Source organism: Flavobacterium sp. MFBS3-15, from assembly GCF_026107645.2.
Classification (GTDB): Bacteria; Bacteroidota; Bacteroidia; order Flavobacteriales; family Flavobacteriaceae; genus Flavobacterium.
The window spans coordinates 57,672-173,014 of the sequence record NZ_JAPCHV010000007.1 but is presented as its reverse complement, the minus strand read 5'-3'; the positions used below and the strand labels follow the sequence as shown (position 1 = coordinate 173,014).

General features: G+C 45.4%; 120 protein-coding genes and 1 tRNA gene (2 of these 121 cut by a window edge). 71 read left to right on the top strand and 50 right to left on the bottom strand.

The window, feature by feature from the left end; all coding sequences use genetic code 11:
- Together OGH69_RS08075 and OGH69_RS08070 are read left to right on the top strand one after the other, a co-directional pair.
- Positions 1-1,140 carry the 3' portion of a redoxin domain-containing protein gene (locus OGH69_RS08075; RefSeq protein WP_265173951.1) on the top strand. The gene continues 36 nt to the left of window position 1, outside the view, so the window shows 1,140 of its 1,176 coding nt (coding positions 37-1,176); the start codon falls outside the window, past its left edge; its stop codon occupies positions 1,138-1,140.
- Between the two features lie 173 nt (positions 1,141-1,313).
- A tRNA-Tyr gene (locus tag OGH69_RS08070) sits at positions 1,314-1,394 on the top strand.
- A gap of 249 nt (positions 1,395-1,643) precedes the next feature.
- Here OGH69_RS08070 and OGH69_RS08065 read toward each other — a convergent pair.
- The 11 genes from OGH69_RS08065 to OGH69_RS08015 form a co-directional block, all read right to left on the bottom strand.
- Positions 1,644-2,081 (bottom strand): hypothetical protein, encoded by a 438-nt coding sequence (locus tag OGH69_RS08065; RefSeq protein ID WP_265173950.1) that lies wholly within the window; start codon positions 2,079-2,081, stop codon positions 1,644-1,646.
- 1 nt (position 2,082) lies between these two features.
- Positions 2,083-4,371 carry a multicopper oxidase domain-containing protein gene (locus OGH69_RS08060; RefSeq protein WP_372339334.1) on the bottom strand — a complete coding sequence of 763 codons (2,289 nt, stop codon included), beginning with the start codon at positions 4,369-4,371 and terminating at the stop codon, positions 2,083-2,085.
- Between the two features lie 88 nt (positions 4,372-4,459).
- Positions 4,460-6,994 carry a heavy metal translocating P-type ATPase gene (locus OGH69_RS08055; protein ID WP_265173948.1) on the bottom strand — a complete coding sequence of 845 codons (2,535 nt, stop codon included), beginning with the start codon at positions 6,992-6,994 and terminating at the stop codon, positions 4,460-4,462.
- Between the two features lie 135 nt (positions 6,995-7,129).
- Positions 7,130-7,999: a DUF3347 domain-containing protein gene (locus tag OGH69_RS08050; protein ID WP_265173947.1), complete on the bottom strand. Its 870-nt coding sequence runs from the start codon at positions 7,997-7,999 to the stop codon at positions 7,130-7,132.
- 251 nt (positions 8,000-8,250) lie between these two features.
- Positions 8,251-8,400, bottom strand: coding sequence for a hypothetical protein (locus tag OGH69_RS08045; RefSeq protein ID WP_265173946.1), 150 nt, complete (start codon positions 8,398-8,400; stop codon positions 8,251-8,253).
- Positions 8,401-8,772: 372 nt separating this feature from the next.
- A complete protein-coding gene (locus OGH69_RS08040; protein WP_265173945.1) occupies positions 8,773-10,473 on the bottom strand; it encodes a bifunctional metallophosphatase/5'-nucleotidase in 1,701 nt (566 codons plus the stop codon).
- 11 nt (positions 10,474-10,484) lie between these two features.
- The gene (locus tag OGH69_RS08035; RefSeq protein WP_265173944.1) at positions 10,485-10,904 is read right to left on the bottom strand and encodes a DsrE family protein; all 420 of its coding nucleotides are present in this window, start codon (positions 10,902-10,904) and stop codon (positions 10,485-10,487) included.
- A 15-nt stretch (positions 10,905-10,919) separates the two neighbouring features.
- Positions 10,920-11,843 (bottom strand): YeiH family protein, encoded by a 924-nt coding sequence (locus OGH69_RS08030; protein WP_265173943.1) that lies wholly within the window; start codon positions 11,841-11,843, stop codon positions 10,920-10,922.
- A 70-nt stretch (positions 11,844-11,913) separates the two neighbouring features.
- The gene (locus OGH69_RS08025) at positions 11,914-12,351 is read right to left on the bottom strand and encodes a DsrE family protein (RefSeq protein ID WP_265173942.1); all 438 of its coding nucleotides are present in this window, start codon (positions 12,349-12,351) and stop codon (positions 11,914-11,916) included.
- Entirely contained in the window at positions 12,348-12,773 is a 426-nt protein-coding gene (locus OGH69_RS08020) for a DoxX family protein (RefSeq protein ID WP_265173941.1), read from the bottom strand. The genes OGH69_RS08025 and OGH69_RS08020 overlap by 4 nt, the downstream gene beginning before the upstream one ends.
- 50 nt (positions 12,774-12,823) lie before the next feature.
- A complete protein-coding gene (locus OGH69_RS08015) occupies positions 12,824-13,159 on the bottom strand; it encodes a hypothetical protein (RefSeq protein WP_265173940.1) in 336 nt (111 codons plus the stop codon).
- A 171-nt stretch (positions 13,160-13,330) separates the two neighbouring features.
- Here OGH69_RS08015 and OGH69_RS08010 point away from each other — a divergent pair, with 171 nt between their 5' ends.
- From OGH69_RS08010 to OGH69_RS07975, 8 genes are all read left to right on the top strand, one after another.
- Positions 13,331-13,888: a YeeE/YedE family protein gene (locus tag OGH69_RS08010; RefSeq protein WP_265173939.1), complete on the top strand. Its 558-nt coding sequence runs from the start codon at positions 13,331-13,333 to the stop codon at positions 13,886-13,888.
- Positions 13,889-13,891: 3 nt separating this feature from the next.
- On the top strand, positions 13,892-15,220 hold the full coding sequence (locus OGH69_RS08005) for an OprD family outer membrane porin (protein WP_265173938.1): 1,329 nt from the start codon (positions 13,892-13,894) through the stop codon (positions 15,218-15,220).
- An 11-nt stretch (positions 15,221-15,231) separates the two neighbouring features.
- Positions 15,232-15,645 carry a YeeE/YedE family protein gene (locus OGH69_RS08000; protein WP_265173937.1) on the top strand — a complete coding sequence of 138 codons (414 nt, stop codon included), beginning with the start codon at positions 15,232-15,234 and terminating at the stop codon, positions 15,643-15,645.
- A 35-nt stretch (positions 15,646-15,680) separates the two neighbouring features.
- A complete protein-coding gene (locus OGH69_RS07995; protein WP_265173936.1) occupies positions 15,681-16,310 on the top strand; it encodes a Crp/Fnr family transcriptional regulator in 630 nt (209 codons plus the stop codon).
- An 81-nt stretch (positions 16,311-16,391) separates the two neighbouring features.
- Complete coding sequence (locus tag OGH69_RS07990) at positions 16,392-17,183, top strand: sulfite exporter TauE/SafE family protein (protein WP_265173935.1); 792 nt, start codon at positions 16,392-16,394, stop codon at positions 17,181-17,183.
- A gap of 102 nt (positions 17,184-17,285) precedes the next feature.
- Positions 17,286-18,677, top strand: a complete 1,392-nt coding sequence (locus tag OGH69_RS07985; protein WP_265173934.1) for an MBL fold metallo-hydrolase — start codon at positions 17,286-17,288, stop codon at positions 18,675-18,677.
- Between the two features lie 6 nt (positions 18,678-18,683).
- Entirely contained in the window at positions 18,684-18,995 is a 312-nt protein-coding gene (locus tag OGH69_RS07980) for a rhodanese-like domain-containing protein (protein ID WP_265173933.1), read from the top strand.
- A 199-nt stretch (positions 18,996-19,194) separates the two neighbouring features.
- Positions 19,195-19,578, top strand: a complete 384-nt coding sequence (locus tag OGH69_RS07975; protein WP_265173932.1) for a rhodanese-like domain-containing protein — start codon at positions 19,195-19,197, stop codon at positions 19,576-19,578.
- A 377-nt stretch (positions 19,579-19,955) separates the two neighbouring features.
- On the opposite strand, the gene OGH69_RS07970 is transcribed toward OGH69_RS07975, so the two are convergent.
- Complete coding sequence (locus tag OGH69_RS07970) at positions 19,956-20,321, bottom strand: winged helix-turn-helix transcriptional regulator (RefSeq protein WP_265173931.1); 366 nt, start codon at positions 20,319-20,321, stop codon at positions 19,956-19,958.
- Between the two features lie 135 nt (positions 20,322-20,456).
- On the opposite strand from OGH69_RS07970, the gene OGH69_RS07965 reads away from it, so the two are divergent.
- Both OGH69_RS07965 and OGH69_RS07960 read left to right on the top strand, forming a co-directional pair.
- On the top strand, positions 20,457-21,239 hold the full coding sequence (locus OGH69_RS07965) for an SDR family oxidoreductase (protein WP_265173930.1): 783 nt from the start codon (positions 20,457-20,459) through the stop codon (positions 21,237-21,239).
- Positions 21,240-21,258: 19 nt separating this feature from the next.
- Positions 21,259-21,582 carry a nuclear transport factor 2 family protein gene (locus tag OGH69_RS07960; RefSeq protein WP_265173929.1) on the top strand — a complete coding sequence of 108 codons (324 nt, stop codon included), beginning with the start codon at positions 21,259-21,261 and terminating at the stop codon, positions 21,580-21,582.
- Between the two features lie 142 nt (positions 21,583-21,724).
- Here the strand turns inward: OGH69_RS07960 and OGH69_RS07955 are convergent, their stop codons facing one another.
- The gene (locus tag OGH69_RS07955; RefSeq protein WP_265173928.1) at positions 21,725-23,467 is read right to left on the bottom strand and encodes an APC family permease; all 1,743 of its coding nucleotides are present in this window, start codon (positions 23,465-23,467) and stop codon (positions 21,725-21,727) included.
- A gap of 159 nt (positions 23,468-23,626) precedes the next feature.
- Between OGH69_RS07955 and OGH69_RS07950 the strand changes: the two genes are divergently transcribed.
- Positions 23,627-24,079: a DUF305 domain-containing protein gene (locus OGH69_RS07950; RefSeq protein WP_265173927.1), complete on the top strand. Its 453-nt coding sequence runs from the start codon at positions 23,627-23,629 to the stop codon at positions 24,077-24,079.
- A 34-nt stretch (positions 24,080-24,113) separates the two neighbouring features.
- Here OGH69_RS07950 and eptA read toward each other — a convergent pair whose 3' ends face one another.
- From eptA to OGH69_RS07930, 4 genes are all read right to left on the bottom strand, one after another.
- The gene (gene eptA / locus OGH69_RS07945; RefSeq protein ID WP_265173926.1) at positions 24,114-25,673 is read right to left on the bottom strand and encodes a phosphoethanolamine--lipid A transferase EptA; all 1,560 of its coding nucleotides are present in this window, start codon (positions 25,671-25,673) and stop codon (positions 24,114-24,116) included.
- Between the two features lie 32 nt (positions 25,674-25,705).
- Complete coding sequence (locus OGH69_RS07940; protein ID WP_265173925.1) at positions 25,706-26,473, bottom strand: phosphatase PAP2 family protein; 768 nt, start codon at positions 26,471-26,473, stop codon at positions 25,706-25,708.
- Positions 26,474-26,647: 174 nt separating this feature from the next.
- On the bottom strand, positions 26,648-27,361 hold the full coding sequence (locus tag OGH69_RS07935) for a LytR/AlgR family response regulator transcription factor (RefSeq protein WP_265173924.1): 714 nt from the start codon (positions 27,359-27,361) through the stop codon (positions 26,648-26,650).
- A complete protein-coding gene (locus OGH69_RS07930; protein ID WP_265173923.1) occupies positions 27,345-28,385 on the bottom strand; it encodes a sensor histidine kinase in 1,041 nt (346 codons plus the stop codon). The genes OGH69_RS07935 and OGH69_RS07930 overlap by 17 nt, the downstream gene beginning before the upstream one ends.
- A 153-nt stretch (positions 28,386-28,538) precedes the next feature.
- Here OGH69_RS07930 and OGH69_RS07925 point away from each other — a divergent pair, with 153 nt between their 5' ends.
- The 3 genes from OGH69_RS07925 to OGH69_RS07915 are packed head-to-tail and all read left to right on the top strand — an operon-like array spanning position 28,539 to position 34,230.
- Positions 28,539-29,927: a TolC family protein gene (locus OGH69_RS07925; RefSeq protein WP_265173922.1), complete on the top strand. Its 1,389-nt coding sequence runs from the start codon at positions 28,539-28,541 to the stop codon at positions 29,925-29,927.
- 12 nt (positions 29,928-29,939) lie between these two features.
- A complete protein-coding gene (locus tag OGH69_RS07920; protein WP_265173921.1) occupies positions 29,940-33,146 on the top strand; it encodes an efflux RND transporter permease subunit in 3,207 nt (1,068 codons plus the stop codon).
- A 1-nt stretch (position 33,147) separates the two neighbouring features.
- Complete coding sequence (locus tag OGH69_RS07915; RefSeq protein WP_265173920.1) at positions 33,148-34,230, top strand: efflux RND transporter periplasmic adaptor subunit; 1,083 nt, start codon at positions 33,148-33,150, stop codon at positions 34,228-34,230.
- Positions 34,231-34,362: 132 nt separating this feature from the next.
- Here OGH69_RS07915 and OGH69_RS07910 read toward each other — a convergent pair whose 3' ends face one another.
- From OGH69_RS07910 to OGH69_RS07885, 6 genes are all read right to left on the bottom strand, one after another.
- Entirely contained in the window at positions 34,363-36,375 is a 2,013-nt protein-coding gene (locus OGH69_RS07910; RefSeq protein WP_265173919.1) for a glycoside hydrolase family 97 protein, read from the bottom strand.
- A gap of 20 nt (positions 36,376-36,395) precedes the next feature.
- On the bottom strand, positions 36,396-37,628 hold the full coding sequence (locus tag OGH69_RS07905; RefSeq protein WP_265173918.1) for a glycoside hydrolase family 99 protein: 1,233 nt from the start codon (positions 37,626-37,628) through the stop codon (positions 36,396-36,398).
- Positions 37,629-37,749: 121 nt separating this feature from the next.
- On the bottom strand, positions 37,750-39,249 hold the full coding sequence (locus OGH69_RS07900; protein ID WP_265173917.1) for a RagB/SusD family nutrient uptake outer membrane protein: 1,500 nt from the start codon (positions 39,247-39,249) through the stop codon (positions 37,750-37,752).
- Between the two features lie 27 nt (positions 39,250-39,276).
- Positions 39,277-42,210, bottom strand: coding sequence for a SusC/RagA family TonB-linked outer membrane protein (locus OGH69_RS07895; RefSeq protein ID WP_265173916.1), 2,934 nt, complete (start codon positions 42,208-42,210; stop codon positions 39,277-39,279).
- A gap of 25 nt (positions 42,211-42,235) precedes the next feature.
- Positions 42,236-43,315 carry a hypothetical protein gene (locus tag OGH69_RS07890; RefSeq protein ID WP_265173915.1) on the bottom strand — a complete coding sequence of 360 codons (1,080 nt, stop codon included), beginning with the start codon at positions 43,313-43,315 and terminating at the stop codon, positions 42,236-42,238.
- 6 nt (positions 43,316-43,321) lie between these two features.
- On the bottom strand, positions 43,322-43,846 hold the full coding sequence (locus tag OGH69_RS07885; protein ID WP_265173914.1) for a DUF5004 domain-containing protein: 525 nt from the start codon (positions 43,844-43,846) through the stop codon (positions 43,322-43,324).
- A 369-nt stretch (positions 43,847-44,215) separates the two neighbouring features.
- Between OGH69_RS07885 and OGH69_RS07880 the strand changes: the two genes are divergently transcribed.
- The 3 genes from OGH69_RS07880 to OGH69_RS07870 all read left to right on the top strand — a co-directional run bounded on the left by OGH69_RS07880 (position 44,216) and on the right by OGH69_RS07870 (position 48,908).
- Positions 44,216-45,814 (top strand): DUF6377 domain-containing protein, encoded by a 1,599-nt coding sequence (locus OGH69_RS07880; protein ID WP_265173913.1) that lies wholly within the window; start codon positions 44,216-44,218, stop codon positions 45,812-45,814.
- 192 nt (positions 45,815-46,006) lie between these two features.
- Positions 46,007-47,839, top strand: a complete 1,833-nt coding sequence (locus tag OGH69_RS07875; RefSeq protein ID WP_265173912.1) for a glycoside hydrolase family 2 protein — start codon at positions 46,007-46,009, stop codon at positions 47,837-47,839.
- 283 nt (positions 47,840-48,122) lie between these two features.
- A complete protein-coding gene (locus tag OGH69_RS07870; protein WP_265173911.1) occupies positions 48,123-48,908 on the top strand; it encodes an SGNH/GDSL hydrolase family protein in 786 nt (261 codons plus the stop codon).
- 84 nt (positions 48,909-48,992) lie between these two features.
- Here OGH69_RS07870 and OGH69_RS07865 read toward each other — a convergent pair whose 3' ends face one another.
- Both OGH69_RS07865 and OGH69_RS07860 read right to left on the bottom strand, forming a co-directional pair.
- A complete protein-coding gene (locus tag OGH69_RS07865; RefSeq protein WP_265173910.1) occupies positions 48,993-49,241 on the bottom strand; it encodes a hypothetical protein in 249 nt (82 codons plus the stop codon).
- A 21-nt stretch (positions 49,242-49,262) separates the two neighbouring features.
- A complete protein-coding gene (locus OGH69_RS07860) occupies positions 49,263-49,457 on the bottom strand; it encodes a hypothetical protein (protein ID WP_265173909.1) in 195 nt (64 codons plus the stop codon).
- Between the two features lie 209 nt (positions 49,458-49,666).
- On the opposite strand from OGH69_RS07860, the gene OGH69_RS07855 reads away from it, so the two are divergent.
- The 5 genes from OGH69_RS07855 to OGH69_RS07835 all read left to right on the top strand — a co-directional run bounded on the left by OGH69_RS07855 (position 49,667) and on the right by OGH69_RS07835 (position 53,359).
- Positions 49,667-50,602, top strand: a complete 936-nt coding sequence (locus tag OGH69_RS07855) for a ring-cleaving dioxygenase (RefSeq protein ID WP_265173908.1) — start codon at positions 49,667-49,669, stop codon at positions 50,600-50,602.
- Between the two features lie 67 nt (positions 50,603-50,669).
- Complete coding sequence (locus OGH69_RS07850) at positions 50,670-51,296, top strand: alpha/beta hydrolase (RefSeq protein WP_265173907.1); 627 nt, start codon at positions 50,670-50,672, stop codon at positions 51,294-51,296.
- 56 nt (positions 51,297-51,352) lie between these two features.
- Positions 51,353-52,249, top strand: a complete 897-nt coding sequence (locus OGH69_RS07845) for a pirin family protein (RefSeq protein ID WP_265173906.1) — start codon at positions 51,353-51,355, stop codon at positions 52,247-52,249.
- Positions 52,250-52,258: 9 nt separating this feature from the next.
- Positions 52,259-52,534 carry a GNAT family N-acetyltransferase gene (locus tag OGH69_RS07840; protein ID WP_265173905.1) on the top strand — a complete coding sequence of 92 codons (276 nt, stop codon included), beginning with the start codon at positions 52,259-52,261 and terminating at the stop codon, positions 52,532-52,534.
- 24 nt (positions 52,535-52,558) lie between these two features.
- Positions 52,559-53,359 (top strand): alpha/beta hydrolase, encoded by an 801-nt coding sequence (locus OGH69_RS07835; RefSeq protein WP_265173904.1) that lies wholly within the window; start codon positions 52,559-52,561, stop codon positions 53,357-53,359.
- 1 nt (position 53,360) lies between these two features.
- On the opposite strand, the gene OGH69_RS07830 is transcribed toward OGH69_RS07835, so the two are convergent.
- The 5 genes from OGH69_RS07830 to OGH69_RS07810 form a co-directional block, all read right to left on the bottom strand.
- Entirely contained in the window at positions 53,361-55,631 is a 2,271-nt protein-coding gene (locus OGH69_RS07830) for a cation:proton antiporter (protein ID WP_265173903.1), read from the bottom strand.
- A gap of 112 nt (positions 55,632-55,743) precedes the next feature.
- The gene (locus tag OGH69_RS07825; protein WP_265173902.1) at positions 55,744-56,463 is read right to left on the bottom strand and encodes a LytR/AlgR family response regulator transcription factor; all 720 of its coding nucleotides are present in this window, start codon (positions 56,461-56,463) and stop codon (positions 55,744-55,746) included.
- Positions 56,432-57,181 (bottom strand): sensor histidine kinase, encoded by a 750-nt coding sequence (locus OGH69_RS07820; RefSeq protein WP_265173901.1) that lies wholly within the window; start codon positions 57,179-57,181, stop codon positions 56,432-56,434. The genes OGH69_RS07825 and OGH69_RS07820 overlap by 32 nt, the downstream gene beginning before the upstream one ends.
- Before the next feature lie 52 nt (positions 57,182-57,233).
- Positions 57,234-57,620, bottom strand: coding sequence for a rhodanese-like domain-containing protein (locus tag OGH69_RS07815; protein WP_265173900.1), 387 nt, complete (start codon positions 57,618-57,620; stop codon positions 57,234-57,236).
- A 4-nt stretch (positions 57,621-57,624) separates the two neighbouring features.
- On the bottom strand, positions 57,625-58,143 hold the full coding sequence (locus tag OGH69_RS07810) for a thioredoxin family protein (protein ID WP_265173899.1): 519 nt from the start codon (positions 58,141-58,143) through the stop codon (positions 57,625-57,627).
- Between the two features lie 193 nt (positions 58,144-58,336).
- Between OGH69_RS07810 and OGH69_RS07805 the strand changes: the two genes are divergently transcribed.
- Positions 58,337-58,768, top strand: a complete 432-nt coding sequence (locus OGH69_RS07805; protein WP_265173898.1) for a response regulator — start codon at positions 58,337-58,339, stop codon at positions 58,766-58,768.
- 43 nt (positions 58,769-58,811) lie between these two features.
- Here the strand turns inward: OGH69_RS07805 and OGH69_RS07800 are convergent, their stop codons facing one another.
- From OGH69_RS07800 to OGH69_RS07790, 3 genes are read right to left on the bottom strand one after another with little or no spacing between them, the layout of a single operon-like run.
- Positions 58,812-59,129 (bottom strand): rhodanese-like domain-containing protein, encoded by a 318-nt coding sequence (locus OGH69_RS07800; protein WP_265173897.1) that lies wholly within the window; start codon positions 59,127-59,129, stop codon positions 58,812-58,814.
- A 25-nt stretch (positions 59,130-59,154) separates the two neighbouring features.
- The gene (locus OGH69_RS07795; RefSeq protein WP_265173896.1) at positions 59,155-59,763 is read right to left on the bottom strand and encodes a thioredoxin family protein; all 609 of its coding nucleotides are present in this window, start codon (positions 59,761-59,763) and stop codon (positions 59,155-59,157) included.
- Positions 59,764-59,772: 9 nt separating this feature from the next.
- A complete protein-coding gene (locus tag OGH69_RS07790; protein WP_265173895.1) occupies positions 59,773-60,330 on the bottom strand; it encodes a TlpA disulfide reductase family protein in 558 nt (185 codons plus the stop codon).
- Positions 60,331-60,464: 134 nt separating this feature from the next.
- Between OGH69_RS07790 and OGH69_RS07785 the strand changes: the two genes are divergently transcribed.
- Together OGH69_RS07785 and OGH69_RS07780 are read left to right on the top strand one after the other, a co-directional pair.
- On the top strand, positions 60,465-60,923 hold the full coding sequence (locus OGH69_RS07785; RefSeq protein WP_265173894.1) for a MarR family winged helix-turn-helix transcriptional regulator: 459 nt from the start codon (positions 60,465-60,467) through the stop codon (positions 60,921-60,923).
- A gap of 43 nt (positions 60,924-60,966) precedes the next feature.
- Positions 60,967-61,536, top strand: coding sequence for a YceI family protein (locus OGH69_RS07780; RefSeq protein WP_265173893.1), 570 nt, complete (start codon positions 60,967-60,969; stop codon positions 61,534-61,536).
- Positions 61,537-61,837: 301 nt separating this feature from the next.
- Here OGH69_RS07780 and cysK read toward each other — a convergent pair whose 3' ends face one another.
- Positions 61,838-62,746 (bottom strand): cysteine synthase A, encoded by a 909-nt coding sequence (gene cysK / locus OGH69_RS07775; protein ID WP_265173892.1) that lies wholly within the window; start codon positions 62,744-62,746, stop codon positions 61,838-61,840.
- 12 nt (positions 62,747-62,758) lie between these two features.
- Positions 62,759-63,574, bottom strand: a complete 816-nt coding sequence (gene epsC / locus OGH69_RS07770; RefSeq protein WP_265173891.1) for a serine O-acetyltransferase EpsC — start codon at positions 63,572-63,574, stop codon at positions 62,759-62,761.
- Between the two features lie 255 nt (positions 63,575-63,829).
- On the opposite strand from epsC, the gene OGH69_RS07765 reads away from it, so the two are divergent.
- The 5 genes from OGH69_RS07765 (at position 63,830) to OGH69_RS07745 (ending at position 69,248) form a co-directional block, all read left to right on the top strand.
- The gene (locus OGH69_RS07765; RefSeq protein WP_265173890.1) at positions 63,830-64,396 is read left to right on the top strand and encodes an anthranilate synthase component II; all 567 of its coding nucleotides are present in this window, start codon (positions 63,830-63,832) and stop codon (positions 64,394-64,396) included.
- A 195-nt stretch (positions 64,397-64,591) separates the two neighbouring features.
- The gene (locus OGH69_RS07760) at positions 64,592-65,215 is read left to right on the top strand and encodes a TetR/AcrR family transcriptional regulator (RefSeq protein WP_265173889.1); all 624 of its coding nucleotides are present in this window, start codon (positions 64,592-64,594) and stop codon (positions 65,213-65,215) included.
- Complete coding sequence (locus OGH69_RS07755) at positions 65,205-66,563, top strand: TolC family protein (protein WP_265173888.1); 1,359 nt, start codon at positions 65,205-65,207, stop codon at positions 66,561-66,563. Before OGH69_RS07760 ends, OGH69_RS07755 begins: the two co-directional genes overlap by 11 nt.
- 5 nt (positions 66,564-66,568) lie before the next feature.
- Positions 66,569-67,657, top strand: a complete 1,089-nt coding sequence (locus tag OGH69_RS07750; protein ID WP_265173887.1) for an HlyD family secretion protein — start codon at positions 66,569-66,571, stop codon at positions 67,655-67,657.
- A 1-nt stretch (position 67,658) separates the two neighbouring features.
- On the top strand, positions 67,659-69,248 hold the full coding sequence (locus OGH69_RS07745; RefSeq protein WP_265173886.1) for an MDR family MFS transporter: 1,590 nt from the start codon (positions 67,659-67,661) through the stop codon (positions 69,246-69,248).
- Between the two features lie 137 nt (positions 69,249-69,385).
- Here the strand turns inward: OGH69_RS07745 and yaaA are convergent, their stop codons facing one another.
- A complete protein-coding gene (gene yaaA / locus OGH69_RS07740) occupies positions 69,386-70,144 on the bottom strand; it encodes a peroxide stress protein YaaA (RefSeq protein WP_265173885.1) in 759 nt (252 codons plus the stop codon).
- Between the two features lie 147 nt (positions 70,145-70,291).
- On the opposite strand from yaaA, the gene OGH69_RS07735 reads away from it, so the two are divergent.
- The 9 genes from OGH69_RS07735 to OGH69_RS07695 all read left to right on the top strand — a co-directional run bounded on the left by OGH69_RS07735 (position 70,292) and on the right by OGH69_RS07695 (position 78,039).
- Positions 70,292-71,203: an ABC transporter ATP-binding protein gene (locus OGH69_RS07735; protein ID WP_265173884.1), complete on the top strand. Its 912-nt coding sequence runs from the start codon at positions 70,292-70,294 to the stop codon at positions 71,201-71,203.
- A 9-nt stretch (positions 71,204-71,212) separates the two neighbouring features.
- Positions 71,213-73,423 (top strand): thioredoxin-like domain-containing protein, encoded by a 2,211-nt coding sequence (locus OGH69_RS07730; RefSeq protein WP_265173883.1) that lies wholly within the window; start codon positions 71,213-71,215, stop codon positions 73,421-73,423.
- Between the two features lie 14 nt (positions 73,424-73,437).
- Positions 73,438-73,914 carry a helix-turn-helix transcriptional regulator gene (locus OGH69_RS07725; RefSeq protein ID WP_265173882.1) on the top strand — a complete coding sequence of 159 codons (477 nt, stop codon included), beginning with the start codon at positions 73,438-73,440 and terminating at the stop codon, positions 73,912-73,914.
- A 102-nt stretch (positions 73,915-74,016) separates the two neighbouring features.
- A complete protein-coding gene (locus OGH69_RS07720) occupies positions 74,017-74,532 on the top strand; it encodes a DUF4199 domain-containing protein (protein ID WP_265173881.1) in 516 nt (171 codons plus the stop codon).
- Complete coding sequence (locus OGH69_RS07715) at positions 74,532-74,891, top strand: VOC family protein (protein WP_306354367.1); 360 nt, start codon at positions 74,532-74,534, stop codon at positions 74,889-74,891. The genes OGH69_RS07720 and OGH69_RS07715 overlap by 1 nt, the downstream gene beginning before the upstream one ends.
- A gap of 98 nt (positions 74,892-74,989) precedes the next feature.
- On the top strand, positions 74,990-75,574 hold the full coding sequence (locus OGH69_RS07710) for a Crp/Fnr family transcriptional regulator (RefSeq protein ID WP_265173880.1): 585 nt from the start codon (positions 74,990-74,992) through the stop codon (positions 75,572-75,574).
- A gap of 155 nt (positions 75,575-75,729) precedes the next feature.
- Positions 75,730-76,608 carry a pirin family protein gene (locus OGH69_RS07705; protein WP_265173879.1) on the top strand — a complete coding sequence of 293 codons (879 nt, stop codon included), beginning with the start codon at positions 75,730-75,732 and terminating at the stop codon, positions 76,606-76,608.
- Between the two features lie 110 nt (positions 76,609-76,718).
- Positions 76,719-77,249, top strand: coding sequence for a YceI family protein (locus OGH69_RS07700; RefSeq protein WP_265173878.1), 531 nt, complete (start codon positions 76,719-76,721; stop codon positions 77,247-77,249).
- A 109-nt stretch (positions 77,250-77,358) separates the two neighbouring features.
- Positions 77,359-78,039, top strand: a complete 681-nt coding sequence (locus OGH69_RS07695) for a hypothetical protein (protein WP_265173877.1) — start codon at positions 77,359-77,361, stop codon at positions 78,037-78,039.
- Here the strand turns inward: OGH69_RS07695 and OGH69_RS07690 are convergent, their stop codons facing one another.
- On the bottom strand, positions 78,040-79,086 hold the full coding sequence (locus tag OGH69_RS07690) for an RluA family pseudouridine synthase (protein WP_265173876.1): 1,047 nt from the start codon (positions 79,084-79,086) through the stop codon (positions 78,040-78,042).
- Complete coding sequence (locus OGH69_RS07685) at positions 79,087-79,695, bottom strand: PASTA domain-containing protein (protein WP_265173875.1); 609 nt, start codon at positions 79,693-79,695, stop codon at positions 79,087-79,089.
- Between the two features lie 119 nt (positions 79,696-79,814).
- Between OGH69_RS07685 and OGH69_RS07680 the strand changes: the two genes are divergently transcribed.
- The 5 genes from OGH69_RS07680 to OGH69_RS07660 all read left to right on the top strand — a co-directional run bounded on the left by OGH69_RS07680 (position 79,815) and on the right by OGH69_RS07660 (position 84,494).
- Positions 79,815-80,801, top strand: coding sequence for a D-alanine--D-alanine ligase (locus OGH69_RS07680; protein WP_265173874.1), 987 nt, complete (start codon positions 79,815-79,817; stop codon positions 80,799-80,801).
- 143 nt (positions 80,802-80,944) lie between these two features.
- Positions 80,945-81,400 carry a pantetheine-phosphate adenylyltransferase gene (gene coaD, locus OGH69_RS07675; RefSeq protein ID WP_265173873.1) on the top strand — a complete coding sequence of 152 codons (456 nt, stop codon included), beginning with the start codon at positions 80,945-80,947 and terminating at the stop codon, positions 81,398-81,400.
- A 4-nt stretch (positions 81,401-81,404) separates the two neighbouring features.
- Positions 81,405-83,129: a M14 family metallopeptidase gene (locus OGH69_RS07670; RefSeq protein WP_265173872.1), complete on the top strand. Its 1,725-nt coding sequence runs from the start codon at positions 81,405-81,407 to the stop codon at positions 83,127-83,129.
- Between the two features lie 17 nt (positions 83,130-83,146).
- Positions 83,147-83,734 (top strand): hypothetical protein, encoded by a 588-nt coding sequence (locus tag OGH69_RS07665; RefSeq protein WP_265173871.1) that lies wholly within the window; start codon positions 83,147-83,149, stop codon positions 83,732-83,734.
- Positions 83,735-83,744: 10 nt separating this feature from the next.
- Positions 83,745-84,494 carry a hypothetical protein gene (locus OGH69_RS07660; RefSeq protein ID WP_265173870.1) on the top strand — a complete coding sequence of 250 codons (750 nt, stop codon included), beginning with the start codon at positions 83,745-83,747 and terminating at the stop codon, positions 84,492-84,494.
- 82 nt (positions 84,495-84,576) lie between these two features.
- Here the strand turns inward: OGH69_RS07660 and OGH69_RS07655 are convergent, their stop codons facing one another.
- On the bottom strand, positions 84,577-85,677 hold the full coding sequence (locus OGH69_RS07655; protein WP_265173869.1) for a BT_3928 family protein: 1,101 nt from the start codon (positions 85,675-85,677) through the stop codon (positions 84,577-84,579).
- Positions 85,678-85,694: 17 nt separating this feature from the next.
- Entirely contained in the window at positions 85,695-86,237 is a 543-nt protein-coding gene (locus tag OGH69_RS07650; protein ID WP_265173868.1) for a DUF1599 domain-containing protein, read from the bottom strand.
- Positions 86,238-86,321: 84 nt separating this feature from the next.
- Here OGH69_RS07650 and folP point away from each other — a divergent pair, with 84 nt between their 5' ends.
- Positions 86,322-87,158, top strand: a complete 837-nt coding sequence (folP, locus tag OGH69_RS07645) for a dihydropteroate synthase (RefSeq protein WP_265173867.1) — start codon at positions 86,322-86,324, stop codon at positions 87,156-87,158.
- A 45-nt stretch (positions 87,159-87,203) separates the two neighbouring features.
- On the opposite strand, the gene OGH69_RS07640 is transcribed toward folP, so the two are convergent.
- From OGH69_RS07640 to pyrE, 5 genes are all read right to left on the bottom strand, one after another.
- Entirely contained in the window at positions 87,204-87,905 is a 702-nt protein-coding gene (locus tag OGH69_RS07640; protein WP_265173866.1) for a DUF4241 domain-containing protein, read from the bottom strand.
- A 135-nt stretch (positions 87,906-88,040) separates the two neighbouring features.
- Positions 88,041-88,772: a metallophosphoesterase family protein gene (locus OGH69_RS07635; RefSeq protein WP_265173865.1), complete on the bottom strand. Its 732-nt coding sequence runs from the start codon at positions 88,770-88,772 to the stop codon at positions 88,041-88,043.
- 5 nt (positions 88,773-88,777) lie between these two features.
- Positions 88,778-89,308 carry a hypothetical protein gene (locus OGH69_RS07630; RefSeq protein WP_265173864.1) on the bottom strand — a complete coding sequence of 177 codons (531 nt, stop codon included), beginning with the start codon at positions 89,306-89,308 and terminating at the stop codon, positions 88,778-88,780.
- A 101-nt stretch (positions 89,309-89,409) separates the two neighbouring features.
- A complete protein-coding gene (locus OGH69_RS07625; RefSeq protein WP_265173863.1) occupies positions 89,410-89,802 on the bottom strand; it encodes an SRPBCC family protein in 393 nt (130 codons plus the stop codon).
- Between the two features lie 107 nt (positions 89,803-89,909).
- Complete coding sequence (gene pyrE / locus OGH69_RS07620) at positions 89,910-90,551, bottom strand: orotate phosphoribosyltransferase (protein ID WP_265173862.1); 642 nt, start codon at positions 90,549-90,551, stop codon at positions 89,910-89,912.
- A gap of 7 nt (positions 90,552-90,558) precedes the next feature.
- Here pyrE and OGH69_RS07615 point away from each other — a divergent pair, with 7 nt between their 5' ends.
- Positions 90,559-91,161 (top strand): NUDIX hydrolase, encoded by a 603-nt coding sequence (locus OGH69_RS07615; protein ID WP_265173861.1) that lies wholly within the window; start codon positions 90,559-90,561, stop codon positions 91,159-91,161.
- Positions 91,162-91,229: 68 nt separating this feature from the next.
- On the opposite strand, the gene OGH69_RS07610 is transcribed toward OGH69_RS07615, so the two are convergent.
- Together OGH69_RS07610 and OGH69_RS07605 are read right to left on the bottom strand one after the other, a co-directional pair.
- Positions 91,230-91,766 carry a hypothetical protein gene (locus OGH69_RS07610; RefSeq protein ID WP_265173860.1) on the bottom strand — a complete coding sequence of 179 codons (537 nt, stop codon included), beginning with the start codon at positions 91,764-91,766 and terminating at the stop codon, positions 91,230-91,232.
- A gap of 36 nt (positions 91,767-91,802) precedes the next feature.
- Positions 91,803-92,531 carry a biotin--[acetyl-CoA-carboxylase] ligase gene (locus tag OGH69_RS07605; RefSeq protein ID WP_265173859.1) on the bottom strand — a complete coding sequence of 243 codons (729 nt, stop codon included), beginning with the start codon at positions 92,529-92,531 and terminating at the stop codon, positions 91,803-91,805.
- A 93-nt stretch (positions 92,532-92,624) separates the two neighbouring features.
- Here OGH69_RS07605 and rsfS point away from each other — a divergent pair, with 93 nt between their 5' ends.
- From rsfS to OGH69_RS07565, 8 genes are all read left to right on the top strand, one after another.
- Complete coding sequence (gene rsfS / locus OGH69_RS07600; RefSeq protein ID WP_265173858.1) at positions 92,625-92,996, top strand: ribosome silencing factor; 372 nt, start codon at positions 92,625-92,627, stop codon at positions 92,994-92,996.
- A 12-nt stretch (positions 92,997-93,008) separates the two neighbouring features.
- Positions 93,009-94,940, top strand: a complete 1,932-nt coding sequence (ftsH, locus tag OGH69_RS07595) for an ATP-dependent zinc metalloprotease FtsH (RefSeq protein ID WP_265173857.1) — start codon at positions 93,009-93,011, stop codon at positions 94,938-94,940.
- A gap of 104 nt (positions 94,941-95,044) precedes the next feature.
- Positions 95,045-95,647 (top strand): lactate utilization protein B/C, encoded by a 603-nt coding sequence (locus tag OGH69_RS07590; protein WP_265173856.1) that lies wholly within the window; start codon positions 95,045-95,047, stop codon positions 95,645-95,647.
- A 1-nt stretch (position 95,648) separates the two neighbouring features.
- Positions 95,649-96,470, top strand: a complete 822-nt coding sequence (locus tag OGH69_RS07585) for a phosphatidate cytidylyltransferase (protein ID WP_265173855.1) — start codon at positions 95,649-95,651, stop codon at positions 96,468-96,470.
- Positions 96,460-97,113, top strand: coding sequence for a phosphatidylserine decarboxylase family protein (locus OGH69_RS07580; RefSeq protein ID WP_265173854.1), 654 nt, complete (start codon positions 96,460-96,462; stop codon positions 97,111-97,113). The genes OGH69_RS07585 and OGH69_RS07580 overlap by 11 nt, the downstream gene beginning before the upstream one ends.
- A gap of 3 nt (positions 97,114-97,116) precedes the next feature.
- Entirely contained in the window at positions 97,117-97,377 is a 261-nt protein-coding gene (locus OGH69_RS07575; RefSeq protein WP_265173853.1) for an acyl-CoA-binding protein, read from the top strand.
- A 7-nt stretch (positions 97,378-97,384) separates the two neighbouring features.
- The gene (locus OGH69_RS07570) at positions 97,385-98,167 is read left to right on the top strand and encodes a superoxide dismutase (RefSeq protein ID WP_306354365.1); all 783 of its coding nucleotides are present in this window, start codon (positions 97,385-97,387) and stop codon (positions 98,165-98,167) included.
- Between the two features lie 138 nt (positions 98,168-98,305).
- Positions 98,306-99,397, top strand: a complete 1,092-nt coding sequence (locus tag OGH69_RS07565) for an RHS repeat domain-containing protein (protein ID WP_265173852.1) — start codon at positions 98,306-98,308, stop codon at positions 99,395-99,397.
- 69 nt (positions 99,398-99,466) lie between these two features.
- On the opposite strand, the gene OGH69_RS07560 is transcribed toward OGH69_RS07565, so the two are convergent.
- Both OGH69_RS07560 and gyrA read right to left on the bottom strand, forming a co-directional pair.
- Positions 99,467-100,777 carry a tetratricopeptide repeat protein gene (locus tag OGH69_RS07560; protein ID WP_265173851.1) on the bottom strand — a complete coding sequence of 437 codons (1,311 nt, stop codon included), beginning with the start codon at positions 100,775-100,777 and terminating at the stop codon, positions 99,467-99,469.
- Positions 100,778-100,795: 18 nt separating this feature from the next.
- Positions 100,796-103,354, bottom strand: coding sequence for a DNA gyrase subunit A (gene gyrA, locus OGH69_RS07555; protein WP_265173850.1), 2,559 nt, complete (start codon positions 103,352-103,354; stop codon positions 100,796-100,798).
- Positions 103,355-103,633: 279 nt separating this feature from the next.
- Between gyrA and OGH69_RS07550 the strand changes: the two genes are divergently transcribed.
- From OGH69_RS07550 to OGH69_RS07480, 15 genes are all read left to right on the top strand, one after another.
- Positions 103,634-106,189: an ATP-dependent Clp protease ATP-binding subunit gene (locus OGH69_RS07550; protein WP_265173849.1), complete on the top strand. Its 2,556-nt coding sequence runs from the start codon at positions 103,634-103,636 to the stop codon at positions 106,187-106,189.
- A 141-nt stretch (positions 106,190-106,330) separates the two neighbouring features.
- Positions 106,331-106,765, top strand: coding sequence for a thioredoxin family protein (locus tag OGH69_RS07545; RefSeq protein ID WP_265173848.1), 435 nt, complete (start codon positions 106,331-106,333; stop codon positions 106,763-106,765).
- A gap of 9 nt (positions 106,766-106,774) precedes the next feature.
- On the top strand, positions 106,775-107,698 hold the full coding sequence (locus OGH69_RS07540; protein WP_265173847.1) for an FAD:protein FMN transferase: 924 nt from the start codon (positions 106,775-106,777) through the stop codon (positions 107,696-107,698).
- Between the two features lie 6 nt (positions 107,699-107,704).
- Positions 107,705-107,911 carry a DUF4266 domain-containing protein gene (locus OGH69_RS07535; protein ID WP_265173846.1) on the top strand — a complete coding sequence of 69 codons (207 nt, stop codon included), beginning with the start codon at positions 107,705-107,707 and terminating at the stop codon, positions 107,909-107,911.
- 25 nt (positions 107,912-107,936) lie between these two features.
- Positions 107,937-109,118: a DUF3570 domain-containing protein gene (locus OGH69_RS07530; RefSeq protein ID WP_265173845.1), complete on the top strand. Its 1,182-nt coding sequence runs from the start codon at positions 107,937-107,939 to the stop codon at positions 109,116-109,118.
- 184 nt (positions 109,119-109,302) lie between these two features.
- Positions 109,303-110,673: a 30S ribosomal protein S6--L-glutamate ligase gene (gene rimK, locus OGH69_RS07525; protein WP_265173844.1), complete on the top strand. Its 1,371-nt coding sequence runs from the start codon at positions 109,303-109,305 to the stop codon at positions 110,671-110,673.
- A gap of 122 nt (positions 110,674-110,795) precedes the next feature.
- Entirely contained in the window at positions 110,796-111,164 is a 369-nt protein-coding gene (locus OGH69_RS07520; protein WP_265173843.1) for a DUF1304 domain-containing protein, read from the top strand.
- 11 nt (positions 111,165-111,175) lie between these two features.
- A complete protein-coding gene (locus OGH69_RS07515; RefSeq protein WP_265173842.1) occupies positions 111,176-111,373 on the top strand; it encodes a GldL-related protein in 198 nt (65 codons plus the stop codon).
- Between the two features lie 3 nt (positions 111,374-111,376).
- Positions 111,377-111,775, top strand: a complete 399-nt coding sequence (locus OGH69_RS07510; protein ID WP_265173841.1) for a hypothetical protein — start codon at positions 111,377-111,379, stop codon at positions 111,773-111,775.
- A 57-nt stretch (positions 111,776-111,832) separates the two neighbouring features.
- Positions 111,833-112,369 (top strand): hypothetical protein, encoded by a 537-nt coding sequence (locus tag OGH69_RS07505; protein WP_265173840.1) that lies wholly within the window; start codon positions 111,833-111,835, stop codon positions 112,367-112,369.
- Positions 112,359-112,904 carry a GNAT family N-acetyltransferase gene (locus OGH69_RS07500; RefSeq protein ID WP_265173839.1) on the top strand — a complete coding sequence of 182 codons (546 nt, stop codon included), beginning with the start codon at positions 112,359-112,361 and terminating at the stop codon, positions 112,902-112,904. The genes OGH69_RS07505 and OGH69_RS07500 overlap by 11 nt, the downstream gene beginning before the upstream one ends.
- 1 nt (position 112,905) lies before the next feature.
- Positions 112,906-113,346: a hypothetical protein gene (locus OGH69_RS07495; protein WP_265173838.1), complete on the top strand. Its 441-nt coding sequence runs from the start codon at positions 112,906-112,908 to the stop codon at positions 113,344-113,346.
- Entirely contained in the window at positions 113,346-113,759 is a 414-nt protein-coding gene (locus OGH69_RS07490; protein ID WP_265173837.1) for a DUF1801 domain-containing protein, read from the top strand. Before OGH69_RS07495 ends, OGH69_RS07490 begins: the two co-directional genes overlap by 1 nt.
- A gap of 46 nt (positions 113,760-113,805) precedes the next feature.
- Positions 113,806-114,108, top strand: a complete 303-nt coding sequence (locus tag OGH69_RS07485; protein ID WP_265173836.1) for an MmcQ/YjbR family DNA-binding protein — start codon at positions 113,806-113,808, stop codon at positions 114,106-114,108.
- Between the two features lie 11 nt (positions 114,109-114,119).
- Positions 114,120-115,013 carry a carboxypeptidase-like regulatory domain-containing protein gene (locus OGH69_RS07480; protein WP_265173835.1) on the top strand — a complete coding sequence of 298 codons (894 nt, stop codon included), beginning with the start codon at positions 114,120-114,122 and terminating at the stop codon, positions 115,011-115,013.
- A gap of 56 nt (positions 115,014-115,069) precedes the next feature.
- On the opposite strand, the gene hutH is transcribed toward OGH69_RS07480, so the two are convergent.
- Positions 115,070-115,343, bottom strand: partial view of a histidine ammonia-lyase gene (gene hutH / locus OGH69_RS07475; protein WP_265173834.1) — the end only. The gene runs 1,235 nt beyond the window's last position; the window shows 274 of its 1,509 coding nt (coding positions 1,236-1,509); the start codon falls outside the window, past its right edge; its stop codon occupies positions 115,070-115,072.

Sequence of the window (115,343 nt, the reverse complement as noted above, 5' to 3'; positions counted from 1 at the left end):
CTGTTTGCAGCTTGCAGCAACCTGAAAGAAAATGAGTTTGAGGTTGAGGGAAGCATCGACAAGTCCCTTGACGGAAAAAATGCCATACTACAGAAGCAAGGCGGTATGTTTGGCGTTGTCCCTGTAGATACAGTAAAAATTGAAAATGGTAAATTTTTGTTCAAAGGTAAGGTTGAAGCTCCTGAGTTTCACTTTGTAACCATTGACGGTGCGCCAAATGTTGGCATAAACTTCATCCTTGAGCACGGTAGCATAGAGCTGGCCATTGATAAGGACTCCATCCAGAAATCTGAAAGGGGCGGTACTTATAACAACGACGTGCTTCATGATTTCATGACTGAAACTTACAGGATCCAGAATGAAAAGCAAAAGTTTGAGAAAAACAACATGACAGCTTACCAAACTGCCCAGGCCAGCAACGACACAGTTACCATGAACAAACTGATGAAGCAGCACAGGGCTTTCGACGAAAAGCTAAGTAAGTATTCTGAAGATTTCACAAAAGAAAATCCTAAAGCATACATCACGCTTCCTTTGATGAAGCAACAGGCAATGTCGGGCAAAAAAACCTATGCCGAGCTGAAAAAGCAATATGAGGGGCTTGATGAAGAGCTTAAAAAGCTAAAAGAAGGCAAAGAGCTTTTGGAAGCTATTGAAAACATGAAGAAGGCTGAAGAAAAAACAGCCCAGCTAAAAAAAAATGAAGCCAATGTAGCCGTAGGAAAAATGGCACCTGACTTCAGCGCACCGGGACCTGACGGAAAAACCATCTCGCTTAAGCAGTCTCTTGGAAAAGTTACACTGATCGACTTTTGGGCATCATGGTGCGGCCCGTGCAGGCAGGAAAACCCGAATGTAGTGGCTATGTACAACGAGCTTCACGGCAAAGGCCTTAACATCATAGGCGTTTCGCTGGACAGGCCGAACGATGGCGACAAGTGGAAAAAAGCCATTGCTGACGACAAACTTACCTGGACACATGTATCGAACCTTTTGGAATGGAACGACCCTATAGCGCAGCAATATGGCGTACAGGGCATCCCTGCTACCTTCCTTCTTGATGCATCAGGCAAGATCGTTGCCAAAAACCTGCGTGGCGAAGAGCTGAAAGCAAAAGTAAAGGAACTTTTGGGCCAATAATCCCAACAGTATTTGCTGCAAATACCAAAAATCTCCCCCGTGAGATTTTTTTATTGGATTAGCTGACAGAACTTTAAAAAATAGTTCTCAAAATAGGCGCAAATATGTTTGCTAACTTCAAAAACAACCCTATATTTGCAACCGCAATAAGCGAAAAAGGCTGACCGTCTTTTGGGGAGATACTCAAGCGGCCAACGAGGACGGACTGTAAATCCGTTGGGAAACCTTCGCAGGTTCGAATCCTGCTCTCCCCACAAACAAAACCTGCAAATCACTTGCAGGTTTTTTTATTTCCCTGCACTTCACCAGAATTTATAAAAGGGCACAAAAGTTTTGTGGCAAAATCGTGGCACAGAATTGCACTTAAACACCTGTCTATCAACAGATAAATCAGGTTAACGACTTGATTTTAAGACGCTGTATTTCTACATTTATTAATCTAAAAAGTTGAATTATGTTAGAGAACAGTTTTGGGTTGGCATTTTGGCTGCCCTGATCCATAACTACAAAGATTGCTTCTTACGGCGCTGTTTCTTTTCCTGCTGCTCTCCCGGGCCATCCTCGTCGCTATTTGACTGCTTAGCTTTCGTATCCTGTTTCTTGGAAGTTTCACCGCTTTGGGACTGCTGCTGCTCCTTTGCCTGTCGGGTATCAGGGCGTCTTTGGTCAGCATCATAGATGGTTAGTGTTTTGAACTGCGGGGTTGCCTCAACATATTGTTTCACCTCCTGGCCGTCTTTGATAAAGGTTGCCGATTGCCTGTTGCCCTTCTTCAGAGAGTTCAACAAGTCGTCTTTATGCGATGGGTTGTCCAGCTCCTTTATGGGATGTTTTGAAACAACGGCTTCTAAATCGTAACCGTAATTTTTATGGTAATGCTTCTGGCGGAAATTGCCATTAGCGTCAGCATCTTTAAAGTTGAGTTGGACCCCTAATAACATATTAGTACGTTAACACGAGCCCGGCACCAAATCCCATATCACTGTCATAATGTGCCCGTACACCAATATTTCTCGTTATAATGTAACGGAGCTCTGCCATATATTCCTTGTCGGTATTAACCATAAAGCCGCCTCGCAAACGGCTTGAAATGGGAATGTCCTCCCGCATCAGGGAGAGCCGCACAATACCGTCGTGGTACACCTCTGCCTGGAAATTTACCAGTATAGGGAGTGTATATACCACACCAAGGCTGAATGCCCTGCGGGTATCTTTTTCATTTTTCTGCCCGAACAGGTTCTTCTCCTGTTCGTCGATGCCCATTTTCCGGTAACGCCAGTCAAAGCCTACAAAGGGCATGAGCCATTGCATTTTCCCTATAAAACGCCCAAGATGTGTCTCCACCTCATAACCGTGCATATCATTATAGCCAAGGCGCCATTCGGTACCCAGGGTCCAACGTGCTGTCATCAGCATAGCCTCCCCGTCGTTTCCGTTAGTGGCAAAGTCATTCTGGGCCGTAAGATGCGGCATATTGCTTTCAGCCTGCAGCAAGTCATAAGCTTTTTCTTTGTCCGGTAGGTTTGGGTTATCATAATCTCCAACAGCGAGCACACGGTTCATGCCCGCCATCATATGGTACAGGATGTGGCAGTGGAAAAACCAGTCACCTTCCGTATTGGCGGCAAACTCAATGGTATCAGTTTCCATGGGCATTATATCAATAATATTTTTCATCGGGGCGTAATCGCCCTGCCCGTTAAGCAGCCTGAAATCAAAACCATGTAGGTGCATGGGGTGCCGCATCATCGAATTATTGAAAATGGTAATACGCAATACCTCCCCTTTTTTAACGGGAATTTTATCTACTTCACTCAGTATCCGGTTGTCCATGCTCCAAACATACCGGTTCATATTGCCGGTAAGCTCAAACCGTATCTCTTTAACCGGCGCCTGTTGTGGCAGTAACGTAGGCTGTGGGGACCGCAGCATAGCATAGTTCAGCGTAACGATATCACTGAGCGCATTCGCATTGTATTTACCGGCATGGCCCTGGGTATCCATTTTGTGCCCCATGGCAGAATGGTCCATGTGCATAGGGTGGTCATCCTGCTGTTCACTGTCTACCGGCGCGTGTCCATCGCCATCCTTTTTATTTTGCATGCCTGTGATTTCGGGGTACATGACTACATTCATATCCATGCGGTTCCAGCTCATATTCATGCCCATATCATCCAGGTCACCGTTCATTTTCATCATGTCGTTCATCATCTTCATACCTTCGAAATACTTTAGGCGCGGTAATGGCGAAATGAGCTGCTTAACTCCATCGCCAATATAATAGCTGGCCGATTGTGTCCGGTCTTCGGTCGTGGCAAGCAGTTCGTAAGCCACCCCGTCATTTGGTATGGTGACCACTACATCATAGGTCTCCGAGACCGCAATAATGAGGCGGTCTACCTCAACGGGTTCTACGTCATTACCGTCACTGGCCACTACAGTAATTTTACCCCCCGCGTACCGCAGCCAGAAATAGGATGATGCCCCTGCATTGGAAATACGCAGGCGCACCTTATCCCCACCTTTTAACGGTGTGTTGTTAAAGTTTTTAAAGTTGTTCTCATTGCTGCCGTTCATCAGGATTTTATCGTAATAGATATCGCTTACATCCATAGCCAGCATTCTTTTCCATTCATTTTTAACTTTTGTCCCAAAGTTTCCGCTGCCGATTGCCTCCGCATAGCTTTGCGTGGCGCCTTTTTGGATGGCGAACCAGTCATTGGCAGCGTGCAGCATACGGTTGACATTTTCAGGGTTAAGGTTAGTCCATTCACTTATGATAATCGGGACTTCCGGCAGGTCGTATATCCCTTTTCTGAACGTTTTATCATCGCTTCTTTTGTGCATAATGAAACTGCCGTACATTCCTATCTGTTCCTGGAGGCCCGAGTGCGAATGGTACCAGTGCGTCCCGGTTTGTATAATCGGGAAGCGATAGGTATAGGTCTGGCCAGGTTCAATGGGCATTTGCGTAAGGTGAGGCACGCCATCTTCTTTGTTAGGCAGAAAAACCCCGTGCCAGTGCAGTGAAGTACTTTCTTTCAGGTGGTTGTGGACGATTATCTCCGCCGTATCGCCTTCTGTGAATTCCAGCGTCGGCATGGGTATCTGCCCATTTACGGCAATGGCCCGCTTTTCCTTTCCTGCATAGTTTACTACGGTATCCCTTACATGCAGTTCATAGCGTACTGTCTGCTGTGCCGCTGCAAGCAATGGCAGGAGGTATAACATTAGTACCAATGGTACCGTGTACAGGCGTTGTTTGTGTTTTTTATATCTATTTATCATGTTGCTACTATTAACTTTTTAATTGTCTTGGTTACTTCCCTGTTTTTATTTTTCTTAATCGCAATGCATTAAGTATCACTGACACAGAACTCAGGCTCATGGCCGCCGCCGCAATCATTGGCGAAAGCAATAATCCGAAAGAGGGATACAATATGCCTGCGGCAATCGGTATTCCTACCACGTTATAAATGAAGGCGAGGAAAAGGTTCTGCCTGATGTTCTTCATCACGCCATGGCTCAGGCTTTTCGCTTTGACAATGCCCTGCAGGTCCCCTTTTAAAAGCGTCACCTCGGCGCTTTCAATCGCCACATCCGTACCGGTTCCCATGGCGATACCCACATCAGCTTTTGCCAGTGCGGGCGCATCATTGATGCCGTCTCCCGCCATCGCCACAACTTTCCCTTCGGACTGAAGCTTTTCGATTTCCTTTAGTTTATCCTCCGGCAGGCAATCTGCTTTATAATGGTGCAGCCCAAGTTGCTGTGCTACAGCCTTTGCCGTATTGTGGTTGTCCCCTGTCAGCATTACTACATCAACACCCTGGCCCATCAGTTCGCTGATCGCCTGCCGGCTTGTGGGTTTTATGGCATCGGTAATGGTAATATAACCCGCCAGTTTACCTGCCATGCTGATATAAGATACCGTTTTGCCAAATTGCTGTTCTTTACCGACAGCTTCGAGTTCAATTTCAGGAACCGCTACGCCTTGCATATCCATCAGCTTCTTATTGCCGATCCCGATGGTTTCTCCATCATACACCCCTATTACCCCTTTGCCCGCAACCGCTTCAAAATCCCTTACAGGGGAAGGCGTCGTACCGCTTTGCTCTGCGTATTTTACAATAGCCTCGGCCAGGGGATGCTCGCTGCTTTGGTTGAGCGAGGCTGCCGCCTGTAATAATTTTGCTTTGCTGAAGCTGTTCAGGGCAATAATCTTTTCAACTGATGGCCTGCCTTCGGTAATGGTGCCGGTCTTATCAATAATCAGCACATCAACCTTGTTCATTGTTTCGATGGCCTCTGCGTTTTTAATCAGCACACCGAACTGGGCGCCCTTGCCTACCCCCACCATAATAGACATGGGAGTAGCAAGCCCAAGGGCACATGGGCAGGCGATGATCAGTACCGCGAGGGCATTTGCAAAAGCAAAAACATACGCCGGTTCAGGGCCAAATACTGCCCATACAATAAATGTTACCACAGCTACTGCTATAACAGCAGGAACGAAGTACTTTGATATGGTGTCTGCCAGTTTTTGGATGGGTGCGCGCGAGCGGCTTGCATTGTTGACCATTTCAATAATTTGAGAGAGCAGTGTCTCCTCTCCTATCCTTTCTGCTACCATAAGGAAGGACCGGGTACTGTTGATCGTTCCGGAGCTCACCTTATCACCTTCCTTTTTAGTGACAGGAATCGGCTCTCCTGTGATCATCGATTCATCGATGCTGCTGCTGCCTTCGGTGATTATCCCGTCTACAGGTATTTTCTCACCCGGCTTTACGCGGAGTATATCCCCTTTTACTATATCGGCTATTGGGATAACACTGTCTCTGCCTTCCTTCACAAGTGTTGCTTCAGTCGGGGAAAGCTTTAATAGCTCTTTGATGGCGCCGCTTGTACGGCTGTGGGCCTTGGCCTCAAGAAGCTGGCCAAGAAGCACAAGGGTAAGTATGACAGTTACCGCCTCAAAATAAAGGTGCCCCGTGCCATAGTGGCTTTTGAACTCATCGGGGAACAGCCCCGGAAAGAGCAATCCAATCAGGCTGAAGATAAAAGCTGCCGCGGCGCCAAGGCCGATAAGGCTGAACATGTTCAGCTTCATGGTCTGGAAAGAAATCCATGCCCTCCTAAAGAACATCCATGTGGCAAAAAAAACCACCGGAAGCGACAGGATAAGCTGGAGCCAGTTGGACACCTGCCTTGAGAGGAGGTCGTTGATAGGATTACCAGGTACCATCTCGCCCATTGCCAGTATAAAGATGGGGATGGTAAAAGCCACTGCCACCTTGAATTTCCTGAGCAGGTCACGGTAGGTCGCATCATCGTCGTCATCTGCAAGAAGCGGGACCAGGTCCATACCGCAGATCGGGCACGAACCCGGCTTGTCCGATACTACTTCAGGGTGCATAGGGCAGGTGTATTTCCCTTCGGGAACAGCTTTTTCAGGAACCTTTTCCAGGTTCATTCCGCATACGGGACAATTCCCCGGACGTTCGTAGAGCTTATCGCCCTCGCAGTGCATTGGGCAATAATACTTGCCCTTTGCCGGCTGATAGTGCTCTTTTTTCTCTTCCTGAACCGGTTTATGACTGTGCTCATTACGATGATGCTTGTGAACCTCGCCGTGGTGCGGTTGCCCATCGAAAGGCGCTATACGGTAAGGCCCTGCCCCTGCAAGCACATGCTGGAGCTCTTCCGTTGTAATATGGTGATGCATCTGAATAATCGCGGTCGGCGGATCAAGGGTCACGGAGGCCGTTACGCCCTCTATGCTGTTCAGTGCTTTTTCCACTTTGCTGCGACATCCGCCACAGGTCATTCCCGTAATGCTATAAGTATGCTTCATGCTTGTGTACTATTATTTAATATCTACATTTAAGAAGAGTAGGACGAATTCCATATCCAGGATCTTAGAATATACTCCCAACCTGTATAATATTTTACCTTTAACCAAGGATTCTTAATAAGGTTCTTTTTAAGTTTATTCAATTATCTCAATTGTTTTTCCGCATGTTAGCATCTGTGAACCATAATAAGGATTCTTGATCTCCTTTTGGTCGCTTAGCCAATTTGCCCCTTGGCCATTTTTGAACATGGGGCAATTGTTATAATAAATAGGCTCTCGTAAGCCGGCTACTTTTGCCAGTGTATGCATGTTTAACGAAAGGCTTGCAAACAGGACCCTTTGCTTATTAAGGTCATCCGATGCCGCAATAGCTTTAGTATCACGAGCCAGCTTCTCATTAACCTCCATCCATGTAGTATGTGCTTCAATGCCCAGAGCCGACATAGGAACATCGGCTATTGCATACTGCAACTCATAGGCAGAAGATGCGACTTGTTGCGCATCCGATTTAACTAGCGCTTTCTGCAGGATGAAATATCTTGAAAATACTTCTGCTAAAACATTTGTGGCTGCAGTTTCTTTTTTAATACTGGTTTGGTTAATTGCTGATTTTTCAGCAATATTTTCGCTATAGGATCCACCAAAATCCTTTTTAACTGCGAGGCTGGAACGCTCATACTGGCAGCAGCCTGGTAAGCTGTTGTATGCCTCTTGCGGGGCAAGATATTTTTCATTGTCATATCCTGCCAATGCAATACGTTTAAGCACTGCGTCCGGGCTGGTCTTTCTGGGATCATAAGTTATGGTGGCGGCTTGATTGTCCCTGTCCCATTCCACTTTGGCCTGCTTTTTCAGATTGCCCGCCTTCTCAATAGCGGCCTCGCACATACCGCAATTACCGGATACCGGCACAGTGATAGTTTGTGCGTTTTTTATTTGTGCATATACCTGTATTGTTGATGCCATTATAAATAACGGCACCATAAGTTTTTGTAGTAAACCCATGACTATTATAGTTTATTAAAATTTAATAATATGTGCTTCATCCAGTATGAATGTTCATATCTGGGACGTACAGCTGTCCCGACAGGACGCACCTATGGCTGTTGAAGAAAGGATTTAGCTTATTTTTGGTGGCAGGCGCAACGAATTAATTGCAGACTTAAAAGAGGTCTCGGTATAACCGAATTGCAGGGTTTCATGTATACTATCTGTAAACATAAGGTTAAACATATCTATAGGGACAAGTGCAAAGCCTATACCCGGGAATGGTGGGCAATGGCAGGAAGAATGCCCGCATTTACCATTACAGTCCTCGTGGTTTTGCCCACAGCGGGAAGTCTGTTTTTTTTGTTTGCAGCATCTTTCGTTACAGGCTTTAGCAGAAGTTCCTCTGTAATTTTCATTATTTGGATTATCGCAAGCAAATGAAACTTCCGGACTTATCAAAAAGCCGATTAGTAGTAGTAGCAATATATGAAACTTTCTTAATCTCATAGTTACAGAACTGGCTTCAAATAATTTATAAATTCTTTTCCAAAGAATCGTGACATTAAAACCATAAACATCAAAATTACAAAAGCTAATAGTATTTGTGTTGTAGAATTCTTTTAAATATATATATAATTTTTGGATTATGGCCCAGGACTGGCATTGTTTTAACTCATCCTGACAACATGCACAATCGCAGCAATATGGTTGGCCTTTAAAAATTACAGGATGATCGTACTTTTATATTATTAGAAAGCCAGCGGATAATGTGCCGCTGGCTTTCTGTATTAACAAAACTTATATTCAACCCCTGTTACCTGCGATAGCAGTGTTTTTGGGGCATCAAGCGCTACCGCGTTACCTTTAGGTATCGGCGTTACGGGGCTATTGGCTTTAAGGTAATCCGTTAAAGCGCTGTGCAGGGTATGGGCTGTATTCTTTGCTTCCTTTACGTTCTTCATACGGCAAAGCATGTCTTCAGGGTCCCCTTCCCTCTCGCACGCCAGCACGCTGTAGGTCCTTCCCGTCTCGAGCGGTCTGCCCGCTATTGTAACGCTTTGCACGCGCCTGCCTTCAGGCCCGAAAGCATTGAATGTGACCTCCATGCCTTTAAATTTCACTACCCACCCGCCAAAACGGTTCTCAGCTCTCTCAGCAAATACATTGTTAAGTTCTTTTTCCAGCCATTTAAGCAGTTGGGCTCCGGTTACCTTCCCGGTCCGCACCACACTGTCTACCGGCAGCATGTCAAATAAATAACCTTCTGTAATAGGTATGTTCCCTGTATGGTCGGGTGTAGCGTTGGGCGGGCAGAAGCGGAAACCGTTGGAAAGCACAATATCTACATGCTTGAATTTCCATTTCAACCCGTCCAGCACCAAGGTGTCTATTGGGTTTTCCACCACAAAGTAGCGGTAAAGCGGTATGGTACTGTAACCGATTATTTTATTGATAGTGTCCTTATAAGGCTTCTCCTTATCGGCTACGATTTTTGCCACAACAGGGTCGGGTTTTATTTTGTCGGCTGTAACTTCCAGCAGCTCGTAATTGTCACCTGTTACTTTCCCGTCTTCAACGGTGAGGTCGAGCTTGCCGATAAACGAACCGAATGCCCCCGGCTCCACGACCTTGGCATACTTGCACTCAATTGGCTTGCGTACACGTTCGTGCGTATCGCCTCCAAGGATATAGTTAACGCCGTTACACTCCTGCCTGTTGGCCAGTGCAATCTGCTGCGAAAGCCCCAGATGCGCAATTATGATGATGTACTGGCATTTCTCCTGGTTCTTAAGCACGTCCACATAGTGCGCCAGGTTTTCCTCAGGGGCTGTGTAGAGGATCCCCTTGCTGTAAATTGGCGACTGCCGCTTAGGTACCAGAAGGTCCGTATAGCCAAGGAAGCCTACCTTAATACCTGCTACATTCCAGATGTGGTAGGGCTGGAATATAAGTTGCCCTCTCCTGCCACTACCCAGGTCATGGTACATGTTGGTGCAGATCTTGGGGGCAGATAACGAACCCATCAGGTCCTGCATGTTCTTCTTGCCGTATACCACTTCCCAGTTGCCCGGCAGGTACAGGTCATAATCCATCGCATTCAGCACCGGTACAAAAGCCCTGCCGGAAGTTTCTACCGAAAGCTCACTACCCTGGAACATATCACCTGTGTCGAGGGTGAAGCTGTTCGGATTCTGCTCTCGCAGTGTTTTTAGCATTGCCGATACATTGGCGTAGCCGCCGGTCTTACGGAACACGATCTGCCCCTCTTCCCAGAAAAGCTCATCGTGCGGGTGCACCTGGCAATGCACATCGGTCGTCTGCAGTATAGATATTGTGTGCATTCCTTTAGTTTGAGCTGATGCCAAGCTAGTGCCGGTAGTGGCCTGTTTTTGTTCTGTTATATTAGCATAAGCCGAGAACGGTGCTGCCACGGTAATTCCCAAGCCTGCAAGCCCGAGCGACTTTAAAAAATCTCTTCGTTGTTTCATTACATTTCTTTTTAAAAATTACTTTTGATATACGACCATCCCTGCTCCTGCTTCAATACGATTTCCGCAATCCCCATTGGCACGGTAGATACTCCTCTCAATAGTTCTGATGGCTTAATCTGCTTTTGTTCCATCGTACTTTCGCAGGCCACAAATACTATTCCTTTAGCAGCAAGGCTTCCTATCTCTTTTGCTACAACAGAGCCCGTTGTGACAAAACTGATCCCGGGCCCGTGTGCCACCACTTCGGCTTCAAAAGTATCTCCCCAGCCCTCCACAAGGTGGGTAATGTTCCGGATAAGCCCTTTTTGCTCGTCTTCATTGGCTGTGGTCATCTGGAAAACCACTCTATGCTTTTCCTTCACCTGTTCCTGCCCGATCGCTTTTACCGAGCTTGCCAGGATAATCAATACTATTATAAACTTTTTCATGAATTAATTTGTTCGTTAATAAGCAATTATGATTGTTGCCAGTGACACGGCACTTATTATAAGCCATAATAATGTGCCTTGCAAAAACACTTTGGCCCCTACTGACCTGATCGTTTCAAGTGACAGCCTCGTACCGATAAGGAAAAGGGTAACAACCAGTATCTTTTTCGCTAAAAACGTCAGCAGACTATAGGCTTCTCCATACTGCGGAAATAGTGTACCCACCAGCATGGCTGCTATAAAGAGCAGGATAAAATACGGGATGGATATCTTATTTTTACTGCCCTTCATGATCGCTGCTGTGAACAGTGAGAGCGGGATGATCCATAAAGCCCTGCCCAGCTTAACTGTAGTGGCAACCTGCAGTGCTTCACTGCCGTAGGCCGATGCAGCCCCTACAACTGAACTGGTATCGTGTATGGCAATTGCGCTCCACAAGCCAAACTGGTACTGGCTCAGCCCCGCCAGGTGACCTACCGCCGGAAACAGCAGCAAAGCAAGCGCGTTCAGGGTAAATACGGTGCCTAATGCCACACTTATCTGCTTTTGGTCGGCTCCCGTTATGGGCGCGACAGCAGCTATAGCGCTGCCACCGCATATAGCCGTGCCCGAAGAGATAAGATACGAGGTTTTCGGGTCTACCTTCAGGAGCCTGCCTAACAGGTATCCTGCCGCAAGAACGAGAACTACTGTACCGATGGTAAATAACAGCCCCTCCTTACCTGCCTCAACGGCGCTGAAAAAATTCATCCCGAAGCCAAGCCCAACAATAGCTGCCTTCAGTAGCCATTTTACAGCCTTTGAACTTTGGGCAGCAAACGGGTTGCCGATAAATACAGCCAGGACTATTCCCATTGCCAACGCTAACGGTGCGCTGATAAAGGGTGTAAGGCAGAGCGCCAGGAGTATAAAGAATATTGGTTTTTTATATGTTTCCATTAGTAGCGAGATGTACAGTGCAGCGATACCCCGGCTATGAAACTGTCGGGGCATCGAATGCGCCTGAATACTATAAAGTTATAGTTTTGTATCCGTTTTCCTGTAGGCCGAAAATATAGAGCAGGCCGTTTTCTGTAACCTGTACAGTGCGCGGCAGGTCTGCTGCGGCAATATTGAACTTCTTCATTGAAATGCCACACGCCAATATAATCACTCCTTCTTTTTTGGCCCTGTCCATAAGCTCGCGTGTTGCTGCATCGCCTGCGACTTCTTTAACAATGGGGCCACACACCACTATCCGGAAGTCCAGGCCGGGATTGTCCTTTATAAGGGCTGCAGCTGTTTTGACCGAAGCTTGCAAATGCTCTGCATTTCGTACCAGCATGGCATATTTGCCATCTGCCTTTATAGCGTTTTCAACTTCGGCTACAGTCAGTTCCTGTGCGCTCAATTGGGCGGGAAACAGCGATGCCATCAGTGAAAGGAGTATTACAGTTAGTTTTTTCATGATCTTGTTTTTTTAAATGATTTACTGATAATATAGCTTTGAGGGTCATTGATTATAAAGAACAGCAGCCCGCCAAAGAGTGCCACATTCTTCCACAGCGTTCCATGGAAAATGCCGTTGCCCATCTGGATCGTTATCGTTATGGGGATAAGCAGCAGCAATAATGCTAAAGCAGAATAGCGTACGAATATTCCGGCAAGGAAGTTAATGCCACAGGCAAGCAGCGCGTAGCCGGAAAGTAAACCAAGAATGTAAGGGTCGCCAAAGAATACGGCGAATCCGCTGAATGCAGCCTTGTTGATCCGGCCTGCAACCTGGTCAGGGTGCATAATATGTGAAACGCCTGCCAGTATAAATATACCACTGAGGGCAATCCTGAATAATAGTACAGAAAAGCCGTTTACGTTAATGTCTTTGTTCATGTAAACTGATTAAATTAGAAATAAGGTATCGGATGAAGAAGCCTATTTCATCAAATCAGTAAAGTGCGGTACAAAAGGTAAGAGGATATCTTTTCCTTAACCAAAAGGAAAAAAGGTGTTGTTGGAATCGTCTTTTTACCCTCCAGGATAGCAGCAGAAGGAAAAGCACTAAAGCTGAAACGAAACCCGGCAGCTTTTTCCGCTTTACGCTCTGTAGCGTCTGCAACAAAAGCATGGCATTGCAGTTTTACACTAACTGTACCATTTTTTTGTGGTGCCTCAACACCGGCAAAGTCGGCATACATCTTCTTAATGCTGCACGGTGTCGCAATAAGCACTGTGAGCAGTAAAATAAGTATTTGTATGTATTTAACCGGTAGCCTCATTTAACAGCAGGATTTCAGATTTCAAAGTAAATAATAATTACGCTTTCCCTTTGTAACAAATGTTACACTTCCTGAAATTTAACATTTTCGAGGTAGTTGTGTAACAAATGATACTGACTGGCTTTTGCTGAAGCCGTTATTTTGCATTTCATTTTTAAAATAATAATAAGTATGAGCTGGATTTATGAACCATGGCCCTGGTATGTTGCCGGGCCGCTTATTGCAGCAACCATGGCTGCACTTTTGTTTGCCGGGAAGAATTTCGGCATGTCCTCTAACCTTCGGACCGTTTGCTCCGCTCTGGGCGCAGGCAAAAACTGTGACTTCTTCTGCTTTGACTGGCGCGGGCAGGGCTGGAACCTTATGGTTATGGCGGGAGCCGTTATAGGAGGTTTCATTGCCATGCATTTTCTTTCAGATAATCCTGTGCCGTCTATTAACCCTGATGTTATAGCGCAGCTTAAAGGACAGGGGTTTGAAAGCGCAGGCAGCAGCTATCTCCCTACAGAGCTTTTTGGTAACGAAGTTTTTTCATCTTTTAAGGGTATAGCATTATTGCTTGTGGGCGGTTTTCTGGTTGGTTTTGGGGCCCGTTATGCAGGGGGCTGTACTTCAGGCCATGCCATATCAGGACTTAGCAACCTGCAGTTACCATCTCTTATCGCCGTTATAGGATTTTTTATAGGGGGGCTTGTCATGGTACACCTTCTGTTCCCTTTCCTGTTCTAGGCCATGCGAATACTTGCATTTTTATTTGTTTCATTTATAACAGCTCAGGCACAGGAAAAAAGCCTGTTGCATTACTTTAAGGGAGGTAAAGCCGAAGGGCACATCCGCAATTACTTTATGGAAACAAATAACCATAACCTGAAAAATTACCATGCCAATGCCACCGGAGGGCTAATAGGTTATACTACCAAAGAATTTAAAGGTTTTACGGCTGGCGTTTCCGGGGTTTTTACATTTAAGACCTTTGGTGCCAACCTTGATGCTACGGATCCCATTACCGGGAAGTCGTCTAAATGGGAACGTGAATTGTTTGACCTTAACAAACCCGATAACTTTTATGACCTGGACCGTATGGAGGAACTCTTTTTGAAATACCGCTACAAAAATTCGTACATCGCTGTGGGAAAAATACCTCTTGAATTCCATCCCCTTATCAACAAAAGCGACGGGCGTATGAAAGGCTTTGCCTTTCAGGGTATCAACAGCCACATAACCGTGGATTCAACATTAACTGTGAACATGACAGTTTTAAACGGCGTGTCACCCCGCAGTATGACAGAATGGTTTAAGTTTGACGAGGCCATCGGACTCGTAAGCAATGGGTATGCAACCGATGGGACAAAGGCCGATTATCAGCATTACGTCAGTACCAATGCGGTTGCGTTTGCGGGAATACATAAAACAGCAGGGAACTTTATCCTCAACCTTTGGGATACCCATATTGATAAACTATTAAATACTGCCTGGGCAGAGGCAGTATATCACGGTAAATTTTTATCGGCGGGCATTCAGTACTCTTACCAGGTGCATTATGGTGCACAAGAGGATATTCCCGTTGCCAACCGCTACCTGCAGCCAGGTGAAAACGGACAGGTAACCAGCGTAATGGTGGGGTATAACTATTTTGGTTTCCAATCCTCTGTAGCCTACACCAGAGCCTTTGCTACAGGGCGGTACCTGTTTCCTAAGGAACTAGGGCGCGACCAGTTTTATACCTCTATGCCTCGAAGCCGTATTGAGGGATTTGGCAATGCTGATGTGGTAAAGATAAGCCTTCAATACTCGTTTAGCGGAAGCGGGCTGAGTGCCGGTATTGATGCCACTGCTGTTGATGGCCCGGGAGCGGCGAATTATGCGTTCAATAAATATGGACTCGATGATTATTACCAGGTAAACAGCAGGCTGCATTATAGTTTTAAAGGTTTTGTAGAAGGGCTGGATATTGATCTACTCTATGTGTGGCGTGAAAACAAGCACCTTCACACCCCAACTGCGGTGTTTAATCTAAGTGATTACAGCCAACTGAATATAATAAGCAACTTTAATTTTTAATTACTACTAAAATGAAGAATTTACTTTTTTTACTTATAGGTACCTTTTTCGGTATCGTGATGTTCAAGTCGGAGGCAGCATCGTGGTTCCGCATCTATGAAATGTTTCAGTTTAAATCGTTTCATATGTATGGCATCATTGGATCTGCCCTTGTGCTGGGGCTTATAATTGTCCAGGTGATAAAGCGCCGGGAGTTAAACCATATTGGCGGAAGCGCGATCGAGTTTGTCCCAAAGGAAAGGAGCTTTTCCCGCTATATGTATGGCGGTATCCTCTTTGGTCTCGGCTGGGCCTTGGCAGGGGCTTGCCCGGGACCTATGTTTACATTGCTGGGTGCAGGGTTTCTCCCTATACTAATCGTAATTGCGGGAGCTCTGGCCGGTACATGGGCGTACGGGCTTTTAAGGAACAAACTGCCCCATTAATTTGTATATTTACAATAACACCAATTCAATTTTCGATGAAAGAAAATCTTACAGAAGCATACGGTTCAGTTTTTGAATCCCAGTTAATAAATGAGATTGCAGGTGTAGCGGTTTTTATGGACTTTAATGAAGGGGATCAACTTATAGAGATTGGCCAATACATCCGGCAGATGCCCTTGCTTATTAACGGCGCAATTAAAATTTTGCGCGAAGACAAGGTTGAAGGTGAATTACTGCTTTACTTTCTTGAAAAAGGGGATACCTGTGCCATGACCCTTGCCTGTTGCCTTGGTGATACCAAGAGCGAGATACGCGCCATTGCTGAGACAAAAGGCAGCGTGGCCATGATACCTATTGGCAAAATGGAAGAATGGCTGGGCAAGTACAAAAGCTGGAGGAATTTTGTTTTTTCAAGCTATAATAAAAGGCTGAGCGAGATGCTGAGCGCTATTGACAACCTCGCCTTTATGAAGATGGACGAGCGGCTTTTAAGCTATCTGAAGGAAAAGGGGAAAGTGACCAGGTCTTCTGTAATATCAAATACGCACCAGGAGATAGCCTACGAGCTCAATACGTCGCGTGTTGTGATCTCAAGGCTGCTTAAATCATTTGAAAACGATGGTGTTATTAAATTAAATCGCAATACGATAGAACTTTTAAAATAAAAGTGCCTCTGTAACATTTGTTACTGTACAGCCCCGGTATACGCTATAATTTAGCCTGATATAAATTTTAGAAAGAAGCTTATGGATCTTACAATTATAACAGGCTATTTTCTTGCCTTATTGGTAGGAGTTTCATTGGGACTTATAGGCAGTGGCGGCTCTATCCTTACCGTACCTATTTTAGTATATATTTTGGGCTTTGATGCCGTGACCGCCACAGGCTATTCTTTATTTGTGGTGGGGGGCACGGCTCTTGTGGGGGGTGTCCGGAACGCCCTGCAACGCAATGTCAACGTCAGCATTGTACTCCTGTTTGGCATCCCTTCCCTTCTAGCGGCGTACCTGGTTCGTGCGTTTGCTATACCTGCGGTACCTCACACTATTATTGATATTGGCGGGCTTCCGCTCACCAAGCCCTTGCTCTTAATGATCGTATTTGCCATAGTAATGCTTATAGCAGCTGTAAAAATGATTCGATCAGCACCTGTCACTGAAGCAGCCGCCGGTATCTCAAAAAGCAAACTAATAGCCAGTGGCACTGCTACCGGAATACTTGCCGGGGCAGTGGGTGCAGGCGGAGGCTTCCTGATAATACCGGCTTTAGTTTTCCTTGCCGGGATGCCGATGAAAAAAGCAGTAGGCACTTCGCTCTTCATCATTGCCATACAGTCACTGGCAGGATTTGCCGGAGATGCTGTCGGAAAGGAAATTGAGTGGGCCTTCCTCCTTCCATTTACCGGCCTTGCCATTGCAGGTATTATTATTGGTTCATATCTATCCAGGAAGATTGATGGCGCGAAGCTTAAAACAGGCTTTGGCTACTTCGTATTGCTAATGGGAGCCTACATTCTTGTTAAAGAACTTTTTATTTAAAAAATCCTTGTGTAACTTTTGTTACTGCCGGCCTAAATAAGCCCTATTAACTTTGTATAATAAATAAATCAATAATCATTATAAAATTTTAAAATATAAATTATGTATTTCCAACATGTATATGACAAGACACTGGCACAAGCCAGCTACTTTATCGGCTGCCAGGCAAAAGGAGAAGCAATTGTAATTGATGCTAAAAGGGATATTGACACCTACCTTGAAATTGCTAAGCAAAACAACATGAAAATTACCCATATTGCCGAAACGCACATCCATGCCGACTTCCTGGCAGGCTCAAGGGAACTTGCTGCCGTTACCGGAGCAAAAATGTATCTTTCTGATGAAGGTGGCGAAGGCTGGCAATACGAGTTTGACCATGTGGGCCTTAAGCATAGAGACAAAATAAACGTAGGTAACCTAACCCTTGAAGTATTGCACACGCCGGGACATACACCTGAAAGTATCAGTTTTTTACTTACCGACCACCCGGCAACAGACAAGCCTGTAATGGTTTTTACCGGCGATTTTGTGTTCGTCGGCGATATAGGCCGGCCGGATCTTTTAGAAAAAGCGGCAGGCTTTACCGGTACTCAGGAAATAGGAGCCAGGCAAATGTATGAATCTATTCAGCGGTTTGCAGAGTTGCCTGATTATGTACAGGTATGGCCGGGACACGGAGCCGGGTCAGCATGCGGGAAAGCGCTCGGCGCTGTACCAAGCTCAACAGTAGGTTATGAGATGATAAGGAACTGGGCATTCCAATACAAAAATGATGAGCAGGGCTTTGTGGATTACCTGCTGGATGGGCAGCCTGAGCCGCCGAAATATTTTGCCATGATGAAGCACCTTAACAAGGTGGACCGTCCTTTGCTTACTGAAGTGCCAAAACACCGCAAACTTAACAAAGAAGAGTTTACTGAAGCTTACAATAACGGCATTAAAGTAATCGATACCCGGAATAAGTTTGACTTTGCTAAACATCATATTCCTAACTCCATAAACATACAGGGCAATAACTCCTTTGCGACCTGGTGTGGATGGATACTTAACTATGACGAACAGTTTATACTTGTAGCTGATGAAGCACAGATAGAAGACCTTACCCGAAAGCTGATGCGGATAGGCCTCGACAACATCATAGGCTATGTGGATGATATTACATCACTTGGGATACAAACGGAAAGCAATGAGATAATTGATATCGAAGAATTTAGGTCCTATATCGATAAAGTAGATGTACAGATTGTTGATGTGCGAGGGGAAAGCGAATACAAAGCAGGACACGTTAAAGGAGCTGACAATGTTTTTGTAGGCACCCTTGAAAAGAACCTCAATAAAATTGATAAAAACAAAGAGGTAGTGATACACTGCCAGAGCGGAGACAGGTCGGCCATAGCACAATCGCTGCTTGCAAAAAATGGCATTATAGTTAAAAACTATTCTGCCGGCATGACAGAGTGGAACGAAAAAGGTAATGAATTGGTAAAAGGATAATGAGATATGAAAAATATAACACAACAAGAGTGGGAAGAAAAAGTTGCTGCAGATAAAAATGCGGTAATACTGGATGTACGCACAGAGCAGGAATGTATGCAAGGTATGCTGGCAAACGCACAATGCCTTGATATTTTTGCTAGAGACAGGTTTGTTGCAGGCCTTGAAAAGATGGATAAAAGCAAAAGCTACTACGTGTATTGCCGCAGCGGCCAAAGGAGTGCCAGTGCCTGCCAGGTAATGGACCAAATGGGCTTTGCCAACACTTATAGCCTTATAGGAGGAATCTCAGCATGGAAAGGAGAAATTGTAAAATGATGAACAATCGGATATTTAGTAACTGGAGTTTGATAAGGGCAGTACGCCTGCTGATAGGGCTGGCCCTTTTGTACCAGGCTTTCTTATCAGGCTCCTTCATGCTAATTGTCTTAGCTTTAGTAGCATGCATTTTACCAATAATTAACGTCGGGTGCGGTACGGGTGCATGTGCAACACATAACAATAAAAAGATTGAACGATGAAAAAGGTATTTTTATTAATCCTGTGCCCATTTTTGTTTTTAAGCTGTAAAGGCCAGGAATCTGATAAGATAAAGAAAATTACGGCAGAGGAACTTGGTACTGCGTTGAAAGATACTGTTCAACTAATTGATGTAAGGACTCCTGCAGAATTTAAGCAGGGACATATTGAAGGTGCTATGAATATTGATGTGAACAGTGCAGATTTTGAAAAAAACATTCAGTGGCTTGACAAGGACAAACCGGTTTACATTTACTGTAGGAGCGGCCAGAGAAGCTACACTGCTGCCAAGAGGATGGAAAAAGCAGGTTTTAAAGTACTTTATGATGTAAAGGGAGGCATCCTTAGTTGGAATGGCTATCTATTATCAAATCAACGATAATATCATACCTCATTAAAGAATTCACATGTCTAATACTTATGGACCGAATAAAGCCTCGGGCTTACATATCAAAATTTAATTATACTACACAATACCTTAAGTGTAAACATTAGAGAATTAGGTAGTAGTATTAGAATATATCCAATTATTTATCTATAATTAATTATCTTTGTATAAAATTAGCGTTCTTACAGTCTGGTCATTAGCTTCTGCTACCAAATTATATTCTGTGGCAAAATCGTGGCAATTTTATTTCACGAATTTGCTATTGCAGTAATGATGCGGGTTTCGGCCTATAGGTTCAAATCCTGCTCTCTCCACAAACAAAACCTGCAAATCACCTGCAGGTTTTTTTGTTTCATGTACTCCGTAAGAATTTATGGATTTTGATCCAAACGCTTTAAAATAAGCGACCGCAGCCGTGCTTCATGGGTATCTCCCCAATTACCGATGGCTGCAATTACAGGAATCAGCGTCTTTCCAAAATCCGTCAAGCTGTATTCAACCCTGGGAGGCACGACAGGATAAATGACCTTTGAAACAAGCTCATGTTCTTCTAATTCTTTCAGCTGGATGTTTAAGACCCTGCGTGAAGCATCCGGTATTTTACGCTGCAATTCACTCGGGCGCTTGTGTCCCTGGTCAATAAACCAAAGCAGGCGAATTTTCCATTTTCCGTACAGCACTTCACCAATAAGGTCAAGGCCGCAATTTAGGTTCGGTATTGTTTTTCTCTCATACATATAACAAAAGTAATCCTATGTCCCTAGATGTACAATAGGGGAAAAATTTATCCCTATATGAATCGTAACTCCGTACTTGTGAGTAAGTAACATACTTCAGAGATTTGTACAAAGAAAATCAAAACACAGTATACGATGGATTATCAAAATGAATTATCAGGCAGGATCGCCCTGGTGACAGGAGGTACTAAAGGAGCCGGAAAGGCTATCGCAGAAAGGCTGCTGCAAGCGGGCGCAACGGTTATCATTACTGCAAGGAACGCACCCGAAGAAGAAAACGGCAACCTGCATTTCATCGCTGCGGATTTAAGTACGGCAGCGGGAGCAGAGAAAGTGGCCGGCGAAGTGCTGTCAACTTATGGGCGTCTGGACATCCTTGTGAACAACCTGGGCTCTTCAACCACACCCGCAGGTGGCTTTGCCGCATTGACTGATGAAGACTGGGTATCGACCCTGCAGGCAAACCTGCTCGCTCCTGTGCGGCTGGACAGGGAATTTTTACCCCAAATGATAGGTAGAAAAAGTGGTGTCATCATCCATATCGCCTCAATCCAGGGCAAGCTTCCGCTGTATGATTCGACCCTGCCTTATGCCGCTGCAAAGGCGGGATTGAGAAACTACAGTAAAAGTTTATCGAATGAAGTTACGCCAAAAGGGGTTCGAGTGCTTACCGTCTCGCCGGGATGGATTAATACAGGAGCGTCAAAAGCCTGGTTAGGAGAGATTGCAAGAAACGCGAACAGTACGGTAGAAGAAGCGATGCAAAATGTGATGGACGCATTGGGCGGGATACCCTATGGCAGGCCTGCGCAACCGGAAGAAGTAGCTGAATTAGTTGGTTTTCTGGTTTCACCAAGGGCCAACTATTTAACAGGATCTGAATTTGTAATTGACGGCGGTACAGTACCGACCATTTAATAATCTTAAAAATAATAACATGAACTTACCAAAAGTATTAACAGACCTGGTTGATGCACAAAACAGTTTCGACAGCATTGCCTACGCTAATTGTTTTTCTGAAACAGCCGTAGTTTTTGACGAAGGCAAAAAGCATAATGGAAGACTGGAAATCCAGGATTGGATTCAAGAGTCAAATGAGAAATACAAATCAGTGATGAAACCTCTTGAATATACCGAAAATGGATCATCGGGAGTTTTATCGGCAGAGTGTTCAGGTACATTTCCGGGAAGCCCGATTACGTTAAAATTTCATTTTGACATTATCGGTGGGGAAATTCAGCAATTAAAGGTGACTGAATAAAAAACTAAATTACCGATGGTGATTAAGTAAAGCTTCTATGAGCATACTCTGAAACATAAAAAAACATCCTATACCTGAATCCCGCTCTCCCACATAAACAAAACCTGCAAATCACTTGCAGGTTTTGTTTATTTAAGGGTTTTTACATAATAAGCCGTACTCCTCCCAGCTCTGATACCCTGTACGAAAACTTATCTCCGGGTGACCCTATAAACATAAAATTCTTAGGGATATTCCATTCCCTTGAAAGGTCATCAATAAGCGCCGGGCCGAATTCGCCGGTTATTTCTATAAACTCAATGTGAATTTCAGGATAGGCCCTGTCCAGCACCTCAAGGTCCTTTTTCAGCTCTTCATTGCTGTGCCCGTCCCGGTGGACATTTACTATCTTCAGCTTCTTAGTGGCCTCATTGTTCTGTACGTATTGCATTACCTTGTTTAAGATGGCTACATTGTCGCCTTTGGTAAAAAACACGAACTCCTGTGAATGTATCTTGTGGTGCAGTTTGCGCAAATAACGGTTGCCTTTTACGGCAAAGGTCCGTATAGGCTTATAAAGATACTCCAGTATACCAAGGCTTGCCTGGATAAGAAATGACCGGCTTAGCATTATCAGCACAAACAGCAACGCGGGCGCAAGATATTTGAGGAAGGTATGGAATGCCTCTTCATTCAGCATTACGTTGCCCACAAAGCCGGTAACTATAAACCCTATTGCAATGACCACCACAAAGCCGTTTGCTTTTTCGGGCCTCGGGAGCCTCCTGCGCTTCAGTTTCAACAGAAGGTTACCAATTCCGAAAAGCGCCATTACCGCAAGAAATGAAAAAGTATATACCCCTGCAAGAGATTCCAACTCCCCTCCCGTCACCAACAGCACCGATATGCACAGCAGCAGGAATACAATTATGATCCTGTAGCTGGAGCCTTTTTTATTTTCCTTTAAAAAATAGTTGGGCAGGATCCTGTCCAGGGTCATGCGCTTCAGTAACCCGCATACCCCCACAAATGACGTAAGCACCGCACCGCACAGGACCAGCACCGCATCTACCGCCACCAGCCATGCAAGCCATGCCCCGCCAGTAACATTGCCCATATAAGACAGCAGCGATTCCCGGTGCTCACCCAGTTCTACAAAAGGTATGATCGCTATAAGGAGCAGGGCTATGACAGGATTAAAAAAGCTTACGATAACCCACATATTACGAAGGGTTTTGCGAAATACTCCCGGCTGCTGCTCTTCTACAAAATTGGCAGAGCTTTCAAATCCTGAAATGCCCAGCATCGCTACCGAGAATCCCAAGAAAAGGGTGTACACTATGCCTTTAGGATTCACCGGCATATCCCAATTGAGATGAAAGGTGTCAAATCCGTGGGAAAACACAAAATATAATGATGCCCCCACCAATAAGACAAGGGACAGCAGGTGGATGGCAAAAATGACCACCGCGACTATGGCAGATTCACCAATCCCTATAATAGCCAATATTGTAAAAAGGACAAGGACTACCACTGTTGCCACAAGCACAGGGAGGCCATGAAAAATCGCATGCAGGTAATGCATTGCCTCACTTGCCGAGATCACAGCGGTGGCCATATACGAAAGCACCGTAAGGATCGCTGCCACCGATGCAATTTTCTTACTGGATGTATTTAATAATACGTTATATGCCCCGCCGTTAAGGGGGAGCGCTCCAACCACTTCACCATATATCCTTCGAAAAAGATAGAGCACAAAGGCAACAATAAGCAGCGATATCCAGGCGTATTGCCCTGCAAATCCTATGGTAAGCGCCGACACATATAAACACGAGGAGGTGATGTCATTGCCGCATATGGCTGTAGCTTTCAATTCATTAAGCTTGTGTGCAGGGGAATCTTTCATAGGATTGTTTGAGGTGATGTATCGCTAATTTAAGGCTAATTAAAGGAATATGAAAGGTAAATTGATAAAAGAAACCATATGTTAATCTTATGTTACCGCAAGCTGTCAGGAATTATATAACCTTATGTTTTTGTAAATTAGGGTTTTAAAAATTAAAACATGGAAAATTATAAAAAAATGCCTGCTATGCTTGCAGTATCTTTTATAGTGATGTACACTGTAATGTTTTTGAATGTTGACGAGGCCGGCCACATATACCTTAGCATAACGCGATTCTATATGGCTTTATTGATGGTCGCCCCTATGGCTGTATTGATGCTGCTCTTCATGCCCATGATGTATAAGAACCGTAAAATGAACATCCTCATCACCGTACTTTCGGCAAGCATATTTTCACTTTCACTATATTGCCTTCGGGAGCAGGTTTTCATTTCAGACATTCAATACATGAAAGCCATGATACCACACCATTCCTCCGCAATACTCACAAGTAAAAATGCCGGCATCCGGGATGCCGAAGTAAAACAGCTCTCACTACAGATCATCGAGGCCCAGAAAAAGGAGATCAGGCAAATGCAGGCTATAATCGACCGACTGGAAAACGAAAAATAAGCCTTATGCCTTATTTTTGAATAACGTGGATGTATTATTTCTTAAAGATGTTCATCTCCTCATTATAAACCGGGCTCTTCACGCTCAAAAAATGCAGAACGCTGTGAAACACATGGTTTTGCGATACCGTTTTTAATGGCTTTAGCTGCCCTGAACCCTCCGGAACCCAAACAATGAATGGGATTTCATACTGTTCCTTTGGAGCAATGCTCATCGGCATGCCATGCATGTAAAGATTTTTTTCTCCAAGCGATTCCCCATGATCTGAAACAAAAATCATTGCACTGTCATATTCTTTCAGCTCTTGCAGGTTTTCAATGACCTTGTGCAAAATATAGTCGGTATAAACAATGGTATTATCATACGCATTCATAAGTGCATCATTGGTGCAGTTGGCAAGTTCGACACTATTGCACACAGGCTTGAAAGATTCAAACTGAGGCGGGTACTTTTTACTGTATGTAGGCCCGTGGCTGGTACTGGTATGCAGCACGACAAGTATCTTATCTTTTTTGCTTGCCATTATCTGTTCTTTCAGGCCGGCAAGAAGCACCTCATCATAGCTGCATCCGTCTCCGGTGCATATTGACCGTAAGGCTTCCCTGTCCTGATATTGCTTTATGTGAACCGGCGGCTCCCCCCAGTTTGTAGTTCTCCATATTACCTCAACATTATTCCTGTATAAGTAGTTGGGTAAAATTTCATACAGTTCGTCGGTAGCCGTATGTTCCAGTATGCATTTTACGCCGGCTGTTGTATACGTAGCGCACGAAGTGGCATCAAAGTGGGATATGCCGGGGGTTTTTGAAAGTAACGGGTTTGTATTTTTAGGATATCCATACAGTGAAAAATTTTGCCTCCTGGCCGATTCCCCAATAACCAAAACCATCACTGATTTCTTATGGTCTGTAATCGCAGCATCCGGCAATAAAATTTCTTTTTGGTTCTTTTTATACTTATGGACGTAAAAAAGCGATGTATTTACGGTATACGACCATGGCATCGCAAGGCCTCCAAGCCTTTTTGAGTTTTTGTCTATCCAAAGCCAGTTGCCCGCATTGAGGAAGACCAAAGCAACGATAAATGCCAAAGCGGCAAAAGTGGTGGCTAAAAACTTCTTTAGGGAAGTATTTATAACTTTGGTCCTTAGTACAAATACTGCGGGAATGATCCCTAAAAACACCACAAAAAGCACAAGCTTTGCAGAAAAAAAACTGCCCGACTCTTCTGTATTGGTATTCAAAACATTACCAATCATACTCTCATCGATTATAACGCCGTAGGTAGCAACAAAATAAAATGCAAGGGAACTGGCAACAAAAAAAAATGCCATAAGAGCCTTGCCAACCCGCCGTGATATAAAAAAAATAATATAGAATGCAAGTGCGTAGGCAACAGGCATCAGGATAATTAAGCTTAAGATCAAACCAATGCCGCTCCAGCTTTTATAATCGGCATTGGCAAAAACAAAAGCATAAAAAGGATAATGGAATAAAACGAAATTCAACAGGCCTGCCAATAAAACAAAATGTGCCGGGCCCAAACTGCGTTTTGCCGGAAGCCAATTAAAATGATTTCCTTTTACCTCTTTCATTGACCCTGAATTATTTTTAAGGCCAGCTGCTTTTAAAATAGTTTAACGAAAGCAAGCCCAAAGGTCCTGCCGTCATAACCCGGCATTAGAGCCGAGGTCCCTGATTTTGCCTGTTTGTCCCCAAATAAGGCCTTTGTTATAATGGGGTTGATCCAGTAGGCCGCCTTTGTGCTCAAAATGCCTATTCCCGCACCTGCAGCCACATCGGTAAGCCAGTGTTTGTTGTTATAAATCCTGAACAGGCCCGTACCTGTAGCGACGGCATAACCTGCAATTCCGTACCAGACCGATTCATGCTTGTATTCCTGCATAAGAAATTCTGCTCCGGCAAAAGCAGTTGCCGTGTGTCCCGATGGGAAAGAATTGTTTGCGCTTTTGTCAGGCCGTTCGATTTGAGTAATTGATTTTGCCGCCAGGGTTGTAAGTCCCATTATCGAATAGGATGTTGCCAAAATTACACTCCTGTCGCGTAGCGAATTTTTTGCTTTTATCCCAAGGGCATCAAGGGCGAAGACTGATGCTGCCGGAGCCCATTGGCTAAAGTCATCAATTGACGTTTTTTCATCAATATCCTCCTTTACCTCATCCCGCAACTGCGTATTAAAGCTTTTGAGCTGGTCGCTCTCAATGCCGATAACCCCATACCCGATAAGCACAGACGGTATGATAAGCTGCTTATAATGAAATTTCAGCGGAGCAGGCGATAACGTATCGGTTGCAATGCTGTCGTTCTCTGTAACCTGTTGTGCAAATGCACCGGTCATGCATACTAAAGAGCATAGAAATGCTAACTTTTTCATCTAATTTGTGGCTTTGTTTCTCTATTGTTTGGGTTAACCGCAACAGTCTTATATTTCGGTCAAATATAAAAGTAATTCCTGAAGTTAGGCCTATTCAGAATTGTATTGATCAATTTTATCCCTAAAGAAACAGCATGAAGCAATCCCGCTTAAATCCGCTGCAGGGTGGGGTATTTAAAAATGCCTCAGCCTTTCTGTCAATTCCCGCCGGTAGGTAATGCCTATCGGGATTGGATTGCCTTTTATCAGCACAAGGTCTTTCCTCACCTCATCCACCTTGTCGAGGGCGATGATGTACGATTTATGCGCCCTCATGAAATGTGTTGAAGGCAATAGTTTTTCCAGGTCATTGGTGGTAATGGTGGCCAGATAATTCCTTTTTTGCGTAATTATCTTTACATAATTGCCATAGCTTTGGGCATACAGTATCAGGCTTATGTCAATGTCAAGGATGTCGCTGTCTACCTTAACGGCAATGACACCCGATGCTTCCTCTTGCTGCCCGATGGTGCCTTCAGCAAATCCTTCAAGCTCGAAGAACCTTTCAACCGCCTTTAAAAAACGTGGATAGTAAATGGGCTTGAGCAGGTAATCCAGTACGCCATATTCATAGCTTTCCAGTGCAAATTCAGAATATGCGGTCGTAAGTATGGTCCGCGGTGGCTTCTCAAGCTTTTGCAGCAATTCCATGCCCGATAATCCGGGCATGTCAATATCCAGGAAAACAAGGTCGGGCCTGTTTTCCTGAAGGTATTCCAAAGCCTCCACGCCATTATAGCCTTCGTAAACAAGCTCCAGGGCCGGATTTTGCTTTATGTAGTTAGCCAGCACATAGTGTGCCGCCGGCTCATCGTCTATTATGATGCATTTTTTAACGGGCGGTTTCATACCTCTTCAGGTGTAATTGTAATTTCACGGTATAAACATCTGATTCAGTGATATCCAAAGAATAGTTGCTGCCATATTGCAATTTGAGGCGCTCAACCGTATTCCTGATGCCGATTTTTGTAGAAACCACTTCATCCTTTTTCTCCGGCAGCGAGTTGCGCACCATCATTTCCAGCTTTCCGTCGGTCACCGATATGTCAACATCCACAAAGCACTTCTCAATGGTACAGGTGCCGTGCTTAAAAGCATTTTCAATAAAGCAGATGAGCAGCATGGGCGGAATCTTGTAGGTATTATCCCTGTCAATCTCAGTATTCAAGCTAATGTTGCATCGGTAGCCCACACGCTCTTTCTCAAGCTCGATATAGCTGGTAATGAAGTTTATCTCGTCTTCGAGCGGAACGCACTGCCTTTCGTTGCTTTCCAACTGGTAGCGCATCAGCTGCGATACGTGCATGATGAGGCCCGGCGTACGGTCAGGGTACTGCAGGCTGATGCCGTAAAGCGTATTGAACGTATTGAAAAGGAAATGCGGGTTTAATTGTTCCTTAAGCGAACTGATCTGCACCTGGTTGTAGAGCAGCTTTTCCTGGTCGAGGTCTTTCCGCTGGCGGTAAAATTTAAGTATCATGTGCACTGAAAGGATGCATATAAGCGTAGCTACCAGTGTTGCCGCCTGGAAAATATAACTCTGCTGCTCGGATGACTTATACAGGAAGCAGTTTTTATAGATCCATAGGTTGGCCACCTGATACATGATTACCGAAAAAACGGCCGCAAGCGCAAGGCTCAGCAGGATGTACAGCAATGCTTTATGCTTTTTCAGCAATAAAGGCAGCAACAGGAAGCGGTTGAGCTGCGCATGCCCGTAAAGCATAAGAAAGTAGGCACATCCGGACCATATGCCCCGCCACGACTTGATGAGTATCCAGTCGTTAAGGCTGAAAAGTATAAATGAAAATGCGAGGATAAAAAATTCCTGCCACCATTTATTATCAATAACATTCCTGAAAAATTTGTTCATCACTTCATTTCTTACTGCAAAGTAAGCACTTATATATATAAATGCCCCAAATTGTATGACCAATTCAATTCATCATTAATTCAGGGGACTGCATTGAATGCCTAAGTAAATTTGCATCATAATTTTCCAGATCATCTACTTAAAACACAATTAATGCATTTAAAAAAAGTATCCCTGCTTTTATTGCTTGCCGCCATTTCGGGTTTTGGCCAGACAAAATTGTCGCTGCGTGACGCCATCGATACCGGTATGGCCAACTATGGCATGGTGAAGGCAAAGGGCAATTATGCAAAAGCAGCACAGGAAACCGTAAAACAGGCACGGAGGGATTACCTGCCCAACCTGAACCTTTCTGCACAGCAGGATTACGGAACCGTAAACGGGCAGAATGGGCCGCTTTATGGGTTTGGCGGGCTCGGGGTCGCTTCTTCAGGGCTTCCGTTGCCGGAACAAAACTGGAATGCCGCCTTTGGGGCGCTGTACCTGGTGAATATGAACTGGGATTTCTTCACCTTCGGGAGGATGAAGCAGCGCATCAGCATTGCCAAAGCCGATGCCGAACGCCAGCAGCTTGACTTTGAACAGGAACAGTTCCAACAAAAAGTACGGATTGCCGGGGCCTACCTCAACCTCCTTGCCAGCCAGCGCCTGGAACGCTCCCAAATCAAAAACCTGGACCGCTCGCAGGTAGTGCTCGACAATGCCACCATCAGGGTTAAGAACGGGCTTTTACCGGGAGTCGATTCCACATTGGCATCCGCCGAAGTTTCGAGGGCAAAAATTTCCCTGAACCAGATACGGGAACAGATAAAGATGCAAAACAACAGGCTTGCAGAACTCATGGGGGTTGATGTAGCCAATTTTATTGCCGATACCACCCTCGTTGCCCGTGTGCCTAAAGCCATCTTTACGGGGAGCAATCCGTCAGAAAGTGTGAACAACCCTGTCCGCCGCTTCTACAAAAGCCGCATCGACTACAGCAACAGCCAGCTGGGCCTATATAAAAGGGAATATTACCCAACCTTCAGCCTCTTTGGGGTGTATCAGGCAAGGGCTTCGGGCTTTAACAGCGATTACGCCTCGGACCAGAACTCCTTTACCCAAAATTACCTCGACGGCATCGACCCTACGCGGCAAAACTACCTCTTTGGGGTGGGCATGACCTGGAACCTTACGACGATAGCCCGTTCGTCTAAGAAAGTCAGCGCCCAAAAGCTTATTTCGCAGGGCCTTGAGGAAGAATATAAAGCCATAGACATACAGCTGAAAGCACAGGAGGATGCCGCCAATGCCCGACTGGATTTTGCAATGCAAAACTATAACGAAGCCCCGAAACAGGTAAGCGCCGCACAGCAGGCCTACAGGCAGCGCACCGCATTGTACAACAACGGGCTTACCAACCTTGTAGATGTAACTCAGGCACTATACACCCTGAACCGCGCCGAGACCGACCGCGACGTGATTTACACCAACGTATGGCAGGCCCTGCTGATGAAAGCCGCGGCAACAGGCGACTTCAACCTTTTTATGAACGAATTTTAATAACGCTACGTAATGAATCTAATACGTTTTGCACTTCGCAAACCTATATCCATACTGGTGCTTGTAGCCGGGCTGTTCTTTTTCGGCATCGGTGCGGTAAGGGACATAAAAGTGGACATCCTGCCCAAAATGAACCTTCCCGTTATCTACCTCGCGCACCCCTTTGGTGGCTACACACCCGACCAGATGGAGTCGTATTTCGCCAAAAACTACATCAACATCATGCTTTTTGCCAATGGTGTGAAGTCAATAGAAACCAAAAACATACAGGGCCTTACCCTGATGAAGGTTACCTACTACGAAGATACCAACATGGCACAGGCAGCAGCCGAGCTGAGCGCCCTTGCTAACAGGATACAGGCTGCTTTCCCACCGGGGTCGCAACCGCCGTTCGTCATCCGTTTTGATGCTTCCTCCTTACCCGTAGGGCAGCTGGTACTAAGCAGCAAAACCCGCAGCAATAACGAGCTCCAGGATTTGGCCAACGTGTATGTAAGGGCATCGTTTACCTCCATTCCCGGGCTGCTCTCCCCTCCCCCTTTCGGCGGAAGCCCAAGGACCATTGAGATCAATGTTGACCCGGCACAGCTGCGGGCGCACAACCTTACGCCCGACCAGATTGTTGAAGCAATAAAGATCAATAACCAGACAGCGCCGTCGGGCAATGTGAGGATAGGCGATAAAAACTACCTGACGCCAACCAACAACACCATAAAAGAGGTTAAGGATTTCGAAAAGATACCGCTGTTTAAAGGCGGTGTGCAAAACCTTTCGCTGGGCGATGTCGCCACTGTAAAAGACGGCGCCGACATTACCGCAGGATACGCCCTGGTAAACGGCAAGCGGTCGGTATATGTGAGCATTGCCAAAGCCGGGGATGCCTCGACCTGGGAAGTGGTGAAGAACCTGAAGGCCAACCTCTCCAAAATCCAGAGCACACTGCCCGAAGATGTAACGATATCCTATGAATTTGACCAGTCGGTATACGTGATCAACTCCGTAAAAAGCCTTGTTACCGAGGGCATCATAGGGGCGATACTTACCGGGCTCATGGTTATCCTGTTCCTCGGCGACCGCAGGGCTGCGCTCATCGTTATCCTGACCATCCCCATCTCCATCATATCGGGGGTACTGTTCCTCAAGCTGTTCGGGCAAACCATCAACCTGATGTCGCTGAGCGGGCTTGCGCTCGCCATCGGTATCCTTGTGGACGAGAGTACCGTAACCATTGAGAACATCCACCAGCACCTCGACATGGGCAAGCCCAAAGCCCTCGCCATCTGGGATGCCTGTAAGGAAATAGCACTGCCCAAACTATTGATATTGCTGTGTATCCTTGCGGTATTTGCACCGGCCTTCATCATGAAGGGCATACCGGGAGCGCTGTTCCTACCCTTGGCCATGGCCATAGGCTTCTCCATGGTGATATCGTTCCTGCTTTCGCAAACCTTTGTTCCCGTGATGGCCAACTGGCTGATGAAAGCCGGAAACCACGGAAACCATGGTACTGATAAAAAAGGCGAATTTTCTGAACGCGAAGATTATAACGATGATGGCAAAGTCAGCCGATTTGAACGCTTCCGCGCATCGTTCATGCGGATGATAGACAGGCTGATGCCGAAGCGGAAGTTTGTGGGCATTGCCTATTTGTTAGGGATTACTGCCATCGCCCTATTGCTGCTGAATGTTATAGGCCAGGATGTTTTCCCGAAGGTAAACTCCAGCCAGTTCCAGATGCGCATGCGCCTTGCCGACGGTACCCGCATAGAGCGCACCGAAGAAAAAGCACAAAGCGTACTGAAAGAGATGGAACAAATGGTAGGCAGGGAACATATAGGCATATCATCAGTATATGTGGGCACGCACCCATCTCTGTTCTCTGTTTCGCCTATATACATGTTCATGGCCGGGCCGCACGAAGCCGTATTCCAAATAGCGCTCAAGGATTTCCATACCGACATGGACACCTTTAAGGATGACCTGAGGGCAAGGATAAAGAAAAACGTTCCGGGCGTGACTGTATCGTTCGAGCCGATAGAGCTAACCGATAAAGTGCTGAGCCAGGGCTCGCCAACACCGGTTGAGATACGCATAGCTGGAAAAAACAAAAAGCTGAATGAAGAATATGCGAATAAGATTATAGCGCAGTTGAAGCAAAGAGAGTATTTCAGGGACGTACAAATTGCACAGCCCATCCACTACCCTGCCCTCAATATCAATATCGACAGGACAAGGGCGGCACAGCTGGGTGTAGACATGAACGACATTTCGCGTTCGCTTATCGCTTCCACCTCATCATCGCGCTATACAGAGAAAAACACATGGGTAGATGAAAAAGCCGGATTATCGTACAGCGTGCAGGTACAGGTGCCGCTGAACAAAATGACCACAAAACAGGACATTGAGGAAATCCCGTTGCTTAAAAATTCGGCGAGGCCGGTATTGGGCGATGTTGCGTCCATAACACTTTCCGAAACACACGGGCAAAACGATAACCTGGGAGCGATGCCTTACATATCGGTCACAGCCAATATTGACCACACCGACCTTGGGGAAGCCACTAAAGATGTAGGCAAAGTAATAAGCAGCCTGGGCGAGCTGCCAAGGGGATTGTTCATTGAGCCCATTGGCCTCAGCAAGGTACTCACCGAAACCATGTCGAGCCTGCAATCGGGGCTGTTGGTAGCTGTTGTGGTCATCTTCCTGATGCTCGCCGCTAACTTCCAGTCGTTCAGGGTATCGCTTGTGGTATTGACTACAGTGCCTGCGGTAGTACTGGGCGCGCTGCTGCTGCTTTTGGCAACAGGATCGACACTCAACCTGCAATCCTACATGGGCATCATCATGTCGGTCGGGGTATCTATCGCCAATGCGGTACTATTGGTTACCAATGCCGAACAGCTTCGGAAGGTAAATGGCAATGCATTGCAATCGGCAAGGGAGGCTGCTTCCCTCCGCCTCCGCCCCATCATCATGACATCGGTAGCCATGATTGCGGGTATGCTCCCCATGGCCATAGGGCACGGAGAAGCCGGTGAGCAAACCTCCCCATTGGGCCGTGCGGTGATAGGCGGGCTTTTGTTCTCCACCTTTGCCGTACTGGTCGTCCTGCCGCTTATTTTTGCGTGGGCCCAGGGCAAGGCAACGACACAATCGGTATCGCTTGACCCCGAAGACCCTGAAAGTAAATTTTATGAACCAACGACACAACACCAATAAAATGAAAAAGATACTTATACCATCGGCGCTCCTGCTGGCTGCGGTGCTCAACAGCTGCGGTGAAGAGAAAAAAGAAACGGCACCGGTAGAGACCGAACCGGTAATAGAAACCTTTGACCTGAAAAAAGAAAAACTGTCTTCGGAACTTAGCCTTCCGGCAGAATTATCGGGCTTTCGCCAGGTAGACCTGTACGCTAAAGTTTCCAGCTATGTAAAGGACCTTAAGGTCGACATAGGCTCACAGGTACAGGCAGGGCAATTGCTGATAGAGCTGGAAGCCCCCGAAATTAGCTCGCAACTTGCCGCGGCACAGTCGAGGCTGCATTCTGCGGAGGCAGTATATACGGCCAGCAACGCTACCTACAACCGCCTTTTGGAAACCAGCAAAGTGGAAGGCACCATCTCTAAAAACGACCTCGACATTGCGCTGGCCCGCAAAAGCTCTGATTATGCCCAACTGCAAGCCGCGAAGGCATCGGTAAGGGAGATACAGGTGAACCGGGGCTACCTGCAAATCCGTGCACCATTTACAGGCATTGTAACTGCGCGTAACGTGAACACCGGCGCTTATGTAGGGCCTGCCGGAAAGGGGTCTGACCTGCCGCTGCTTACCGTTCAGGACCAAAAGAAGCTCAGGCTCGCGGTATCGGTTCCCGAAGCTTATACGGGCTACCTGAAAAATGGAGATGAAATGAGCTTTACGGTACGCTCAAGGCCAAACGACAGCTTTAAAGCGAAAATACAGCGCATGTCGGGCGCGCTTGACCTTAGGCTGCGATCGGAACGTGTTGAAATGGATGTCATCAATAACGACGGCAGGCTCCTGCCCGGCATGGTGGCCGAAGTTAAAATACCGCTCAATGCAAAGGACAGCACTTTTGTAGTACCTAAATCGGCTGTAATCAATGGTGCTGAAGGCATATTCGTGATTCGTGTAAACGACGGCAAAGCACAGCGTGTAGAAGTAAAAAAAGGCCGCGAAACAGATGAGGACACAGAAATATTCGGTAACCTGGCCCCGAACGACAAACTGGTGAAGCAAGCCAGTGAAGAGCTTAGGGACGGCACTGTTATAAAAAGATAATTATCGGTCCATAACCGTAATTTGTTTAGTAGGTCCCCGGATGCACTGCATACCGGGGATTTTTTTGCCGGCAATGAAAAAGGCAGCCCTAAAGCTGCCTTTCCCACTTGTATGAAAACTCCTGAATCAAAATTATTTCACTTCTGTAAAGCGTATTGCCGTGCCACCGCCTGAAGCAAGGTTTACTTCAAGCACGGTTTTGCTTGTGACCGTTTTGCTTTCGATGGTTACAGGGTACGGATTGGTTTTGTAATCGGCTCCTGCGCCATCAGCATATATCTCGGCCTTGTATGATTTCCCTGCCTCCAGGAAGTTCAGCGGCACGCTAAGCCTGCGTGCATCCTTGTTGGTGATAGCGCCCATGTACCAGTCGCTGCTGTTCCAGTCCTTGCGGGCTATTACTGTATACTCTGCAAGTTTAGCATCGGGTACCGTAGTTTCTGACCAGATGCATGGTACCTGCTTTACAAATTCAAATTCGCGCCTGCCTTCATAATTCTCCGGCAGGTCGGAGGCCATTTGCAACGGGCTGAACAGTACCACATATAACGCTAGCTGGTGCGCCAATGTAGTATTTACCTTCGCGCCCTGCGGCAGCTTGTAATCAAATCCAAAGTTGCCCGGCGTATAGTCCATCGGCCCCGAAAGCATACGGGTAAACGGTAGCAGTACGGTATGGTCTGTAGTGTTGCCGCCATCGTCAGACCATGCGTTGTACTCCTGCCCCCTGCCGCCTTCCCAGCTCATCAGGTTCGGGTAGGTACGCTGTAATCCCGTGCCTTTTACCGGTTCATGGTTATCAATCATGATCTTGTATTTCGCGGCCGTCTCCACCACCTTGCGGTAATGGCGCACACCGTACTGGCTGTCGTGCCATTCCTTTTTGTCGAGATATTTATTTACATAGCCTGTTTTCACCGAATTCACACCCAACTCGTTGTACAGCTTAAAAGCATCTTCCAGCTGGCTTTCATAGTGCTTTGCCGCGCCTGCCGTTTCATGGTGGCCGATGAGGCGTACGTTCTTAGACTTGCCATACCGTGTAATCTCTTGGATGTCAAAATCAGGGTACGGCTGCGTAAAGCTGAAAGCCCTGCCATCTGCCGTCCAGTCGCCGTCCCAGCCTACATTCCATCCTTCCACCAAAACACCGTTAAGGCCGTGCTTTGCGGCGAAATCAATATATTCTTTGGTGATCTTCGTTGTTGCTCCGTGCTTTGGCCCCTGCCCCCATGAGAATTTCTCCAGGTGCATGCCCCACCAGATACCGATGTATTTGGACGGCCCGATCCATGAAGTGTCATTAATTTTAGACGGCTCGTTAAGGTTCAGCATCAGGGTAGATGTAACCAGGTCGCCCGGCTTCTTGCCCACAATAACTGTACGCCATGGTGTTGCAAAAGGTGCCTGCGCGTATACTTTAGTCCCGTCTGCCCATGGCACCAGTTCACTGGTGTAGGTGTTGCCTTTACCTTTGAGCAGCGTCATCGAAGCATAATCTGTAAGTGCCGCTTCGTGCAATGCCAGGAACAGCCCGCTTTTGGTCTCGAAAGTAGCAGGTGTATTGATGGTATCGGTTTTACTCATGGCCGTTTTTCGGTAATGGCTTTCGTAGTAGCTGTTTTCCCGGTGTACGGGTATCCACCACACATTTTCATCGGCAGGGAATACAAATTGAGTAAGCTCATTGGAAATCTTCACCTGGTTTAAGTTGGGCTGCTTTGGGAACGAATACCTGAACCCTGCCCCGTCGTTAAACACCCGGAAGATAATGTCCATCTTACGTTTTTGCCCACCGGTCTCCTCAAGATGAATGGTGAGCTCGTTATGATTGTCCTTTATCTTTTTGAACTCACCCCACGGTTGTTCCCATGTTGAATCTACCGTATTTTTTTCAGTCGAAAGCACCCTGAAGCCGTCGGTCATTTTAGGAAGGCCGTCAAACTCAAAGCCCATCAGTGAGGGCTCAAGCACTTTCTTCCCGCCGGATGTAAGCGTATATTGCGGCTGACCGGTTTTGGTCAGGCTAAAAGTAACTTCGTTATTTTTAGACGGGGAAGCAACTTTATATGTTTTTTGGGCGCTGCACGACAGTATCACCAGCATGATGGCTGCAATGCATTGCCTGAATGGTATTTTTTTCATTATAATTAGTGGCATTTAATTTAGTCTATCTCATCAAGCTGTTCAATGGCCTTATCGGGCTGCATTGATACGAAAAAGCCAAAAGCCCTGTCCAGCTTTCGTTGTATAGCCGTGTTGCCCCTGTACTGCTTTCTTAATTCAAACAGCCTGCTTATCTTATCAAATACATTGTTTCCCGCTACACCTGCAAAGGCTTTTACCTTTTCTACATAGCTGTAGCCGAATTCCTGGGTTGGCTCGATCATGGTACCTTCGCCAAAGTCATTCCACGTGATCAATTGGAGGTAATCGGTACCCGAGGCTGTTGCCATGGCCAGTGTCTGGTCCAGCGTATTGCCATGCGGGATGGTCCAGCCAATTGCCGCACCGCCGCCGCCCTGGGCATAATAGTCGTTAAAGCCGGGGTAAGCGCTGCCCATCGAGAATCCCAGTGTGGGCACCCTGTTGGCATAAAAGTTTGATATGTGCGTATTGTCCTGGTACACCCATGAGTATTCGCCGGCCGCATTAGCCCCTGCCTCCGCCGATTCATACCACAGGGTCAAAAAGTGCGGCTTGGGGTTCAGGTTGGCAAACGCATTGGTCCAGTTATCCGGACTGGTAAGTGTTATCGGCCCAAAGTTGAGCAATAGCGGCTTGCCGTCTATCTTAATGTATTCTGCATCGTTAAAATAGTTGTTCTGCATATAGGCCATGTCTGCCTTTGCGGCAGTTACTGTTGCCGGTGCAAGGCCTGCGTCTACAATGTTTTGCAGGAAGCGGTCTTCATACACTATCGCATACTCCAGCCCCACTTCATCAAGCATTTCGATGAGCGCCTCGGAATTGTCCCTGTTAATGCGGTAATCATTCAGGTCATACGTGCCATACCAGTTGATGAGCACACCGTCTACTCCTGCATACTTCATCATGAGCAGGTGGTTCTCTATCACATCCTTGTCGCCCGAATGGTAAGGCCCTATCAGCGGATAATAATGTGCGGCGATTTCCCGCTTGCCATTGGCATCCATTATGTCAGGGTTTTTGTTGCCCATCCTCCAGTGGTAGCCCCATTGGCCGTCAGGACTGCTCTCTTTGGTTTCAAACCACGGCATGTAGTGCATGTAAATTTTTGTCGTGTTGCTTTTTGTTACCGCAACGGGATCAAATGTCTCAGCAGGAGGATTGCCGCCGCCGGACTCATCCTTACTGCAGCTTGACGCGAAAAAAACATTCACGATCCCGAGAAGTAACAATAATCTGTATTTGTTCATTTTAATTGAATTTTGATGCTTTTTAGAGGGTAGTTCATGAAAAGCCCTCCTATGGGCCTACAATATAAAAACCGGCCCTCCATGAACTAACCCAAACATGGAGGGGCCGGCATAACCTAACTTAATATTGCGGATTCTGGGTCAGATTGGTATTCGTTGCCAGTACCGTTGCCGGTATAGGGAATATCGCCCTGTACTGCGGTGTGGAACCTTTTTCCCACCATGGCTGGAAGTAGGTGCCAAACCTGATGTTATCGGTCCTTCTCCTGCCTTCGAAGACGAATTCGCGAAGCAGTTCCTTGTCTATGAAATCAAGGTCGATAGTACCCGGAGTTTCCAGCCCGGCACGCTCCCTTATCTGTTGAACGAACGGCTGTGCCAGCCCCGGTGAGCCCAGGCGCACATAGCATTCGGCCTGCATCATCAGGATCTCGGCATAGCGTATCACTACAAAATCGTGGTCGCGTTCCCACTGCTCGCCTGCCTTCATCTCATACTTGCCCAGCCTTACGCCTTCGTTCTGTTTGGCATCGGTCAGGTTCACATCTTCAGTATAGCTTAATGGCTGCCCGCTGTCCATGATAATCACCTGGCCTGTGGCAAGGTTGATCTGGTCGCCCTGTATCATTGCTTTTTTCCTCCTGTCAAGGTCATCAAATGACGAATACACACCCGGCTGCGCACACATACCGTTGGCACTCCAGGGATAATCCCCTGTTGCCGAAATGGTAAACCTGTGCAGGTAGTGGCAGCTCATAGATGACATGTAGTTACCTACGGTTCCGGCTTTTTGGTCGTATGGTATGGCAAATATGATCTCTGGCGAGGTATGGTTCTCTGTTTTGAAACTCGCAAAGTAATCAGGAGTCAGGCTGTAACCGGAAATGTTTTGGCACATATCGATGCAGTCCTGCCAGCGCGGTTCGCCAATGAATGCCTCTGAGTTGAGGTACAGCCTTGCCAGCATCGCATAGGCCACATTTTGTGTGAATTTCGAGTAAATGATCTGTGATGGCAGGTTTGGCAAGGATTCCAACAGTTCTGTCTCCACAAAATCGTATACCTGCTGACGGGTTGAGTTAGCAGGGAGTGCCTGGTCTTCAAAATCGGTTACGATAGGCACGTTGCCGAACATATCCAGGAGCATATAATAATAGTATGCCCTTACCGATCTCAACTCTGCATAAATAGGCAGCTTTGCCTCATCAGAAAGTCCTGATTTGTCTACCTGGTAAATGATGGCATTCACCTTGGCGATGCCTGCATAGCAGTACCTCCATGCCGAAAGGAGCATCCCGTTGTCGGATGTCCATTCGTGGCGCTGCACCTGTTGGTAACGCCCGCCGTCAAACCAGTCGGTGCCGCGGGTTGGTATGGTTGCCTCGTCAGAAGCTACCTCGTTCAGGAAAAACACATACTCACAGGTGGGGTACGAGTTGGAAATACCGTCGGCAAATCCCCTTAGCGAGGAATATGCCCCGCCCACCAGCGCCTGTATCTCGCTGGGGGTCTGCCCAAAATTATCGTCCGGTACCCTGTCATACAAATCCTCTTCCAGATCGGTACACGAAAAGGTGAATAGCATGCTAAAAAGTATTGCTGCTGTTATCTTGGTTCTCATTTTTCTTAATTTATAAGTTAGCAATTCTTAGTGGTTCAGCGTAAAGTTCAATCCCAATGAGAAAGTCCTCGGACGCGGATAGTTATTGAACCTGTCTATGCCAGGGTTGGCAAGGCCGGTGTTGTCTACCTCAGGGTCTACGCCGCTGTAATCAGTTATTACAAACACGTTCTCGGCCATTGCATACAGCCTCAATTTCGATTCTTTCAGCGGAAGTGTATACCCCAAAGTCATTGTCTGCAGCCTGAAGAACGAGGCATCTTCCAGCCAGTAGCTTGAGAAAGCCGGAGCCGATGTAAGCGGGCTGCCTACAAAATCATCCGTTATGTTGTAGGCCGGCATCCTGTTCGGGTCGTTCAGCATCATGTTGGTAGCATTAAGCACCTTCTGCCCAAACATTCCGTAACCTGTAAAACCAAAGTCAAAGCTGCTGTAGGTAAAGTTCATCCCGAAGCCAAGGGTAAAGTCAGGCTGTACATCGCCAAGCACCCTGTCGTCTTCGCTAAGTATCTGGGCGCCGTCCTCATCCATGCCCAGGTACTGCTTGCCGTAGAAGGTTCCCACCGCATAGCCCTCATCAATAATCTGGGCAAACTGGTTGGACATACCCGCAAGCCCGTGGAGCGATCCGCTGTAAATACGGTCGGTCTCATACACCTGATTGCTTAGCTTTTCTATCTTCTGCTTATTTTTTGCAAATACCATGTTGGCATCCCATGTAAACTTGTCGTTGTTGATGATGTTGGCATTCAGTGTAAGCTCTACACCTTTGTTCGAAAGCTCACCTACGTTGGCCAGCATTGTACCTACAAGATAAGGCGGCTGCGGTACCTGGTAAGTGTAGAGCAGGTCCTTTGTATTTTTATTGTACACTTCAAATGTACCGGTAAGGAAATCGCTTACGCTAAAGTCAACACCAAAGTTCAGCTGAGTGGTTTGCTCCCACTTCAGGTCAGGATTGGGGTTTTGTGTAGGCGAATACGCAAGGCTCCATGAGCCTGTGGCAGGGTCATAATAGCTGTCCTGGCCCACGCCAAGGATGGAAAGCGACTTATATTCGCCAATGCCGTCCTGGTTACCTGTAACACCATAACCTAACCTAAGTTTCAGGCTGTTGATCTTCAGGTTTTCTTTTACATAGTTGAAGAACCCTTCCTCACTAATGTTCCATGCCACTGCAGCCGATGGGAATACACCCCATTTGTTGTTGGCTCCAAAGCGGCTAGAACCGTCTCTCCTTATCGTACCGGTAAACATGTATTTCCCGTCGTAACCATAATTGGCACGCCCAAAGAATGAAACGAGGTTTGACTTTCCTTTGTAGGAGTAAACATCTCCAAGGCGGTAGCTGTAACCGGCTCCAAGGTTGTTGTAGCCAAACAGGTCGGTTTCATATCCGCTGCGCTGTGCTCCAAAGCCTTCGTACATGTTCTCAAGGAACGAGTAGCCTGCAAGCGCGCCCACACTGTGCTTGTCGAACACCTTGTTGTAGCTCAGGAATGCCTCAAGCTGCGTAGTCAGGTATTCGCCGTATGTTTTTTGGCCATATCCGCCTTCGGTCATGCCTTCCAGCACTGCATACGATGGTTTGTAAACGTTATTCTGCAGTGCATTGTGCTCTACAGAAGTGTTTACCACACCCTGGAAACCGTCAAACAGGTTGACCTCGGTCTTAAAATAGCCCAGCACCCTGTGGCGCTTGCTGTCAGCTGTCCTGTTGTTCAGTATCTCTACCGGGTTTTCATACAGCGTTCCGCCTACCGAAGTATAGCTGCCATTGGCATTCCTTACCGGGATGGTAGGGTTCAGGTTGAACGCACGCTCAAAAATCCTGTAGTCCAGCGGGTGCCACTTGTCCATGTTGGCAAATACACCCACGTCAAATTTCAGCTTCCTGTCCCAGGCATACTGGTAATTGCTTACGTTGATGCTGGTCCTTTCCAGGCCTGTAGTTTTTATGATACCCTCGTTGTTCAGGTACGAAAGCGATGCGCGCAGGCCGCTGTTTTCAGTGTTAGACGTAATGCCTAATGTATGTGTTTGCGTAAAGCCTGTTTGCTGCAACTCTTCCTGCCAGTTGGTATTTCCGCCATAGTCAATAGCGTCGGCAATGCCGTTATCACGCACATACTGCCTCCACTGGTTGCCCGAAAGAAGGTCAAGGTTGTTGGATGCATTGGCAAAGCCCATAAAGCCATTATAGTTGATGGAAAGGCCCTGTGCTCCTTTTCCACCCTTGGTGGTGATGATGATAACACCATTGGCACCCCTCGAACCGTAAATGGCCGTTGCCGAAGCATCTTTCAGGATGTCGATGGTTTTGATGTCTGCCGGCTGTACGATGTTGATATCCACACCGGCTATACCGTCTACAACCACCAGCGGGTTGTTGCTTGCCGTTAGCGATGTACCTCCGCGAAGGCGTACAGAGCCACCGTTTGCAGGGTCACCACTGCCACGCACTACCGTTAATCCCGCTACTTTACCTTGCAACACAAGTTCTGTAGATGGTATGTTACCTTTTACAAGGTTCTTTTCCGATACGGTAGATATGGAACCGGTTAGATCCGACCTGCGCATGCTGCCGTAACCCACTGCTACGATCTCAACGGTATCAAGCTCGGTAGTACTTTCCTCAAGGCTTATGCTGAGGGTATCGCTTGTTGATGCGTCAACAACTATTGTTTGCGTTGTAAAACCTATAGCGGAAATTTCTATCGTACTGCCAAGGGTTACCTCAATGGCAAATTTACCATCGGCATCAGTAGCTGTCGAATTGGAAGCGCCTGCCTCCCTAACCGAAACACCGGGTATTGGCATTCCACTGCTTTCATTTACAGTACCCGATACCAGCTTTTTGCCCTGGGCGAATGCCGCTCCGGACAGTAAAAGCATGAACATCATGAGTACCATTGATGCTGCCCACCTTCCGGGGGCTTTATTTGTGCCTGTATTGTTCATCAGATTTGGTTTTTGTTGATGGTTGTTAGTCTGCTATTTTAAGCGGGATGGTCGTATCGGTTATTGTATGGTCCAGATTGTCCTTAACCAAAACATGAATCTCAGTAAGGTTCTGCTCATTCTGCAAACCGGTTACAAGGTTTACAAAACCTTTTATTTCGGCCATCGTACCGGTAATTTCACCTGTCAGCACGGTATTGCCGCCTGTAACCGTATAAATCAGCTTGTTCACCCCTACCTCATTGTTTTTACGGATGATGCCCAGGAAATCCCTTTTGCTGATCTGCAATGGGAAAAAGCGAAAGTCCGGTGGCGGTGGCGCTACATATTCTGCAGCATAAATGATCTGGTCCGGCGATGTGCCTGCCCAGTCGCCCTTAACAAAAAGGAAAGTAATGTTTTCCATCACAAACCCATCGGGAGCATTGTAATATACCTTAGGTACCAGGTCCATTTTCCAAAAGCCGTTGCCAAGATTCTTAAGCCTGGTCTTCTCAACGATTTCAGGCAGCCACGCTTGGTATTCCTGTAAAAGTGCCCAGTTGTTCAGCCCGCTGTGGAAGTGAACGCTGGTGGCATCTTCAAAACCCGGAACCAGGTTAGCGTTGAACAATATGCTCACGCCACCGTCGAGCGTTGGCTCTTCGGGGTACGAACGAATAATCTGGTTGGCCGTATAAAACGATGAGAAATCAGTATAAGGCATGTTGCCTACCTCGCTCTGCATAGTACCGGCATCGTCCTTGAGGCGGAACCAAAAGCCTGCGCTCGCCGCAATCTCCGCGGGCGTTTTAGAGAAATATACAGTCGGCGTAAGCGTAAAGCTCCATACCATATTGTCTACATAGGTCAGTTTAGCAAAGTCGGAAGAGTTTTCCCAGTTGCCTGCATCCGGTTCGGATGGCGACCATATCCAAAGGTAAACATCCTGGTTGGGTGCAAATGTGGTTGTCGAAAGGTCAAAGTACCAAGTGACCTGTTCGTCATATTTATATACTACAGGATATGACCACATCCTGTTTATCGACCCGGCCGCTGTTTGGGCCTTCATGGCAGAAGGTGCAAGCATCAGGGCGAAAAAAAGTATAGGTAGAATTTTTTTCATCTGGTTTTAGTTTAAAGAATTTAACCTGAATACATAGGATACGAAAGGTGTACCATCAGCTGTCCTTACCAATTGTATCTCCATTTCGCCGTTGCTGCCCGGAACAGAGGTAAGCCTGAGCTCATCTGTTTTTTGTGTTTTGGCAGCATCGCTGTACAGGAATATATTAATGCCTCCGCTATTAGTGGGCTGAAAAGCCGCGCTAAGTTCCCAGTAACCGCTCGGGTCAAAAAGGGGCGGCAACTCGCCGGTAACCTGGTAGGTTGTTGGCTCGATGTTCTCGTCAACGCTGAAGTTGATCTGGAAATTTTCATAGTTGAACAGCGTGCTCAGATTCTGCTCATTGGGCTGGATGTTGTTTGCCTTGGCAAATTCATCAACCATTTTCAGGTTCATCAGGCCCCAGTCACCGTTCATTTTTTCATAAACGGTAATTGGGTCTACACTGCTTCCGTCGTCCTGCTCATCGCACCCGACAAAAGCCAGTGAGCATAAAATGGCCGCTAACCCGTACGTAATTTTGCGTCTCATAATTTTGTTAGTTAAGTTTGGTAAATCGTTTTCGTGAAACTTTACAGCGAAGCTATGTGTTAAAAAAAACTAAATAAAGAAATACATAAAAAATCAAGGTACTAAAACGATTTATTTTCTTTTAGAAATCTAAATTTCAGGTAATTAAAAATTATAAGCACCCTAAAAAATCAAGTAGCTATACAGGTCTGTAAAGTGCTGTTTCCAATTGAAAAAATAAGAATTTGCTATTTTTATAAGAAAAAAAATCAGGATAATTCACTTTTCTGCCGCTATTTGGCGGATAGTGAAATTTTACACTATATTTAGCCATTACAATCATATTATGATGTTAGATTCATAATGTTGATTTTTAAACAGATATGCCTCATGCGTTTTATAATTTCCTTACTGATGCTGCTATCCCCTGCCCTTTTGGCGGCACAGGATGTCGAACCTTTGCTTAAAGAGCTCGACAAGGCGCTTACGAATAAGGAAATCTATGTAAAGCAAAAGTACAGCCGGATAAATTCGTTTAAAAAGAGCATAAGGAAGTTTACCCTCAACAGCGACAATAAAGGTCTTTATGAAAATTATATATCGCTTTTCAATGAGTATAAGTCTTTCAAATATGATTCCGCCTATTATTACCTTGAAGAGGCAAAAAGCGTAGCTTTTTTGCTTAAAGACCGCCAGGTACTCGACCATACACGCATTAAGGAAGGATTTGTACTGCTGTCATCCGGATTGTTTAAGGAGGCTATCGATACACTGAATGTGGTAGATGAGGGAAAGCTCGACACGCAAAACCGCTTCAACTATTTTTCTATAAAGGCGCGTGCCTATTACGACCTGGCCGATTATAACCGCGACCAGCGCTACAATATCACCTATATACAGCAAGGCAATGTGTATCTCGAAAGAGCATTGGCATTGGTAAAGCCAAACACCAATGAATACTGGGCCACCGAGAGCCTTAAGCTCATGAAGCAGCAGGACTGGAAAGGTGCCGAAAAAGCTTTTTCCCACTGGCTTGAAAATTTTGACCTGCCTGTGGAATATTACGGGATTGCGACATCATCACTGGGCTATATTTATTCAGAGCGGGGTGATATGCAAAAAGCCATCCACTACCTTACCATGGCTGCCATTGCCGATGTGAAGAATGCCACAAAGGAAACAGTAGCGCTGCGCAACCTCGCTAATGAGCTTTTTAAAATGGGGTATCTGGATAAGGCCAACCACTACATTAACCTGGCGATGGATGATGCTACTTTTTATGATGCACGCCACCGCAAGATCGAAATTTCGACCATACTGCCCATTATCGAAAAGGCACAGCTCAACAAGGTAAATGAAAAGAACGATATGCTTGAGAAGATCGTTATACTGCTCACGGTGCTGGCGATCATCATTATATTGTTCCTCATTATCATCTTCAGGCAGCTAAAGGAACGCAATGCTTCACGCAAGGCCATGGCTGCATCGTATGCTCAACTTCAGGAAATGAACAAAAGTCTGAGCGAAGCCAACACGATTAAAGAAGAGTATATTACCTACTTCATAAAGGCAACATCCGACCTTATCAATAAGCTGGACCATTTGCAAAAGAGCAGCATCCAAAAGGTCATATCCAAAAAAACGGAGGAACTCCTTTCCCTGTTGAAGCGGTACGATGTTAAGAAAGAACGCGAAGACCTGTTCCACCAGTTTGATGCTATCTTCCTTAGGCTGTTCCCGACCTTTGTTACGGACTTCAATTCCCTTTTTTCAGAAGACCATAGGAGCATTGTAAAAAAAGGCGAACTCCTCAATACCGAAATGCGCATTTTTGCGCTCTATCGCCTTGGGATACAAGACTCCAGCCAGATAGCAGATTTCCTTGAGCTTTCGGTTACAACCATTTATTCATATAAAACCCGCATCAAAAGCAAATCCGATCATAAGGAGGTTTTTGAGGAAAAAATCATGGGGATAAAGTCGATTTAACGAATGGAACACTGATGGGACGGATTTTCACGAATTTTAATCATATTTAGTGGCTATTTGATATACTTACAGGCTTTCAGCCCTCAAGTCCAAACTATTCCAACAAATGAGCCTGAATTCGTGAAAATCAACCACACTACGTCTTACGCATTCCATAATTTTCTATTTTTAGAGTTCCAAACAAACATCACTATGTCTTCACGATTATTTACAGCCCTGTTCTTGCTGGGCTTTACCACAATTTTTGCACAGGAAAACCTCATTGTCAACGCTTACAATCGTACTGCACAAAGCCTAAATGGCGAATGGAATTACATTGTAGACCCGTACGAAAACGGCTACTACAACTACCGCTACGAGCCATTTGACCAACAGGAGAAACCGTCAAAAAGCGCTTTTTTCATGAATGGCAAACAGGCCGATAAGACCGAACTCCTGGAATACGACTTTGATAAATCTCCTGTCATGAACATTCCCGGCGACTGGAACACGCAGGATGAGAAGCTATTCTATTATGAAGGGACGGTTTGGTTTAAAAAGTCGTTTGATTATACCGGGAAAGCAGGCAATAACAGGGTATTCCTTTATTTTGGTGCGGTAAACTACCGTGCTGATGTATACCTCAACGGGAAAAAGCTGGGTACGCACATTGGCGGGTTTACCCCATTTAATTATGAAGTGACCGGCCTGGTGAAAGCAAAAGATAATTTTGTGGTGGTGAAGGTCGATAACAAGCGCTGCAAAGAATGCGTACCCACCCTGAACACTGACTGGTGGAATTACGGAGGCATCACACGGGATGTGCAGTTAGTGGAAGTGCCGCAGACATTCGTCAGGGAGTACGAATTGCAGCTTAACCATAAAAATAACAGGCAGATTAGCGGGTTTATTAAGTTGGACGGCAATGGAACCAATAAAAAGGTGACAGTAAATATTCCAGAACTTAAAATAAATAAAGAATTTACTGCTGATGCCAATGGCTTGGCGCCTATTTCCATAGACGTAAAAAAATTACGCAACTGGTCGCCGGAAGACCCATACTTATATACTATTAGCTTGTCGTCCGGAGATGATATGATAAATGACAAAATAGGTTTCCGAACCATTGCTACCAAAGGCCATGATATCCTGCTCAATGGCAAAAGCATTTTCCTTCGCGGCATCTGCATCCATGAAGAGAGTGTGGCGGGGCAGAACAGGGCGCATTCCCCGGAGGATGCCAGGCAGCTGCTTACCATGGCTAAGGAACTTGGATGCAACTACGTTCGTCTTGCCCACTATCCCCACAACGAACACATGGTTCGCCTTGCCGATGAAATGGGATTATTGGTTTGGGAGGAAATACCGGTATACTGGACCATCGACTGGAAAAATGAGTCCACCTACAAAAATGCCGAAAATCAACTGACTGAAATGATAACCCGCGACCGCAACCGTGCATCGGTAATAATTTGGTCGATGGCCAATGAAACACCAAGTACAGATGCACGCAATGCATTTTTAGGCCGGTTGGCGAAACAGGCGCGCACCCTCGACCCTACCCGCCTTATCAGCGCGGCACTCGAGCAAAGCAGCCCTGACGGCAACCCGCTGGTAAAAACCATCGACGACCCATATGCAGATGTGGTTGACGTGCTGAGCTTTAACCAGTACATAGGCTGGTACGACGGCCTGCCCGAAAAATGCAGCCAGGTAACATGGAATATCACGCAGGATAAGCCGATAATCATTTCCGAATTCGGGGCCGATGCCAAATCCGGATATCACGCCGACAAGCTGACGCGTTTTTCTGAAGAATACCAGGAATATCTTTACGAAGAAACCCTGAAAATGCTCGGCAAAATAAAGCAACTCCGCGGCCTGTCGCCGTGGATACTCAAGGATTTCCGCTCCCCCCGCAGGCAGCTACCGGGATTGCAGGACGGCTGGAACCGCAAGGGATTGTATAGCGAAACCGGCAAAAAGAAAAAAGGTTTTTATGTATTGAAACGATTTTATGAGGAAAAATTGAAACAGGATAAGTAACGATACGGTATAAACGGAATGCTTTCTGTATCAAAGTAATAAACATTATGCGAGACATTAGGGCATTGCCTCTCCATCAACAGTTTATAAACTAAATCCTGTTTTCCTGTAACATTTCTTTCTGCTATTCGTCCTTTATATAATCAGCTGGCAGGGATTTGGCAACAATTAAACATTTGTTTAATTTTTTTTGGACACGTGTTGTTTACGCTTTATCTTTGCGCCAATCAATCATCATCAATCATAACTCTTCCTTAACGTAAGGGGGAGTTCATCAATCAAAATGGAAAGAGTAAAAGTTGCCTGTCTTGGCGACAGTATAACCCAGGGCACGTTCAGCTACGACTGGATAGGGCAGTTAAAGAAAGCACACGATCTTAAAGACTATGAATTCCTGAACTTCGGCAAAAACGGCAACCTCGCCTACAATGCCTGCCTGCGCGTTGACGATGTTATAGCTGCAAAACCGGACTATATCATGGTCCTTATAGGTACCAACGATGTCAATGCTATCCTGACCCCGGCCAATACTAAGCGATGCCTGTCCAGCCAGGGCCTTCCACAGGTACCTACGCTGGAATGGTATGCCGAAAACCTCGAAATTATAGTAAATAAACTTCAGGAATATACCAATGCCAGGATCGCATTGTGTACATTACCAATTTTAGGCGAAGACCTTACACACGAAGCTAATGTAACGGTAGCAAAGTATAATGTTGAAATAACCCGCATCGCTGGTCTGTATAACACAGAGTTGCTCGACCTCAACCAAAACATGGCCGACTATTTAGCCGCCAATCCGCCCGCACAGCCTGTAGCACCGCAAAAAAGCCTTACCTTACTGGCAAAAGCTGCTTTCAGGAGATTGGTGCTTCGCGAAAGCTGGAGCAGCATATCGGAGCGTCATGGCCTTGTGCTTACCACAGACACCATCCACCTGAATGAGACAAGCGGACGCATGCTGGCCGAACTTGCAATAAGCTTTGTTGCCGGCCCGGCAGGAAGCTTCTTTTGGCCGCGCCCATCGGCAGCGATGTATGAGCGGTACAGGATGCAATTCTCATTTTAAATGTTTTATTTGCATATGAAAAACACAAAAAGGCAGCTCATGACGGGCTGCCTTTTTGATGATATATATAGTGGTATAGAGGCCTTAAGGAACTTGTGTGCCTAATGGATTTTCGTTCTTTCCGCCACCTGTTCTTACTACGGTGTCGCCATCTTTTTCAATGACAGTATCCATCACCGGATTTTTTGGCGCTTCGGATTCAGGCACTATACCTGTCGTATCGTTCATCTCTGTTGTAGAATCGGCATCCCCTTCCTTTTTGCAGGAAGAAAATGAGAGCGCAGCCACCAACATTGAGCTGAAAAGTGCGCCCTTTAAAATCGTATTTCTCATAATTATATTTTTTTTAGATCCTTACGGACCCATTATGGTATCAGGATTTACGGTAGTCGTAGAATCCGAAGTATCTACATCCTTATCCATATTCATTGTGTCAGTTGTCACGTCGGTTTCTGTAGTGGTCGTAGTTTCTTCGGTCTTCTCTTTACAGGAAGTAAGTGCCATTGAAGCTGCTGCCGCAAATACAAATAAAGTGTTGGTAGGTTTCATGATGTCATATATTTATATAATTCAAAATTAACCCTTTGCAATAAGTCTTTCTCCCAAGAAAATAGTAAAATTATGTTTGGGATTTCTTAAATTGTTTCGAATGAGCCATGCAGGTTCTTTCTCCCCGACTCTTTCTTGTCCCAGTTCAATGTTTTGGAGTATAGCGTTGAAGTAATTTTACACTATCAAATTTTAAAAACAACATTACCATGGAAAATACAATTTTAGGCCTGCACCACATCACAGCTATTGCAGGCGACCCGCAAAAGAATTTTAATTTCTATTCTAAAATACTGGGGCTACGCTTCATTAAGAAAACGGTAAACTTCGACGATCCCGGTACTTACCACTTCTATTTTGGCGACGAGTCAGGCAGCGCCGGCACCATACTTACCTTTTTTCCCTGGGGAGCAGGAATCCCACAAGGCCGCCGCGGAGCCGGCATGGCTACAGAAATTGGCTATTCCGTACCCAAAGGCAGCCTGGAATTCTGGATGGAAAGGTTCGAGAAATATAATGTCATTTATAATAAACCTGCCGAAAAGTTTGGCGAACGTTACCTTACATTCATCGACCCCGATGGACTTAAGCTGGAGCTTACTGAAGTTGCAGCCGATAACCGTAAGCCCTGGACTACTGATGAAGTTAATGCCGATGTTGCCCTGCGTGGCTTTCATCACATTACACTGACATTGAATGCTATGGACGGTACGGCAAAAATCCTTACCGATGTATTCGGATACCGCCTTGCAGCAAACGAAGTTACCCGCTACCGCTTTGTAACCGATACCGTGGAAAATGCAGCAATCGTGGACATTGTAGAACTGAAAGATGAAAAACGCGGCCACGTAGCCAATGGCACTGTGCATCATGTTGCCTTTCGGGTGAATAATGACGAGGTGCTGATGCACTTCAGGGAAAAGGTAGCTGCCGCCGGATTGAGCATTACCCCGCAGATAGACAGGAACTACTTCCATAGCCTTTATTTCAGGGAGCCGGGAGGTGTATTGTTTGAAATTGCAACTGACAATCCGGGTTTCATGGTCGACGAAACACTGGAAAACCTGGGCAAAGAGCTTAAGCTGCCGGAACAATATGAGTCCCGCCGCGAGGACATAGAGGCACATTTAGTACCGATAAATTAAAACAATGATTTTACCAACCTGCAAGGCTTCAATGCCTTGCAGGTTTAAATAACGCAAAAAACAAGATATGGACTTTCAAACTTTAAAATACATTTATAAACCATCCGGAAATCCGGATGCTTACACCCTGCTTTTGCTTCATGGTACCGGGGGCGATGAACGAGACCTCATCCCTTTGTCGCAAAACTTTGGGGACGCGTATAACATACTGAGCCTTCGCGGCAATGTGTCGGAAAATGGCATGCCACGATTTTTCAAACGTTTGGGCATGGGCATTTTTGATGAAGCAGACCTGCATTTCCGTTCAGATGAAATGGTGTCTTTTATTAATGAAACAGCAATAAAGGAAGGTTTTAATTCCAAAAAGATAATAGCCGTGGGTTATTCAAACGGAGCAAATATTGCCGGTGCGATAATGGTAAAATATCCTCACTTTTTTGCCGGAGCAATCCTCTACAGGCCTATGCAGCCTTTCAAATCGATTGAAGATAGTAATGAAGATAGCAATACCAAAATCTTTTTTAGCAGCGGACAACTGGATCCTACAGTGGATATAAAAACCACATTGAAATATATAGACATTTTAAAGAGGAAGGGGTTGAACATCACATTCCACGAGATTCCTGCCGGTCATCAGCTTACGCAACAAGATGTTATGTTATCTGAGCGGTGGTTGTCGGAAAATTTCCACTAAAAAACCCTTAATTCTTTAAAAAATCACTAACTTAACACTATAAAAAACATCTCCCGATGTCAAACATAAACCTGATTATAGAAGAGCGCCCAAGCGATATTGGAAATTTCCTTGTTGGAAGGCTGCTCCCGTTTCGTGAAAAGCGCACTGTAGGCCCATTTGCCTTTATCGACCATATGGGGCCTGTAGCGATGCATGATAATGAGAACATGGATGTTGGCCCCCATCCTCATATAGGGCTGTCTACACTTACCTACCTTTTTGAAGGCAGTATCATGCACCGTGACAGCCTGGGTACTGAAATTGAAATTACTCCGGGGCAGGTAAACTGGATGACCGCAGGCAAAGGCATTGTGCATTCTGAACGTACACCCGATTACCTGCGCCACTCCGACAAAAACCTGCACGGGCTGCAAATATGGGTGGCCCTGCCAAAACACCTGGAACAGATGGAGCCATCTTTTGCACACGTTACCGAAGATGAGCTGCCTGAATGGGACATAGACGGAGTTGCTGTAAAACTGATAGCCGGCGAGGCTTTTGGCAAAAAATCACCTGTGCCGGTATACAGCCCGCTTTATTTCGTGGAACTGAAAAGTACCCACAAACAAAAACTTTCCATAGGACGCAACCTTTTTGGGGAAAGCGGACTATATATACTGGAGGGAAGCATCGAAAGCGAAGGAAATACTTTTTTGCCAAAGCAATTATTAGTGGCCAAAGATGCTTCGCTATGTGAATTTACCCTTAACGAAAATTCTACCGTATATATATTCGGAGGGGAACCGTTTCCGGAACCGAGGCACATTTACTGGAACTTTGTAGCATCATCGCCTGAATTAATAGAAGATGCAAAAGAAAGATGGGTAAAACAGGAATTCCCACAAGTACCCGGTGAAACCGGATTTGTGCCACTGCCCGAACAAACAGGAGGATTTAACATAAAAAAATAAGACTTATAAATGGAAATAGAACACTACGACGACGGAAAAAAAGGCCATTTCAAAGCCATCGAAGGCGAAACACAGGCAGGATTGATGACTTATGTATGGGCCGGGGAGGATAAGTTTATAATTGAGCACACGGTTGGAAATCCTGAGTTCAGGGGGGTTGGAATGAAATTGCTTGAAAAGGCAGTGGCCTTTGCACGTGAAAAGAACGTAAAAATAATACCCTTGTGCCCTTTTGCAAAAAAAATGTTTGATAGAAATCAGGATATACATGATGTACTTGCCTGATCAATATTATGAAGCCTCTGCCAAATGAGCCCACTAACAACAAATACCATAATCTTCATAACAGGTGCCTTCCTTTCGCACCATGTATGGGATGAATGGATACTCTGGTTCAAAGACAGGGGCTATAACTGCATAGCTCCGGCATGGCCATATAAAGACGATAGTGCAGAAAAACTGCGTCAACGCCGGCCAAATGACAACGAGCTTGCCGGGATAAGGCTTCATCAGCTGCTGGATCATTATACAACCATCATCGAAAAGGAACCGCAAAAGCCTATTGTCATTGGGCATTCGCTTGGGGGACTGGTCGTACAAGCGCTTGTGAACAAAAATGCTGTTGCTGCAGGTGTAGCCATACATTCCATTCCTCCTAAAGATTCTTTAAGTTTTGACTGGCCCTCTCTTACATTGGTACTAAAATCATTGACACTACCGGGTTCTTCAAAACAAACCTATCTTATAGGCATGAAAGAATGGAACAAATCAGTTGCCAACGGAATGAGTGCCGATGAGCAACGGGACTCTTATGAAAAATATGCTGTCCCTGCATCAAGACATGTATTCAGTGATTTTTTTACCAAGGCTGCAAAAATTGATTTCAAAAAACAGCACCCGCCGTTACTTTTCATATCGGGTACTGAAGATAAGATCATACCTTTTGCGGCCAATTATTCTAATTACTTAAAATACGACCGATATCACTCTGTAACCGGACATAAAAAGTTTGTAAACAGGAACCATTTGGTATTGGTAATGGAGGTATGGGAGGAAGAAGCCGGGTACATAGCCGATTGGCTGGATGTTGTTTCCCCATCACCTTTCTGATTTATTCTTTCATTATCAACAAGGATGGTGTATCATTAAGCCAAGTGCTTCGGGTTTCCACCAGCTTTTTCCAGCTGTCAACACTAATGATCATTAGATCCTGCCCTTCAAGAAATTCTTTTTCTATTTTCCTTTGCCCCAACAGCTTAATATGATTAGGTACATTGTGTTCTATCGCGCGAATGCTTTCCTTAATTTCCGGATTGTTCTTTACCATACCATCAGCATCCAGGACAGTAACCTGCGAACCTGAGTTGCTGATCAGCCTTTGGGCAAAATTTATAAGGAAAGCATCGGCGGGATCAAAAATGGTAACAAAAACCTTATCGGTACCCGAAAACTCTTTATCTACAAGAATACCTACAGGTGTTTCCGACTTATTAAGGATGTATTGGGTACGCTCGTCGAAAGGGGAATTCTCAAATAATTTTTCCTTGCCTGTAAATGTATTGAGGAGGCTTTCGGGATTGATGATGCGGGTTGTGAAGCCCAGTATTTTCCCCAACAAAGTCCCTTCAAAAATCGACCTTCCTATATCAATAAGCACCAGGTCAAACTCTCCCTTGTTGGCCACAGCAGTTATATCGGTATCCATGTCGGTAGTGGCTTTAAACAAAGTGGTCACCTTTTGGTTAAGGGCTTCCGCCTCAGCCAGTACAGGCTTAAAGCTTTCCTTTTCATATTCCTCAAGATTAAAGGTATGTATCTCACTGCTGGGCGATATGTGCATGGCCGTCACCATCGCATTGCCTTTCATCTTCTTCACAAAAGCATTCGCCAGCCTCAGGAGCGTTTTCCCCCCTTCAGGGCTGTCAAAAGATACCAGTACCTTAAATTTGCTAACCTGTCGTATTTCAGAAGGGATATAATTCTTCCTGCGATTATATATATATCCTATCAGGTCCAGTGCAGGGCCTGTCATAAATGTGGTGGCAAGCGCCATGATAACCATCATGGAGAAAATCTCGGTAGAAAGCACTCCCAACTCCAGGCCAATGTTAAGGACAATGAGTTCCATGAGGCCGCGTGTATTCATCAGCGCCCCTATGGTAAGGCTGTCACGCCAGTTTTGCCCAACAAACCGTGCTGTTACGGCACTTCCAATAAATTTTCCAGCAACAGCAACAGCAATAATAAGCCCGCATATCTTCCACATGTAGGGATCGTCCAGTAATCCGATATTTGTATTAAGCCCGGTAAACACAAAGAACAAAGGCAGCAGCATTACCTGTGAAACATCTTCCACCTTTTCGATGAATATACCCCTGAAACGCATATTTTCGGGCATTATAGCGCCTGCCATAAACGCGCCAAAGAGTGCATGTATGCCAATAATCTCGGTCGTATAGGCAGATATAAGCAATGTGAGGAAAAAAATGGCCACCACAGGCTTTGAAATAACTTCGCGATTGCCATAAAGTTCGCCAATCTTTTTGAGGAATGGCTTGACCACCCAAAGCATAAGGAAAACATAAGCCAGCGAAAGCGCTATGACATAAAGCGAACTTACAAACGACCCTGCTTTGACTATGGCTATTACCGCTGCCAGGATGCACCATGCCGTTACGTCGTCTGCCGCCGCACAAGTAATTACCATAGCACCAATACGGGTCCTGTGCAATCCCCTCTCCTGCACTATCCTGGCAAGCACCGGAAATGCTGTAATGCTCATGGCTATGCCCATAAACAATCCAAAAGCCATGAACTCAACTCCCTGCGGAGCAAACTGCGTATATATGAAATAGGCCAGCCCCAGGCCCAGCGCAAACGGAATTATGATGCTCGCATGGCTAATAATGACTGCGTCCTTCGCTTTATTTTTCAGCGCACCCAGATCGAGTTCCATTCCTACGACATACATAAACAATATAAGGCCTATTTGGCTCAGGAATTGAAGGTTCCCTTTTGAACCATCGGGAAAAAGCAATGCTGAATATTCCGGGAAAAAAGTTCCTACCAGTGATGGGCCCAGCACTATACCGGCAATCATTTCGCCAATAACTGTAGGCTGCCCTATGCGCCTGCAGATCCATCCAAAAAAACGCGCGACAAAAATGATTGTAATGATTTGGACCAATAAGATAGCAAGCGGATGTGACAGGTTATGCTGCAGTGAAGAAAGAAAATCGTTCCATTGCCCCTCTCCCGCAGCCTGCGATACGATATCGCGGCCCTCTTCCAGCTGTTTGCCGTTTTGGAGGGTAACATAGATAAGTGCCGAAAATAGGACAACTACTGTGATATAAAAGAAGGTATTCCTGAAATTCTTCATAAGTACTGTGGTCTGGTGCGGCACAATATTACACAGAAAAACGGTAGTTAACATCTTGTTAAAAGAGACGTTCTATGCTTTTGTAATAAAGGGGCGGAATTATGTAATGAAATTACTTTTTTAGTTTTAAGGTAAATTCGTTCCTGTAAATTTCACTTAGCGGAAAAGTATGATGCCTCCCATCAGGCAGGAGCTTGTCTGCTATTATCTCATCATGCGAATAATATTGTACATGCTTCAATGCAATAATGGCTTTTTTATTAATGCGTGCAAACTCATCACTGGGCAACATCTCTAAAATTTTCTCAAAGGAACAGTTCTTCGCCGTTATCTTGGAATCGTCACCCATCAGCAATATTTTATCCCGGCTGTCAATGTCAGAAGTAAGTATGCAAAATATCCTTGCAGCATTGATAAGGGCTTTACCCCTGTCAGTATTCAATTGCAGTTGCTTTGCCGCTTTTTCAGGCTTTGCCATACGGGCGGCCACTTTCTCTACTGCCTGCTGAAGGCGTTCCTGCTTTACGGGTTTTACTACATAGTCTGCAGCATCCCTGTCAAAAGCGTCTACCGCAAAATCTTTATACGCGGTTGTAAATATGACAGCCTTGCCTTTTATTGCATCAGCTACCTGAAGGCCATTCATCCCGGGCATTTCAATATCGGTAATTAGCAGATCAAAGTCAAGTGCCTCCCATTCCCGCAACAGCGCTTCGGAGCTGTTAAAGGCCTTTACCACTTCAAGCCTGTCCATTTGTTCGCATATCATTTTAAGATAGGCCAGCCCCGGTAGTTCGTCATCAAGCAGTAAACATTTTATTTTTGTATTCAAGCAGGTTTATTTTTAAATGTGCTACATATACATCTTCCTCGATATGGCGTTCCAGCTTGTGGCATGACTTGTATATTATTTTAAGCCTTTGCTCAAGCGTTGCCGAGCCAATGCCACCGTGCTCTTTCAGGAATGCCGATTTTCCGGATATTTTGTTGGTTACGGTCATCGAAAAATAGTTGTCCCTAAATTCGATTACGATAGAAATGAACGCGTCCGGGCTTTGCAGGTCGGCATGCTTAAAGGCATTTTCAATAAGATCAATTGAAATTAGCGGTGCCATCACCTTTTCAGTATATAAAGGATCTTCCTCATCTATTTTTTTCTTAACCGAAATAGAAAAAAGCGGACTTATCTTGATCTTGTTGATCTCTATAAGGTTCAGGGCAAACTCGATTTCTTCTTTAGGGCTCACAAAGCGGTTCTGGCTTTCGTACAATATGAAGTCCAGTACATTGGAGAGCTTGTCCATAGCAAAATATGTTTGGTATGCATGTGATTGTATGGAGTTGAGGATGTTTTTGAAAAGGTGCGGATTGAGCCTCGCCTCTAAAGTTTGCAATTGTAAAGTGTTTGCTTTGTTTTCCAACTCTACAAATCGCGACTCCAGCCTCTTCCTTATCCGCCCTGCGCGGTTAAGCCTCATTGCCAGAAAGCCAATGATGGCCAGGAAAAGCCCGAGGATGATAAAGAGGATAATATTTAGTGGTGTCGCCATCTAATGTTATATAGTAAAGCCTTTATATTTTACGGCATGAAGCAACCGGAAATTATTCAGTGAAAGGCTTCCCATCTTCAGCCCATGCATCTGTGCCGCCCTGTAGTTCAACGATGTGTTCAAAACCTTTTGTTTTCAGTATGCTGACGGCTTCGGAGCTGCGCCCGCCCGCTTTGCAGTATACATACACGGTTTCCTTTTTATCAAGCTTATCTACGCGCTGGATGAAATCGCGATCATACAGATGGATGTTTTCGGCTCCTTCCAAATGCCCTTCTGCAAATTCCTTTGGCGTACGGACATCAATGAGCTGTCCTTTGTGCTCCGCCATCTGCTTTTCAAATTCGACAGGCGGCACAAGTTCTACACCTTTTTTCTGCTGGGCTTCGCATGACAATAAAGTAAAAGTGGCTATAAACAGAAATACTATCTTTTTCATTGGGTTATTTTTTAATGGTAAATGTTTCGGCAATAACGGCCAACTGTTTATCGGAAAGCTTTGACGTCATCTTGAGCTTTTCTATGAATACGGCTACCTCTTCCGGAGATGCCGGGCAACCAAGGTTTTCGCCTTTCGCATTGTTCGAATCGGCAAGCAGGTTGCCTTTGTGGTCAAGTATCACCCAGTACGGCAGTCCCGATTTTTCACCTTTGTATTTTTTCAGTATTTCATCGCCTCCCGGCGTTTCAAGGGCTTTATTCTTCGGGGATTCCTGCACTGTGATATGAGCGGTAACATAATTATCGTCAAACAGTTTTTTGCAGCTATCGCTGTTCATGTGGTTATCCATCTTTTTGCACCAGCTGCACCAGGAGGCATGGAAAATAAGAATAACCTTCTTATTTTCCTTCCGTGCTTGTACAGCGGCTTTTTCAAAAACAGATGTGGCTGATTCCTGAGCGTTTAATGTAGTTATACCTGCCAGGATAAACAGGATTAGGGATGCTATTCTAATTTTCATTACTAAATTTTTAGTAGTGCCAAGGTAAGGAAAAATACTTTCTATGCCTTAATTTATTGGAGGGTAAAAAAAACATTCCGGTAAAAAGTTAGAAATAATTTTATGCTAAACATAAATTGTATTTCAAAATAATTTCTATTTTGCAAACTATACACATTTAAACCAAAAACAAAACCTAAAAACCTACCTATTTATGAAAATGCACAGGGATATACTTGTTATTGAAGATGATGAAGATGACAGGGATATTTTGAGGGAGATTTTCCGCGACCTGGGATACAAAAATAAAATTGTATTTTTCTCCGACAGTACTGAGGCACTCGACTATATCCGCAGGCCTGAAATTGAACCTTTCATCATCATATCCGACATCAACATGCCGAAACTGGGAGGATTTGAATTGCGTAACATAATCCTGAACGAGGAGATTTTGATGGACAAACATATCCCTTATATCTTTATATCTAATGCGCAGGACGAGCAATCCCTTAAGCAGGCCAACAAGCTTTCGATACAGGGCTACATCCACAAAGGCAATGACTACAACAAGTACAAAGAGAAAATCAAAAACCTCATAGACTATTGGAAGGTAAACATCAACTCCTTCTCTTCTAAAAAACAATAAGGGCCGTCTCACGACAGCCCTTTGTTTTGTTATTTATAAATTCCTATTCTTCCGGTAAAACCACCGGGCCATCCCAGTTGTTCATACCGCCAATAAGGTTGTAAGTTGTGGCAAATCCAAGCTGGCCCATAATATTGCAGGCCTGGCCGCTCCTGGCTCCTGCCGCGCAATACACATAATAGTTCTTCGATTTATCAAGTTCCTCAAGGCTGTAAATAAAACCCTGCCCTTTATAAATATCAATGTTTATAGCACCGGGAATTATGCCACGGCCCCATTCGTCGGCGGTGCGCACATCAAGGATAACGGCATCACCGTCTTCCTGCAGCTTGCTCCACCATTCGTCTTGTGAAATGTTCATTTGGTTATAATTTTGTGCAAAAGTATTATGCTTTTATCGAACAGCCAATAGCTTTTGTTTCTTTAACCGGGACTTCTTTATTCTTTAACAGTGCATCCACAGCATTCTCTACATATTTTGTCTTTACTGCTTTTGCATCCTCATAGTTATCGTCAATGGCGCCTATATATTTTACCACATTGCCTTTTGCCGTTTTTTGAAGTACATAAACATGTGGGGTTTTGGTAGCACCATACTGCGGATAGATCTTTTGGCCTTCATCAAGCAGGTACGGGAATGTAAATTTTTTTTCCTTCGCCCTTTCCTGCATTTTGGCAAAACTATCATCTTTTTGCTTTTCCGGGTTATTTGGGTTAATGGCCACTACCGGGTAGCCCAGCTTTTTGTACTTGGCATCCAGCGCCACAACCCTGTCTTCATACGCCACAGCATAAGGGCAGTGGTTGCAGGTAAAAACTACTATATAGCCTTTGGCATCCTTCATGTCTTTGAGCGAAACCATTTTGTTGTTCACATTCTTCAGGCTGAAGTCGGTGGCAATGTCACCTACCTTATAACCTGCTGCGGGTTTTACTGTAAAGGCAGCCATAATGCCCACTGCCAAAAATAATCCTACGAACTTTATTGTCTTCATATATGTTTGTTATTTAAAATTGCTTACTTCTTTTTCAAGTTCTTCGTAGGTAAATGACCTTTCGAAAAACCCGCGTTTATCCTTATTATATATTACTGTTGCCGGGATGGCCCCGCTCCAGGTAGAATCCACTTTCGGCAACCATGCGTTCTGGTCGGGATCCTGGAGGAAAAGCACCTCGCTCTTAAGTTGCCTCTCCTTTATGAACGGCAGCAGCTTGCTCTCCACCTGCTTTGACATATCGAGACTTACCAGGATTACTTTAACTTTATCCCCCTTATACTTTTCGTTCAGCTTTTCAAAATACGGCAGCTCTTCCACACATGGCACGCACCACGTAGCCCAAAAATTAACCACATAGGTTGTGTCGTTTTGCATTTTTAGGAAATGCTCAAGCCCATTAAAGTCATAGGCATTGACCGAAACACCATCAGCAGAGTACACTTTAAGCGGTTTTGGCGCAACTGCTTCTGCGACTTCAGCCTGTTCTTCTTTCTTTCCGCAGGAAAACAACAGCACCCCCGAAAGCGCCCAAATCCACGCAGTATTCTTTAAATATCGTACCATTCTCATTTTTTAATGAAGTTAAAATTAGGCAAAAATTAACCTCATGATTTATTTTTACAAAATTTAACATAACAATTGTATATACAATTAAAAACTTTAATACATTTGTATATACAAATTTTGTAGTTGTAACTATGAAGATAGAAGATGCCATAAAGTCCACAACAGCATTGTCTCCAAGCAAGAGGACAATACTTAACATAATGTATACGCAGAATGTTTTATCGGAGACCTTTAATGAGGTGCTAAAGCCCCATGATCTTTCCACAGAACAGTTCAACGTGCTAAGGATACTAAGGGGCCAAAAAGGCAAGCCTGCAAATATGGGCCTTATCCAGGAGCGTATGATCTCAAAGACCAGCAATACGACCCGCCTGGTCGACAAGCTCCTGCTGAAAGGGCTTGTTACCCGCGAAGTGTGTCCTGAAAATCGCCGCAAAATGGACATCACCATTACAGAAAAGGGAATTAAAGTGCTGGCACAACTTGACCCTGAAGTAGATAACCATGAGCAGGCTTATGCTAACAACCTGACTGAAGATGAACTTCAAACTTTTAACCTCCTGCTGGAAAAATACCGCGGAGAACAATAATGAAACCTTTAATCTTTTAAACTAAATAAATAATTTTTGAAACATGAAAAACCTAAAAACAATTGCAATCGCTTTCATAGCAGCCCTTTCAACTTTTGCAGCTACGGCACAAGAGAAAAAAATTGATACTAAAACAAGTAAAATCCAGTGGGTAGGAGAAAAACTTACAGGTACACACACAGGTACGATCGACTTTAAAGAAGGTGTTATCATCATCCGCAACGGAAAACTTACAGGAGGTTCATTCACTGCCGACATGAACTCAATCACCGTAACAGACCTTAAAGCAGGCGAAGGCAAAGAGAAACTGGAAGGCCACCTAAAAGCTGACGATTTCTTTGGCACGGCAACACACCCAACTGCCAAGATACTTTTTAAAACAATCAAGGCAAAAAGCGCCGGTGTTTATACTGTTACTGCCGACCTAACCATCAAAAACATCACCAAGCCGGTAACATTCGACCTTACAGTAGGCGAAAACACTGCTACAACTACTTTCAAAGTAGACAGGACCCAATACGACATCAAATACGGCTCTAAGAGCTTCGTTGAAGGAATTGGTGATAAAGCCATATATGACGAATTCGAGCTTACCGTAAACCTCAAGTGGTAATTAGTATTTAAATTGAAAATGCGAAAAAGTCCCCTTTCAGTAATGAGAGGGGCTTTTTGTTTTAAGATGCAAGATTTTTTAATATTAGTACTTTAAAGAGTTCTAAACAATTTATATTCCGATTCTCCGGAGCTCTAAGCCACTCATTACCTTATTTCTATAAATATATTGCCCTGCCGGGGCTGCCACTGATGAGTTCCGGAGAAACGGAATATTTATAGTAAAATCTTCACGTATTGCCTATCAGCTACAGAGGATGAGAATATAAACCAAAGCATAAGTCCCTAAGAATCTCAGCACCTCAAAACAACCCCTCAATCGACAAATACCTTTCCCCTGTATCGTAATTGAATGTCAGTACCACGGCATCTTCAGGTAGTTCCGCCAGCTTTTTGCTTACCGCCGCCAATGACGCACCCGTCGATATTCCGGCCAGCAATCCTTCCTCCTTTGCCGCACGGCGGGCAAAATCGAATGCCTCGTCCTTACCTACCTGAATCACGCCATCAATAAGTTCGCTTTGGTAAATGGAAGGCACAAACCCCGCCCCTATACCCTGTATCGGGTGCAGTCCCGGACTTCCTCCGCTCAGCACAGGGGATAATTCGGGTTCGACAGCAAACACCTTCAGGTCGGGCCATTCTTTCTTTAAAACGGATGCCACGCCTGTTATATGGCCTCCTGTACCCACACCGGTGATAATATAATCTACTCCATCAGGGAAATCGGCAAGTATTTCCTGTGCCGTGGTGCGCTCGTGTATGGCTACGTTGGCTGGGTTGTCAAACTGGCGTGGTGACCATGCGTTCGGGGTTGAAGCCGTCAGCTCCGCCGCTTTTTCAATAGCGCCTTTCATACCCTTTTCACGCGGGGTAAGCTCAAATTCCGCCCCGTATATCGACATGAGCTTGCGGCGTTCCACACTCATCGACTCAGGCATGACCAAAATGAGCTTGTAGCCTTTGACTGCCGCGACAAGGGCCAGCCCAATACCCGTATTTCCCGAAGTTGGCTCAATGATGATGCTATCCTTATTGAGCAGTCCCTTCGCTTCGGCATCCTCTATCATAGCCAGTGCAATCCTGTCCTTTATGCTGTTGCCCGGATTGTTGCGCTCCAGCTTTATCCACACATTGCGGCCATTGTAAAGCCTGCTTAACTGCACATGTGGCGTGTCTCCTATCGTCTTTAGTATCGAATCTGCTTTCATATATTGGAAATTTTATATTACAAAATTTAGCGGTTCGGGGAATACCTCCCTTGTTTTTACGGTGGCCTCGCTCTTGTGGTAGACCATTGAATTAGGGGGTATGGAATGCGTTATCCACACGTTCCCGCCTATAACCGACCCCTTGCCTATTACCGTGCTTCCGCCAAGGATGGTAGCATTGGCATAAATGGTTACGCCGTCGCCAATGGTCGGGTGGCGCTGTATGGAAGCTTCGGCTTTGCTTACGCTGAGGGCACCGAGGGTCACCCCCTGGTATATTTTTACATCGTTGCCAATGACAGCCGTCTCACCGATGACAATACCGGTGCCATGGTCGATGAAGAAGCGCTCACCTATCTGAGCGCCGGGATGGATATCGATGCCCGTTTTTCCATGAACGTATTCACTCAGCATGCGGGGCAGTACAGGCACTTCATTAATCCATAGTTCATGGGCGATCCGGTAGACGGCTACAGCAAAGAAACCCGGATAGGAAACCAACACCTCGCTACGTGATTTTGCGGCAGGGTCAAACTCAAAAATCGTCTTCAGGTCATCTTCGAGTTTTTGATGAAGCAGAACAACCTTATCCTTTAAATACAAGATTAATGAGTCAGTTTTAATATTATCCATTCCCGAAGTTTCGAGCAATCCGGAAAGCAACTCCTCCAACTCTTTTTCCTTAACCAGGAAATAATCATAGTCGGCATATTTGGAACCAATGCAAAAGAGCCATTGGAAGAATTCCTCGACCCAGTAGACAGCCTTATCCTTATCGGGAAGTATGCCTGACCGGAGGTAATTTGCGGTGTAAATTGGATGTTTCATAATTAAAATAAAAGCTCTCCATTCCGGAGAGCTCGCTGTATAATTTTCAGTCAAATCATGCCAGGGCAAGCTCATCAGGTATGGAAAAGCAACAACAGGCATTGAATGATTTCACTGTATTCATTATAATAATAGTTTTAATCTCTATCAAAATTAGGCAAAAAATCGATATTAGTCTACCAAATTAGTAGATTTATAGATTTATCAAAATACGTCTTAAAATCACTACATTTGCCAAAATTACGGCACTTTTTTATGAAAAAAATCCTTGTTATTGATAATTACGATAGTTTCACTTATAACCTTGTACATTATCTTGAAGCACTTAATGCCCATGTAACAGTACTGCGCAATGACGAGGTTTTGATAGATGAGCCTGCCAGCTACGACAAGATATTGCTCTCCCCCGGACCCGGGATTCCCGACGAAGCAGGATTACTGAAAGATATCATTAAAAGGTATGCCCCCACCAAAAGCATATTGGGTATCTGCCTTGGGCAGCAGGCGATTGGCGAAGTCTTTGGCGGCAACCTAATCAACCTCCAAGAAGTGTATCACGGAGTAGCTGCAACGATAAAAATTACAGTAGAAGATGAGGATCTTTTTATGGGAATGCCACCTGAAATTGAAGTAGGGCGCTACCATTCCTGGAGCGTTGATCCGTACAATTTACCAGATGTTTTAGAGATAACTTCTGTCGATGGGAGAGGACAGGTAATGTCATTACGGCATAAATTTTTCGACGTTAAAGGGGTTCAATTTCACCCGGAATCCATTCTTACACCCAATGGAAAAGCGATGCTGGCAAACTGGCTTCGTTAAAATTTATAGTAAATAATTACTTCATATAATTATATACAATATTTTGATATACAAAATATTTAATAAGTAAAATAGAAATTATCTATAGCGATTTTCGAAACCGTTTTCTGTTAATAAACTGTTAACAATCATTTTAAACAAACGTTTAATTTAAACAAGTGTTTAACTTTGCGATGTTATTTTAACACACAGGCCATGACAGATTTTAACGACAAGCAACTCGACATTTTGCAGGCAGCCGAAAAGCTGTTTGCTGAAGAAGGTTTCGATGGCGCTTCCATCCGCAACATAGCCAAAGAAGCCAATGTAAATATAGCGATGATATCGTACTATTTCGGTTCGAAGGAAAAACTGCTGGAAGCCCTTATTGTTTATCGTGCCTCAGGCATGAGGATGCAACTGGAAAATATCTCCCACGAAGACCTCTCCCCTCTCGAAAAAGTAGACCGCCTCATCGACCTGTACATTACGCGTATCAATAAGAACAAATGCATGTACCAAATCATGCATTTTGAACTTTCAACCAGGAAGCGTGTTATGGATATGCAGGCATTCGTAGATATTAAAAAACGAAATCTTGAAGCGTTTAAGAATATCATACGCGAGGGACAGGATTCAGGGATATTTGCCAAGGACGTAAATATCACGCTCATCCCTCCTACCATACTTGGTACACTCGTACACTTCCGCATGAACAGGTCGTTCATGGCCCCGGTACTTGGGCTGGATACAGACGAAGCCTTTGAAGCCTATATTGAAAATGAGCTTACAGCCCACATAAAACGAACCATTAAAGCGCTCTTATTACATGAAAATTAGAAATTTAGCACTGGGAAGCCTTCTCTTGCTTGGTATTGCAATGCATGCCCAGCAAAAGAAACCGCTCTCCCTGGAGGAGGCAATATCGCTCGCTGTGAATAACAGTACTGAAGCAGGCCTTGCCAACACACGTGTAGCTACTTCCAAATTGGAAGTGGACAACGTGAAGAACAACATTTACCCCGACTTTAAGGTATCCGCTCAGTACATGAGGATAACCGACCCTACAGTGAAGTTCAGGCTCCCTTTAGGCGACAGCGAACCCGCTGAACCCGGCGAAACAAGTGGCTCATCGGCATCGCCTGATGTAAACCGCATTATGTTTGGGCAGGCCAGCCTTAGCATGCCGCTTTTCTCGGGCTTTAAGCTGAGGAACAGCATCGATGCCTCTGAAAACATCTACAAGGCGCAAACCTTCAATGCGGCCAGTACCAAAGAGCAGCTTGCTATGCAGGCGATCGTGCTGTATGTGAACCTGTACAAGGTACAGCAGTCCATCGCCCTGATACAGGAGAACCTGAAAAGCGCCAACCAGCGGGTTACCGACTTCTCCGCTATGGAACAGAATGGTTTACTTGCCCGCAACGACCTGTTGAAAGCACAACTACAGGTGAGCAATATCCAGCTGACCTTGGACGATGCCCGCAAAAAAGCCGCTGTAATCAATTATCAGCTTACTACCCTGCTCAGACTACCTGAGAATACCGAAATACAGCCAGACGGCGCTTATTTCAAGAATTCAGGCAGTATTACGCCCCCATCGTCTGCAAACGAAGCGATGACACAGCGCAGCGACCTCGAAGCGGCAAGATGGCAGCAAAAGGCTGCCGAGTCGGAAATAAAGGTTGCAAGAAGCGATTACTACCCTTCTATAGCGCTATCGGCAGGGTATGTAGCGCTTGACATCCAAAATGTGGTACAGGTGTACAACGCCGTGAATTTTGGAGTAGGCGTGTCTTATGACATATCCAACATCTTTAAAAACAATAAAAAAGTGAAGGCGGCCCAAAGCCGTGCAAAGGAAACGCAGTACCAAGTGGACCTGCTTACCGACCGCGTAAAGGTGCAGGTGCAGGAAGCGCAGGAAAACTACAACCTTTCGCTAAAGCAGAGCAGGGTGTATGACGAAGCGCTGGTACAGGCGGCAGAGAACTACAGGATCGTGAAAGACAAGTATGACAACGGCCTTGTAGACACCAATGACCTGCTGGAGGCCGATGTAGAGCAGCTTCAGGCACAGCTTAACCAAACATTTTCCAAAGCCGACATAACACAGCGTTACTACGAACTGCTTAACGCTACAGGCAAACTCACCGGATCGTTCAATCTTCAATCAAATCAAAACTAATCACCATGGAAAATAACGAAAAGAAAAAGACAAATAAAAAGTTCCTCACCATCCTGATCGTACTTGTAGTATTGGGCGGTGTTTACGGAACATTCAAATACCTGCATGCCCAGGCACACGAGGAAACCGACGATGCCCAGGTGGAGCGTAACATGAATCCCATCATCCCGCGTGTAACCGGGTATGTGACTAAAGTGTATGTAAAAGACAACGACATCGTGAAGAAAGGTGATACGCTTTTTGTGATCGATGATAAGGATTATGTAGTGCGTGTCGAAGATGCCAAGGCGGCGCTTGCTGCTGCACAGGGAAATTATGAAGTAGCCAAAGCCGACATCGGTACGTCAAGTGCAAATGTTTCGGTATCCGAAGCCAACCTGCAATCCTCTAAAGGAAACATTGAAGCTGCCAAAGTGCGCCTTTGGAGGGCCGACAATGACTTTAAGCGTTTTGAGAACCTGTACAAAAACCACTCGATAACCAAGCAGCAGTACGAGCAGGCACAGGCTGCCAAGCAGGAAGCCGAAGCCCAGCTGAAAGTGCTACAACAACAGCAGGCCGCCAGTAACTACCAAAAAAACGTGAGTGTATCGCGTTCGAATGTAAGCAGCAAACAAACCGAGGTAGCCTCTGCCAATATCAAAAGGGCAAAGGCAGCGCTGGATGCCGCCAACCTTAACCTTGGGTACACTGTAGTGACCGCACAGGTGGATGGGCAGGTGTCAGCTATCGACATACAGCCGGGGCAGTTGGTACAGCCTGGACAGTCGTTGTTTTACATCATCGGCAGCCAGGAAACATGGGTGGTAGCCAACTTTAAGGAAACTCAGCTCAATAAGATGAAGAAAGGCCAGAAAGTGACCATTAAGGCCGATGCCTTCCCGGATACCGAGTTTGAAGGCGAGATAACGTCCTTCTCCCCTGCCACGGGTTCGCGATTCTCGCTATTGCCTCCGGACAATGCCACCGGCAACTTCGTAAAGACCGTACAGAGGCTTCCTGTAAAAATAAGCCTCACCGCGGCAAATGACAAAGAGAAAGTAAAACTGCTCCGCCCCGGCATGAACGTGGAGGTGGACGTACACGTAAAATAATATGGCAGCAACAGCAACCGTTCAGGATGATTTGGTAGAATACGGCTTCAGGCGGGTTATCATCACGGTAACGGCAGTACTCTGCGCATTGCTTGAGATCGTTGACACCACGATTGTGAACGTAGCCCTGAACGATATGCGCGGAACCCTGGGCGCCACCCTGACGGATGTGGCCTGGGTAATTACCGCCTATGCAATTGCCAACGTGATCGTAATCCCGATGACGAGCTGGCTTTCGCAGCAGTTCGGCCGCAGGAATTACTTTGCGGTCTCAATCATCATATTCACCGTTGCCTCATTTCTTTGTGGTAACGCGACCAATATTTGGGAGCTGGTAGCCTTCCGTTTCATACAGGGTATGGGTGGTGGTGCGCTGTTGGTAACCGCACAGACCATCATTACCGAAAGCTACCCCGCCGAAAAGCGTGGCATGGCACAGGCAATATACGGCATGGGTGTTATTGTCGGCCCTACACTGGGTCCTCCGTTGGGCGGTTGGATCGTGGACAACTGGAGCTGGCCGTACATTTTTTACATCAACATACCGATAGGCATCATTGCAACATTGCTTACCCTAATGTATGTAAAAAGCCCTAAATATGGTGAAAAGCTGAAAGCCAATCAGGTGGACTGGTGGGGGATAGTGCTGCTGGCATCGTTTATCGGCTCCCTGCAATACGTGTTGGAACACGGGCAACAGGACGACTGGTTTGCCGACGGGACTATTGTAACCCTGAGCGTTGTTACAGTTTTCGGGCTATTAGGATTCATCTGGCGGGAACTCACCTACGCCCATCCTATAGTGAATTTAAGGGTACTGCAGGACAGTAACCTGCGTATCGGTACCATTATGTGTTTCATACTTGGGTTTGGATTATACGGTTCAACTTTTATCATCCCTATATACACACAGTCAATACTGGGTTGGACAGCGCTTGATGCAGGGCTATTGCTGGTACCGAGTTCAATAACCACGGCCTTCATGATGCCGTTCATCGGGCAAATGATACAAAAAGGCGTACCGCAAACCTATATGGTTGCCTTTGGCTTTCTTGTATTCTTCCTGTTTACCTTCTGGATGTTTAACGTAATGACCCCGGACACCGGTACTGAACACTTCTTTTGGCCGCTTATCCTTCGCGGTGTTGGCCTCGGATTGCTTTTCGTACCGATAACCACCATGTCGCTTTCTACCCTTAAAGGAAAAAGCATTGGTGAGGGGGCGGCTTTTACAGGGATGATGAGGCAGTTGGGAGGTTCTTTCGGTATTGCGATTATCACGACATTCATATCAAGATTTTCGCAACAGCACAGGGTAGATGCGATAGGCCACCTCAACGGCTCCAGCTTTGAAGTACAGCAGCGCATAACGCAGCTGCAACAAGGCTTCATGTCTAAGGGATTCAGTTCCAATGAAGCATTGGCGAAAGCCCACCAGATCATAGACCTTGGAGTGACCAAGCAGGCTACGGTACTATCCTATATGGATGTGTTCCTATACCTTGGTATATTATTCCTGATATGTATACCGTTCATTCTTTTGGTAAGGCGCGGTAAGAGCAAGGTAGACATGAGCGAGGCGATGCATTAAAAGTTTTCAGTCGCAGTCGCAGTTTTCAGTTAGATAACTTATATAAAAAGTCCGAAGCGTACATTAACTTCGGACTTTTTAATTTTACGCAGTGTTACTGCGTTATTGAGACTGAAAACTGCGACTGCGACTGAAAACTACCTCGTAAACACCAGTGTATCTTTTGTAGAAAGCTTTGGGTCGAAAGCATAGCCTTCATAGTTAAACCCTTTGAGCCCTTTAAGCGTTTTTACATTCTTGTCGATGATGTAGCGCACCATCATGCCGCGTGCCTTTTTGGCGAAAAAGCTCACCATGCGCAACTGGCCGTTTTTGTAGTCTTTGAATTCGGGGGTTATGACAGGCACTTTGAGTGCCTTTACATCAACCGCGTCAAAATACTCCTTACTGGCAAGGTTGATGAACAATTCGCCATCCTTCAACTCATCATTAAGCGCCTGCGTAATTATAGATTTCCAGAACTCATACAGATTCTTGCTCTCCCCTACCGGCATCTGCGTGCCCATTTCGAGGCGGTACGGCTGAATGAGGTCGAGTGGTTTCAATAATCCATACAGTCCTGACAGTATCCTGAGCGTATCCTGCAGCTTACCCACTTTTGCCGTTGGGATGGTATAAGCTTCCAGCCCCGTGTACACATCGCCATTAAAGGCATATACCGCCGGGCGTGCATTTTTGGTGGTAAAAGGCGTACTCCACTCCTGGTTGCGCTCCCAGTTGAGGTCGGCCAGCTTATCCGAAATATCCATCAGCTCCCGCAATTGGGCGGGCGTTTTTTCCTTTAGTGTTTCGTGCACGGTTTCGGCATTCGCCAAAAAGGCGGGCTGGGTATGCTTGCGGGTAGGCAGTTTGGTTTCGTAATCGAGTGTTTTGGCAGGCGATATGACGATCTTCATCTGGGTCGTATTTATATTTCAAAAGTAATGATTTTTGTCTGAAGTCGAAAGTCCAAAGTCAGTTGGAGCATCAAACTTCCGGCGTACGGCATTAAACATTATAATAACAAAAATACCGCTATATTAGCACAACCAACAAAACCAACGATGGACAACTATATCATCCAGACACAGGCGCTGGACTTTATCTATTCCAAAAACCGAAAGGTACTTGACAACGTTTCCCTAAACATCCCTAAAGGCTCCATTTACGGATTCCTGGGGCCCAACGGTGCGGGAAAATCGACTACAATGCGTTTGCTCACGGGCATACTGCCGGAACAGGGCGACTCGATACGAATTTTCGGAAAGCCGTTGCAGGGCCAGCTGCCACAGGTGTTCGACAACATAGGTTCGCTTGTAGAGAGCCCCGCGCTGTACCTTCACCTGAGTGGGTACAACAACCTGAAGTACATAGCAAAGCTGCGCAACATACCCGAAAGCCGCATTGCCGAAGTGCTTGAGCTGGTGGATCTGGACCGAGATGCGAAACGCAAGGCAAAACAATATTCGCTGGGCATGAAGCAGCGCCTCGCCATAGCCATGGCATTGCTGCATGAACCCGAACTGCTTTTGCTTGACGAACCCGTGAACGGCCTTGACCCCAACGGCATACAGGACATCCGCAGGCTGCTGATAAAGCTGAACCGTGAAAAAGGCGTGACCATTTTTGTGTCGAGCCACCTTTTGGCAGAGATTGAGCGGATGTGTACCCACGTTGGCATCATCAGTGGCGGGAAACTGCAGTTTGAGGGCACAATGGAAGAACTGGCAAAACAATCGGGGGCGTGCAGGATACAACTTTCACTAAAAGATGCTTCAGGATGGCATGAAAAGCTGCTTAAAGAATACCCTACTGCCACATTGGAAAGTTCCGGGCAGATAAACCTTGAGCTGACCGGTCGCGATGTTATTCCGTCATTTGCCAAAAAACTTGTTGACAGCGGCGCACAGCTTTATGAGATCCGGATCCTCGACGGGCTTGAAGAGTGGTTCATGTCATTGGTAAAACATCAATAAACAACACAGATGCAAAATTTCATCACCGCCTTAAAGGCCGAACATATCAAGAAGAAGGGAACGGGTATATATATGCTTGGCATAATCCTTGGAGCCATAGTTCCCGTTATCATTACCATAGTAGAGTTTTTCGATGACAGTAAACCCGGAAGAAAACTGCCCTACAATTATTACCTGCAGTTCATAGAGAGCGGGCTTGATGCGTTTACCCAGTTCTTCTTTCCGTTGCTCATCATCATTACCGTTAGCCGAATTACGCAGCTCGACCACCGAAACGGTGGCTGGCAGCTGATGGAAACACAGCCACTGCGGAAAACATCCATTTACTTTTCAAAATTTACGGTTATACTCATTGCGAACTTCATTGCGATACTTACCTATATTGCGGTAAGCTATTTGGGAGCTTTCATCTTTAGCCTTTTTGTAGACCTACCTAAAGATGCCACAACAGAATTTGCCTTTAAGGAGATCATGATGCTTTTCTCGAGGCTCTTCCTCGTATCGCTGTTCATTTCGGCATTCCAGTATTTCATATCGGTACTGCTGCCCAGCTTCATCTGGTCGATACTGATAGGGTTCTTCCTGCTGCTGCTGTTCATTTTCCTGAATGTAATGAATGTAGTACCTGATTGGTACCCGATGGAAATGCTCAGCAAAATAGCTACCTACAAAAAAGGCAGCCAGTTGGGCTATTGGGTCACTTATTCTGAAGCTGTGGGCGTACTGTGCAGTATCATCACGTTATACATGGGTTTTGAATGGTACAGGCATAAGTTGTTTAAGAGGGCGTTCTTTGGGAATGCTGTGCGAATGGGCAAACTGGTGGCTGTGCTTGCCGTTTTCGGCGGGCTGCTAGCCTACACCCTCTCCCCCAATACCATGGCGCTGCACAACCGCACCGTAATTAGCGGAAAGATAACCGGCGATGCGCCTATCAAGAATATATACCTCATAGGCGCATTTGCCGAAGATACCATTGCTACAATACCTGTTATGGCCAATACTTTCCATGGCGTTATTGGCAAGGACATTATTTTTGATACCTATACGCTGGCTTTTGGCGAAAGGGCAAGCCAAGGACTGGTGCTGTCCAATAACGACAGTGTATTTGTAGACCTTAAAATGTATGGTGCCAATGTAAAGTCGGAGGTAACAGGCACGCGCCTTGCCGAGAACCAATACCAGGAGTCGGGCAAATTTGGCGGAAGCACTGTTTTATATTACATGCAGGAAAACATTTTCATGGATGAGCCTGCCATGATAGCGAAAATGCTGGTTGACGAATGGAAGGACGAAATGAAAGCGTCGGATAAATTCAGGACGGTAGATAACTACGTACCGCGCGAGGACTTTTTGGAGCGCAACCGCAAGGCACTAACGATTGAGCACCTGAATGTATGGAACGGGTTCGTAAAAAAGCGCGAGGCCATGTTCCCCGATGCCGAAACTCCTGAAACGGACGATATCAAAGCCATGAAGGCGCGTGTGCCCATGGACGATGAAACCATGCTGGGCAGCGAGGCTTACTTTAAATATGTGCGCGCGGCCATGATAGCCGGAAACAAGGACGATATTGATGAAAACACCAAATCACTTTTGGCAATTGCCAAAATGAAGCCAGGGAATTTCAGGGATAAAATGCTGTACTGGCAGTTGAACACCAGTATTAAGGAGGCCTCCTCTTCTGCCGAAAGGCAAAAACTGCTGGCCGATCATGGCGGCACTTTTGCCAACAAAAAGTTTTATAACAACGTAGCCGCCAAGTACAAGCTAATCGAAAGCCTCGGCAAAGGAATGCCGGCACCGCAAATTGCTGCCACCGACATGTCGGGCAAGCCATTTGACATTGCATCGCTAAAAGGAAAATATGTCGCGATAGACGTTTGGGCTACCTGGTGCGTACCGTGCCGGGATCAGTCGCCGAAGTTCGAGAAATTTGCCATTAAGTACAAAAATGAGCCGATACAATTTGTAGCCGTGAGCATTGACCGCAATAGAGAGGACTGGATAATGGAGGCTAAAAACCATTCGAAGTCGGTGCTACAGCTATATGCCACCAACGAAAAACTCTTCAGCAAACAATATGACATACAGTATGTACCGCGCTTCATCCTGATGGACCCAGAGGGAAATTTTGTAGAGTCGCAAATGGCAATGCCGGTGGATAAAAATTTTGAAAAGCTGCTTCGCGAAACGCTTGGCCTTCCCGAACAAAAATAATTTATCTTTGCCCGATGGGTTTCCGTTCGGCATTCATAAAAAATAAAGAGGTCATACTCTATGGCGCTTGCCTTGCGGCACTTTTGCTATTACTACGGGTTATGGAATTCCGTTTCCTGGTACTGAGCCATTCGATGGAAGTTTACATCGGCCTGATCGCTTTGCTGTTTATGGGGCTGGGCATCTGGCTTGCTTTGAAGCTCGCCAAACCGAAAAAGGAAACCATCATCGTCGAAAAAGAGATCCATATTCCTACCCCGACAGCATTCACCTTTAACGAAGCGGAAGCCGAACGCCTTGGCCTCAGCAAGCGCGAACTGGAAGTGCTGCAATTGCTATCCGAAGGCCTGAGCAATGCCGAGATCGCGGAGCGGCTGTTCGTATCGCTCAACACGGTTAAGACCCATACCTCTAAAATATTTGAAAAGCTGGAGGTAAAGCGAAGGACTCAGGCCGTTGAGGTTGGGAAGCGATTGGGGTTGATAGCATGAAATACCACCCAAAAGTATGATACCGTCCAAAATCACCCAAAAGTATGACTGCATTTACAGGGTATTACGCCAATTTTGCCGCATAAATCTAAAACAAACTTTATGAAAAAACTTGTACTTACCTATGGTCTCCTTGGGGGCGGTATCTCAGTAATCGGCTACCTTATTACAATGTTTACCGGCGCACCGCACAACGAGTTTGCCATGCTTATTGGCTTTGCCTCAATGCTGGCAGCGTTCTCCCTCATTTTTGTCGCTACAGTTAAATACCGCAAGCAACAAGACGGCGCGGTAAGCTTTGGCAACGCGTTTCTTATCGGGCTGTACATATCGCTTATCGCTTCGACAATTTATGTATTGGTATGGCTATACTACTTATATAATGTGTACCCTGATTTCGCTCCCAGGTATGCAGCGGAGTATCTTGAAGGACTTAAAGCGGCTGGGGTGTCTCAGGAAAAGCTTGCAGAAGAAACCGCCAGTATGAACGAACTGATTACCAATTACAAAAAACCGTGGTTCGTGATCGGGATGACGTACACGGAAATACTTCCAATAGGTATTATCGTATCTTTGATAAGCGCGGCAATTTTAAAACGTAAACCAAAACTACAATAATGGGAAAAGTAACAGGACTGGGCGGATTGTTCTTCCGTTCCAAAGACAGCAAGGCACAGGCGCAATGGTATGAGGAGCACCTGGGCATCAATTCGGCCACGAGCGGCCACATCTGGATGCAGGAAGCAGGGCCAACCGTGTTCTCACCCTTCAAGCAGGATACCGACTATTTTGGCAGCCCTGAGCAGCAGTTCATGATCAACTTCCGCGTGGAGGGGCTGGATGAATTACTGGCCGATCTTACGGCGAAAGGCGTTCGCATCGATGACAACCGGATGGACGAATCCTACGGGCGCTTTGCATGGATTTATGACCCGGAAGGGAATAAGATCGAGCTTTGGGAACCGGTTAACGGGTAATCAACAGTAAATTATCTTAGCCACGAATTACACGAATTCACACAAATCAAAAATTGGTGAAATTAGTGTAATTCGTGGCTAAACTTTTATATTTGTAAATGGACTATTCACAGATAAACAAAAGCATCAGCCGGTATGTAGCTTTTACAGAGGAAGAACTGGATATTTTCAATTCATTGTTGGAATATCGAAAAGTCCCGAAAAAGACCATTATGCTGCGCGAAGGTGAAATGTGCAATTTCGAGGCTTTTGTCATTAAAGGCTGCGTGCGCAGGTACTACATCGACCCGAATGGCTTCGAGGTAATACTGCATTTCGCTATCGAGGATGCCTGGGTAAGTGACATTTCCTTCAGCATCTATGAAGACAAGCCCAGCCGCATTTACATAGAAACGATGGAAGACTGCGAATTCCTCCTTTTCACTCCAGAAACAAAGGAGGAGCTTTTCGCGAAAGCGCCAAAGTTTGAAAGGGCTTTCCGAATATTGCTGCAACGCAATCTTGCCAATACGCAAAACAGGCTGTTTAACGCCATATCTAAAACCGCTCTCGAAAAATACCTTGAATTCCTTGAGCAGTACCCTACCCTGCCCCAACGTGTGGCCCAGCATTACATCGCTTCCTACCTTGGCATCTCGGCAGAGTTTCTGAGCAAAACGAGAGCGAAAGCTGCAAAAATGTAATGTTGCGGGTTTAGGGTTTAAAGTTCTGATTTGCAACCCTGAACCCAAAACTACCAACCCTTAACCGAAACGACTTCGCCGTTTTTCTTGTTCCAGTTCAATGCCTAACTGTTTTTTATGGCGCAACTTTGCCTTGTAATTAAACAACATCAATTATGAACCGGAAAGATTTTATAAAAAAAGGCCTCATGGGGACAGGGATGTTCATCACTTCGGCCGCTGTGGGCGACGCGCTTAAAAATGACATTGACGAAATACCCCCTTTGGAACCGATTGGCTTCAACCACCTCCCGAACCCCGGATCTCTGGTGCTGGAAAACACGGTACTGCACAAGGCTGCGACACGCGGACACGCCAACCACGGCTGGCTCGACTCGCACCACACCTTTAGTTTTGCCAACTACCACAACCCTGACAGGATGCACTTTGGCGTACTCAGGGTACTGAACGACGATAGGGTCGACCCCGGAATGGGTTTCGGTACACACCCGCACGATAACATGGAAATTATCTCTATCCCACTTGAGGGCGACCTCGAGCACAAGGACAGCATGGACAACACAGCAGTTATCCGTAAAGGCGACATACAGGTGATGAGCGCCGGCACCGGAATTTACCACAGCGAATACAATAAGAATAAGGACAAACTGACCAAATTCCTCCAGATATGGGTGTACCCCAACAAGCGTAACGTAACACCGCGCTATGGCCAGGTTACCCTTGATGAGGCTGCAAGGCGCAATAACCTTCAGCAGGTGCTCTCCCCTAGCCCAGATGACGAGGGCGTATGGATCCACCAGGATGCATGGTTCCACCTGGGCACTTTTGATACCGGCAAGGCTGTGAGCTATTCGCTTAAGAAAAAAGGCAACGGCATTTATGCGTTTGTCATAAAAGGTGACTTTACAATCGGCTCTATAGCGCTCAACCAGCGTGACGGCGTGGGCATTTGGGACACCGACGAGATCACGATCACCGCCAATTCGCAGGATGCCGAGATACTGCTCATGGAAGTGCCGATGGCTTTACGCTAAATATTTGCAAATAAATTTCATACATAAAAATAAATTCATAAATTTGTATATACAAATTTTGTAGATACATTTATTTAAACTAGATATAACAACATTAAAATTTTAAAAACATGGCAACAACAAAATGGGCGATAGACCCGACACACTCAGAGATTGGATTTAAAGTAAAACACATGATGTTCAGCAACGTATCGGGCAAGTTTGATACTTTTACAGCTGAAGCCACAACCGAAGGCGACGACTTCGAAAATGCTGAATTTGATTTCTCTGCTGAGGCATCATCAGTAAATACAGGCAATGCCGACCGTGACAACCACCTTAAGACTGCCGATTTCTTTGGTGTGGAAGAGGATGCGAAAATCACATTTAAATCAACATCTTTCAAAAAGAACAGCGACGACGATTATACCCTTACCGGCGACCTTACGATCAAAGGAAATACAAAATCAGTAACCCTTGACGTAGAGTTTGGCGGTATAGCAAAAGACCCTTGGGGCAACACCAAGGCCGGCTTCAGCGCTACAGGCAAGCTGAACCGCAAAGACTTTGGCCTTACCTGGAATGCAGCCCTTGAAACCGGCGGCGTACTGGTTAGCGAAGAAGTAAAACTGGTAATCGACGTACAGTTTGTAAAAGCATAAGTTTGGTAATTGGTTTGTTTTGAAAACCCCGCAGCAGTGAGTGTTGCGGGGTTTTTGCTTTTGTACTATTTTTTGTATGTTTAGCGTTACATTAGAAAAATCTCCCTTCATGAAATTTCCAGTTATTTTAATTGTCATAATGATATGCTTATCATGCAAAGAGGAAAATGGCATAAAACATCCAACACAAACTGTCATTAAAAACGATGAAGAAAGGAATGTTGTTTATAAAGTCCGTGATACTTTAGAAAATTTACTGCAAAAAGCCATTTCAAAAGATTCTGTCAACTTTGATAACTGGAGTCCGTTTATCTCTTTTAAATCAGGGGATTTCATTTCAAAAGAAAAAAAGAATGCCATCATTGCAACAATGGCTAATGATAGCATTTTAAAAGTTGAATTATATGAATTAAAAGGCAAATGGATGAAAAATAGCGAATTGACATTTTCAAAAGCCCTTATCATTCAATTTGATTTACGCATGATTGATTATGATTTCGACGGTAGTAATGACATATACATACAGCAATCAGCCTCTAACGGTTTCTCTATTTCCCGGGGATTTCTTATAACTATCGATCCCGTTACACAACACATGAAATATCACCCCGAAGCACGCGAACTGGGAAATATGCGCCCCGAACCAAATGAACGTGTAGTGTATTATTCGGACAAATACAATGACTGTCCATATATAAAAGGGAAACCGTGCATAGTTTTTAATAAATGGCAAGGCGATAAGCTCACTACAACTAAAATCGTATGTCCCGAATGTGATGAGTTAAAATAATCAATCCTCCTCCTCTTCTGCCGTATGCGATTTGGAATATACCCTCCACTTCTCGATGCATTCGGTCATGTCTTCGGGAACGGGACATTCAAAGCGCAGGAACTCCTTGGTGACCGGATGCTCAAAGCCCAGCGTGCGTGCGTGCAGTGCCTGCCTTGGCAATATCTTGAAGCAGTTGTCTATGAATTGCTTGTACTTGGTAAAGGTAGTACCTTTCAGGATGAGGTCGCCGCCGTATCGCGCATCGTTAAAGAGTGTATGGCCTATGTACTTCATGTGTACGCGTATCTGGTGGGTACGGCCCGTTTCGAGTCGGCATGACACCAGCGTTACATAGCCCAGGCGTTCCACAACTTTATAGTGCGTTACCGCTGGCTTCCCTTCGCTGCCATCGGGATACACGGTATTCTGCATGCGGTCTTTCGGGTGGCGGCCTATGTGGCCTTCTATCGTGCCTTCATCGTCCTTTACATTCCCCCAAACCAGGGCAATATATTCCCTTTCAGATGTTTTTTCTGAGAATTGCTTGGTCAGACCCGTCATGGCCAGCTCGGTCTTGGCAATTACCAAAAGCCCCGAGGTGTCCTTATCGATGCGGTGCACCAGTCCGGGACGGTCGCTGCTGTTCATGGGAAGGCTCTCAAAATGGTAGGCCAGCGCATTGACCAGCGTACCCGAGTAGTTGCCGTGCCCAGGGTGTACAACCATGCCGGCAGTTTTATTCACCACCAGCAACTGGTCATCTTCATACACAATGTTGAGGGGTATGTTTTCGGGTTCCAGCAGGTATTCATACGGCGGATGCTCCAGGCGCATGCTTACAATGTCGTTGGCCTTTACCTTGTGGTTCGACTTTACAGGGACATCGTTTACAAAAATGTTCCCTGAGTCGGCCGCCTTCTGGATCTTGTTGCGGGTTATGTTCTCTATCAGGTTCATCAGGAATTTGTCTACCCTGAGTGGGGCCTGGCCTTTTCCTGCTTCAAACCTGTGGTGCTCGTATAGTTCGTCTTCCGACTCGTTTTCAATAATTGGTCGTGTAGTCATTTATTCTTCGTCATCTACATTAATATCCTCAGTACCCGTGCTGTCAGGTTCTTCATAGCCTGTTTTGCCGTCACCCAGCACAAGGTCAATTTTCGAAGCTTTCATTACCTTATCGCCTGCTTTCAGCTTTTTGCCGTTCTGCCACATTTCGAGCACAACGTCTTTTGCCAAATAAGGTTTGTACGTCTTCTTCCCTTCTTCAAGTCCGTTGGCCTTTAGCGTAGGCACTGCTGCACGGTAGGTCTTTTGTACAAGATCCGGCAGGGTAATCATACTATATTTCCCGGCATTGACTTTAACGTATACCTTACGGTCTTCCTTAACATTCACTTTGGGTAACGGATCCTGCTCGACAATGCTGTAGGGTGGGAATTCCGGGCGAAAATCCACCGTATCGAGCACCAGTAATTCCAAATCGATATTTTCAAGAGTTTCTGTAGCTTTCTCAGCAGTCAACTTTCGAAGGTCAGGCACCGGTATCTTTTGGTCATGGTTTGTTGCAAATCCCAGCCACTGCAGGACAAGAAAAATGGCTACGATTACTATTCCGATGGCTATTGCGAGGTGCTTGAAGAATACTTTGCTGGTAAGGAAATTTTTAAGGCTCATACAAAATGAATTTTGGCAAAGATATAAATAATACTAAACTTTATAAGTTAACGCAAATAATGATAATTTTGTGTAAGCATCGGCACACACGCCGGCTTAAAACCAATACTTATAAATAAATGAACATAGCAGTGGTAATGGGCGGATATTCAGATGAGTCCGTCATATCAATACGCAGCGGGCAGCTTATCCTCAACAACCTTGACCGTACTAAATACACGCCTTATGAGGTGCACATCCTCCCTGAAGGCTGGGACGTGCTCATCGACGGAAAAAAATATCCCATTAATAAAGGCGATTTTTCGTTTGAAAAAGACGGTCAGAAAACCACTTTTGACGTCATTGCCAATACCATACACGGCACTCCCGGCGAGGACGGCCACATGCAGTCCTACTGGGAGTTGCTGGAAATCCCTTATACCGGATGCGGCTTTTACCAGAGTGCATTAACGTTCAACAAGCGTGACACGCTGAGCGTTTTGGCGAAGTTCAACATCCCGAGGGCGAAGTCGATATATTTGTCAAAAGGAGACAGCATTACTGCCAAAGACGTAGAAGCCACACTGGGCCTCCCGTTCATGGTGAAGCCCAACCAAAGCGGCAGCAGCCTGGGTGTTTCGAAAGTAAATGACCTTGCTGATTTTGATAAGGCATTGGAATTCGCTTTCGCGGAAGACAGCGACATCCTGATCGAATCATACCTTAAAGGGACAGAAGTATCGGTTGGTGTCCTTAATTATAACGGAAAAACAACGGTACTGGGGCTGACCGAGATCGTATCGCACAACGACTTTTTTGATTATGAAGCGAAATACCTGGGGATGTCGGAGGAGATTACCCCTGCCCGGGTGGATGCCACAACCGAACAGAAGATACGCGAAACCGCTGCTAAAGCCTACGAAGCTTTGGGCATGAGTGGGTTTAGCCGTACCGATTTCATCGTAATGGATGGCGAGCCACATTTCATCGAGATTAATACCAACCCGGGACTGTCGCCCGCCAGCATTTTCCCGCAGCAGGCGGCACACGCCGGAGTCGCTATGAGTGATTTGCTCGACAGCGAGATACAGCAGGCAATGAAGAGAAAAGTGTTGTGGAGAAGATAGGCCTCTCCCCAGCGCTCTCCAAAAGAGAGGGAGCAGCTTCACTCAACCGCAACGCAACTATAGAATATAAATTTTCACTTCCCTCGCTCCCCTCTCCTTTGGAGAGGGGTTGGGGGTGAGGACAAAACCTGAAACAAAAAGAAATGAGAATAGCAGTATTCCCCGGGTCGTTTGACCCCATAACCCTTGGGCATTACGACATCATCAAGCGTGGTGTGCCTTTGTTCGATAAGATAGTGGTGGCCATTGGCGTGAATGCCGAGAAAAAATACATGTTCCCGTTGGAGGAACGGCTCAGGTTCATACAGGAGGCATTCGCCGATGAGCCCAAGATCGAGGTGATCACCTATCAGGGGCTAACCATCGACCTGTGTAAAAAAATAGGCGCCGGATTCATATTGCGGGGGCTTCGCAACCCGGCAGACTTCGAGTTCGAAAAGGCAATTGCGCACACCAACCGCAAGCTGTCGCAAATAGAAACTGTGTTCCTGCTTACAGCGGCCAGCACCTCTTACATCAGCTCGAGCATTGTTAGGGACGTATTGAGAAACGGCGGCGACTATACTGTGCTCGTACCCGGTTCGGTACGTGTAAAATGATATTATGAAAAAACTTTTAGCATTGTTGCTGTTTACCGCAACGCTGTCGGCACAAAAAAATATGTATACAACACATTACGAAAAAGGCAACCGCAACCAGACCGCCACCTATCAGGAAACCATCGACTATTTCAGGCTGCTGGACAAAGATTTTGAGTCCATTCAACTTCTCGAAATGGGCCTAACCGACTGCGGCATACCGTTGCACATTGTTATCTACAATCCGGATAAGGTGTTCGATTTTGCAAAAATGCACGATAATAAGGCGGTTTTGTTCATCAACAACGGCATCCACCCTGGCGAACCCGACGGTATCGACGCGACCATGATGCTGTTTCGCGACCTCGCCATAGGAAAAGTGCCTGCCCCAAAGAATACGGTTATCATCAGCATTCCCATTTATAACATCGGCGGGGCGCTTAACCGCAATTCGCACAGCCGCGCCAACCAGAACGGCCCAGAGAGCTACGGCTTTCGCGGGAATGAGCGCAACTACGACCTGAATCGCGATTTCCTGAAAAGCGATACCAAAAACGCACGAACTTTCGCGCAGATTTTCCACAAGGTACAGCCGGATATCTTCATTGACAACCACGTGAGCAACGGGGCCGATTACCAATACGTGTTTACCTATATTGCCACACACCACCAAAAATTGGGAGGCGACCTTGGGGCGTTCTACAAAACAGAAATGCTGCCGAAGATACTGGCCGCCATGAAGGCCAGGGGCATTGAGTCAACACCGTATGTAAACATCCACGACGAAAAACCCGATGGCGGCTTTAGCCAGTTCATGGATTACCCAAGATATTCGACAGGATTTGCCTCGATGTTCAATGTCCCGGGTTCGATGCCCGAAACACACATGCTGAAAAACTATGCCGAACGGGTAAAAGTTACCTACGAATACATGGCCGAAACTCTTGCCTACATCGAGCAGAACCACAACCGGATAAAAGAACTGCGCGCCGAAAACAACAGCCACTTTAAGGCAGGGATGCAGTACCCGCTGCTGTGGGAGATAGATTCTGCCGAGGTAACGCTGTTGCCATTTTTAGGCTACGAAGGCGGTTTCAAAACAAGCGAGGTATCAGGTAAGCCGAGACTATATTACGACCGCAAAAAGCCGTTCAGCAAGACCATACCGTACTACCAGCGTTACAATCCTACGCTGGAAGTGACGATTCCTGAAGCCTATATCATCCCGCAATCGTGGTGGAATGCCATTGAACTGCTTAAAATAAACAATATCAGGATGGAACCCTTAGCACACGACACCGAAATGGAGGTGGAAAGCTACCGCATTGTTGATTATAAAACATCAAAATCGCCATACGAAGGGCACTACCCGCACCATGGCACCCAGGTAAAGGCAACTACGCGCAAGGTGCTTTTCCGTAAAGGGGACTTTGTGATCCCTACGAACCAGCCCGGCGTAAAATACCTGCTGGAAACACTGGAGCCACAGGCGTACGATTCCTACTTCAACTGGAACTTTTTTGATGCGGTATTGCAGCAGAAAGAATATTTTTCAGCCTACGTTTTTGAAGATACCGCCGCAAAGTTATTGAAGGATAACCCGAAAATGAAAGCGGAATTTGATGCCAAAAAGAAACAGGACAAGGCATTTGCCGATAACGGCGATGCCCAGTTGGACTGGATCTATAGCCAATCGGAGTATTATGAGAAAACGCACATGGAGTATCCTGTGTACAGAAAAATGAAATAGCTTTGATACACTCAGGTTTGAAGTTTCTATTCTTATCACTTTTGGCAGGTGTTCTTTTTTCGTGTGAAGAGAAAGCGCTGAAAATAAGCGATGCCGTTCCTTATGAAAGGGAGATCTATGAACTTATCAACCTTAATTTGTCGCAAGCAGAATATCAGGAAGCTAATCTGCCTGACAAGCTGTTTATTGAGCCATTTCATGAGAATGAACACATTTTGAGTAAAATTGAAAACGCTTTCCCAAAAGAAGATCTTGAATTTGTGCGTAAGCAATTGAGAGACACAATAGCTTTTACACTCAAAGGCAAAAAACTATTATTGTCAGAAAAAGTGCGTCTGATTTCAGACGATACGCTTAAAAGAATGTTTAATGATGCGATAAAGACTGAGAAATTTTCTGCCTTTTGGGATGATTACAGGAAAAAGTTTGGAAAAGGGATAATGCTGGTGTATGCCAAACCGATATTTTCTAAAGATGGTAAGACAGCAGCATTTTATGTTTCAAGCTCTTACGGCCCTCTGTCAGGCGGGGGCTCTATATTGCTGTTTACAAAGAAAGATAAAAAATGGAAACAGGTCCGGACACTCTCCTGGTGGATAAGCTAACACATTTAAAATGAAACACCTCCCCCTCACCCTTAATCCGCGCCTGTTTGCCCTGCTCACATTCGGGTTCGTACTGGCAACTATCATAGGCACTGTAAGCCACGAAGGCGGCCATTATATAGTAAGCAAAGCACTTGGCTACGATGCCTACATCAGCTATGCTTCTTCGGGAACCAAGTCCGGCATCAGTGAGCGGGAGATGGCGGTTTTTGACTCGTTATACAAAGCAGACAAAGTTAAAATACACGCAAAAGAAGATTCGCCTGAGAAAAAGCACTACTTCCAATACCGCGAGGAGCTAAGCGGCAAGTTTAAAGAGCGCCCGAAACAACATTCACTACTGATAGTGCTGGGTGGGCCTGTGCAAACCATCCTTACCGGGATGCTGGGCTTTTGGCTGTTATGGCGCTGGCGTAAAAAGGGAATGCTCAGCAATCCGCTGAAAGTAAAGCAATGGGTCGCGGTACTGCTTGCTTTCTTTTGGTCGCGACAGGTATTCAATTTTATAATGTCAATCCCTGAGTTTTATTCATCAATACGGTTAGCAAGCGATGAGCCGCGAATTTCGCGTTATTTAGGATGGCCGGATTGGTCATTTGGGCTGGCAACATTCATTCCGGCGGTAATTGTATTGTTATGGGTCGTTTTTAAAGCCATTCCAAAACAGCAGCGGCTTACTTTCTTGTTATCCGGATTGGCAGGGAGTGCGTTCGGGTGGTTTATATGGATGTACTGGCTGGGGCCAAAGCTCCTGCCGTAAAATTATGTATACAAGAGCGTAACTAAAATTAAAAAGCCCGGCAAACAATCATTACCGGGCTTTTATCTCTTATTGGAAAACTTTATTTCAACTGGATGTACTCACTGTCTTTCCAGTGGGCTTTGCCGGTTATGGTACCCTTTTCAAGCAATACGATGGAAGGATTGCCCCTCTCTATCGTTTTAAGTGTTGTGGCATCGCAAAAGTAGTAATCAAATGATAGTTTGTGCTGCTGTTTTTTCTGTGCGATGAGCGTTTCATCAGATGCCGTCATACCAATTACCTTATAACCTGCCTGCTGCGCCTTTTTGGCGAATGCCTCCATTTTGGCAAGGCCTTCGTCGCTGGCTTTGTTAAGATCGTATGAGATGATCAGTGCCAGCTTAGGCTCTTCCAGCATTGCCTCTGTAAAGTCCTCACCGTCTTTTTCAATGGTGAAATCATGTATAGGCGGGACATAGCCTTCTACAATAACTTTGTCCTTACGATCGATAAATTCAGCATCTGCCGGAATTTTGTCTAGCTCCTTGTCGGTAAATTCTTTTTCAACACCATTTACTTTGTATAAAAACACCATTTCGTATACCGGCTTTGGCGCACCTTCCGGGATGGCCATACCTTCTTTAATATTAGTTCCTACCTTATATGCCCTGAAGTCGATAGCCGGCAGGTGGTTCAGCACATAGTACCCAAACAACCCGCAAAGTACAAGACTGGCATATACAACAACGTTAGTCGCTACCCTTCCAAAAATCCTCTTGATGTGTTTTTTATTGATAAAAAGGATGATTATGAAAAACAGCAGTACGACATCTTTAGTAAACGACTGCCACGGGGTAAGCTTGAGCGCATCGCCAAAACACCCGCAATCGGTAACCTTATTGAAATATGCTGAATAGAATGTAAGAAACGTAAAGAACAGGATCATCAGCAGGAGGCTCCATACGGTAAACGTCTTTTTATAGCCCACCAGCAGCATAACACCCAGCACCACTTCGAATATTACGATGACAACTGCCAAAGCAAGCGCATAGGGTATCAGGAATTCGAGATTGAGCACGTTGGCCCCGAAATACTCTTCCAGCTTAAAGGAAAAACCTATTGGATCGTTGAGCTTTATTAGCCCGGATATAATGAACAATATCCCTACGAGTACCCGTGAAAAATGTGTAAGTAACTTCATTGGTCTTTTTCTATTGATTATTGCAATTTATTTTCAAGTATCAGTGCAAAGACAGCATAGTTGATCATGTCCTGATAATTGGCATCGATCCCTTCCGACACAAGTGTTTTTCCTTTATTGTCCTCAATCTGTTTAACACGCAGGAGTTTTTGAAGAATAAGGTCGGTAAGCGAGCTGATCCTCATGTCCCGCCACGCCTCACCGTAGTCGTGGTTCTTAGCCTCCATCAGGTTTTTGGTCAGCAGTACCTTCTCGTCGTAAAGGCTCGTCGCTTCGGCAACATCCAGGTCCGGCTGCTCGGCAATGCCTTTGTCAATCTGGATGAGCGCCATGATGCTGTAGTTGATGATGCCTATGAATTCGCCGGTCTCGTCTTCGTCCACCTTGCGTACGTCGTTTTCCTGCAAGCTGCGGATACGTTGTGCCTTGATAAATATCTGGTCCGTAAGCGACGGCAGCCTCATGATGCGCCATGCACTCCCGTAATCCTTCATTTTATTAATGTAAAGTTGCCTGCAAACGGCTATGACCTTATCGAATTCCTGCGAGGTGTTACTCATTATAAGTCCTATCTTTGTATGAAATTTTTCCAAATATACTAAATAACCGACCTAAACCAAAGGCGGCTCCAAAAAAGAATGCCCATGCTCATCAACTGTAAAGGAACCCTCATCGATCTGTCAGAACCCAAGGTAATGGGCATTCTCAACTGCACACCTGACTCTTTTTTTGACGGCGGCAAGTACGGAAACGAAGCAGAATTACTTAAGCAGGCAGAGAAAATGCTTTCGGAAGGTGCAGACTTTATCGACGTCGGGGCCTACTCTTCCAAACCGAATGCCGACTTTGTAACCGAGCAGGAAGAGCTGGAACGTATCGTGCCGGTTGTAGAACTGGTATTGAAACATTTTCCGGAAGCGATAATTTCGGCAGATACCTTCCGTGCGGCTGTTGCCAAAGCCTGTGTAGAAAGCGGTGCGGCCATTGTTAACGATATCTCTGCAGGAATGCTTGACGATAAAATGCCTGAGACTGTCGGGCAGCTCAAGGTGCCCTACATTATGATGCATATGCGGGGTACGCCGCAAACTATGGTAAAGCTGACGCAGTACGATGACATTGTAAAAGAGATGCTGGCCTATTTTGCGGAAAGGATAAGTGTAGCCAGGGATTTTGGCATCAACGACATTATCATCGACCCCGGCTTTGGATTTGCCAAAACACTGTTGCAAAATTATGAGGTGCTGGGAAAAATGCAACTGCTCCAAATGGTGGAATTACCAATTTTGGCTGGGATGTCGCGTAAGTCTATGATTTATAAGCCACTCGGCATCACCCCGCAGGAAGCACTTAACGGCACTACTTCCCTTAATACGGTTGCGTTGATGAAGGGTGCAAAAATATTGCGGGTGCATGATGTAAAAGAAGCCGTGGAATGCGTAAAAATATTTAAGAATTTAGATTTCAGATTTCAGATTTAACTGATCCTGCCAAAAATGCGGATCAGGTGTTAGGATTCAATTATATCAATCCTCAAATTCATCATCTTCCTCTTCTCCAAAATCATTGATCAGGAAATCGATGACAAGCTCTACAGCATCGCCGTCGTCATTTAGGCCCCAATAGGCAGGATAATACCCATCGCCCCAGCCGGAAGAAAACATAATCACGTTATTATCAGAATCAGCATCTGGATGATGGTCATTCCAGTCACCTAATTGCCTTGAAAAATTATTTTTGCCCGAATACTCCCTGAACTCGTCAGCAAGCACTTCGTCATAATAGTTTGACTCCGGCTTTGCCTCCTGCACGCTGTCTATCTTTGCAATCAGCTCTGCATTTGTCTGTTCATCGAGAAAGCAAGCCAAACCCGATTCTACCGGAAAACCGTAAAATTCGTCATCTGTAAGATCATTAAGCTCTTCACTTGTAAGGTCGTCTGTCAGGGCCAGTATCCACTTTGTAGCACTCTCGGGACGAAATTTTATTTTGGCATATGCAATCCTGTGATGCAACTCATCTATCCTGGCCACAAAGATGTAAACGGGGTATTTATCTGGTTCGACGGTGCGGGAAAAAGGGCGCTGTTCCTCGGTAAAAAAGGGATCAGCGGCAATGATTTTGCCTGTTGGGAGGTTTACATCACCAATATGTATCTCTACCAGTTCCTGTGAATTCATTTCACCGTTAAGGTCATAGTGCATTTCAAAGTCGTTTATATCTTTCATGGCATGGTTTATTTGAGAACTAAAAGTAGTTAAAACATCAATTGCCATAGAGACTTTAGCGAAAATTTAACCCCTCAGGCTAAAGCAAAAATCTAAAAACAAAATTCAAAGGCAGAATGCTATAGAGCCACCAGGTCATTCTCTTATTAACCCCTCCACTCGATTGATAAACAGTTGCGTGCTGATTCCGTCTTCGGTAAGATCGATGAGGCGGTAGCCAAAGTGATCTGAAGTGATTTCTATTTCGTGGGAATCTTTCTTAACCTGGAAAGATACCGCAGGCGTTATGTGTTGCGTAATATTTCCATCCTGCCTGCTATCGGCCATATGATAGTGACCGCAAAAGACAGTTACCGGCTTTAACGATTGTTGCAGCAGTGCATTGATGCGTTTCCTGCCATGTAATGGGTAAATACGATGCATTGCCGTGTCGAGCCCGAGTATGGGATGGTGTATGAAAATGACCAGGTGCTTGTTGGTTACGGATTCCCTTTCGAGCCAGGCATACTGCATGTCGCTGATGCGTGACGAAGACGAATCCATATACAAATACTTGTAGGTTTCCGTTTCGTGAGAATAATATAGCTCTGTACTGCTTGCCGACGGGTGGCTAAAATGCTTTACCACTTCGGCAAAATTGTCATGGTTGCCAAGAATAGCTTTATAGCTGGGGCAAAATGTTTTAAGCCTTTTAAAAAACCATCCGTAATTTTCAGTTTCGGTAATATCTCCGGCAAAAACCAGCATATCGATATCCTTTTCCGATACATCGTCCAATACGAGTTCAAGATTTTTTTTAGGATCTATATTGTTAGATACAGTGGTAGGGTCACCCAAATGGGTGTCGGTAATCAGGGCTATACGCATCAGGATCAGGGTTTAGGGTCTTCCTCAAAAGCGGGGCCAATAGGTTCGGGTAAAACCAGTTCAGTGCTAATTGACGGAATGAGCAGCCGCATATTGACAATGCTGTTATCAGAACAATCTATAAAATACCAATTTGCTCCATTGTCCCTGGAAACCGCAATAACATTAGTATAGGCCGTAAGCCGCCCGCCAGGTATACGCATTTCTATCATTTCGACAAAAGTACACTGTAATTCCCCTTCTGTCTTAACTATTTTAGAAGGCGCGCCAAAACTTACACTAAGGAATACAACGCCCTGCTTTTCAAATTCCTGGAAACTTTTGACAGTCTCATCAAGCATTTTCCTTTGTCCGCCCATAACCTGCACTACAGTCGGATGGCTATATTTAATGAAAGAGGTATAATCTTTAGCAATAAAAGCTTTTCCCATCGCATCGGCCTGTGTAAGTATAACGCTGTCTAAAGGCCCATTTACACCTTGTGGATGCACTGCCCAACATGTCAAAACAAGCAATAAAGCAATTATCTTTTTCATAATTCCATAATAACATTTATATAAAAATATGAAAAAAGCATTTTAGTTTTGCTAAAAGGCCCGAATTTTACTGAGAAATATAAAATTGCTATTTTAAAAACCTATAGTTTATACATATTGTTTGCAAGTGTCTCGATGAATTTACTTATCGGCCCTTTTACCATCATAGCCATCATGGCATTGAACTCGCCTGCAAAATGCAACTGTACCTCACTTGAGCTTTCCGAAACCGAGTTGATATTGCCGGTAAGCGTGAAAGGCAGTTTATCACTTGCCGCACCCAGTACCAACTTATTCGGAGACTCTTTTTCCTTCATTTTAAGCTTGATTTCAGGCATTCCTTTAAGGGCAAAAATGAATGAGTCGTCTCCTGTCACTTCAAACTTGGCAGTATTTTCAGGCATAAGCTTTTCGAAGTTTTTCACATCGCTCAGTTGGTCAAATATATACTGGGCAGATTGGTTTACGGTTACTTTGGGACTTTCTAAATTCATATTTGTATTTAAAATTCCAAAATCAAATCGCAAATTACAAACTATATGAAAAGTCTGTGTTTGGGATTAATGTCTGGAGTTTGTTTATTAGTTATTATTCGGGCTTACTACTGATTCCAGGTTGAAGGGCTTTTCCTCCACTCCCTCAGGGTTTCCAGTTCTTTTTCGGTAATATATTGTTTTGCTACGGCCTCTTCAAGCAGGGTATCATAATTACCCAGGGTATGGAGCGTTACGTTTGCTTTTTTAAAATTTTCAGCTGCCACGTCAAAACCATAGGTAAATATGCCTACCATGCCTTTTACATTAGCGCCTGCCGCTTTGAGTGCGTCAACAGCCAAAAGGCTGCTGTTGCCTGTAGAAATAAGGTCTTCCACAACTACCACATTTTGCCCTTTTTGCAAAAAGCCCTCTACCTGGTTCTGGCGGCCGTGCTTTTTCGGTTCCGGGCGTACGTATACGAATGGCAGCCCCATGTATTCGGCAACCAGCATTCCTATGCCTATTGCACCGGTGGCTACCCCGGCAATAACGTCGGGCTTGCCAAACTCTTTTTCTATATGCTTGGAAAATTCCTCGCGGATATAATTGCGTATCGGTGGAAATGAAAGAGTTATCCTGTTATCGCAATATATAGGCGATTTCCAACCCGAAGCCCACGTAAAAGGGGTTTGCGGATTTAATTTAATTGCGTTTATTTGTAAAAGCAATTCGGCTGTTTTTTTAGCGGTGTCTGTATTGAAAATCATACTGCAAATGTATAAAGTTTTTGTAAACGATAAGCCACTTTTTTTGACCAACCAGGTTGAAAAAGAAACCGATTTCCAAATATTCCTTTTGGAAACTGTAGATATTGAACAGCTCATCAAAAAGATGTTCAACAATAAGGTTCAAAAAGCATTTCTATATTATCCTGACGAAAAAGAAATCCTCAAAAAGCTCAAAGAGAAAATACCTGTAGCCAAGGCCGGCGGCGGACTTGTATATAACAATACCGGCGAAGTGCTGTTTATTTTCCGCAACGGCAAATGGGACCTCCCTAAAGGGGGAATTGAAAAAGGCGAGGAAATAGAAGAGACGGCACTTCGTGAAGTTGAAGAAGAAACCGGTGTGAGCGGACTAAAAATCATACAGAAACTTCAAAAAACCTATCATGTTTTTAAACGAAACGGCGTCTATAAACTCAAGATAACCCATTGGTTTGAAATGAAGACAAATTATACCGGTATCCTCACAGGCCAGGCCAATGAAGGTATCGAGAAGGTCGCATGGCTAAAGCCTGACGAAATCAGGGAGGCTTTAGGGAACTCATATGACAATATTAAACTGTTGTTTGAGGATGTGGAAGTCGGGAAATGATTACAGATTTAACTACTCGTGTTACTTAGTTTGAGTGTACATCCGGGTAAATTTCAACCTTAAATAACCTATTCTTTCCAGTTCGGAGAAGCTGCAGATATTATTTTTCCATCCCTTGCAGCAGCAATATAGCCATAGCCTTTCAGGTAATAGAAGACATAGGTAACTGTAGGGTATTCTGCCCTGATGGCGAGAAGGCCTTCATATTTGCAAAAAGGCGTCTCGAACTTTTCATTATAGCCTATAACCTTATACGTTGCGTCCTGCGTTTCGTTTTTCCATGTATGCCCGGGCCTGAATGAGGGATCAAAACGTATTACTTCTTTCTTACTTTCAGGATAATATTGCATCACTGTACCTCTCCGCTCCCTTAACAACAACACATCTGTATCGCCATTTTTCCACACCTGCTTAAATTTTAAGTAGTTGTTACCATTAACTACCGTATCTTTTTCAAAAGTTTCAAAGTAATAAGTATCGCTCCATAGCAGCTTTTTTTTCTTAATCTGTAAAGGAAAATATGATCCTTCCGTATCACCTTTACAAAAGTCCTGCCCTTCATTTTGGGAATATGCCACTCCGAACATTATAAGTGCAAAAAACATCAATATCAATTTTTCCATAATCGTTTCGTAATCAAATTAATAAAGCATCGTTACTTCTTTAAGTCCAAAAGAAGCGATGCTGTCATCTTCTAACCGGACCGAAAGGTTTCCGTCTTTTGATACCCCCTTTATGATACCCATGAATCGCTTATCGCCTTTTTCAAATGGCATCGGAATATCCTTTTTATACAACCTGTCATGGTACATGGACCATATCACGGCTATGTCCTTATTGAGTATGCGCGATACATTTCTCCTGAGCTTTTCCATGATTGCAGCCATAATCACTTCCTTCTCAAACTCCCTACCCTCCACAACTGACAGCGATGACGCTTTTGGCAGGCCGGAAAAATCTTTTTGGTTAATATTGAGCCCAATGCCTATAACAGAGTAAATTTCACCATCATTACGTATGATGTTCTCAATAAGTATTCCGCCAATCTTCCTGTTACCTGCCAAAATGTCGTTAGGCCATTTTATAGAGGTTTGTGTTCTTGCAAAACTTTCCAGCGCTTCTGAAATGCTTACTGCTACTGCAGCATTCAAGGCGAATATTTCATCTATCTTCAACAGCAGGTCTTTTACCAATATGCTAAATGTGAGGTTCTTGCCCGGTTCAACATTCCATTTTGCCCCCATCTGCCCCCTGCCCTGCGTTTGGTCTTCGGCTACAACTGCCGTAAAGTTTTCAACATACCTTTCAGCAAGCAGTCCCTTTAGGTAGTCGTTAGTAGAGTTAATGGCATTGAGTTTGATGATATTCATTACGAAATAAGACGGATTTATCTTTTTAATCTTGTGTTAAGGTTCAAAAGTAAATACAAAAAATGGTAACTTTGCGAAAATATAAAATTTTACATGGCGAAAAAAAATGTAAACAACGATGATCTTTTAGCGAACATCATCAAAGGCATTGAAGAAGTAAAAGGCAACGATATAGACATCCTCGATCTTAGGGAAATAGATAACACCGTATGCGATTATTTCGTGATCTGCAACGGTACTTCCAATACTCAGGTGAACGCCATTGTTCACTCTATCCAAAAAATAGTTTCACGGGAACTTAAAGACAAGCCATGGCACGTAGAAGGTACGGAAAATGGCGAGTGGGTCCTTATGGACTACGTGAACATTGTTGTACATGTGTTTCAAAAGCACATTCGCGAGTATTATAACATAGAAAGCCTTTGGGGCGATGCCAGAATTACATCGATCCCAAGCAACTATTAATCATCTGAATTCATGTCAAAAGATAATAAACCCAGTAAGGTAAAAGTAAGCCCGTGGCTCATATATGGCGGGATATTGCTGATGTTCCTCGCCATAAATTATGTGGTAGGAGGGTCTACATTCAGCGAACCAAAAAGCACTTCGATATCCAATTTCTATAAGTACCTTGATGCCGGACAGGTAAGTAAGGTAACTTACAATAAGTCAACTGCCGAGGTTTACATAAAGGACGAGTTCCTGAAAAACAAGGAACACGAAAAAACCCAGCAGACCGATATGTTCGGCAAAAAGACTAAAGGCCCGCATTATATTGTAAACGTGGGCGATAAAAACGAATTGTTTGTACAAAAGCTTGACCAGGCCTCAAAAGAAGGCAAGCTTGCAGACTACTCGGTCGAATCGGACAGCATTTGGGGTGAATTGCTCATAGGCATCCTCCCAATACTAATCCTTGTAGCGCTATGGATATTCATGATGCGAAGAATGTCAGGCGGCGGTGCAGGCGGCGGTGGCGGACAGATATTCAATATCGGGAAGTCTAAAGCCAAGCTGTTTGACGAAAAGAATGACATTAAGGTAACTTTTAAAGACGTAGCCGGCCTTGAAGGGGCTAAAGAAGAAATACAGGAAATTGTGGAGTTCCTGAAAAATCCGGAAAAATACACCAGTATTGGAGGCAAGATACCAAAGGGTGCGCTTCTTGTAGGCCCTCCGGGGACAGGTAAAACCCTTTTGGCGAAAGCCGTAGCAGGTGAAGCTAAAGTGCCGTTCTTCTCACTCTCAGGCTCTGATTTCGTGGAGATGTTTGTGGGCGTGGGTGCCTCAAGGGTACGCGACCTCTTCAAACAAGCCAAGGAAAAATCACCTGCAATCATTTTCATTGATGAGATTGATGCTGTAGGCCGTGCGCGTGGAAAAAATAATTTTTCAGGCTCTAACGACGAGCGGGAAAACACACTAAACCAGCTTCTTACCGAGATGGATGGTTTCGGCACCAACACCAACGTTATCGTACTTGCTGCCACAAACCGCGCCGATGTGCTGGACAAAGCCCTTATGCGTGCAGGACGTTTTGACAGGCAGATTTACGTTGACCTTCCGGACATCCGTGAGCGCCGTGAGATATTCGAGGTACACCTGAAGCCGCTTAAAAAGTCGGAAGACCTGGACACTGAATTCCTTGCTAAGCAGACCCCTGGATTCTCGGGTGCAGATATTGCGAACGTATGTAACGAGGCCGCCCTTATTGCAGCCCGTAAAGACAAGAAAGCAGTAGATAAGCAGGATTTCCTTGATGCGGTAGACCGTATCGTAGGCGGGCTTGAAAAGAAGAACAAGATCATATCGCCGGAAGAAAAACGTGCAATTGCGATACACGAAGCAGGTCACGCCACTGTAAGCTGGATGCTTGAACATGCCGCCCCATTGGTAAAAGTAACCATTGTTCCGCGTGGGCAAAGCCTTGGCGCTGCCTGGTATCTCCCGGAAGAAAGGCTTATTGTGAGGCCTGAGCAAATGCTCGACGAAATGTGCGCCACCATGGGAGGACGTGCTGCAGAGAAAGTGACTTTCGACAAAATATCTACTGGTGCGCTTAGCGACCTTGAAAAAGTGACCAAACAGGCACGTGCCATGGTAACAATATATGGCCTTAACGAAAAAGTGGGCAATGTTACTTATTACGATTCGTCAGGTCAGAGCGAGTATAGCTTTTCTAAACCGTATTCTGAAGATACTGCACAAATCATCGACAAGGAAATATCTACCCTTATCGAAGAGCAATACCAGCGTGCAATTAGGATACTGGATGAAAATAAGGACAAGCTGAACAAGTTGGCCGACATCCTAATCGAAAGAGAAGTGATATTCAAGGATGACCTTGAGGAAATCTTCGGAAAAAGGCCTTTTGACAAGCACGGGCATGAGGCCGTTACAGAAGCTTAAACTGCACATTTACTAAATAAAACCAAAAATCTTAATTCAATCGTAAGATTGAATTAAGATTTTTTTATCTTTGAGTGTGTAAGGAAAAAACGGATCAGATCCCTATGAGTCTTTTTAAAAAAATTTTTGGTGCCGCAAATGATGTATCCGGTGATGAACACCGACAGGACGGGCACCCTTACTTACCGGAACAACAACTCCCTATAGATGAGATGTTCATGGTCAACTTCCGTAAAAATGGCGGTAAGTTCCTCTATTGCGATAACCTTGGCGAAGTGCATGAGCAATTCCTTAACGTGTTGGAGGAAAACGACTGGTTTGAATGCGAAGCCCTTTGTTTTGAACCCCGCCTTTATCCCTTACTCGACGAAAACAAGCTGAACTATACTAATCCGCAACAGCCAAAGTTTATTTTGGCCACCTGCGAAAATCTTGTGGCTGACGAAGGCTCCATCCTTTTTTCCTCTAACCAAATCAAGCAAAAGAAACCCAATGAGCTCCCGGCCAACATTGTGGTATATGCTACTACCAGCCAGATCCTGGGCACTAAGAGTGACGGACTCCGTGAGATAAAGCGCAAGTATGATAAAGATTACCCTACAAACATCACCACTATAAAATATTTCGAAAAGGCCAAAGAGGAAGATTTCATGCACTATGGCAGTGCTGCAAAGAATCTGTACCTTTTGCTTTTAGAAGACCTGTAAGATGAATGAAAGCATAGTCAGGGCACTGTCGGGTATCGTATATATTGCACTTCTTTTGGGGGCAACATTATACTCCCCGGGGAGTTTTATGGTACTGTTTGGGGTATTTATGATGATAGCCATAGGAGAGTTTTGCAGGCTTGCAGGAATAAAAATGATGCTCCCCCTGATTACCGGCATCGCATTTTTAGGATTGTTCGTGTTCGTGATTCCGAACGACAGCGCATCTGCTAACCTATGCCTCTCACTCGGGTCGGTTTTGATCGGCATACTACTCCTTGAAGACCTTTTCAGCAAACGTCCATCCGCACAAAAGAACAATATCGTAAAAGCCGCGCAGCTGATTGGATATGTCATTTTCCCTTTCTTGCTTATTATAAAATTCCCGTTTCTGTTTGAAGGCAAATATGATATCGTGATCTATAGCATCGTTGGCGCTTTTATTATCATCTGGACAAATGACACTTTCGCCTACATTGTGGGCAAAGCTATCGGAAAACATAAACTTTTCGAGCGCATCTCACCAAAGAAAACCATTGAAGGCTTTTTAGGCGGGATGCTATTTGCGATAACAGCGGGATACATTATCAGTATTTATCACGATTTTTTAAGCCCCGCCCATTGGATGGCTTCGGCTGTTATCCTTGTGATATTCGGCACATTAGGCGATCTTGTAGAATCAAAGTTCAAACGTACGGCCGGGGTTAAGGACAGCGGCAACATCATGCCGGGGCATGGCGGAATTTTAGACAGGCTCGACAGTATTATATTCGCGATACCTTTCTTATTTTTGTATTTTCAAATCATATACTATGTTTCATAAAGAAGGAGCAAAAATCATTCTGATCGCATTGGCGGTAACCGTAGGGGTAGTTATCCTCTCAGAACAATTCATCCACAATTTCTGGCTGCTGAAAACCATTCAGGTATTCGCCCTTATTTTCCTGATACTGATACTTCAGTTCTTCAGGAACCCGAAACGCTATACCGATGTGGCCGAGCACACCATCATTGCCCCGGTAGACGGGAAAGTAGTGGTTATCGAGGAGGTATACGAGCCGGAGTATTTTAAGGACAAGCGCCTGCAGGTATCCATCTTTATGTCGCCTATCAACGTACACGTAACACGCTATCCGGTTAACGGCCTGGTGAAGTTCAGCAAATACCACCCGGGAAAGTACCTAGTAGCATGGCACCCAAAAGCAAGCGAGGAGAACGAGCGTACAACCATTGTCATTGAGAACAGCTATTTTGGCGAAATATTATACAGGCAGATTGCCGGCGCCCTGGCAAGGCGTATTGTCAATTATGCGCGCGAGGGCATGCAGGCCATACAGGGAACTGATGCCGGGTTCATTAAATTCGGGTCAAGGGTAGACCTATTCCTGCCCCTGGGGACAGAAGTGAATGTAAAGCTGAACCAAAAAGCAGTAGGTGGAAAAACCGTAATAGCAATAAAAAAATAATCCATGACGGAAAAGGACCTTGATACCCTTTTTCAGGAGGCATATGAAAAAGCTTCCGGCATGACAGAATCGCTGCCGCAGGATGTCATGCTTCGCATTTATGCGTATTACAAGCAGGCTACCTCGGGCGAACCGAAAGGTTATTACCAGAATTTCGACCTGCGGAACGCCTTTAAAATGAATGCCTGGATACAGGTACAGCACCTTACACCCGATGAGGCCAAGCAGCTGTACATTGAGACCATAAATTCCATAACTAAATAATTACAATATGAAAAAAGTAAAGATCTTTCTTTCCGCACTGGTTGTGATCGCCTCATTGCAATCGTGCAAGGACAAAAACGAGCTTGAAGAAGTAGTAGAAGTACCTGCTCCTGAAAAAGAAGAAGGCAAAACAGATGCACCTGCCGGCAACCCGGATGAAGTAAAAGCTGAAGAAGGGCCTTTTCAGGTAGCAAAACTGGGCTATGCGTATGATGCACTTGCACCAAACATTGATGCAAAGACTATGGAAGTGCATTATTCGAAGCATTATAAGAAATATACCGATGAGCTGAATAAGGCTATCAAGGGCACCGACCTTGAAAAGAAGACCATTGAGGAAATCCTAACCACCCTTGCTCCTGACAACAAAGCGGTGCGCAACAATGGAGGCGGCTATTACAACCATACCCTTTTCTGGGAAATCATGGCTCCTAAAGCCGGAGGTGAACCTAAAGGCGCTTTGGCAGAAGCCATCACAAAAGATTTTGGTTCATTCGATGCGTTCAAGACACAATTTACCGAAGCTGCTACAAAACAGTTTGGCTCAGGATGGGCATGGCTTGTGGTGACGAAAGACGGCAAACTTGCCGTAACCAGCACCCCTAACCAGGACAATCCGATGATGCCGGGCGCTGCCGTAGCCGGTAAGCCGGTGCTTGGACTTGACGTTTGGGAGCATGCTTATTACCTCGAGTACCAGAATAAAAGGCCGGACTACATCAACGCGTTCTACAACGTGATCAACTGGGATGCGGTTGCTAAAAAGTATGATGCGGCTGTGAAGAAATAAAGCTTCAACCGTATATGAATTAAGATTATCCGCCTTCGGGCGGATTTTTTTATTCCAAACTAAAATCTAACAATCCAACATCGTCCTTGCCTGTTTCAAAAAAAAGAATGACTTTTGGAATGTATAAATAAACAACACATGAAATACCTGTATCCGCTGGCCCTGCTCGTGCTGATGGCTTCCTGCAAGGATGAAGAAAAAGAAACAAAAACATCTGTCGACAGGGAGAAAACCGACTGGTCCTTTTACAAGCTGCAAGGCAATGTAAAAACCATTTCTGAAAAGTCATATGAGATTCACGGTTCCGACCAAAAAGGCGCCACAAAACACGAAGTACAAAGCAGGCACGACTCTGACCTTACTTTTAACGAAAAAGGCGTCCTGGTGCTTGAAAAAAAGTGGATGGCCAACAACATCCCTTTTGAGGAGATAAAGTTCAACGGAAGGGACAATATGGAGTCGAAGACCCAATACATCAATGGGCAGCCGGGCATTAAAACGGAGCAGCAGCGCGATAAATCAGGAAATATTACTGCCATCATACGCCGTAATGGCGATAACAGCCAGCTCGACCGCGTTGTACTGACCTACAAAGGAAAAAACCTGGTTGAGAAAAAGTCATTCAACAGCCAGGATAACCCAACCGACAGGACAACCTATACGTATGACCAAAAAGGAAGACTGAAGGGGGAGGAAATGTATTTGAATACCGAATACGTACAGGTTCGCAACCAGTATGAATATGATGCTGAAAACCGTAAGATTTCAGAAACACGCTACAGCAAAGACAAAATGATTTACAAGACAGTTTTTGCGTACGACGGTAAAAATGTAACCAAAAAAGAAACGACAGCGCCAAGCGGTGCCATAGAATATCGCGAAAAAAGCAGCTATGACAAAAAAGGAAACCTGTTGGAGCGTTACATTGTAGACAGCGCGGACAAATCGGTAACTCATGAGGTATATAATTATGATGCCAACAGCAACCCGACTTCCGTAAAGGTAGATGTGAATAATGTCCCGCAATCGGAAATATTGTACACTTACGACGGGCACGGCAACGTTACTGCTGTAAAAATCTCGAACGGAAAGGGAGAAAGCCTTGACAGCCGCGAATATGGCTATGAATATGATGACCAGGGTAACTGGACTAAAAAGTCGGTTATCATAAACGGGAAACCGTCCTTTGTGGCAGAGAGAAAAATAAGTTATTTTACTGACGAAGAATAAAGCAAAAGAATAACACAAAAAAAATCCACCGCTGTAAACGGTGGATTTTTTTTTATGAGCCAATTTGGATTAACCTTTCATTTTTGCTTTCATGGCCTTGTAGTCAGCATCCCTTTCAAGCGCCTGGTAAATACCGGCAAGAAGCGAAATGGTGTACTGGTTGTCCGGCTTTAACTTATGTGCCTTTTCAAGATATGTAAGCGATTCTGTATACAGGCCGTCTTTTTTCTTCTTAAGCGCATCATAACGGTCATTATCCTTTTTGCTTGTACCGGTAATGCCGTTCATCTCATCAACGATCTTTTGCTCGTCAGAGAGGATAAGCGAAGCCATTCCTACAAGCGCAGGCTCGTAGTTAGGATCTATCTGGAGCGCTTTATTATAATGATTTTTAGCCTCAGCCTTATCTGTTTCTGAAGCCACTACACCCAGGTTGTAAAAAAGCTCAGGATTGTTGGGGCTTTTAGCCGCAGCTTCGTTTATGAGCCTTTTGTACCCTTCCATGTCCTTAGCCTGGTAATATATATTGGCTTCGGCAACAATAAGGTTAACATCGTCAGGGTTGTTTTTCCTTGCGGCAGCCATTGCGGCTTTAGCTTTGTCATTTTCACCCTTCTGTACATAAATCAAAGCAATATTCTTGGTTATCTCCCCTTTTAGCGAAGGAAGCTTCTCGTCTTTTGGTTCAGAATATTCTCCCGTCTTGATCGCAATATCACGAGTATCCTTATTAGGGAAACTTTCTACCTGCCCACTTTTTTTGTTTTTGGCCACGTAAGACGTTCCTTCACCTGTAAATCCTGACTTATCCAGTTGCAGGTAATATTCCAGGGCCTTATCATAGTCCTGCCCGTTAACGGCCATTGCAGCCGCATTATAAAGCTGTGAATGGTCTTTAGGGTCCATCTTGTACACCAGGGCATAAAGAGATGCAGCTTCTTTGTATTTTTTACCGTCAACCAATTGTGCTGCAATGTTACCTACCATTGTCTTAACTTCAGGAAAAATAACCTCCTGTATTTCCTTGGTATGGTTTTTCTTTCCGCTTTTTTCAATCTCAATAACCTTATTCATGTCATCCACAGCAGTTTCAATCATTTTGAAAGCAACCTGAGGATTTGCCATAAGCATTGGGTTGGTCATCATCTCCATCATGCCTCCCGAAGCTTTATAATAATAAAAGTCAGCCTGCTGCTCAGCTGTTGCCGAACCCATCTTTGGTTCAGCGGCTGCAACAAGTTCTTTAAACTTTGTCATATCCTCTTTGGTAGGAGGTGCATCTTTTTCTACTATTTTCTTAAGGCCTTTCAGCTCTTCTTTTTGTGCAAACGCGCTTAGTGATAACAATAGCGACGCTGCAACCGCATATTTAATTTTCATATTGTTATTTTTAAAATATTACTCTTCGTTCCGGTCTTCTTCGGTTCCTGCATCATCTGCAATGTCTTTCATGTCCTGCGGCAGGTTTTCGGCGCCAAGCTCTTCCATGTTTTCCTCAATAGCATCTTCAATGGCATCTTCCTCACGAAGCACTTTTGTAACTGCTGCAATCGAGTCGTTGCCTTTTATGTTGATGAGGCGCACACCCTGGGTGGCACGGCCCATTACCCGAAGGTCAGACACCATCATACGGATGGTTAATCCCGACTTGTTGATGATCATAAGGTCATCGGCATCAGTCACACTGTTGATGGACACCAGGCTACCGGTCTTGTCAGTAATATTAAGCGTTTTCACACCTTTACCGCCACGGTTGGTAATCCTGTAATCTTCAAGGCTCGAACGCTTGCCGTACCCGTTTTCGGATACTACAAGTATCTCACTGTTCATGTCGTTTACAGAAACCATGCCAATCACCTCATCCTTCTCATCGGCGAGGGTAATACCACGCACGCCCGACGCGCTCCTGCCCATTGGGCGGGTCTTGCCTTCCTCAAAGCGTACCAGCTTGCCCGACTTCACCGCGATAAGCACCTGGCTCTCGCCTGTAGTCAGCTTGGCTTCCAAAAGTTCGTCGTCCTCACGGATGGTAATCGCCGCAATACCGTTAAGCCTTGGGCGTGAATATTGCTCCAACAGGGTTTTCTTAACGATACCCTGCTTGGTAGCCATGATCACATAATGGTTATTGATATATTCCTGGTCTTTCAGGTCCTGCGTACAAATGAACGCTTTTACCTTATCATCATTTTCGATGTTGATAAGGTTTTGTATCGCACGCCCTTTGCTGGTCTTGCTTCCTTCCGGAATTTCGTAAACACGCATCCAGAAACATTTTCCTTTTTGGGTAAAAAACAGCATGTACTGGTGGTTGGTAGCCACATACAGGTGCTCCAGGAAGTCCTGGTCTCGGGTGGTAACGCCTTTCTGGCCTACCCCTCCCCTGTTTTGCGTTTTGTATTCTGACAGCGGTGTACGCTTGATGTAGCCCGCATGCGAAATGGTTACCACCACGCTTTCGTCGGCAATAAGGTCTTCAATGCTTACGTCGCCTCCTGAGTATTCGATTTGCGAACGGCGGGCATCGCCATACTTGTCGCGTATTTCGGTAAGCTCCTGCTTGATGAGCTCCATCCTTAGCTCCTTGCTTTCCAATAGCGCTTTCAATTCGGCAATGAGTTTCATGATGTCGGCATATTCGGCCCTTAGTTTATCCTGCTCCAGTCCGGTTAGCTGCCTCAATCGCATCTCAACAATGGCGCGGGCCTGGATCTCACTCAGGTTAAAGCGCTCTATTAATCGCGTACGCGCCTCATCGCCATCTTTCGAGCTCCTTATTATCTGGATCACTTCATCGATATTATCCGAAGCGATGATCAATCCTTCCAATATGTGTGCACGCTCTTCGGCTTTACGAAGGTCGTACTGTGTCCTGCGCACTACCACATCGTGCCTGTGCTCCACAAAGTAGTGGATAAGGTCTTTCAGGTTCAGCAGCTGCGGCCTTCCGGCAACCAGTGCAATGTTGTTAACGCTGAACGATGACTGAAGCTGGGTAAATTTGAAAAGGGTATTAAGCACTACATTCGGCACGGCTTCCCTTTTCAGGATATACACGATACGCATACCGTTACGATCCGACTCATCGCGGATGTTGGCAATACCCTCTATTTTCTTCTCGTTCACCATGTCGGCCGTCTTCTTGATCATGTCGGCCTTGTTCACCTGGTACGGTATCTCTGTCACGATGATGCACTCGCGGCCATCTACTTCTTCAAAGCTGGTCTTGGCGCGCATTACTACACGCCCACGGCCGGTCTTGAATGCCTCGCGCACACCTTCATAGCCGTAAATAACGCCTCCCGTTGGGAAATCCGGCGCTTTCACGTGCGTCATCAGCTCATCTATCTCAATATCAGTGTTATCTATATAAGCCAAAGTACCGTTTACCACCTCGGTAAGGTTGTGCGGCGCCATATTGGTCGCCATACCCACCGCAATACCCGAGGCACCGTTCACCAAAAGGTTTGGCACCTTTGTCGGCATAACTGTTGGCTCCTCAAGGGTATCGTCAAAGTTAAGCTGGAAGTCAACCGTTTCCTTATCAAGGTCGGCCATGATCTCTTCCGAAATCTTCCTTAGCCTCGCCTCTGTGTAACGCATTGCTGCAGGGCTGTCGCCGTCTACCGAACCAAAGTTACCCTGGCCGTCTACCAAAAGGTAGCGAAGGCTCCATTCCTGTGCCATACGCACCATGGCGTCATATACTGATGAATCACCGTGCGGGTGATACTTACCTAAAACTTCTCCTACGATCCTTGCGGACTTTTTGTGAGCCCTGTTGGAAAGGACACCCAATTCATACATCCCGAAGAGCACCCTCCTGTGAACCGGTTTCAACCCATCCCTCACATCGGGCAGCGCCCTGGATACAATCACCGACATTGAATAGTCAATGTAAGCTGATTTCATTTCGTCCTCTATGTTAATGGGAATTAACTTTTCTCCTTCAGACATAAGTAGTTATATTATTAATTTATTGTTAATACAAAACGTGCCAATATACGCAAATTAAACAGGATTTAAAGGGGCTGCAGCGATTTTTTTTAGTGTTTTATCAACACTGTTTGTTACCGGAATAGTTAATAAAGTAATATTAAATCGCTTTTATTTTCGGGTTTTTTTTCGTCATTTAGCCTTACAGCAGATTTTGCCGGCCTGACAGTATTGCAGAGAGGTATGGTTTTTGTAAAATTCTGTTTAAATGCTTAAATTTACACTATCAAAAATAACATTATGGATGATAATTTTTCACCGAGGGTCAAGGACGTCATTACCTACAGCAAAGAGGAAGCGCTTCGCTTAGGCCATGACTTCATTGGCACCGAGCACTTAATGTTAGGAATTTTGCGGGACGGGAACGGCAAGGCTATTTCGATACTGAACAGCATTTCCGTAGACCTGGATCATTTACGCAGGAAAGTAGAGATATTAAGCCCTGCGAACCCTAATGCCGAGCGCAACAACGAGAAGAAGAACCTTCACCTTACCCGCCAGGCAGAACGCGCCCTGAGGACCACATTCCTTGAGGCCAAGGTGTTCCAGAGCACATCGATAAGCACCGCGCACCTGCTGCTGTGCATATTACGTAATGAGAATGACCCTACAACAAAGTTGCTTAACAAGTTAAAAATCGATTACGAAACCGTTAAAGAACAATTTATCAGCATGACATCAAACGAAGAAGAATACCTGGAAAATCTGCCTAAAGCAGAGTCGTATAACGACGATGCAGGACAAGATGACAGCCTGCGTGAAAGCACCTTCAACAATCCTTCTTCCGGTGCTAAAGCCAACAAGAAATCCAAGACGCCTGTACTGGACAACTTCGGCCGCGACCTGACCGAACTTGCCGAAGAAGGCAAACTGGACCCTGTTGTGGGCCGTGAAAAGGAAATAGAACGCGTATCGCAAATCCTGAGCCGCCGCAAGAAGAACAACCCACTGCTTATAGGTGAGCCGGGTGTGGGTAAGTCGGCCATCGCCGAAGGGCTTGCGCTGCGCATCATACAGAAAAAAGTATCGCGCATACTGTTCAACAAGCGCGTGGTAACGCTCGACCTTGCCAGCCTAGTAGCCGGCACCAAGTACCGCGGGCAGTTTGAAGAGCGTATGAAGGCCGTAATGAACGAACTTGAGAAGAATGATGATATCATCCTTTTCATCGATGAGATACACACCATTGTAGGTGCCGGCGGCGCTACAGGCTCGCTTGACGCCAGCAACATGTTTAAGCCGGCGCTGGCACGCGGCGAGATACAATGCATCGGTGCCACCACACTGGACGAGTACCGCCAGTATATCGAGAAGGACGGAGCGCTTGAGCGCCGTTTCCAGAAAGTTATGGTAGAGCCTACATCGGTAGAGGAAACCATTACCATCCTGAACAACATCAAGAATAAATATGAAGACCACCACAGTGTAACATATACACAGGAAGCCATTGAGGCGTGCGTGAAGCTGACCAACCGCTACATGAGCGAGCGTTTCCTTCCGGACAAGGCCATTGATGCGCTGGATGAGGCAGGTTCGCGCGTGCACATTACCAACATTGATGTGCCCAAGCAGATCCTGGACCTTGAGAGGCAGCTTGAAGAGGTACGCGAGTTGAAAAACAGCGTAGTGAAGAAACAAAAATACGAAGAGGCTGCCAAGCTTCGCGACGATGAGAAGCGTATTGAGAAAGACCTTGCCATCGCTCAGGAGCAGTGGGAAGAAGATTCTAAAAATAATCGCGTAACCGTTACCGAAGACAACGTGGCAGACGTAGTATCGATGATGACGGGAATACCGGTGAACCGTATTGCGCAGACCGAAAGCAACAAGCTGGCCAAACTGCCGGAGCTGATCAAAGGCAAGGTGATAGGCCAGGATGAAGCGGTGGCAAAAATCGCCAAATCGATACAGCGTAACCGCGCAGGCCTTAAGGATCCTAACAAGCCGATAGGCTCGTTCATATTCCTGGGCCAGACGGGTGTTGGTAAAACACAATTGGCAAAGGTTATCGCTAAAGAGCTGTTTGACAGTGAGGATGCCCTTGTGCGCATCGACATGAGCGAGTACATGGAAAAATTTGCCATATCGAGGCTTGTAGGAGCGCCTCCGGGATATGTGGGCTACGAAGAAGGCGGGCAGCTGACCGAAAAAGTACGCCGCAAGCCCTACTGCGTGGTGCTTCTTGATGAGATCGAAAAAGCGCACCCTGATGTATTCAACATGCTGCTCCAGGTACTGGACGACGGTTACCTTACAGACAGCCTTGGACGCAAGATCGACTTCCGCAATACCATTATCGTCATGACATCCAACGTTGGTGCACGCCAGCTGAAAGATTTCGGACAGGGTGTTGGTTTCGGGACATCTGCGAAAAAACTACAGGCTGACGAACATACCAAAGGCGTTATAGAAGCCGCCCTGAAGAAAACCTTCGCGCCGGAGTTCATCAACAGGATCGACGACATCATCGTGTTCAATGCGCTTGAAAAAGAGCATATAGACCAAATCATCGAAATTGAGCTGGCAAGGCTGTATGCAAGGGTAAAAGACCTCGGCTACAACGTAACGCTGTCCGACAAGGCAAAAGCATTCATTGCTGAAAAAGGCTTTGACAAGCAGTATGGCGCAAGGCCGCTGAACAGGGCCATCCAGAAGTATGTTGAAGATGCCCTTGCTGAAGAGATCATTACTGCCAAAATAGCAGGTGGCGATGAAATTTTCATGGATCTTGAAGATAATGCTACCGAGCTTTCGGTAACAGTGAAAAAAGCAGAAAATCCTGCCAGCCAGGAATAAATAATATCAATTTGTTTTGAATAGTAAAATCCCTAAGGCGTAAAACTTTAGGGATTTTTTTTTGAATGATTATAAATAGAGCCAGCTTAAAATATGGACCATATTTATACGTTAATTTGTATAATATTTAACACTTGAATCATGAAACTGATTGCACTGCTCCTTTTGATTGCAATACCGCTGCAATGGGAAACCGATTTTGAGGCCGCAAAGAAAACTGCCAAAGACAAACACCTACTGATACTGCTTAATTTTTCCGGATCCGACTGGTGCACACCGTGTATAGCCACTAAAAAGGAGTATTTTGAAAATGAAGATTTCCTGAAAATGGCAAACGGCAATCTTGTTATGCTTAATGCCGATTTTCCTCGAAGAAAAAAAAACCAGTTGTCACCCGACCAGGCAAAAAAGAATGACGCCCTGGCTGAAATGTATAACAAAGGCGGGCACTTTCCTTATACCCTGCTGCTTGATGCCAACGGGAAGGTAATTAAGACTTGGGACGGCAAACCTAATGTACCGGTTGAAAAATGGACAAAGGAAATCAAAGCCCTTTGTGATGCCAACAGAAAGTAATACGGTGTAATGGAAGCTTATTCGCATTCGCTTAAACTGATGGGGAACAATTTTACCATCACTGTTGTTGACGAAAATAATGATGCTGCACAGCTGCATATTGATACAGCCATTGCAGAAATAAAGCGAATAGAGAAGCTGCTGACTACCTTTAGCGATGAAAGCCAGACAAGCCTGATTAACCGCAATGCCGGGATACATCCCGTAAAAGTGGACCGTGAAGTGTATTCGCTTATTGAAAGGAGCATCGGTATATCTGCAGTAACCCAGGGAGCCTTTGACATTACTTATGGGAGCCTTGATAAAAGCCTTTGGAATTTTGACAGGCAAATGACCTCGCTACCTACAAAGGAAGAAGCGCTGCAAAGGGTACACCTGATAAATTATAAAAACATTGTGCTGGACCCCGAAGAAGGAACTGTAATGCTCAGGGAAAAAGGGATGCGTATCGGCTTTGGCGGAATAGGAAAAGGATATGCGGCCGAAATGGCTAAAAACCTTCTTATTGCCAACGGGGTACAAAGCGGTATCATTAATGCCAGTGGCGACCTTACCGCCTGGGGTTTGCAGCCATCGGGCCAGCCTTGGCGCATAGGCATATCCGACCCGGACAGCCCTGAAAAATTTTTTTCTTACCTCGCTGTTTCAGGAAAAGCAGTAGCGACTTCGGGCAATTATGAAAAATTTGTAATGATTGGCGGAAAAAAATATTCGCACACCATAGACCCAAAAACAGGATTGCCGATATCAGGCATAAAAAGTGTCACTATAATAGCCGAAAATGCCGAGTTTGCCGACGCCATGGCCACACCGATAGCCGTGATGGGCATAAAAGCCGGATTAAACCTGGTTGACCAGCTTGCCGGCCTGTTTTGCATCATCATAGACGACTACAACAACATGTATACTTCAAAAAATATTAACCTAAAGTAAAACAACATGAAATTCCCTGTAACAGTGCTTCTTGGTGTTTTTTTAGTTTCCTGCACTTCGGTGAAGGAGTACCAAAAAAACAAAATCAATGATGCCGAAATGGCTTTATCCAGCCGTAAAGTACAAAAAACGGAACTCAGCTTTGAATCCTACCGTGAGGGTTCTTCCGGTGCCAACGGAGGAAAGAGCGGTGGCGGATGCGGCTGTAATTAATAACCCTGACTAATTCAACTTAGAAATGAAACGCATTTTTATAACAGGGTTTGCCCTGATGGGATTGCTTCGTGCAGCTGCACAGGATACACCTGCCGACTCTACCGCATACAAAGAAAAAAAGCTGAAAATCGAGGAAATCAACCTCATTTCCAGCTACTACAGGCAGGATGGCAATAATGCCGTGGTAACGGGCGGCATCGGTTCTGAAAAACTCACCGATATATCCAACGCGCTGGATGTAAGGATCGTAAAATATGGCAGTACAGGCATCAAGCATAACTTTGATGTTGAGATAGGTGTCGACCAATATACCTCTGCCTCCTCAGACAGGGTTGACTTACAGGCCAACTCGTCGGCTTCATCATCTGACATCCGTTTTTATCCATCCGTAAACTACACCCGCGAGAACGAGGAAAAAGGCACCCTCTTTGGTGCGGGCGTTTCGTCATCAACAGAATACGACTACCAGTCGTTTGGAGGAAATATCAGCTACTCTGCAAAAACCAAAGACAGGAACGGGGAATTTACCGCCAGGCTGCAGGCTTACCTGGACCAGGTAAAGCTGGTAACCCCCATTGAGCTAAGGTCTGCCATAGGCTATGGCGGAACCGAAGCGCGCAATACCTTTGCCGGATCATTAAGCTACTCGCAGGTAGTAAACCAGAATTTCCAGGTAATGGTACAGGCCGATATAGTAACGCAGCAGGGCTACCTGAGCCTGCCGTTTCACAGGGTTTATTTTACGGACGGATCCGTACACCAGGAAAAACTCCCCGATAGCCGCTTTAAGCTTCCTGTTGCCCTGCGGGCCAGCTACTTTTTAGGCGATAACATAATCATAAGGGCCTATTACAGGTATTATACAGACGACTGGAACCTCTCTTCCCATACTGCCGATATTGAAATCCCTGTAAAGCTCTCGGCATTTTTCTCGGTAAGCCCTTTTTACAGGTATTATACACAAACTGCTGCCAAATATTTTGATGCTTACAAGAAGCACAGCGGCCTTGAAGAATTTTACACGAGCAACTACGACCTCTCCAAATTTGACAGCAGCTTCTTTGGTATGGGCTTCCGGTTTACTCCTGCCAATGGCGTATTTGGCATAAAGCATTTTAATGCGCTTGAACTTCGTTATGGGCATTATGCCAGGTCTACACAGCTTACCTCGGACATTGTAAGCATAAACCTGAAATTCAAATAAAATTGTATTGCTGCAAACAGTCCTTTCAACTGCATCAGGGCTGTTTGCAGTTATTATATCTTCCCTGCATTCCTCCTTTATGATACAGTCCCGGACAGGCTGTATTATTTTTTCAATAAATATTTGCATAGCCCGCGCCACTATTAAAAAAAGTAGTAATTTAGGTTATTTAACCGATCATAAAATGCTTGATAAAGTAATCGTAGGAAGCGAGGAATGGTGCTCTTTCCCCCAGCTTGGCATTCACGCCATTAAGGCCCGTGTAGACTCGGGCGCTAAGACATCGGCGCTGCATGCCGTGAACATAGTACCTTTTGAAAACGAAGGGGAAAACTGGGTAAAATTCGACATTAACCCCATACAAAAAAACATAAAGACAGTAATTCACTGCCAGGCGCCCCTTGTAGATAAGCGTGTGGTAAAAAGTTCGAGCGGTTTTCGGGAACAGCGCTATGTGATACGCGCCGAAATACAGGTGGGCGAATTGCGATGGGAAGTAGAGCTGACGCTTACCAACCGCGACTCGATGGGTTTCCGGATGCTGCTTGGGCGCGAAGCCATGAGCGGCAGGATATTGGTAGACCCTGAGCAAAAATATGTGCTGGGCCAGCCCACCCGCGAAAAGCTGCAGGAATATTATGACAAGGGCGAAGAACCCAAAAGCGGGCTTCGCATAGGGCTGCTGGCAAGCAACCCGGAGCTGTACAGCAACAAGCGCATTATGGAAGCAGGCGAAGCCCGTGGCCACGAAATGCACTTTTTGAGCCTGAAGGACTGCTACATGAAACTGGATGCACACACACCCGAAATACACTACCGCGGCGGCAAGGTGCTGAATAATTTTGATGCCGTAATACCCCGAATCAGGCCGAGCATGACCTTTTACGGCTGTGCGCTGACCCGCCATTTTGAGGCACTAAAGGTATTTTGCCTTAACTCTTCGATGGCCATCAGCCAGTCGAGGGACAAGCTGTACTCCCTGCAATTGCTGCTGAATAGCGGCGTAGATATCCCAACCACGGGATTTGCCAATTCCCCGCTGGATACCAACGAACTGATAAAAATGGTGGGCGGTTCGCCGCTCATCGTGAAGCTGCTGGAAGGCACACAGGGCAAGGGTGTAGTTTTGGCAGAAACCAAAAAAGCGGCCGAGAGCGTTATCAATGCATTCAAAAGCCTGAATGCCAACATACTGGTGCAGGAATTCATAAAGGAAGCCAACGGGAAGGACCTGAGGCTTTTCGTCATTGATGGCAAAGTGGTTGCAGCCATACAACGTGAGGCGCTGCCGGGCGAGTTCCGGGCGAACATCCACCTTGGCGGTACGGCATCGGTAGTAAAAGCCACCATGGAAGAAAAGAAAATAGCCATTAAAGCTGCAAAGGCCATGAACCTGAAGGTTGCCGGCGTGGATATTATCCGTTCGTCAAAAGGCCCTTTGTTATTAGAGGTAAACTCCTCCCCCGGCCTTGAGGGCATTGAGGGTGCAACCAACAAGGACATTGCCGGCGCGATGATAAAGGCCATCGAGAAGAACTTTAAGTGGAAGTTGTAGGCACTGTCATTCGAGCGGAGGAACGGAGCGTGGCAATCTTTCCTCAGTAAAACCGGGAATTTTTGAATAGAAAGATTGCTTTGTAGTACCTCCCTGCAATGACTGAACGTAAAATATAACACATGGGAATAGCATCTAAAATAATAATAGGGCTTGTAGCGCTCATCCACCTGTACATTATGTGGCTGGAGATGTTCGGCTGGATGACGAGGGCACGGAAAGTCTTCAGGAGATTACCTGCCGACATGTTTGAAAAAACAAAAGCCATGGCGGGCAACCAGGGATTGTACAACGGCTTCCTGGCCGCGGGCCTGATATGGTCGCTGCTCATCTGCTGCAATGCTGAGTGGAGCGCCAATGTAGCGATGTTCTTTCTGGGGTGCGTTTTTGTTGCGGGTGTATATGGCGCGCTGACTGTGCAGAAAACCATATTGTATGTACAGTCGGTACCGGCATTGCTGGGCCTGCTGGCGGTATATTTTAAATTGTAAAAAACATGATTATGAAATATTGGGTTATAATAGTAGTAGTGTTAGTTGGCCTGATGATAACCATTGCCGGGGCATTGTTTAAGATAATGCATTGGCCGGGGGCCAGCCTGATGCTGATTGTGGGGATGGGTTTAAAAGCATTGGGAATATTACTGCTTCTAATCAAAGCAGTAATGGCGAGGAACAGCAATTCACTATTAAAACAATAATGTATGATCAGAAAAATTACTTTATTCTTCAGTTGTATACTATCCGTTTCGGCATTTGCCCAGCAAACGGGATGCACCAAATTTAAGAACGGAACGTTTAAGGTCACCGACCCTGCATCAAAACAGACCTGTATCATTACCCGTGACGGCAATACCCAAACCGAAAAGATGGAAGCAAGTGATGAGACATACGATTTTGATATCGTATGGATAGACGACTGCACCTATACCGTTACCCCTACCCCTGCCACCGCCGCCCGGAATAAAGAAGTGCTGAAAGCCGGGACTATGACCGTGCGCATCATCAAGGCGAAAGACAACTCCTATACCCAGCGTGTTACCGTGGCTACCAACCCAAAGTTCAGGCGGGTGGACGAAGTGTTTTTGGTTGAAAGCAAATAATCTGCATTTGCCATAATTACGGAGATGATTCTTACGTTTCTGTAAAAAGCACTGATTATGAAAGCAAACAACATTGTGAGGGTTTTGGCGGGGCTTAGCCTGTTATTGCTATTTTGCCCATTTTTTGAAATGTGTACCTTTGAAAAAATGGCAATTGCGGAAACTGACATAGTTGTAACCGATTCGATTGCGGCCTCAACCAATGCCGTAGATATCAGTGAGGTAATTACAGATGACACCGAAACTGACGACAATTCAAAAAGTAATTCGGAAACAATAAGCGGTTGGGAGTTTGCCGTATTTCCCTTCAAAGATTTTCCAGATGATTTCTTCAACTTCTTTCTGTTTTTTACGGGATGTGGTCTGTCATCGATAGCCATGATGATATGCTCGCTTTTTGGCAAAGCGAAGATAGTCCGTACTTTTGCGTGGCTTTCAACTGTCCTTGCCATATTACCGCTGGTTATTGTACTTATAGATAATGGCGACCCCGCATTTATGAGTGATATCCGTTTTGGTTATCCCTTGTATATCATTAATTCAATTGCTATTATTGTATTGGCTAACAAAGCAATAAAACAGCATGCAGTTTAAAGAGATCCATACCGAACGCCTTACCCTCCGCGCCATTACGCCGGACGTGTATGACTACATCCACAATAATTTTGGCAACACAGAGCTGATGGAATTCCTGGGACTGGCTTCTGCCGAAGACCTCGCCGTGGAGAAAGAAAAGTACAGTAAGGGCTACGCTACGCACAATCGGACCTTTGTGCTTTTCCAGCTTATTGATAAAAACACGGGCAGGATCATTGGCGGATGTGGCTACCATACGTGGTTCCCTAAGCACAACCGCGCCGAAATAGGTTATGACCTTAAATATGAGGAGGACAAGCGCAAAGGCCTTATGACCGAGGCCTTAAAGGCGGTGCTGGACTATGGCTTTACCGAAATGGGGCTGCACCGGGTAGAGGCATTAGTAGCCGATTACAATGAGCCATCCCTCAAACTATTGGATAAGTTCGGGTTTGCCTTTGAAGGAACGCTGCGGGAGCATTACAATGTTGGCGGCGTCATGGAGGATTCGGTGATGTACTCGTTGCTGAAGCATGAATTTAAAAAGCCATAACATGAAAAAGTTTCTTTTCTTCCTTACGATAGTTGCTTTTGCGAGCTGCTCTGCGGGGTACCACACCATTGACGGCGCTGCCCTGCATGCCGATGAGATCACGGCAATAAGCCAAAAGCTATTCGCACAGGGCAATGACGATTGGGAACTGCCATTTAAGGCAATCGATGAGCTTGAGCTGACCCGGGAGGAGAAAAAACTATTGGGGCGCAAGCTGCGTTATACGGAAGCCATGCTCGTATATGATGATATGTTTAAAAACGGTAATGACAGCCTGGTTGTTTTTTTCCACGATCCGTCTATTGCACACCAACACGCTATTTTAGTGGATATGAAGAAAATTCCCCGCAAAAGAATGCCGGATGGCTGTGAAAGGGTTACAGGCAGGGTATATTACAGCAAATCGGCAGGCGGTCTGCGTACGGCAAAAATCTTTAATTAATGGCAAAACCAAAACTTTCCGCTGAAGAACAAGTAACTGAGTTCATTACAGCTTCCGGGCATCCGCTAAAAGATGTAATGCAGGAACTGCGTACCTTTATATTGGCGGTAAGCCCTGTAATAAGCGAGCACATCAAGTGGAATTCGCCCGCTTTTTACTATAATGGCGAAATGGCCCCGTTCGACCCAAAAGAATATAAGAGGGATATTGTTGTGTATAACGTACGTAAGCCTGGGGAGATTTTGCTGATATTCCCCACAGGTGACAAATTGCATGACACTACCGGCATCCTTGAAGGTAAATTTACAGATGGCCGGAGGATGATTACCATAACCGGTATGGAAGACCTTTCAACTAAAAAAGAAAACCTGCACGCTTTAATAAAGCAATGGTTGCAGCTCATAGAAATGTAATATGGACATAGCACAACTACAGCAACTTTGCAAAACATTTCCGGGAATGACAGAAGACATCAAGTGGGACGACCACCTCTGCTTTAACGTAGGTGGCAAGATGTTCCTGGTCACCTCGCCAGACAGCGTGCCGCAAAGCGCATCGTTTAAAGCTTCGGATGAAGATTTTGAAGCGCTCACGCAGCGCAAAGGTTTCATTCCGGCACCTTATATGGCACGATACAAATGGGTGCTTGTGGACGACATCAAACGCCTCAGCAAAAGCGAATGGGAAAGGTATGTTCAACAATCCTACCAACTCGTCCATGACAAGCTGCCCGCAAAAGTGCGTAAGGAAATTGCTTCATAAAACTAAACCCAATGAGTAGACAACTGTTTTCTTTTCTTTGCCTGTTATGCTTTGTTATGTCTAATGCCCAGATAAAAGGCACTATCATCGACAGTGAGACCAAACAGCCCATCCCGCTGGTCAACATTTGGGTGGTTGGCGACGATACAGGCACTACTGCCAATGAACAGGGAAACTTCGAACTTAAAGAAACGGACGATTCCAAAACCCTGCTCTTCAGCGCAGTGGGCTATGGCGATGTGAGCATTAAAATCATCGATCTGAAAAGCACTGTTATAATGTCGCCCAAAGCCATTGAACTGAATGAAGTTGTAATCCGGCAGAAAAAAGAAAAGATATTCCGGACCATAAATGCACTGGAAGATGAAGAGGAGACTTATTTTGCATCTTCCACTACAGTAAAGCCACGAATGATCGCCAGGCTGATACCCAACCGCAGCGAATATGACGGAACCCCTTTCATTAAAGATGTCACTTTCATTACCGTAAGCCGCTCTCCTGACTCCAAATTCAACCTGAGGCTGTATTCGGTTGCAGAAGACGGAAGCCCCGGCGAATTGCTTTATGACAAAAACCTTATTTGTACGGTGAAGAAGAACAAGCGCATTAGCACTATTGATCTTTCATCATACAACTTAAAAATGCCGGAAAAAGGCTTTTTTGTAGCAATAGAATGGCTCATCATCGATAGTAACCGGTTTGATCTTGTTTCACTGAAATATGGAAAAGCGCTCGACCGCAAAGACAAACATTATAACATTTACTATGACCCGCCATTCAAATGTGCCTATACAGACAAGGCAGGCGCGCAATGGCTCTATGAAAAAGGGGCCTGGAGCAATAGGCAAAATAAGCACAACAATAAGTACTATAACTTTTTTGCCGAGGTAACGCTGTCGGATTAATAATAGCCCCAAAGATTTTAAAAACCTTTAGGCTGGCTAATGCTATTTAAGCCGGATTACTCAAAAATGCTCTGGTCTATCTCCATACTATTAAGAAATGCGATGGTATTTTCAATATCATAATGCAGTATGCGGTCTTCGGTAACAAGCGGTACCTCTTCCCTGTAGGATTTAAGGAACATTTCGACAAAATCGCTGGATTTCAATGGCCTCCTGAATTCGATGGCCTGCGAGGCATTCATCAATTCGATGGCAAGTATGCGCTCGAGGTTATTGATGATCCTCAGTGCCTTGGTCGCGGCATTGGCTCCCATGCTCACATGGTCTTCC

Coding starts and splice junctions, on each gene's coding strand:
- OGH69_RS07765 (WP_265173890.1), top strand. CDS start 63,830: ATGAAAAAAATCCTTGTTATTGATAATTACGATAGTTTCACTTATAAC.
- OGH69_RS07755 (WP_265173888.1), top strand. CDS start 65,205: ATGAAAATTAGAAATTTAGCACTGGGAAGCCTTCTCTTGCTTGGTATT.
- OGH69_RS08065 (WP_265173950.1), bottom strand. CDS start 2,081: ATGTTATTAGGGGTCCAACTCAACTTTAAAGATGCTGACGCTAATGGC.
- OGH69_RS07495 (WP_265173838.1), top strand. CDS start 112,906: ATGAAAAAGTTTCTTTTCTTCCTTACGATAGTTGCTTTTGCGAGCTGC.
- OGH69_RS07965 (WP_265173930.1), top strand. CDS start 20,457: ATGGATTATCAAAATGAATTATCAGGCAGGATCGCCCTGGTGACAGGA.
- OGH69_RS07615 (WP_265173861.1), top strand. CDS start 90,559: ATGTATAAAGTTTTTGTAAACGATAAGCCACTTTTTTTGACCAACCAG.
- OGH69_RS08040 (WP_265173945.1), bottom strand. CDS start 10,473: ATGAAACAACGAAGAGATTTTTTAAAGTCGCTCGGGCTTGCAGGCTTG.
- OGH69_RS07985 (WP_265173934.1), top strand. CDS start 17,286: ATGTATTTCCAACATGTATATGACAAGACACTGGCACAAGCCAGCTAC.
- OGH69_RS07865 (WP_265173910.1), bottom strand. CDS start 49,241: ATGAGAAATACGATTTTAAAGGGCGCACTTTTCAGCTCAATGTTGGTG.
- OGH69_RS07735 (WP_265173884.1), top strand. CDS start 70,292: ATGGACAACTATATCATCCAGACACAGGCGCTGGACTTTATCTATTCC.
- OGH69_RS07950 (WP_265173927.1), top strand. CDS start 23,627: ATGGAAAATTATAAAAAAATGCCTGCTATGCTTGCAGTATCTTTTATA.
- OGH69_RS07605 (WP_265173859.1), bottom strand. CDS start 92,531: ATGAATATCATCAAACTCAATGCCATTAACTCTACTAACGACTACCTA.
- OGH69_RS07815 (WP_265173900.1), bottom strand. CDS start 57,620: ATGAAAAAGATAGTATTTCTGTTTATAGCCACTTTTACTTTATTGTCA.
- folP (WP_265173867.1), top strand. CDS start 86,322: ATGCTCATCAACTGTAAAGGAACCCTCATCGATCTGTCAGAACCCAAG.
- OGH69_RS08030 (WP_265173943.1), bottom strand. CDS start 11,843: ATGGAAACATATAAAAAACCAATATTCTTTATACTCCTGGCGCTCTGC.
- OGH69_RS08015 (WP_265173940.1), bottom strand. CDS start 13,159: ATGAGGCTACCGGTTAAATACATACAAATACTTATTTTACTGCTCACA.
- OGH69_RS07900 (WP_265173917.1), bottom strand. CDS start 39,249: ATGAGAACCAAGATAACAGCAGCAATACTTTTTAGCATGCTATTCACC.
- OGH69_RS07690 (WP_265173876.1), bottom strand. CDS start 79,086: ATGACTACACGACCAATTATTGAAAACGAGTCGGAAGACGAACTATAC.
- OGH69_RS08010 (WP_265173939.1), top strand. CDS start 13,331: ATGAGCTGGATTTATGAACCATGGCCCTGGTATGTTGCCGGGCCGCTT.
- OGH69_RS07705 (WP_265173879.1), top strand. CDS start 75,730: ATGAACCGGAAAGATTTTATAAAAAAAGGCCTCATGGGGACAGGGATG.
- OGH69_RS07685 (WP_265173875.1), bottom strand. CDS start 79,695: ATGAGCCTTAAAAATTTCCTTACCAGCAAAGTATTCTTCAAGCACCTC.
- OGH69_RS07540 (WP_265173847.1), top strand. CDS start 106,775: ATGGAAGCTTATTCGCATTCGCTTAAACTGATGGGGAACAATTTTACC.
- OGH69_RS07630 (WP_265173864.1), bottom strand. CDS start 89,308: ATGAAAAAGATAATTGCTTTATTGCTTGTTTTGACATGTTGGGCAGTG.
- OGH69_RS07850 (WP_265173907.1), top strand. CDS start 50,670: ATGGACTTTCAAACTTTAAAATACATTTATAAACCATCCGGAAATCCG.
- OGH69_RS07655 (WP_265173869.1), bottom strand. CDS start 85,677: ATGAAGTTACTTACACATTTTTCACGGGTACTCGTAGGGATATTGTTC.
- OGH69_RS07880 (WP_265173913.1), top strand. CDS start 44,216: ATGCGTTTTATAATTTCCTTACTGATGCTGCTATCCCCTGCCCTTTTG.
- OGH69_RS07725 (WP_265173882.1), top strand. CDS start 73,438: ATGGGTTTCCGTTCGGCATTCATAAAAAATAAAGAGGTCATACTCTAT.
- OGH69_RS08000 (WP_265173937.1), top strand. CDS start 15,232: ATGAAGAATTTACTTTTTTTACTTATAGGTACCTTTTTCGGTATCGTG.
- OGH69_RS07730 (WP_265173883.1), top strand. CDS start 71,213: ATGCAAAATTTCATCACCGCCTTAAAGGCCGAACATATCAAGAAGAAG.
- OGH69_RS07870 (WP_265173911.1), top strand. CDS start 48,123: ATGGAAAGAGTAAAAGTTGCCTGTCTTGGCGACAGTATAACCCAGGGC.
- ftsH (WP_265173857.1), top strand. CDS start 93,009: ATGTCAAAAGATAATAAACCCAGTAAGGTAAAAGTAAGCCCGTGGCTC.
- OGH69_RS07890 (WP_265173915.1), bottom strand. CDS start 43,315: ATGAAAAAAATTCTACCTATACTTTTTTTCGCCCTGATGCTTGCACCT.
- OGH69_RS07585 (WP_265173855.1), top strand. CDS start 95,649: ATGAATGAAAGCATAGTCAGGGCACTGTCGGGTATCGTATATATTGCA.
- OGH69_RS07910 (WP_265173919.1), bottom strand. CDS start 36,375: ATGAAAAAAATACCATTCAGGCAATGCATTGCAGCCATCATGCTGGTG.
- OGH69_RS07885 (WP_265173914.1), bottom strand. CDS start 43,846: ATGAGACGCAAAATTACGTACGGGTTAGCGGCCATTTTATGCTCACTG.
- OGH69_RS07550 (WP_265173849.1), top strand. CDS start 103,634: ATGGATGATAATTTTTCACCGAGGGTCAAGGACGTCATTACCTACAGC.
- OGH69_RS07805 (WP_265173898.1), top strand. CDS start 58,337: ATGAAAATGCACAGGGATATACTTGTTATTGAAGATGATGAAGATGAC.
- OGH69_RS07710 (WP_265173880.1), top strand. CDS start 74,990: ATGGACTATTCACAGATAAACAAAAGCATCAGCCGGTATGTAGCTTTT.
- OGH69_RS07820 (WP_265173901.1), bottom strand. CDS start 57,181: ATGGCGACACCACTAAATATTATCCTCTTTATCATCCTCGGGCTTTTC.
- OGH69_RS07505 (WP_265173840.1), top strand. CDS start 111,833: ATGAAAGCAAACAACATTGTGAGGGTTTTGGCGGGGCTTAGCCTGTTA.
- OGH69_RS07650 (WP_265173868.1), bottom strand. CDS start 86,237: ATGAGTAACACCTCGCAGGAATTCGATAAGGTCATAGCCGTTTGCAGG.
- OGH69_RS07990 (WP_265173935.1), top strand. CDS start 16,392: ATGGATCTTACAATTATAACAGGCTATTTTCTTGCCTTATTGGTAGGA.
- OGH69_RS08050 (WP_265173947.1), bottom strand. CDS start 7,999: ATGGGTTTACTACAAAAACTTATGGTGCCGTTATTTATAATGGCATCA.
- OGH69_RS07760 (WP_265173889.1), top strand. CDS start 64,592: ATGACAGATTTTAACGACAAGCAACTCGACATTTTGCAGGCAGCCGAA.
- OGH69_RS07485 (WP_265173836.1), top strand. CDS start 113,806: ATGACAGAAGACATCAAGTGGGACGACCACCTCTGCTTTAACGTAGGT.
- OGH69_RS07975 (WP_265173932.1), top strand. CDS start 19,195: ATGAAAAAGGTATTTTTATTAATCCTGTGCCCATTTTTGTTTTTAAGC.
- OGH69_RS07995 (WP_265173936.1), top strand. CDS start 15,681: ATGAAAGAAAATCTTACAGAAGCATACGGTTCAGTTTTTGAATCCCAG.
- OGH69_RS07560 (WP_265173851.1), bottom strand. CDS start 100,777: ATGAAAATTAAATATGCGGTTGCAGCGTCGCTATTGTTATCACTAAGC.
- OGH69_RS07875 (WP_265173912.1), top strand. CDS start 46,007: ATGTCTTCACGATTATTTACAGCCCTGTTCTTGCTGGGCTTTACCACA.
- OGH69_RS07800 (WP_265173897.1), bottom strand. CDS start 59,129: ATGAACATTTCACAAGACGAATGGTGGAGCAAGCTGCAGGAAGACGGT.
- OGH69_RS07610 (WP_265173860.1), bottom strand. CDS start 91,766: ATGTTTTTTGCACTTATAATGTTCGGAGTGGCATATTCCCAAAATGAA.
- OGH69_RS07490 (WP_265173837.1), top strand. CDS start 113,346: ATGGCAAAACCAAAACTTTCCGCTGAAGAACAAGTAACTGAGTTCATT.
- OGH69_RS07780 (WP_265173893.1), top strand. CDS start 60,967: ATGAAAAACCTAAAAACAATTGCAATCGCTTTCATAGCAGCCCTTTCA.
- OGH69_RS08005 (WP_265173938.1), top strand. CDS start 13,892: ATGCGAATACTTGCATTTTTATTTGTTTCATTTATAACAGCTCAGGCA.
- gyrA (WP_265173850.1), bottom strand. CDS start 103,354: ATGTCTGAAGGAGAAAAGTTAATTCCCATTAACATAGAGGACGAAATG.
- eptA (WP_265173926.1), bottom strand. CDS start 25,673: ATGAAAGAGGTAAAAGGAAATCATTTTAATTGGCTTCCGGCAAAACGC.
- OGH69_RS07640 (WP_265173866.1), bottom strand. CDS start 87,905: ATGAAAGATATAAACGACTTTGAAATGCACTATGACCTTAACGGTGAA.
- epsC (WP_265173891.1), bottom strand. CDS start 63,574: ATGAAACATCCAATTTACACCGCAAATTACCTCCGGTCAGGCATACTT.
- OGH69_RS07970 (WP_265173931.1), bottom strand. CDS start 20,321: ATGTATGAGAGAAAAACAATACCGAACCTAAATTGCGGCCTTGACCTT.
- OGH69_RS07695 (WP_265173877.1), top strand. CDS start 77,359: ATGAAATTTCCAGTTATTTTAATTGTCATAATGATATGCTTATCATGC.
- OGH69_RS07480 (WP_265173835.1), top strand. CDS start 114,120: ATGAGTAGACAACTGTTTTCTTTTCTTTGCCTGTTATGCTTTGTTATG.
- rimK (WP_265173844.1), top strand. CDS start 109,303: ATGCTTGATAAAGTAATCGTAGGAAGCGAGGAATGGTGCTCTTTCCCC.
- OGH69_RS07670 (WP_265173872.1), top strand. CDS start 81,405: ATGAAAAAACTTTTAGCATTGTTGCTGTTTACCGCAACGCTGTCGGCA.
- pyrE (WP_265173862.1), bottom strand. CDS start 90,551: ATGATTTTCAATACAGACACCGCTAAAAAAACAGCCGAATTGCTTTTA.
- OGH69_RS07960 (WP_265173929.1), top strand. CDS start 21,259: ATGAACTTACCAAAAGTATTAACAGACCTGGTTGATGCACAAAACAGT.
- OGH69_RS07750 (WP_265173887.1), top strand. CDS start 66,569: ATGGAAAATAACGAAAAGAAAAAGACAAATAAAAAGTTCCTCACCATC.
- OGH69_RS07590 (WP_265173856.1), top strand. CDS start 95,045: ATGAGTCTTTTTAAAAAAATTTTTGGTGCCGCAAATGATGTATCCGGT.
- OGH69_RS08055 (WP_265173948.1), bottom strand. CDS start 6,994: ATGAAGCATACTTATAGCATTACGGGAATGACCTGTGGCGGATGTCGC.
- OGH69_RS07570 (WP_306354365.1), top strand. CDS start 97,385: ATGAAAAAAGTAAAGATCTTTCTTTCCGCACTGGTTGTGATCGCCTCA.
- OGH69_RS07845 (WP_265173906.1), top strand. CDS start 51,353: ATGTCAAACATAAACCTGATTATAGAAGAGCGCCCAAGCGATATTGGA.
- OGH69_RS07515 (WP_265173842.1), top strand. CDS start 111,176: ATGAAATATTGGGTTATAATAGTAGTAGTGTTAGTTGGCCTGATGATA.
- OGH69_RS07915 (WP_265173920.1), top strand. CDS start 33,148: ATGAAAAAGATACTTATACCATCGGCGCTCCTGCTGGCTGCGGTGCTC.
- OGH69_RS07625 (WP_265173863.1), bottom strand. CDS start 89,802: ATGAATTTAGAAAGTCCCAAAGTAACCGTAAACCAATCTGCCCAGTAT.
- OGH69_RS07565 (WP_265173852.1), top strand. CDS start 98,306: ATGAAATACCTGTATCCGCTGGCCCTGCTCGTGCTGATGGCTTCCTGC.
- coaD (WP_265173873.1), top strand. CDS start 80,945: ATGAGAATAGCAGTATTCCCCGGGTCGTTTGACCCCATAACCCTTGGG.
- OGH69_RS07635 (WP_265173865.1), bottom strand. CDS start 88,772: ATGCGTATAGCCCTGATTACCGACACCCATTTGGGTGACCCTACCACT.
- OGH69_RS07745 (WP_265173886.1), top strand. CDS start 67,659: ATGGCAGCAACAGCAACCGTTCAGGATGATTTGGTAGAATACGGCTTC.
- OGH69_RS07535 (WP_265173846.1), top strand. CDS start 107,705: ATGAAATTCCCTGTAACAGTGCTTCTTGGTGTTTTTTTAGTTTCCTGC.
- OGH69_RS07700 (WP_265173878.1), top strand. CDS start 76,719: ATGGCAACAACAAAATGGGCGATAGACCCGACACACTCAGAGATTGGA.
- OGH69_RS07720 (WP_265173881.1), top strand. CDS start 74,017: ATGAAAAAACTTGTACTTACCTATGGTCTCCTTGGGGGCGGTATCTCA.
- OGH69_RS07660 (WP_265173870.1), top strand. CDS start 83,745: ATGAAACACCTCCCCCTCACCCTTAATCCGCGCCTGTTTGCCCTGCTC.
- OGH69_RS07940 (WP_265173925.1), bottom strand. CDS start 26,473: ATGAAAAAGTTAGCATTTCTATGCTCTTTAGTATGCATGACCGGTGCA.
- OGH69_RS07925 (WP_265173922.1), top strand. CDS start 28,539: ATGCATTTAAAAAAAGTATCCCTGCTTTTATTGCTTGCCGCCATTTCG.
- OGH69_RS07955 (WP_265173928.1), bottom strand. CDS start 23,467: ATGAAAGATTCCCCTGCACACAAGCTTAATGAATTGAAAGCTACAGCC.
- OGH69_RS07715 (WP_306354367.1), top strand. CDS start 74,532: ATGGGAAAAGTAACAGGACTGGGCGGATTGTTCTTCCGTTCCAAAGAC.
- OGH69_RS07895 (WP_265173916.1), bottom strand. CDS start 42,210: ATGAACAATACAGGCACAAATAAAGCCCCCGGAAGGTGGGCAGCATCA.
- OGH69_RS07830 (WP_265173903.1), bottom strand. CDS start 55,631: ATGAAGAATTTCAGGAATACCTTCTTTTATATCACAGTAGTTGTCCTA.
- OGH69_RS08060 (WP_372339334.1), bottom strand. CDS start 4,371: ATGTTATACCTCCTGCCATTGCTTGCAGCGGCACAGCAGACAGTACGC.
- OGH69_RS07810 (WP_265173899.1), bottom strand. CDS start 58,143: ATGAAAATTAGAATAGCATCCCTAATCCTGTTTATCCTGGCAGGTATA.
- OGH69_RS07905 (WP_265173918.1), bottom strand. CDS start 37,628: ATGAACAAATACAGATTATTGTTACTTCTCGGGATCGTGAATGTTTTT.
- OGH69_RS07580 (WP_265173854.1), top strand. CDS start 96,460: ATGTTTCATAAAGAAGGAGCAAAAATCATTCTGATCGCATTGGCGGTA.
- OGH69_RS08045 (WP_265173946.1), bottom strand. CDS start 8,400: ATGAAAATTACAGAGGAACTTCTGCTAAAGCCTGTAACGAAAGATGCT.
- OGH69_RS07545 (WP_265173848.1), top strand. CDS start 106,331: ATGAAACTGATTGCACTGCTCCTTTTGATTGCAATACCGCTGCAATGG.
- cysK (WP_265173892.1), bottom strand. CDS start 62,746: ATGAAAGCAGATTCGATACTAAAGACGATAGGAGACACGCCACATGTG.
- OGH69_RS07520 (WP_265173843.1), top strand. CDS start 110,796: ATGGGAATAGCATCTAAAATAATAATAGGGCTTGTAGCGCTCATCCAC.
- OGH69_RS07530 (WP_265173845.1), top strand. CDS start 107,937: ATGAAACGCATTTTTATAACAGGGTTTGCCCTGATGGGATTGCTTCGT.
- OGH69_RS07935 (WP_265173924.1), bottom strand. CDS start 27,361: ATGAAACCGCCCGTTAAAAAATGCATCATAATAGACGATGAGCCGGCG.
- OGH69_RS07500 (WP_265173839.1), top strand. CDS start 112,359: ATGCAGTTTAAAGAGATCCATACCGAACGCCTTACCCTCCGCGCCATT.
- OGH69_RS07795 (WP_265173896.1), bottom strand. CDS start 59,763: ATGAAGACAATAAAGTTCGTAGGATTATTTTTGGCAGTGGGCATTATG.
- OGH69_RS07575 (WP_265173853.1), top strand. CDS start 97,117: ATGACGGAAAAGGACCTTGATACCCTTTTTCAGGAGGCATATGAAAAA.
- OGH69_RS07930 (WP_265173923.1), bottom strand. CDS start 28,385: ATGAACAAATTTTTCAGGAATGTTATTGATAATAAATGGTGGCAGGAA.
- OGH69_RS07835 (WP_265173904.1), top strand. CDS start 52,559: ATGAGCCCACTAACAACAAATACCATAATCTTCATAACAGGTGCCTTC.
- OGH69_RS07785 (WP_265173894.1), top strand. CDS start 60,465: ATGAAGATAGAAGATGCCATAAAGTCCACAACAGCATTGTCTCCAAGC.
- OGH69_RS07860 (WP_265173909.1), bottom strand. CDS start 49,457: ATGAAACCTACCAACACTTTATTTGTATTTGCGGCAGCAGCTTCAATG.
- rsfS (WP_265173858.1), top strand. CDS start 92,625: ATGGCGAAAAAAAATGTAAACAACGATGATCTTTTAGCGAACATCATC.
- OGH69_RS07980 (WP_265173933.1), top strand. CDS start 18,684: ATGAAAAATATAACACAACAAGAGTGGGAAGAAAAAGTTGCTGCAGAT.
- OGH69_RS07680 (WP_265173874.1), top strand. CDS start 79,815: ATGAACATAGCAGTGGTAATGGGCGGATATTCAGATGAGTCCGTCATA.
- OGH69_RS07920 (WP_265173921.1), top strand. CDS start 29,940: ATGAATCTAATACGTTTTGCACTTCGCAAACCTATATCCATACTGGTG.
- OGH69_RS08025 (WP_265173942.1), bottom strand. CDS start 12,351: ATGAAAAAACTAACTGTAATACTCCTTTCACTGATGGCATCGCTGTTT.
- yaaA (WP_265173885.1), bottom strand. CDS start 70,144: ATGAAGATCGTCATATCGCCTGCCAAAACACTCGATTACGAAACCAAA.
- OGH69_RS07510 (WP_265173841.1), top strand. CDS start 111,377: ATGATCAGAAAAATTACTTTATTCTTCAGTTGTATACTATCCGTTTCG.
- OGH69_RS07840 (WP_265173905.1), top strand. CDS start 52,259: ATGGAAATAGAACACTACGACGACGGAAAAAAAGGCCATTTCAAAGCC.
- OGH69_RS08020 (WP_265173941.1), bottom strand. CDS start 12,773: ATGAACAAAGACATTAACGTAAACGGCTTTTCTGTACTATTATTCAGG.
- OGH69_RS08035 (WP_265173944.1), bottom strand. CDS start 10,904: ATGAAAAAGTTTATAATAGTATTGATTATCCTGGCAAGCTCGGTAAAA.
- OGH69_RS07855 (WP_265173908.1), top strand. CDS start 49,667: ATGGAAAATACAATTTTAGGCCTGCACCACATCACAGCTATTGCAGGC.
- OGH69_RS07790 (WP_265173895.1), bottom strand. CDS start 60,330: ATGGTACGATATTTAAAGAATACTGCGTGGATTTGGGCGCTTTCGGGG.